The sequence below is a fragment of the Rhodospirillaceae bacterium genome, assembly GCA_016712715.1.
GTDB lineage: Bacteria > Pseudomonadota > Alphaproteobacteria > Dongiales > Dongiaceae > Dongia.
Genome location: JADJQM010000001.1, coordinates 1 through 111,261, shown reverse-complemented (window position 1 = coordinate 111,261; position 111,261 = coordinate 1). Strand labels below are relative to the sequence as shown.

115 protein-coding genes, 4 tRNA genes and 4 pseudogenes (1 of these 123 only partly in view) are annotated in these 111,261 nt (G+C 63.1%); 52 read left to right on the top strand and 71 right to left on the bottom strand.

Translation table 11 applies throughout. From position 1 onward, the window contains the following. The 3 genes in view from IPK59_00615 to IPK59_00605 are tightly spaced (at most 37 nt apart) and all read right to left on the bottom strand, a layout consistent with a single transcriptional unit that may run on beyond the window. Positions 1 to 496: the 5' portion of an AAA family ATPase gene (locus IPK59_00615; GenBank protein ID MBK8157364.1), read on the bottom strand. It extends 1,421 nt beyond the left edge of the window; 496 of the gene's 1,917 nt are visible here — the first part of the coding sequence; the start codon lies at positions 494 to 496; its stop codon lies beyond the left edge, outside the window. Between the two features lie 37 nt (positions 497 to 533). Further along, on the bottom strand, positions 534 to 1,139 hold the full coding sequence (locus IPK59_00610) for a hypothetical protein (protein ID MBK8157363.1): 606 nt from the start codon (positions 1,137 to 1,139) through the stop codon (positions 534 to 536). Then, positions 1,136 to 1,336, bottom strand: a complete 201-nt coding sequence (locus tag IPK59_00605; GenBank protein ID MBK8157362.1) for an excisionase family DNA-binding protein — start codon at positions 1,334 to 1,336, stop codon at positions 1,136 to 1,138. Before IPK59_00605 ends, IPK59_00610 begins: the two co-directional genes overlap by 4 nt. Before the next feature lie 108 nt (positions 1,337 to 1,444). On the opposite strand from IPK59_00605, the gene IPK59_00600 reads away from it, so the two are divergent. The 3 genes from IPK59_00600 to IPK59_00590 all read left to right on the top strand — a co-directional run bounded on the left by IPK59_00600 (position 1,445) and on the right by IPK59_00590 (position 3,744). Then, complete coding sequence (locus IPK59_00600; protein ID MBK8157361.1) at positions 1,445 to 2,218, top strand: hypothetical protein; 774 nt, start codon at positions 1,445 to 1,447, stop codon at positions 2,216 to 2,218. Continuing rightward, a complete protein-coding gene (locus IPK59_00595; GenBank protein MBK8157360.1) occupies positions 2,215 to 3,531 on the top strand; it encodes a site-specific integrase in 1,317 nt (438 codons plus the stop codon). The genes IPK59_00600 and IPK59_00595 overlap by 4 nt, the downstream gene beginning before the upstream one ends. A 138-nt stretch (positions 3,532 to 3,669) precedes the next feature. After that, positions 3,670 to 3,744: transfer RNA gene (locus tag IPK59_00590), tRNA-Thr, on the top strand. A gap of 13 nt (positions 3,745 to 3,757) precedes the next feature. On the opposite strand, the gene IPK59_00585 is transcribed toward IPK59_00590, so the two are convergent. The 6 genes from IPK59_00585 to IPK59_00560 form a co-directional block, all read right to left on the bottom strand. Next, positions 3,758 to 4,609, bottom strand: a complete 852-nt coding sequence (locus IPK59_00585; protein ID MBK8157359.1) for a transporter substrate-binding domain-containing protein — start codon at positions 4,607 to 4,609, stop codon at positions 3,758 to 3,760. Positions 4,610 to 4,857: 248 nt separating this feature from the next. Further along, the gene (locus IPK59_00580) at positions 4,858 to 5,430 is read right to left on the bottom strand and encodes a biotin transporter BioY (protein MBK8157358.1); all 573 of its coding nucleotides are present in this window, start codon (positions 5,428 to 5,430) and stop codon (positions 4,858 to 4,860) included. 87 nt (positions 5,431 to 5,517) lie between these two features. Further along, a tRNA-Lys gene (locus IPK59_00575) sits at positions 5,518 to 5,592 on the bottom strand. A gap of 125 nt (positions 5,593 to 5,717) precedes the next feature. Continuing rightward, entirely contained in the window at positions 5,718 to 6,242 is a 525-nt protein-coding gene (gene coaD / locus IPK59_00570; protein MBK8157357.1) for a pantetheine-phosphate adenylyltransferase, read from the bottom strand. Beyond that, positions 6,235 to 9,060, bottom strand: a complete 2,826-nt coding sequence (gyrA, locus tag IPK59_00565; GenBank protein ID MBK8157356.1) for a DNA gyrase subunit A — start codon at positions 9,058 to 9,060, stop codon at positions 6,235 to 6,237. Before gyrA ends, coaD begins: the two co-directional genes overlap by 8 nt. 248 nt (positions 9,061 to 9,308) lie before the next feature. After that, complete coding sequence (locus IPK59_00560) at positions 9,309 to 9,515, bottom strand: hypothetical protein (protein MBK8157355.1); 207 nt, start codon at positions 9,513 to 9,515, stop codon at positions 9,309 to 9,311. Positions 9,516 to 9,696: 181 nt separating this feature from the next. On the opposite strand from IPK59_00560, the gene IPK59_00555 reads away from it, so the two are divergent. Next, positions 9,697 to 10,596 carry a LysR family transcriptional regulator gene (locus IPK59_00555; protein ID MBK8157354.1) on the top strand — a complete coding sequence of 300 codons (900 nt, stop codon included), beginning with the start codon at positions 9,697 to 9,699 and terminating at the stop codon, positions 10,594 to 10,596. Here the strand turns inward: IPK59_00555 and IPK59_00550 are convergent. Both IPK59_00550 and IPK59_00545 read right to left on the bottom strand, forming a co-directional pair. Continuing rightward, entirely contained in the window at positions 10,593 to 11,669 is a 1,077-nt protein-coding gene (locus IPK59_00550) for a hypothetical protein (protein ID MBK8157353.1), read from the bottom strand. The genes IPK59_00555 and IPK59_00550 overlap by 4 nt on opposite strands. Positions 11,670 to 11,880: 211 nt before the next feature. Beyond that, positions 11,881 to 14,208 carry an RNA-binding transcriptional accessory protein gene (locus IPK59_00545; GenBank protein MBK8157352.1) on the bottom strand — a complete coding sequence of 776 codons (2,328 nt, stop codon included), beginning with the start codon at positions 14,206 to 14,208 and terminating at the stop codon, positions 11,881 to 11,883. Positions 14,209 to 14,366: 158 nt separating this feature from the next. On the opposite strand from IPK59_00545, the gene IPK59_00540 reads away from it, so the two are divergent. From IPK59_00540 to rpmG, 5 genes are all read left to right on the top strand, one after another. Further along, a complete protein-coding gene (locus tag IPK59_00540) occupies positions 14,367 to 14,687 on the top strand; it encodes a cupin domain-containing protein (GenBank protein ID MBK8157351.1) in 321 nt (106 codons plus the stop codon). Continuing rightward, positions 14,641 to 17,112 carry a ribonuclease R gene (rnr, locus tag IPK59_00535; GenBank protein ID MBK8157350.1) on the top strand — a complete coding sequence of 824 codons (2,472 nt, stop codon included), beginning with the start codon at positions 14,641 to 14,643 and terminating at the stop codon, positions 17,110 to 17,112. The genes IPK59_00540 and rnr overlap by 47 nt, the downstream gene beginning before the upstream one ends. Before the next feature lie 195 nt (positions 17,113 to 17,307). Continuing rightward, positions 17,308 to 18,870 carry a S41 family peptidase gene (locus IPK59_00530; GenBank protein ID MBK8157349.1) on the top strand — a complete coding sequence of 521 codons (1,563 nt, stop codon included), beginning with the start codon at positions 17,308 to 17,310 and terminating at the stop codon, positions 18,868 to 18,870. Positions 18,871 to 18,872: 2 nt separating this feature from the next. Then, entirely contained in the window at positions 18,873 to 19,577 is a 705-nt protein-coding gene (locus tag IPK59_00525; GenBank protein MBK8157348.1) for a hypothetical protein, read from the top strand. A 109-nt stretch (positions 19,578 to 19,686) separates the two neighbouring features. After that, positions 19,687 to 19,854: a 50S ribosomal protein L33 gene (gene rpmG, locus IPK59_00520; protein ID MBK8157347.1), complete on the top strand. Its 168-nt coding sequence runs from the start codon at positions 19,687 to 19,689 to the stop codon at positions 19,852 to 19,854. Positions 19,855 to 20,045: 191 nt separating this feature from the next. On the opposite strand, the gene IPK59_00515 is transcribed toward rpmG, so the two are convergent. After that, positions 20,046 to 20,876, bottom strand: a complete 831-nt coding sequence (locus tag IPK59_00515) for a 3-keto-5-aminohexanoate cleavage protein (GenBank protein MBK8157346.1) — start codon at positions 20,874 to 20,876, stop codon at positions 20,046 to 20,048. A 36-nt stretch (positions 20,877 to 20,912) separates the two neighbouring features. After that, positions 20,913 to 21,761 (bottom strand): squalene/phytoene synthase family protein, encoded by an 849-nt coding sequence (locus IPK59_00510; protein MBK8157345.1) that lies wholly within the window; start codon positions 21,759 to 21,761, stop codon positions 20,913 to 20,915. Between the two features lie 119 nt (positions 21,762 to 21,880). Here IPK59_00510 and IPK59_00505 point away from each other — a divergent pair, with 119 nt between their 5' ends. Then, positions 21,881 to 22,465 carry a urate hydroxylase PuuD gene (locus tag IPK59_00505; protein ID MBK8157344.1) on the top strand — a complete coding sequence of 195 codons (585 nt, stop codon included), beginning with the start codon at positions 21,881 to 21,883 and terminating at the stop codon, positions 22,463 to 22,465. A gap of 193 nt (positions 22,466 to 22,658) precedes the next feature. Next, the gene (locus IPK59_00500) at positions 22,659 to 23,282 is read left to right on the top strand and encodes a superoxide dismutase (protein MBK8157343.1); all 624 of its coding nucleotides are present in this window, start codon (positions 22,659 to 22,661) and stop codon (positions 23,280 to 23,282) included. 120 nt (positions 23,283 to 23,402) lie between these two features. Here the strand turns inward: IPK59_00500 and IPK59_00495 are convergent, their stop codons facing one another. The 5 genes from IPK59_00495 to IPK59_00475 all read right to left on the bottom strand — a co-directional run bounded on the left by IPK59_00495 (position 23,403) and on the right by IPK59_00475 (position 28,338). Next, positions 23,403 to 23,783, bottom strand: a complete 381-nt coding sequence (locus tag IPK59_00495; GenBank protein ID MBK8157342.1) for an Mth938-like domain-containing protein — start codon at positions 23,781 to 23,783, stop codon at positions 23,403 to 23,405. 43 nt (positions 23,784 to 23,826) lie between these two features. After that, positions 23,827 to 24,771: a protein translocase subunit SecF gene (gene secF, locus IPK59_00490; GenBank protein ID MBK8157341.1), complete on the bottom strand. Its 945-nt coding sequence runs from the start codon at positions 24,769 to 24,771 to the stop codon at positions 23,827 to 23,829. An 18-nt stretch (positions 24,772 to 24,789) separates the two neighbouring features. Continuing rightward, on the bottom strand, positions 24,790 to 26,349 hold the full coding sequence (gene secD, locus IPK59_00485) for a protein translocase subunit SecD (GenBank protein ID MBK8157340.1): 1,560 nt from the start codon (positions 26,347 to 26,349) through the stop codon (positions 24,790 to 24,792). Between the two features lie 105 nt (positions 26,350 to 26,454). Next, positions 26,455 to 26,847, bottom strand: coding sequence for a preprotein translocase subunit YajC (gene yajC / locus IPK59_00480; GenBank protein MBK8157339.1), 393 nt, complete (start codon positions 26,845 to 26,847; stop codon positions 26,455 to 26,457). A 135-nt stretch (positions 26,848 to 26,982) separates the two neighbouring features. Then, positions 26,983 to 28,338 (bottom strand): lytic murein transglycosylase, encoded by a 1,356-nt coding sequence (locus IPK59_00475; protein MBK8157338.1) that lies wholly within the window; start codon positions 28,336 to 28,338, stop codon positions 26,983 to 26,985. A gap of 136 nt (positions 28,339 to 28,474) precedes the next feature. Here IPK59_00475 and IPK59_00470 point away from each other — a divergent pair, with 136 nt between their 5' ends. The 3 genes from IPK59_00470 to IPK59_00460 all read left to right on the top strand — a co-directional run bounded on the left by IPK59_00470 (position 28,475) and on the right by IPK59_00460 (position 31,618). Next, positions 28,475 to 29,362, top strand: coding sequence for a LysR family transcriptional regulator (locus IPK59_00470; protein ID MBK8157337.1), 888 nt, complete (start codon positions 28,475 to 28,477; stop codon positions 29,360 to 29,362). A gap of 91 nt (positions 29,363 to 29,453) precedes the next feature. Next, the gene (locus IPK59_00465; protein MBK8157336.1) at positions 29,454 to 30,350 is read left to right on the top strand and encodes a DMT family transporter; all 897 of its coding nucleotides are present in this window, start codon (positions 29,454 to 29,456) and stop codon (positions 30,348 to 30,350) included. Further along, positions 30,347 to 31,618, top strand: a complete 1,272-nt coding sequence (locus IPK59_00460) for an MFS transporter (protein MBK8157335.1) — start codon at positions 30,347 to 30,349, stop codon at positions 31,616 to 31,618. The genes IPK59_00465 and IPK59_00460 overlap by 4 nt, the downstream gene beginning before the upstream one ends. Here the strand turns inward: IPK59_00460 and IPK59_00455 are convergent. Genes IPK59_00455 through IPK59_00440 form a run of 4 tightly spaced genes read right to left on the bottom strand, consistent with a single transcriptional unit; the run spans position 31,553 to position 33,964 of the window. Beyond that, entirely contained in the window at positions 31,553 to 32,011 is a 459-nt protein-coding gene (locus IPK59_00455; GenBank protein ID MBK8157334.1) for a DoxX family protein, read from the bottom strand. The genes IPK59_00460 and IPK59_00455 overlap by 66 nt on opposite strands. Further along, a complete protein-coding gene (locus IPK59_00450) occupies positions 32,008 to 32,778 on the bottom strand; it encodes a putative DNA-binding domain-containing protein (protein MBK8157333.1) in 771 nt (256 codons plus the stop codon). Before IPK59_00450 ends, IPK59_00455 begins: the two co-directional genes overlap by 4 nt. After that, positions 32,762 to 33,646, bottom strand: coding sequence for a DUF692 domain-containing protein (locus IPK59_00445; protein ID MBK8157332.1), 885 nt, complete (start codon positions 33,644 to 33,646; stop codon positions 32,762 to 32,764). Before IPK59_00445 ends, IPK59_00450 begins: the two co-directional genes overlap by 17 nt. Positions 33,647 to 33,673: 27 nt before the next feature. Next, entirely contained in the window at positions 33,674 to 33,964 is a 291-nt protein-coding gene (locus IPK59_00440) for a DUF2282 domain-containing protein (protein ID MBK8157331.1), read from the bottom strand. A gap of 181 nt (positions 33,965 to 34,145) precedes the next feature. Between IPK59_00440 and IPK59_00435 the strand changes: the two genes are divergently transcribed. From IPK59_00435 to IPK59_00425, 3 genes are all read left to right on the top strand, one after another. Continuing rightward, positions 34,146 to 34,697, top strand: coding sequence for a sigma-70 family RNA polymerase sigma factor (locus IPK59_00435; protein ID MBK8157330.1), 552 nt, complete (start codon positions 34,146 to 34,148; stop codon positions 34,695 to 34,697). Continuing rightward, entirely contained in the window at positions 34,694 to 35,332 is a 639-nt protein-coding gene (locus IPK59_00430; GenBank protein MBK8157329.1) for a DUF1109 family protein, read from the top strand. The genes IPK59_00435 and IPK59_00430 overlap by 4 nt, the downstream gene beginning before the upstream one ends. Before the next feature lie 137 nt (positions 35,333 to 35,469). Continuing rightward, positions 35,470 to 36,192, top strand: coding sequence for a Crp/Fnr family transcriptional regulator (locus tag IPK59_00425; protein ID MBK8157328.1), 723 nt, complete (start codon positions 35,470 to 35,472; stop codon positions 36,190 to 36,192). Between the two features lie 228 nt (positions 36,193 to 36,420). Here the strand turns inward: IPK59_00425 and IPK59_00420 are convergent, their stop codons facing one another. The 4 genes and pseudogenes from IPK59_00420 to IPK59_00405 all read right to left on the bottom strand — a co-directional run bounded on the left by IPK59_00420 (position 36,421) and on the right by IPK59_00405 (position 39,545). Continuing rightward, complete coding sequence (locus IPK59_00420) at positions 36,421 to 37,158, bottom strand: hypothetical protein (GenBank protein ID MBK8157327.1); 738 nt, start codon at positions 37,156 to 37,158, stop codon at positions 36,421 to 36,423. Positions 37,159 to 37,435: 277 nt separating this feature from the next. Next, positions 37,436 to 38,040, bottom strand: a pseudogene (locus tag IPK59_00415) (CDP-alcohol phosphatidyltransferase family protein). After that, positions 38,040 to 38,831, bottom strand: a complete 792-nt coding sequence (gene pssA / locus IPK59_00410; GenBank protein ID MBK8157326.1) for a CDP-diacylglycerol--serine O-phosphatidyltransferase — start codon at positions 38,829 to 38,831, stop codon at positions 38,040 to 38,042. The pseudogene IPK59_00415 and the gene pssA overlap by 1 nt, the downstream one beginning before the upstream one ends. A gap of 24 nt (positions 38,832 to 38,855) precedes the next feature. After that, positions 38,856 to 39,545 carry a phosphatidylserine decarboxylase gene (locus IPK59_00405; protein ID MBK8157325.1) on the bottom strand — a complete coding sequence of 230 codons (690 nt, stop codon included), beginning with the start codon at positions 39,543 to 39,545 and terminating at the stop codon, positions 38,856 to 38,858. A gap of 206 nt (positions 39,546 to 39,751) precedes the next feature. Here IPK59_00405 and IPK59_00400 point away from each other — a divergent pair, with 206 nt between their 5' ends. Beyond that, positions 39,752 to 40,213 carry a hypothetical protein gene (locus IPK59_00400; protein ID MBK8157324.1) on the top strand — a complete coding sequence of 154 codons (462 nt, stop codon included), beginning with the start codon at positions 39,752 to 39,754 and terminating at the stop codon, positions 40,211 to 40,213. Positions 40,214 to 40,292: 79 nt separating this feature from the next. Here the strand turns inward: IPK59_00400 and IPK59_00395 are convergent, their stop codons facing one another. Together IPK59_00395 and IPK59_00390 are read right to left on the bottom strand one after the other, a co-directional pair. Then, positions 40,293 to 41,045 carry a hypothetical protein gene (locus IPK59_00395; GenBank protein ID MBK8157323.1) on the bottom strand — a complete coding sequence of 251 codons (753 nt, stop codon included), beginning with the start codon at positions 41,043 to 41,045 and terminating at the stop codon, positions 40,293 to 40,295. After that, positions 40,982 to 41,347 (bottom strand): hypothetical protein, encoded by a 366-nt coding sequence (locus tag IPK59_00390; protein MBK8157322.1) that lies wholly within the window; start codon positions 41,345 to 41,347, stop codon positions 40,982 to 40,984. The genes IPK59_00395 and IPK59_00390 overlap by 64 nt, the downstream gene beginning before the upstream one ends. A 275-nt stretch (positions 41,348 to 41,622) precedes the next feature. On the opposite strand from IPK59_00390, the gene IPK59_00385 reads away from it, so the two are divergent. From IPK59_00385 to IPK59_00375, 3 genes are all read left to right on the top strand, one after another. Next, positions 41,623 to 42,207 (top strand): TIGR00730 family Rossman fold protein, encoded by a 585-nt coding sequence (locus tag IPK59_00385; GenBank protein ID MBK8157321.1) that lies wholly within the window; start codon positions 41,623 to 41,625, stop codon positions 42,205 to 42,207. A 176-nt stretch (positions 42,208 to 42,383) separates the two neighbouring features. Then, positions 42,384 to 43,598 (top strand): NADP-dependent isocitrate dehydrogenase, encoded by a 1,215-nt coding sequence (locus IPK59_00380; protein MBK8157320.1) that lies wholly within the window; start codon positions 42,384 to 42,386, stop codon positions 43,596 to 43,598. Between the two features lie 3 nt (positions 43,599 to 43,601). Then, positions 43,602 to 44,141 (top strand): peptidylprolyl isomerase, encoded by a 540-nt coding sequence (locus IPK59_00375; GenBank protein ID MBK8157319.1) that lies wholly within the window; start codon positions 43,602 to 43,604, stop codon positions 44,139 to 44,141. Between the two features lie 251 nt (positions 44,142 to 44,392). Here IPK59_00375 and IPK59_00370 read toward each other — a convergent pair whose 3' ends face one another. From IPK59_00370 to alaS, 4 genes are all read right to left on the bottom strand, one after another. Beyond that, complete coding sequence (locus tag IPK59_00370) at positions 44,393 to 45,235, bottom strand: PrsW family intramembrane metalloprotease (protein ID MBK8157318.1); 843 nt, start codon at positions 45,233 to 45,235, stop codon at positions 44,393 to 44,395. Between the two features lie 193 nt (positions 45,236 to 45,428). After that, positions 45,429 to 46,061, bottom strand: coding sequence for a GTP cyclohydrolase I FolE (gene folE, locus IPK59_00365; protein ID MBK8157317.1), 633 nt, complete (start codon positions 46,059 to 46,061; stop codon positions 45,429 to 45,431). A 59-nt stretch (positions 46,062 to 46,120) separates the two neighbouring features. Further along, positions 46,121 to 46,933 (bottom strand): PrsW family intramembrane metalloprotease, encoded by an 813-nt coding sequence (locus IPK59_00360; GenBank protein ID MBK8157316.1) that lies wholly within the window; start codon positions 46,931 to 46,933, stop codon positions 46,121 to 46,123. A 27-nt stretch (positions 46,934 to 46,960) separates the two neighbouring features. Next, positions 46,961 to 49,633: an alanine--tRNA ligase gene (gene alaS / locus IPK59_00355; protein MBK8157315.1), complete on the bottom strand. Its 2,673-nt coding sequence runs from the start codon at positions 49,631 to 49,633 to the stop codon at positions 46,961 to 46,963. Positions 49,634 to 49,916: 283 nt separating this feature from the next. Between alaS and moaA the strand changes: the two genes are divergently transcribed. Continuing rightward, positions 49,917 to 50,909: a GTP 3',8-cyclase MoaA gene (gene moaA, locus IPK59_00350; GenBank protein ID MBK8157314.1), complete on the top strand. Its 993-nt coding sequence runs from the start codon at positions 49,917 to 49,919 to the stop codon at positions 50,907 to 50,909. Between the two features lie 6 nt (positions 50,910 to 50,915). On the opposite strand, the gene IPK59_00345 is transcribed toward moaA, so the two are convergent. Further along, entirely contained in the window at positions 50,916 to 51,272 is a 357-nt protein-coding gene (locus IPK59_00345; GenBank protein ID MBK8157313.1) for a hypothetical protein, read from the bottom strand. Positions 51,273 to 51,275: 3 nt separating this feature from the next. On the opposite strand from IPK59_00345, the gene IPK59_00340 reads away from it, so the two are divergent. Next, complete coding sequence (locus IPK59_00340) at positions 51,276 to 52,367, top strand: NAD kinase (protein ID MBK8157312.1); 1,092 nt, start codon at positions 51,276 to 51,278, stop codon at positions 52,365 to 52,367. On the opposite strand, the pseudogene IPK59_00335 reads toward IPK59_00340, so the two are convergent. Then, positions 52,364 to 53,222: pseudogene (locus IPK59_00335) on the bottom strand (N-formylglutamate amidohydrolase). The gene IPK59_00340 and the pseudogene IPK59_00335 sit on opposite strands and share 4 nt — an antisense overlap. Here IPK59_00335 and argE point away from each other — a divergent pair. Next, positions 53,206 to 54,492 (top strand): acetylornithine deacetylase, encoded by a 1,287-nt coding sequence (gene argE / locus IPK59_00330; GenBank protein ID MBK8157311.1) that lies wholly within the window; start codon positions 53,206 to 53,208, stop codon positions 54,490 to 54,492. The pseudogene IPK59_00335 and the gene argE sit on opposite strands and share 17 nt — an antisense overlap. Here argE and IPK59_00325 read toward each other — a convergent pair. Together IPK59_00325 and IPK59_00320 are read right to left on the bottom strand one after the other, a co-directional pair. After that, a pseudogene (locus tag IPK59_00325) lies at positions 54,489 to 54,838 on the bottom strand (ethanolamine utilization protein EutQ). The gene argE and the pseudogene IPK59_00325 overlap by 4 nt on opposite strands. Before the next feature lie 11 nt (positions 54,839 to 54,849). After that, a complete protein-coding gene (locus IPK59_00320; GenBank protein ID MBK8157310.1) occupies positions 54,850 to 55,815 on the bottom strand; it encodes an EamA family transporter in 966 nt (321 codons plus the stop codon). 262 nt (positions 55,816 to 56,077) lie between these two features. Between IPK59_00320 and speB the strand changes: the two genes are divergently transcribed. Continuing rightward, positions 56,078 to 57,064: an agmatinase gene (gene speB, locus IPK59_00315; protein ID MBK8157309.1), complete on the top strand. Its 987-nt coding sequence runs from the start codon at positions 56,078 to 56,080 to the stop codon at positions 57,062 to 57,064. Between the two features lie 24 nt (positions 57,065 to 57,088). Here speB and IPK59_00310 read toward each other — a convergent pair whose 3' ends face one another. Then, positions 57,089 to 57,955, bottom strand: a complete 867-nt coding sequence (locus tag IPK59_00310; GenBank protein MBK8157308.1) for a DMT family transporter — start codon at positions 57,953 to 57,955, stop codon at positions 57,089 to 57,091. A gap of 248 nt (positions 57,956 to 58,203) precedes the next feature. Between IPK59_00310 and IPK59_00305 the strand changes: the two genes are divergently transcribed. The 8 genes from IPK59_00305 (at position 58,204) to IPK59_00270 (ending at position 64,543) form a co-directional block, all read left to right on the top strand. Continuing rightward, a complete protein-coding gene (locus tag IPK59_00305; GenBank protein MBK8157307.1) occupies positions 58,204 to 59,517 on the top strand; it encodes an FAD-binding oxidoreductase in 1,314 nt (437 codons plus the stop codon). A gap of 11 nt (positions 59,518 to 59,528) precedes the next feature. Next, positions 59,529 to 59,936, top strand: a complete 408-nt coding sequence (hisI, locus tag IPK59_00300) for a phosphoribosyl-AMP cyclohydrolase (GenBank protein MBK8157306.1) — start codon at positions 59,529 to 59,531, stop codon at positions 59,934 to 59,936. Between the two features lie 94 nt (positions 59,937 to 60,030). Further along, entirely contained in the window at positions 60,031 to 60,228 is a 198-nt protein-coding gene (locus tag IPK59_00295) for a hypothetical protein (protein ID MBK8157305.1), read from the top strand. Between the two features lie 64 nt (positions 60,229 to 60,292). Beyond that, positions 60,293 to 60,913 carry an arylformamidase gene (kynB, locus tag IPK59_00290; GenBank protein MBK8157304.1) on the top strand — a complete coding sequence of 207 codons (621 nt, stop codon included), beginning with the start codon at positions 60,293 to 60,295 and terminating at the stop codon, positions 60,911 to 60,913. A 2-nt stretch (positions 60,914 to 60,915) separates the two neighbouring features. Beyond that, complete coding sequence (gene kynU, locus IPK59_00285) at positions 60,916 to 62,157, top strand: kynureninase (GenBank protein MBK8157303.1); 1,242 nt, start codon at positions 60,916 to 60,918, stop codon at positions 62,155 to 62,157. An 81-nt stretch (positions 62,158 to 62,238) separates the two neighbouring features. Continuing rightward, complete coding sequence (locus IPK59_00280; protein ID MBK8157302.1) at positions 62,239 to 62,481, top strand: Lrp/AsnC ligand binding domain-containing protein; 243 nt, start codon at positions 62,239 to 62,241, stop codon at positions 62,479 to 62,481. Between the two features lie 51 nt (positions 62,482 to 62,532). Continuing rightward, entirely contained in the window at positions 62,533 to 63,810 is a 1,278-nt protein-coding gene (locus IPK59_00275) for an ABC transporter substrate-binding protein (GenBank protein ID MBK8157301.1), read from the top strand. 79 nt (positions 63,811 to 63,889) lie between these two features. Beyond that, positions 63,890 to 64,543, top strand: coding sequence for a haloacid dehalogenase type II (locus IPK59_00270; protein ID MBK8157300.1), 654 nt, complete (start codon positions 63,890 to 63,892; stop codon positions 64,541 to 64,543). Here IPK59_00270 and IPK59_00265 read toward each other — a convergent pair. From IPK59_00265 to IPK59_00230, 8 genes are read right to left on the bottom strand one after another with little or no spacing between them, the layout of a single operon-like run. Beyond that, positions 64,540 to 65,481: a branched-chain amino acid ABC transporter permease gene (locus IPK59_00265; protein MBK8157299.1), complete on the bottom strand. Its 942-nt coding sequence runs from the start codon at positions 65,479 to 65,481 to the stop codon at positions 64,540 to 64,542. The genes IPK59_00270 and IPK59_00265 overlap by 4 nt on opposite strands. Before the next feature lie 5 nt (positions 65,482 to 65,486). Next, complete coding sequence (locus IPK59_00260) at positions 65,487 to 66,350, bottom strand: branched-chain amino acid ABC transporter permease (GenBank protein ID MBK8157298.1); 864 nt, start codon at positions 66,348 to 66,350, stop codon at positions 65,487 to 65,489. Between the two features lie 37 nt (positions 66,351 to 66,387). After that, a complete protein-coding gene (locus tag IPK59_00255) occupies positions 66,388 to 67,092 on the bottom strand; it encodes an ABC transporter ATP-binding protein (GenBank protein ID MBK8157297.1) in 705 nt (234 codons plus the stop codon). Continuing rightward, a complete protein-coding gene (locus IPK59_00250) occupies positions 67,079 to 67,855 on the bottom strand; it encodes an ABC transporter ATP-binding protein (protein ID MBK8157296.1) in 777 nt (258 codons plus the stop codon). Before IPK59_00250 ends, IPK59_00255 begins: the two co-directional genes overlap by 14 nt. A gap of 19 nt (positions 67,856 to 67,874) precedes the next feature. Continuing rightward, the gene (locus tag IPK59_00245; GenBank protein MBK8157295.1) at positions 67,875 to 68,609 is read right to left on the bottom strand and encodes an SDR family NAD(P)-dependent oxidoreductase; all 735 of its coding nucleotides are present in this window, start codon (positions 68,607 to 68,609) and stop codon (positions 67,875 to 67,877) included. Continuing rightward, positions 68,606 to 69,259, bottom strand: a complete 654-nt coding sequence (locus IPK59_00240) for an aldolase (protein MBK8157294.1) — start codon at positions 69,257 to 69,259, stop codon at positions 68,606 to 68,608. Before IPK59_00240 ends, IPK59_00245 begins: the two co-directional genes overlap by 4 nt. Beyond that, the gene (locus tag IPK59_00235) at positions 69,232 to 69,384 is read right to left on the bottom strand and encodes a hypothetical protein (GenBank protein ID MBK8157293.1); all 153 of its coding nucleotides are present in this window, start codon (positions 69,382 to 69,384) and stop codon (positions 69,232 to 69,234) included. The genes IPK59_00240 and IPK59_00235 overlap by 28 nt, the downstream gene beginning before the upstream one ends. Beyond that, complete coding sequence (locus IPK59_00230; GenBank protein MBK8157292.1) at positions 69,385 to 70,617, bottom strand: dienelactone hydrolase family protein; 1,233 nt, start codon at positions 70,615 to 70,617, stop codon at positions 69,385 to 69,387. A 218-nt stretch (positions 70,618 to 70,835) separates the two neighbouring features. On the opposite strand from IPK59_00230, the gene IPK59_00225 reads away from it, so the two are divergent. Continuing rightward, positions 70,836 to 71,051 carry a hypothetical protein gene (locus IPK59_00225; protein ID MBK8157291.1) on the top strand — a complete coding sequence of 72 codons (216 nt, stop codon included), beginning with the start codon at positions 70,836 to 70,838 and terminating at the stop codon, positions 71,049 to 71,051. Positions 71,052 to 71,055: 4 nt separating this feature from the next. Here IPK59_00225 and IPK59_00220 read toward each other — a convergent pair whose 3' ends face one another. Beyond that, positions 71,056 to 71,952 carry a LysR family transcriptional regulator gene (locus IPK59_00220; protein MBK8157290.1) on the bottom strand — a complete coding sequence of 299 codons (897 nt, stop codon included), beginning with the start codon at positions 71,950 to 71,952 and terminating at the stop codon, positions 71,056 to 71,058. 112 nt (positions 71,953 to 72,064) lie between these two features. Here IPK59_00220 and IPK59_00215 point away from each other — a divergent pair, with 112 nt between their 5' ends. After that, positions 72,065 to 72,490: a DoxX family protein gene (locus IPK59_00215; GenBank protein ID MBK8157289.1), complete on the top strand. Its 426-nt coding sequence runs from the start codon at positions 72,065 to 72,067 to the stop codon at positions 72,488 to 72,490. A gap of 66 nt (positions 72,491 to 72,556) precedes the next feature. Here the strand turns inward: IPK59_00215 and IPK59_00210 are convergent. The 3 genes from IPK59_00210 to IPK59_00200 form a co-directional block, all read right to left on the bottom strand. Further along, positions 72,557 to 72,633: transfer RNA gene (locus IPK59_00210), tRNA-Arg, on the bottom strand. Positions 72,634 to 72,651: 18 nt separating this feature from the next. Beyond that, positions 72,652 to 72,960: an ETC complex I subunit gene (locus tag IPK59_00205; GenBank protein ID MBK8157288.1), complete on the bottom strand. Its 309-nt coding sequence runs from the start codon at positions 72,958 to 72,960 to the stop codon at positions 72,652 to 72,654. Positions 72,961 to 73,141: 181 nt separating this feature from the next. Next, positions 73,142 to 73,218: transfer RNA gene (locus tag IPK59_00200), tRNA-Pro, on the bottom strand. A 270-nt stretch (positions 73,219 to 73,488) separates the two neighbouring features. Between IPK59_00200 and IPK59_00195 the strand changes: the two genes are divergently transcribed. Beyond that, positions 73,489 to 73,782, top strand: coding sequence for an HU family DNA-binding protein (locus IPK59_00195; GenBank protein MBK8157287.1), 294 nt, complete (start codon positions 73,489 to 73,491; stop codon positions 73,780 to 73,782). Positions 73,783 to 73,863: 81 nt separating this feature from the next. Here the strand turns inward: IPK59_00195 and IPK59_00190 are convergent, their stop codons facing one another. From IPK59_00190 to flgB, 7 genes are all read right to left on the bottom strand, one after another. Then, on the bottom strand, positions 73,864 to 76,236 hold the full coding sequence (locus IPK59_00190) for a response regulator (protein ID MBK8157286.1): 2,373 nt from the start codon (positions 76,234 to 76,236) through the stop codon (positions 73,864 to 73,866). A gap of 164 nt (positions 76,237 to 76,400) precedes the next feature. After that, complete coding sequence (gene flhB, locus IPK59_00185) at positions 76,401 to 77,471, bottom strand: flagellar biosynthesis protein FlhB (protein MBK8157285.1); 1,071 nt, start codon at positions 77,469 to 77,471, stop codon at positions 76,401 to 76,403. A 14-nt stretch (positions 77,472 to 77,485) separates the two neighbouring features. Beyond that, entirely contained in the window at positions 77,486 to 78,247 is a 762-nt protein-coding gene (locus tag IPK59_00180; protein MBK8157284.1) for a flagellar biosynthetic protein FliR, read from the bottom strand. Positions 78,248 to 78,256: 9 nt separating this feature from the next. Beyond that, complete coding sequence (gene fliQ / locus IPK59_00175) at positions 78,257 to 78,517, bottom strand: flagellar biosynthesis protein FliQ (GenBank protein ID MBK8157283.1); 261 nt, start codon at positions 78,515 to 78,517, stop codon at positions 78,257 to 78,259. A 39-nt stretch (positions 78,518 to 78,556) separates the two neighbouring features. After that, positions 78,557 to 78,868 (bottom strand): flagellar hook-basal body complex protein FliE, encoded by a 312-nt coding sequence (fliE, locus tag IPK59_00170; GenBank protein MBK8157282.1) that lies wholly within the window; start codon positions 78,866 to 78,868, stop codon positions 78,557 to 78,559. Between the two features lie 17 nt (positions 78,869 to 78,885). After that, positions 78,886 to 79,293: a flagellar basal body rod protein FlgC gene (gene flgC, locus IPK59_00165; GenBank protein MBK8157281.1), complete on the bottom strand. Its 408-nt coding sequence runs from the start codon at positions 79,291 to 79,293 to the stop codon at positions 78,886 to 78,888. 47 nt (positions 79,294 to 79,340) lie between these two features. Beyond that, the gene (gene flgB / locus IPK59_00160; protein MBK8157280.1) at positions 79,341 to 79,748 is read right to left on the bottom strand and encodes a flagellar basal body rod protein FlgB; all 408 of its coding nucleotides are present in this window, start codon (positions 79,746 to 79,748) and stop codon (positions 79,341 to 79,343) included. Positions 79,749 to 80,051: 303 nt separating this feature from the next. Here flgB and IPK59_00155 point away from each other — a divergent pair, with 303 nt between their 5' ends. The 4 genes from IPK59_00155 to fliP all read left to right on the top strand — a co-directional run bounded on the left by IPK59_00155 (position 80,052) and on the right by fliP (position 82,004). Beyond that, entirely contained in the window at positions 80,052 to 80,399 is a 348-nt protein-coding gene (locus IPK59_00155; protein MBK8157279.1) for an EscU/YscU/HrcU family type III secretion system export apparatus switch protein, read from the top strand. Then, positions 80,396 to 80,761, top strand: a complete 366-nt coding sequence (locus IPK59_00150) for a hypothetical protein (GenBank protein MBK8157278.1) — start codon at positions 80,396 to 80,398, stop codon at positions 80,759 to 80,761. The genes IPK59_00155 and IPK59_00150 overlap by 4 nt, the downstream gene beginning before the upstream one ends. Before the next feature lie 89 nt (positions 80,762 to 80,850). Then, positions 80,851 to 81,246 carry a flagellar biosynthetic protein FliO gene (locus tag IPK59_00145; protein MBK8157277.1) on the top strand — a complete coding sequence of 132 codons (396 nt, stop codon included), beginning with the start codon at positions 80,851 to 80,853 and terminating at the stop codon, positions 81,244 to 81,246. Continuing rightward, complete coding sequence (gene fliP, locus IPK59_00140) at positions 81,243 to 82,004, top strand: flagellar type III secretion system pore protein FliP (GenBank protein MBK8157276.1); 762 nt, start codon at positions 81,243 to 81,245, stop codon at positions 82,002 to 82,004. The genes IPK59_00145 and fliP overlap by 4 nt, the downstream gene beginning before the upstream one ends. A 12-nt stretch (positions 82,005 to 82,016) precedes the next feature. Here the strand turns inward: fliP and IPK59_00135 are convergent, their stop codons facing one another. The 8 genes and pseudogenes from IPK59_00135 to IPK59_00100 form a co-directional block, all read right to left on the bottom strand. Then, complete coding sequence (locus IPK59_00135) at positions 82,017 to 84,608, bottom strand: hypothetical protein (GenBank protein ID MBK8157275.1); 2,592 nt, start codon at positions 84,606 to 84,608, stop codon at positions 82,017 to 82,019. 2 nt (positions 84,609 to 84,610) lie between these two features. After that, entirely contained in the window at positions 84,611 to 85,915 is a 1,305-nt protein-coding gene (locus IPK59_00130; protein MBK8157274.1) for a hypothetical protein, read from the bottom strand. A 44-nt stretch (positions 85,916 to 85,959) separates the two neighbouring features. Further along, positions 85,960 to 86,620: pseudogene (locus IPK59_00125) on the bottom strand (protein phosphatase CheZ). Between the two features lie 36 nt (positions 86,621 to 86,656). Next, a complete protein-coding gene (locus IPK59_00120; GenBank protein MBK8157273.1) occupies positions 86,657 to 87,043 on the bottom strand; it encodes a response regulator in 387 nt (128 codons plus the stop codon). 122 nt (positions 87,044 to 87,165) lie between these two features. Continuing rightward, a complete protein-coding gene (locus IPK59_00115) occupies positions 87,166 to 87,951 on the bottom strand; it encodes a hypothetical protein (protein ID MBK8157272.1) in 786 nt (261 codons plus the stop codon). Positions 87,952 to 87,960: 9 nt separating this feature from the next. Beyond that, a complete protein-coding gene (locus IPK59_00110; GenBank protein ID MBK8157271.1) occupies positions 87,961 to 88,434 on the bottom strand; it encodes a hypothetical protein in 474 nt (157 codons plus the stop codon). Positions 88,435 to 88,456: 22 nt separating this feature from the next. Further along, positions 88,457 to 89,530 (bottom strand): flagellar motor switch protein FliM, encoded by a 1,074-nt coding sequence (fliM, locus tag IPK59_00105; protein ID MBK8157270.1) that lies wholly within the window; start codon positions 89,528 to 89,530, stop codon positions 88,457 to 88,459. A 66-nt stretch (positions 89,531 to 89,596) separates the two neighbouring features. After that, positions 89,597 to 90,124 carry a flagellar basal body-associated FliL family protein gene (locus IPK59_00100; protein MBK8157269.1) on the bottom strand — a complete coding sequence of 176 codons (528 nt, stop codon included), beginning with the start codon at positions 90,122 to 90,124 and terminating at the stop codon, positions 89,597 to 89,599. Positions 90,125 to 90,418: 294 nt separating this feature from the next. Between IPK59_00100 and flgF the strand changes: the two genes are divergently transcribed. The 5 genes from flgF to IPK59_00075 all read left to right on the top strand — a co-directional run bounded on the left by flgF (position 90,419) and on the right by IPK59_00075 (position 94,488). After that, positions 90,419 to 91,162, top strand: a complete 744-nt coding sequence (gene flgF, locus IPK59_00095) for a flagellar basal-body rod protein FlgF (protein MBK8157268.1) — start codon at positions 90,419 to 90,421, stop codon at positions 91,160 to 91,162. A 21-nt stretch (positions 91,163 to 91,183) separates the two neighbouring features. After that, positions 91,184 to 91,969, top strand: a complete 786-nt coding sequence (gene flgG / locus IPK59_00090) for a flagellar basal-body rod protein FlgG (protein ID MBK8157267.1) — start codon at positions 91,184 to 91,186, stop codon at positions 91,967 to 91,969. An 11-nt stretch (positions 91,970 to 91,980) separates the two neighbouring features. Beyond that, a complete protein-coding gene (flgA, locus tag IPK59_00085) occupies positions 91,981 to 93,021 on the top strand; it encodes a flagellar basal body P-ring formation protein FlgA (protein MBK8157266.1) in 1,041 nt (346 codons plus the stop codon). An 11-nt stretch (positions 93,022 to 93,032) separates the two neighbouring features. After that, complete coding sequence (locus tag IPK59_00080; GenBank protein MBK8157265.1) at positions 93,033 to 93,806, top strand: flagellar basal body L-ring protein FlgH; 774 nt, start codon at positions 93,033 to 93,035, stop codon at positions 93,804 to 93,806. 94 nt (positions 93,807 to 93,900) lie between these two features. Further along, positions 93,901 to 94,488 carry a nucleotidyltransferase family protein gene (locus IPK59_00075; protein MBK8157264.1) on the top strand — a complete coding sequence of 196 codons (588 nt, stop codon included), beginning with the start codon at positions 93,901 to 93,903 and terminating at the stop codon, positions 94,486 to 94,488. Between the two features lie 26 nt (positions 94,489 to 94,514). Here the strand turns inward: IPK59_00075 and dksA are convergent, their stop codons facing one another. Then, entirely contained in the window at positions 94,515 to 94,931 is a 417-nt protein-coding gene (gene dksA, locus IPK59_00070) for an RNA polymerase-binding protein DksA (protein MBK8157263.1), read from the bottom strand. Between the two features lie 166 nt (positions 94,932 to 95,097). Next, positions 95,098 to 95,493 carry a flagellar assembly protein FliX gene (locus IPK59_00065; GenBank protein MBK8157262.1) on the bottom strand — a complete coding sequence of 132 codons (396 nt, stop codon included), beginning with the start codon at positions 95,491 to 95,493 and terminating at the stop codon, positions 95,098 to 95,100. 349 nt (positions 95,494 to 95,842) lie between these two features. Here IPK59_00065 and IPK59_00060 point away from each other — a divergent pair, with 349 nt between their 5' ends. From IPK59_00060 to IPK59_00050, 3 genes are read left to right on the top strand one after another with little or no spacing between them, the layout of a single operon-like run. After that, positions 95,843 to 97,006, top strand: a complete 1,164-nt coding sequence (locus tag IPK59_00060) for a flagellar basal body P-ring protein FlgI (protein ID MBK8157261.1) — start codon at positions 95,843 to 95,845, stop codon at positions 97,004 to 97,006. Positions 97,007 to 97,008: 2 nt separating this feature from the next. Then, complete coding sequence (locus tag IPK59_00055; GenBank protein ID MBK8157260.1) at positions 97,009 to 97,326, top strand: rod-binding protein; 318 nt, start codon at positions 97,009 to 97,011, stop codon at positions 97,324 to 97,326. Beyond that, positions 97,326 to 97,763, top strand: coding sequence for a hypothetical protein (locus tag IPK59_00050; protein ID MBK8157259.1), 438 nt, complete (start codon positions 97,326 to 97,328; stop codon positions 97,761 to 97,763). The genes IPK59_00055 and IPK59_00050 overlap by 1 nt, the downstream gene beginning before the upstream one ends. A gap of 39 nt (positions 97,764 to 97,802) precedes the next feature. Here the strand turns inward: IPK59_00050 and IPK59_00045 are convergent, their stop codons facing one another. Beyond that, positions 97,803 to 98,336: a hypothetical protein gene (locus IPK59_00045; protein MBK8157258.1), complete on the bottom strand. Its 534-nt coding sequence runs from the start codon at positions 98,334 to 98,336 to the stop codon at positions 97,803 to 97,805. 495 nt (positions 98,337 to 98,831) lie between these two features. Between IPK59_00045 and IPK59_00040 the strand changes: the two genes are divergently transcribed. Further along, on the top strand, positions 98,832 to 101,072 hold the full coding sequence (locus tag IPK59_00040; GenBank protein MBK8157257.1) for a hypothetical protein: 2,241 nt from the start codon (positions 98,832 to 98,834) through the stop codon (positions 101,070 to 101,072). 64 nt (positions 101,073 to 101,136) lie between these two features. Here the strand turns inward: IPK59_00040 and IPK59_00035 are convergent, their stop codons facing one another. Genes IPK59_00035 through IPK59_00020 form a run of 4 tightly spaced genes read right to left on the bottom strand, consistent with a single transcriptional unit; the run spans position 101,137 to position 107,039 of the window. Then, positions 101,137 to 104,049 carry a tetratricopeptide repeat protein gene (locus IPK59_00035; protein ID MBK8157256.1) on the bottom strand — a complete coding sequence of 971 codons (2,913 nt, stop codon included), beginning with the start codon at positions 104,047 to 104,049 and terminating at the stop codon, positions 101,137 to 101,139. 12 nt (positions 104,050 to 104,061) lie between these two features. Then, positions 104,062 to 105,135, bottom strand: a complete 1,074-nt coding sequence (locus tag IPK59_00030) for a tetratricopeptide repeat protein (GenBank protein MBK8157255.1) — start codon at positions 105,133 to 105,135, stop codon at positions 104,062 to 104,064. After that, positions 105,122 to 105,736 (bottom strand): hypothetical protein, encoded by a 615-nt coding sequence (locus IPK59_00025; protein ID MBK8157254.1) that lies wholly within the window; start codon positions 105,734 to 105,736, stop codon positions 105,122 to 105,124. Before IPK59_00025 ends, IPK59_00030 begins: the two co-directional genes overlap by 14 nt. Further along, positions 105,693 to 107,039 (bottom strand): hypothetical protein, encoded by a 1,347-nt coding sequence (locus tag IPK59_00020; GenBank protein ID MBK8157253.1) that lies wholly within the window; start codon positions 107,037 to 107,039, stop codon positions 105,693 to 105,695. The genes IPK59_00025 and IPK59_00020 overlap by 44 nt, the downstream gene beginning before the upstream one ends. A gap of 705 nt (positions 107,040 to 107,744) precedes the next feature. On the opposite strand from IPK59_00020, the gene IPK59_00015 reads away from it, so the two are divergent. The 3 genes from IPK59_00015 (at position 107,745) to IPK59_00005 (ending at position 111,143) form a co-directional block, all read left to right on the top strand. After that, the gene (locus IPK59_00015) at positions 107,745 to 108,056 is read left to right on the top strand and encodes a hypothetical protein (protein MBK8157252.1); all 312 of its coding nucleotides are present in this window, start codon (positions 107,745 to 107,747) and stop codon (positions 108,054 to 108,056) included. Positions 108,057 to 108,257: 201 nt separating this feature from the next. Further along, positions 108,258 to 108,662 (top strand): hypothetical protein, encoded by a 405-nt coding sequence (locus IPK59_00010; GenBank protein MBK8157251.1) that lies wholly within the window; start codon positions 108,258 to 108,260, stop codon positions 108,660 to 108,662. 219 nt (positions 108,663 to 108,881) lie between these two features. Continuing rightward, positions 108,882 to 111,143 (top strand): hypothetical protein, encoded by a 2,262-nt coding sequence (locus tag IPK59_00005; protein MBK8157250.1) that lies wholly within the window; start codon positions 108,882 to 108,884, stop codon positions 111,141 to 111,143. The last annotated feature ends 118 nt before the right edge of the window (positions 111,144 to 111,261 follow it).

Here is a 111,261-nt window from a genome sequence, read left to right as displayed (position 1 = left end):
CGAATGCCATAGGTTCGTCAGAGTGCGACACATAGGGCTTGCCGTCGATCACAGAACCGCAGGCTACGACGTACCCACCGTAGGATCTGTGATCGACGCCATCGCCTAAGCGATTCACGCCTTGCCTGACAGGCTGGTCGACGCGGTAAAACAGGTGACAGCCGCTTGTCGTCGTTTCGGTTACGGGCGTCCTTGGAAGCTCTAAGCCTTCGGCCTTCCATTGGTCGATGGTATCGAAGCCGTTCTTGCCGCCCTTGGCGTCCACATCGATAACTATGAGCGCGTCGAATCCACCATCCGCCCGCATGTCGCCAAACTTGCCGGTATAGATTCCGATATTGGCGTCCGGGGTTTGTGACCACCACGCCTTGATCTGTTCAGGATCACGGGTTGCCATCTCCTTGAAGTGCATGCCCTTGGGCGGCGTCTTCTTACCGGTCTGCAGCGGAAAGACGTTGAATCCTTCAGCTGCACGGGTAAGAGCGTGGTCGAGCATTGAAGGCTGGGGGTGCGCACTATCCATCAAGTGGCACCTAGACGCGGGGCCATTTGATGTCGAACCCAGCGATACGCGGCACGGCGCCCCGTGGCGGTCGTGACCAGCGGGGGAACTTGTCGCTTGCGTCGGCCAGGGCGTCCTCGATCGTGGTTAGCGCGCGTGTTGCGCTGGCGATCGCCTCGCGAAGGTCGGTAAGCGTCATCGCCCTTGAAAGGATCGTGGGCGGCAAAGCCGCAAGGTCCCTTGCATGTTCAAGGCGTTCGATCGCATCGCCGCATCGCAGGTTGAGCCCGTCAACGTCGGTTCGGTCACGCGGCACATAAGGCACCCAGCCCGGGACCTGCAGCGTGATGAATGTGACCGAGTTCTCGCCTGTCATCACTTCAATGTCGACGGCATCGTTGACGCCGATCGCACCAAGCCAGTGCACCTTGAGGCCAGGCATTTCGATGGTCGGCAGCTGGTAATAGCGGTTGGCGGACAGCGCGAGGTTGAACACGGCCACGGCCTCGGCTGCTTCGGTCGGATTGTCGATGCGATCCGCCGCGGGGATGATTTCGCCCGTGGTGTCAATGTTGGCGCGGTGATGTTCCAGGCGGGCGTGCTCGACCTGTGCCGCTTTTGCGTCGGGGCGGCTCATGGATGCACCGTCTGGACGGGCAGCCCGAGAAGCTCATTGCATTTGGACTTGGGCATGACCCAGCGCCGGCCCACCCGGAAGCCCGGCAGCGTGCCGGCCTCAAGGGCGTCAAGCACGGTCGTGTAATGCGACCCCGTGAGGCTTGCGAATTCCTGCGGGGTGTAAACGGGCAGATCTGATTTTTCAGGTGTTGGCATGCTTGGCCTCGTGGTTTACTGTGTCTATATGCGCCTTGTAAGGCTCTGTTGCTTATAAAGTCTACATATGCTATTGGTAAGAAATCAGTAAGACAGTGAGGATACCCGATGTTGGCGGCAAATTTTGCTTTCGAGTGGGTGCGGGACGAGGCGGGATATGAGATTGGCGCCCCGACCAAAGGGGGCGATGTGGGGGCCACAGCCGTGGGCATTCTGCTTTACGGTGACCTGGAAGTGCGCCGGAAAGGCGGGACCCTGCTGGCAAATGAGCCTGTGCTAGGGGGCAATCTCCATGAAGTCGTGGCCGGCATTCCCGATGATCCTGACGGCATAGCCGCATTTGTGGCCAATTACGGTTTTCTCGGCCTGGACCAGCGGAAACGCCCGGATAGCATCCAGTCGGAATCCATCGCGCAAATTATCGAAGCGCGGAACCGACTGCGGGACGCAATGAAAGCGGCTGGCCAGCTTTCCGAAAACGTAGCCCTTTGGGGCCGTCGCGTTACCAAGGCCCTCGCCATGGAAAAAGACGACGGAGTGGAGCGGGTGAACAAGACATGCGAGTCACCGACCGACCACGCCTTGCGCATGCTATCCGAAATAATCAGCGCCGCGACTGCCAAGAACGCGAGCTTTGAAGTGGTCGTGCAGGCGGCGGGACATAAACTCGAAACGCGGGTTAGACCGCGGTCGCTGATTTCGGCCGCTTGGCTGTCGCTTGCAAACTCAATCACATCCGGGCGACTCTGCGAGGTGTGCGGAAAGCCCGTTGGCAACAGGCGCACCGATCAAATCTATTGCTCAACCAAGTGCAAACAGAAGGCATATGACCGGAAGCGCGCCGTTGAGAAGAAAGCCGCAAAGATGGAGTCCGCGTCATGACTGACACCCCGACGAAATCGAAAACGGTAAAGCGGCGCATCGGCTGCATTCGGGAAATCAAAGGCGCCCGTGGCACCAGCTTTCAAATCGTGCTGCGCCGCAAGGGCGCCAAGCCGCTCTATCGCTCGGTTCAGGGCACCCGCAAGGATGCGGAAAAAGAACTGCGCCGCATGATGGGGCAGCTCGACAAAGGGATGCAGCTTGATCGCGGTTCGCGCACTCTCAAACAATGGATCGACGAATGGTTAGACGGTCCCGCCAAAAGCAAGAGGGCGACCCGGACTTACGAGCGTTACAGATCCTTGCTGCTCGATCACACATCCGACGCCTTGGGCAATATGCTGTTGCGCGAAGTCACCCCCGCGGCAATCGAAAAGCAATACAGCATCATGCTCGATTCCGGGTCCCGCACCCAGCGCAAGAAGGTCAAGCAAGGGGACGGCACCTATTTAACCCCGCCGCCCCGTGGCCTGTCTGCCCGCACCGTGACGCATTACCACCGCGTCTTAAGCCTGTGCCTGAAACGCGCAGCCCGTGACCGGTTAATTGATCACAACCCTTGCCTGGACGCGGACAGACCCTCGCTCAAGCAAACTGCCGATCGATCGAGCAAGGGCGAAACCGTCGCGCCGATCGTGATGCAGGTTCTCGACCAGACCGATCTGGCCACGCTGCTGGGCAAGTTGGCGGCAAGCAAGTCGACGGTGTTGCCCTACCCCCTCGCCCTCTTGGCGCTGGACTGTGGCGCCCGCCGCGGCGAATTGCTGGCGCTGCGCTGGACCGATCTGGACCCCGAGCGGCGGGCGCTGCGAATTGACCGGGCTATCGACGTCACCAAAGAATTCGGCGTTGTCATCAAGCCGGCCCTAAAGAACGAACATAGCCGGCGAACCGTCACGCTTAGCGCGTCGACCGTGGCCGCGCTCTTGGCGGAAAGGGCCCGACAGGAAGCGGAGCAACGTGAGCTCGACCGGATCCTGCCGGCCGCGGCCCTCATGTTCCCCGGCACGGATACCGAGACCGGCTTGCCGCTGCCGCTCGAGCCGCGTGATCCCGACGCGGTGTCCAAGGCGTTCCGGCGCCTCGCCAAGGCGGCTGGCTTCCCCGGGCTGCGCTTCCATGATCTGCGCCACAACTTCGCCTCCCACAAGCTGCGCTTGGGCGTATCGATCGCGGAAGTGAGCCAGGCCCTCGGTCACGCGAACGCCGCCATTACGCTGAGCGTCTATAGCCATGCCGTGCCAAGGCGCGAAGCGGGCGCCGGCCTTATGGACAGCATCATGCCGCCGAAGGCCCCTTCCCAAGTGGCCTAAGCCTGGGTATGAAGTGCCGCGCTTCGGTGCTTCCGGGTTTTGGGTGCTAAGTTGGGTGCTGAAACCGGAGTTTCCGAAGCGTTCGCAGCCGGATACGTTTGCTAATGCGCTGTGAAAACTGAAGATTTTAGAGCAAGTGCCGGCGTAGCACAGTGGTAGTGCAGCGGTTTTGTAAACCGAAGGTCGGGGGTTCAAGTCCCTCCGCCGGCACCATTCCGCAGCCTTCTCAGGGCTGCCAGTCATTCAGGCCGTAATGGCCCATGATCTTGGCCAATCGACCGGATTTGCGCAATTCGCCGACTTCCTCCCGGAGCGCGCCGACCAGCCTGGCGGCATCCTTGTTTCTGGGTGACAAGGCGATATGGATCGGCAGCGCCTCGAGGCAGCCTGCCGTCACCAAATTCTTGGCCTGCCCCTGTCGTGCCGCTTCCATCGCCACGACAGACCTGCTGTCGAGGATCACATCCACCCGCCCCACCAGGAGCAGCCGGATGTTACGCAACGAGGCATCATCACCGGTTGTCGTCGTGACGCGCCCCTGCGGTCTGTCGTTGGCGGCGATGTAGGCGTCGATCGGCCCCTCGTCATGGGTATAGCCGGAGGCCGCCCCAATCAGGACCCCATGCAGGGATTCGATTCCGTCATATCGCCAGCGGCTCTGCGGGGTTACGAAGAAGCAATCGGCATCCATTCCAAGCGGGTCCGACAGGATCAGACCGTCCGCCTCCAGTGCCGTGGCGCCGACGGCGCCGTCAATCCGTCCGTCCCGGACCTCCGACATGGCGCGGTCCCACGGCATCAGCTGGTAATCAACCACGATTCCCAGCCTTGCCATGGCCCGCTGGGCGATCTCGATCATGTAACCGGGGTATTTTTCGCCGGGATCGCAGTTATAGGGACACCAATAATCGGCACGCAGGCGAACCGGATCCGCCTCGGCGTCGACGGCGGCGACAAGGCACAACATCGCCGAAGCGACGCCGGCCAACAGGCGTTTGGCCAACAGGTGTCTGGACAGTGGCAGGGTCATATCGGTGCCGCCGGCAATGTTTCTGGTGCGGATGCGATCCAGCACCATCAAGGCTGCGGTCCAGATTAAGCAGGATCAGCTAACGCAAGACTAACGATCGCCTTGGAGACGAATGCCTTGCCAGCGATGTCAGATCTGCGGCGACAGAACGGCTTGGCTATCTCGCATAGTTCGAACAATATTCCGCAAAAACAATGGACTGAAGGTGTTTCTTCGGAAGATGCATCGGATCATGGCCGGGTCCGCTCTCCTGGAACGGCCCCGGCCAGAATTCGCCTGGTGACCCAGGGTCGATTTCAGCGGCGGGCGATGCGCCACATGGTCGGCAGCAACGCGCAGGCAAGGGCGACTTTGACACCTTCACCGAACAGGAAGGGGAGCAGGCCGCCGGCGATCGCCTTGTCGAGGCCGATATGATAGGCGAGCCAGCCGGTGCCCAGCGCCAGGATGACGGCCTCGCCCACCAGGAATGCGACCATGGACGTCGCGAGCGAACGGCCATGGCCGCGATCGGCAAACCAGCCGACAATCAGGGCGGCAGCCAGGAACCCAGCGAGATAGCCGCCGGTCGGCCCCGCCATGTAGTGGAACCCCGCCCCGGTCGCGAAGACCGGCAGGCCAAGTGCCCCTTCGATGAGGTAGGCAAGCACCGTGACCCCTGCCAGGCGCGCGCCGAACGCGGCGCCGATCATCAGCACAACGAAGGTCTGCATGGTCATCGGCACCGGCCAGAACGGCACCTTGATATGGGCGGAAAGGGCAAGCAGCGCCGTGCCGGCCAGCACCAGGGCGGCCTTCTGCAGGTTACTGCCGGCAAAGCCGGACCAGAGCGTTTCGGCCAAGGTGGGATTCGTCGCTGTCACATTCATGTCTGGAACTCCTATGGCGGGAAAACGAGCGGCCCTGGCAAATCGCGATGGCGGCGGCGGGCGCTCAGTTGGCAGGCGGGTGGGAAGTGGTGAGCCGGGCGGGGTTCGAACCCGCGACCCTCTGATTAAAAGTCAGATGCTCTACCGCTGAGCTACCGGCCCTCACCATATCTGCGGCGGCGATGAAATCCCATTATCCAGGGTAAAAAGCAAGCGCGCATCGTGGCGCCGCCCCCAGCGCCAGCCGGGCTGAATATCTAAAAAATATATACTTTAAAATCAGATAATTATCTGCCGGACTGAAATGCCCGCTTGAGATGCTCGTTGACCCGCGGCGAGACAAACTCGTCGATTCGACCGCCCAGACGGCCGATCTCCTTGATAAAGCGCGACGAGATGAATTGCTGTCGCTCGGACGCCATGAGGAACACCGTCTCGACATCTGGGTCGAGCCGCGCGTTCATGCCGGCCATCTGGAACTCATACTCGAAGTCAGAGACGGCGCGGAGGCCCCGGATGATGAAATGGGCGCCCATCTCCTCGACGAAATGCATCAGCAGATTGTCGAAGGCGCGCACCTCGATCTTGCTCTGGTCGAGACCGTTCCGGGGATCCGCGAGTTCGGCCCGCATCAGTTCCATCCGCTCATCAATGCTGAGCAGCGGCCCCTTTCCGGCATTGGTCGAGACGGCGATGATCAGCCGGTCGGCAAGCAGGCTCGCGCGGCGGATGATGTCCATATGTCCGTTCGTGACGGGGTCGAAGGTGCCTGGATAGACGCCGATCCGGTTGGCCGCACCCTGATCAACCATTATCCCCCTCCCCATTGCCCGTGCCGGGCTCCGCTACCTGGTCGCCGTCACCGGCGCCACCGGCTTCCGTGGTTTCGACATCACTGGTGTCGGCCTCGTCGCCCTCATCCTCGATATCCGGCATGTGGGCCACCGCCACGACCTGTTCGTCGCCGGCGACCTTGAACACGGTCACACCCTGGGTCTGGCGGCGGGCGACGCGGATGTCGTGGACCGGGCAGCGGATCATCTGCCCGCCATCGGTCACCAGCATGATCTGGTCGCGCTCGCTCACCGGGAACGAGGCCGCGACCGTGCCGTTGCGGGGCGAGGTCTCGATATTGGCGATGCCCTGCCCGCCGCGCCCCGTGACCCGGTATTCATAGGCCGAGGTGCGCTTGCCGAAGCCCTTGGCGGTGATGGTCAGGATAAGCTCATCCTTGGCCTCGAGCTCCGCGAGGCGCTCCGGCGACAGCTGCACGGCCTCGCCGGCCGGTGCTTCGCCAGCCTGCGCTTCGGTCGTCTCGACGGCCACGGCGCCCTCTTCAGCCTCGGCGCCCTCGCGACGCTTCTGGGCGGCAAAGCGCAGATAGGCGTCGCGCTCCTCGGTCTCGACTTCGATATGGTTGAGGACGGACATGGAGACGACATTGTCGCCGCTTTCCATCTTGATGCCGCGCACACCCACGGAATCGCGCCCGGCGAAGACGCGCACATCGGTGACCGGGAAGCGGATCGCCTTGCCGCTGCGGGCAGCCAGCAGAATGTCGTTCTCGTCGGTGCAGACGGCGACGCCGATCAGCTTGTCACCCTCTTCCAGCTTCATGGCGATCTTGCCGTTGGCCTTCACGTCGACGAAATCGCTGAGCTCGTTTCGCCGTACATAGCCGCTGGCGGTGGCGAACATGACATGGCTGTTGCGCCAGCTTGCCTCGTCCTCGGGCAGCGGCATCAGGGTCGAGATGGTCTCGCCATCGCCCAGGGGCAGCATGTTGACCAGCGCCTTGCCGCGCGCCTGCGGGTTGCCCAAGGGCAGGCGATAGACCTTGGTCTTGTAGACCATGCCCTTCGTGGAGAAGAACAAGACCGGCGTATGCGTGTCGGCGACGAAGACCTGGCTCACGAAGTCCTCGTCCCTGGTCGACATGCCGGAGCGGCCCTTGCCGCCACGGCGCTGCGCCCGGTAGGCCGAGAGCGGCACACGCTTGATGTAGCCGCCATGGGTGACGGTCACGACCATGTCCTCGCGCTGGATCAGGTCCTCGATATCGTGCTCGAACTCCGAATCCTCGATCGTCGTCTTGCGGGCTGAGCCGAACTGTTCCTTGATGAGCAGCAGGTCGTCGCGCAGGATGCGGAGCCGCTTCGGCCGGCTTTCCAGCGTTTCCAGGTGATCAACGATCTCCTTGGCGAGTTCATTAAGTTCGTCGGCGATCTTTTCGCGCTCGAGGCCTGTGAGGCGCTGCAGGCGCAGATCGAGGATGGCCTTGGCCTGGGCTTCGCTGAGGACGTATGTGTCGCCCTCGCCCATCGGATGTTCGGGATCGTCGATGAGGCGGATGAGCGCCTCCACGTCGGCCGCCGGCCAGGCCCGCGACATCAGCCGTTCCTTGGCGACCTGGGGATCCGGCGCCGTGCGGATGGCCTGGATCACTTCGTCGATATTGGCGACCGCGATGGCGAGGCCGACCAAGACATGGGCCCGCTCGCGCGCCTTGCGGAGGTCGAAAATCGTCCGGCGCGTGATCACTTCCTCGCGGAAGGCGACGAAAGCCACCAGGATCGACTTCAGCGACAGCATCTCCGGCTTGCCGCCGTTGAGCGCCAGCATGTTGACGCCGAAGGAGGATTGCAGCGGCGTGAAGCGGAACAGCTGGTTGAGCACTACTTCCGCCATCGCGTCGCGCTTCAGCTCGACGACGACGCGGACACCGTCGCGGTCGCTCTCGTCGCGCAGGTCCGAGATACCCTCGATGATCTTCTCGCGCACGCATTCGGCCATGCGCTCGATCATGCGCGCCTTGTTCACCTGGTATGGAATTTCGGTGATGACGATCGCTTCGCGGTCCTTGCGGATCTCCTCGATATGCGTGCGGCCGCGCATGACGACCGAGCCGCGGCCCAGGTGATAGGCCTCGCGGATGCCGTTGCGCCCGAGGATCGTGCCGCCGGTCGGGAAATCCGGCCCTGGCACATGCGCCATCAACTCGTCGATGGTGATGTCGTTGTTGTCGATATAGGCGCAGGTGGCGTCGATCACTTCCGAGAGGTTATGCGTCGGGATGTTGGTCGCCATGCCGACCGCAATGCCGCCCGCCCCATTGACCAGCAGGTTGGGATAGCGCGCGGGGAGGACCACCGGCTCCTTCTCGCGGCCGTCGTAATTGTCCTGGAAGTCGACGGTTTCCTTGTCGATGTCATCGAGCAGCGCTTCGCCGGCCTTCGAGAGGCGGGATTCCGTGTATCGCATGGCGGCGGGCATATCGCCGTCCATCGAGCCGAAATTGCCCTGACCGTCGACCAGCAGCACGCGGAGCGAAAAATCCTGCGCCATGCGCACCATGGCGAAATAGATCGATTGGTCGCCATGAGGATGGTACTTCGCCATCACTTCACCGACCGCGCGGGCCGATTTCTTGAACCCGGCGGAGGAGGAGAACCCGCCCTCGGACATGCCGTAGAGGATGCGCCGGTGCACCGGCTTCAGACCGTCGCGCACATCGGGCAGCGCACGGCTGACAATGACGCTCATGGCATAGTCGAGATAGGAGCGTTTCATCTCCTCTTCGATGTTGATCGTGGTGATATCGAATCCGGGTGTCGTCGGCGTCTCGGTCACTGTAAATTATGCCTTATCGGTCAATGCTTTATCTTGAGTCGCGGGATCCCCAGAAACCGCGCCGCGAAGATAGCAGATCGGCCCCCGGTCACAACAGATGCCGGGTTCCGTTTGGCCGAAAAAAGCCAATAAAAACAAAGGCCCGCCGCGATCTTGCGAAAGCGACGGGCCGGAGTCAGGGATGTCAGGGAGATTCCGGTCCGGATCGGGGGCGATCCGGGCGGTTGTGAGGGCTCGGAAACCGGCTTTTAGGCGGCCTTCGGACCCCCAAAATCGTTGGCGAACTTGCCCGCGTCATAGGCATAGAACTCGGCCGGCGCGCGCATCAGGCGGTTGGCCGGGTCGCGCAGCAGGCCCATATCCTGCAACAGATGGTCGTCGCACACCGACAGGACCACTTCCAGGCTCGGCGCGATCGCCTTGGCACGGCTGCTGAGGAACAAACGGGTCAACATGGTAGGTCTCCACTAGTTTAGCTGCTCTCTGTCGCACATACCGGCCATCCGGTTCATGCCGCTCTGCAGCATTGATCTCATATGGCTAAAATAGGGAGTTCCAGGACGCTTGACACGCGATAAGTATTAACGATTATGTTTAGTTATGCTAAATCCTCCACCACCCACATTCAGCCGCCGGATGGTTGCCCTGCCGGGCTTGCGCGCCTTCGAGGCCGTGGCGCGCCTGGGCAGCGTCCGTCAGGCGGCGGCCGAGCTCAACGTGACCCCCGGCGCCGTCAGCCAGCAGGTCAAGGCCTTGGAGGCTGAGATCGGCCGGGCCCTCGTACAGCGCCAGGGCACCGGCCTCGTCCTCACCCGCATGGGCCAGGAGGTGAAAGACGACCTCACAGCCGCCTTCCGGCTGCTCGGCCGAGTCTCCGACCGCATGCGCCAGGGACTGAAGGGCCTCTCGCTCAGGCTCCGCATCGAAGACCCGGCACTGGCCGCCAACTGGCTCCTTACCCGACTGCAGCGCTACCGCGCGCGGCCAGACAGTGTCGACGTGGTGCTGGAGACGGCGACCCACTGGGCGCAGCTCGAACCGGACGCCTTCGATTTCGACATCCGCTTCGGCCTCGGCGACTGGCCCGACGTGACCGCGCATCGCTTGTTCGCCGATGAGGTCTTCCCGGTGTGCAGCCCACGCATCCTTGAGAAGCATCCGCTCATCGAGCCACGCGACCTGCAGCACCACACGCTGCTCCATCTCGACTGGACCGGGCAATCGGTCATCTGGCCGGACTGGCCGGCCTGGCTCCGCGCGGCGGGTGTGCCGGATGTCGACACCTCGCGCGGCATCCATTTCACTGATTTTGCGCTCTGCCTGCAGGCCGCCACCGCGGGCCAAGGTGTCGCCTTGGGCACCACAGGCGCCGTCGCCGATCTCCTCGCCGACGGTCGTCTGGTCTCGCCCTTCGAGAAGAGCATCATCACGCCGTTTGCCTATTACCTGGTGCACAGCCCCGACGTGCTGAAACGCCCCGAGGCGCAGGGGTTGTTGGACTGGATCCTTGAGGAAGCTCGGGCGACCGAGATCTAGACGATCGCCATCAATTTTGCCGCCAGCACCACGGCACTTTCCGGCCGCAGCTTCGGCCAGTCCTCGCTGAGCAAAGCCTTCAACGCCGACGCCGTCTTCTCGGAGAAGATCACCGTGCCGTCCTTCTCGATCGCCGTGATGCCGTCGAAGGTCAAGGCCGCCGCATTGATGCCGAGCGCATGTTCCAGCGTCCAATCGAGCGGCAGGTCGACCGCGACGCCCTTGCGGCTGATGGTGACGGGATAGCCGCCGACCAAGCCATTGGGCGCCGGCGCATGCAGCGCATAGGGTTCTTCGCTGAGCAGCGCCGCCAGCACATCGAGGCTGGCCGAGGCCGTGATGCGGTTGATGTCTTGGGTCTGTTCCACCGCCATCTTCACGCTGCGCAACTTGTCCTTCACCGCCAGCGAGATATCGTGGCCATGCCACAGCACCTGCAGCAGGAAGGGCGGCAATTCCTTCACAGTTTCCTCCGTGTAGAACAGTGAGGTAAGCGCATGGCCGCCCACCAGCTTGATGGCAAAGTCAGCGATCGGTGCATTCGTGTGCTGGGCCGCCAGGAACCGGATCTTGGGCAGGCATTCGCTGATATTGCCGACACCCACGATGGGACCGGCGCCGGTCATGTGCAGGATGGCATTGACCACATCGGGATAGCTGCCGGCGACCCAGGGGCAGTGGAGTTCGGATTTCTCCCACGCGGCGCGCAGGGCCATCATGGGCGCCAGATGACAGGCAAGCCAGCCGGCGAAGGGCAGCGATTTCAATTTCGTGTTGCTGCTGGCGGCGACCTTCCACCAGGGCAGAAACGTGGGTGCCGCGAACATCAGGTCGGGCTGGATCTTGCGAAGAATGTCGGCTGCATTGGGCGCGTTGAAATCGAACGCCACCACATCGATGCGTGGATACTGCCCCTCCAGCGCCGCGCCGATGCGCGCCGCATTGGCCTTGGCGCGGGCATGGGCCACATCGCGGGTCGCCACGATGATATGCGGGAATCGCCCATCCCGCGCCGCCGCCTCCAGCACGGCGCCACCAAGCTTCCCCAGCGATATCAGCAGCAGCTTGCTCAATGCGTCCCCGAGTCCGAGATCGGGATGAGCGTAACGGTTAGACGGAGCGTTGGCGATACCCCCTCACCCTGACCCTCTCCCGCGAGGGGAGAGGGGAAGAGACCTGCCGGCAATGCCCGTCGCTGGATGAAGGTTGGAAATCAGAATGCGTGACGAAGCCCCTCTCCCCTCGCGGGAGAGGGGTTGGGGTGAGGGGGCGCTGGCGACGGGCCTACTTCTTGTTGATCCCCGCCTTCGCCAACGCCGCCGCCATCGCGCCGCCGAAGGGTGAATCAGATTTCGCCGCCGGCTTGTTGTCCTGCATGAACTTCCGGTCGCCCCGCGCCATCGGCCGGTCCTTGGGCGCCTCGGTCTGCTGGCGGGCGGCCGGTGTGTCGCCGGAGCGCATGGTGAGCGAGATGCGCTTGCGCTTGATATCGACCTCCAGCACGCGCACCTTCACCACGTCGCCGGGCTTCACGACCTCGCGCGGGTCCTTGACGAAGCGGTCGGCCAGCGCCGAGACATGGACCAGCCCGTCCTGATGGACACCGATATCGACGAAGGCGCCGAAGGCTGCGACGTTGGTCACGACGCCTTCCAGCTGCATGCCGGGCTGCAGGTCCTTCATCTCCTCGACGCCTTCCTTGAAGGTCGCCGTCTTGAATTCCGGACGCGGATCGCGGCCGGGCTTTTCCAGCTCCTTGAGGATGTCGGTGACGGTCGGCACACCGAAGGTCTCGTCGGTGAATTCTTCCGCCTTCAGGCTGCGCAGCAGGGTGCTGTCGCCGATGACGGCACTCATCTCGCGCCCCGTCACAGCCATGATGCGGCGGACGACCGGATAGGCTTCCGGATGCACCGATGAGCGATCGAGCGGATCTTCGCCGTCGCGGATGCGCATGAAGCCTGCCGCCTGTTCGAATGCCTTGGGCCCCAAACGCGGCACGCTCAGCAACTGCTCCCTGGATTTGAAAGGACCGTTGGCATCGCGGAAGGCGACGATGTTCTGGGCGAGGCTTTCACCGAGACCGGAGACGCGCGCCAGCAGCTTGGCGGACGCCGTGTTGATCTCGACGCCGACCGCGTTCACGCAATCCTCGACCACGGCGTCCAGCGCCTTGGAGAGGCGGAACTCGGCAATGTCGTGCTGGTACTGCCCGACACCGATGGATTTGGGATCGATCTTCACCAGTTCGGCCAAGGGATCCTGCAGACGCCGCGCAATCGAGACGGCGCCGCGGATGGTCACATCCAGTTCCGGCAACTCCTTGGAGGCGTATTCCGAGGCCGAATAGATCGAGGCACCGGCTTCCGACACCATCACCTTGGTCAGCGTCAATTCCGGGTGGCGCTTCATGAGGTCATCGACCAGCTTGTCGGTCTCGCGGCTGGCGGTCCCGTTGCCGATGGCGACCAGTTCCAGCTTGTGGCGCAGGCAGAGGGCCGCGAGCACGGCAATCGATTCATCCCATTTGCGCATCGGCTCATGGGGATAGATGGTGGCGAATTCCAGCACCTTGCCAGTGGCGGCGATCACCGCGACCTTGCAACCGGTGCGAATGCCGGGATCGAGGCCAAGTGTTGCGCGACCACCGGCCGGCGCCGACATCAGCACGTCCTTGAGGTTGGACGCAAAGACGCGCACCGCCTCGTCTTCCGCTGCCTGGCGGAGGCGACCCATGAGATCTAGCTCCAGGCTCAGCTTCAGCTTCACACGCCAGCACCAATGCACGACATCGATCAGCCAGCTATCCGCCGCACGACCCTGGTCGGCAATGCCCGCACTGGCGGCAATCGCGCGTTCCGCTTCATTGAGCGCCTTGCGGTCCTCCGGCTCGTCGATCGCGAGATTGAGGGCGAGGATCTCCTCCTTCTGGCCGCGGAACATGGCAAGCGCGCGGTGCGAGGGTACCTTGTTGATCGGTTCCGCAGCATCAAAGTAATCGGAAAACTTGGCGCCGGAATCCTGCTTGCCTTCCATGACCTTCGAGACGAGGCGCGCCTTCTCCCACATGAAATCGCGCAGGCGACCGAGCAGGTCGGCGCTTTCGGCGAATCTTTCGGCAAGGATGTCGCGAGCGCCTTCCAATGCCGCCTTCACATCGGCGACGTTCTTTTCGGCATTCACATAGGCGGCGGCTTCACCTTGCGGATTGCGCGTCGGTTCGGCGAGCAGCAGATCGGCCAGTGGCTCAAGACCTGCTTCGCGCGCGATCTGCGCCTTGGTGCGGCGCTTCACCTTGTAAGGCAGATAGAGATCTTCCAATCGCGCCTTGGTATCGGCGACCGCGATCTCCAGCGACAGCGCGTCGGTCATCTTGCCCTGCTCGTCGATGCTCTTGAAGATCGCAGCGCGGCGATCCTCGAGCTCACGGAGATAGGACAGGCGCTCCTCCAGCTTGCGCAGCTGCGTGTCGTCCAGGCCGCCGGTGACTTCCTTGCGGTAGCGGGAAATGAAGGGAACGGTGGCGCCGCCATCCAGCAGTTCGACCGCGGCCCGGACCTGCTCGTCGCGAGCGTTCAGTTCCTCGGCGATCCTTGCTTCGATGGATTTCATGCGGTCTCTCCCGAATCGGTCTCTAATGGCCCCGGGCTGGATGACAGGGGCGAAAGGCGGGCCTTGTAGCGGAGGCATGAGTAGGGTTCAATGCCTTGACTTGATAGAAATCCCACACCTGACCAGCCAGCCGCTTGATTCTACTGAAAGATCACACAATGCCCGCAAACGCCACCTCCTCTCGCCCTGCGGCCGTCGGGACCGTTCAGGTCGATAACGACCGCGTTGTTGTCACCGAATGGCGCTTTGCGCCGGGAGCCGAGACGACCTGGCATCGTCACGGTTATGATTACGTGGTCGTGCCGATGAAAAACGGCCGCCTGCAGATCGACGACGGCAAGGAGCAGCGCGTCGTCGAACTCGTCGCCGGGAAATCATACTACCGCCCGGTTGGCGTCGAACACAATGTCATCAACGCCAACGATTACGAGTATGTCTTTGTCGAAATCGAATTCAAAGCCCCCCATCCCACCAACTGACGGCAAGGCCGCCAAACAAAAGCCGTCCCGCGGTCCACGCAAGGATTCACGGTCGGCGCGCAAGGACAAGGCGCGCGCAGCCGAGGTGACTGGCGGCAAGGCCGTCCCCTTCCCGACCAAGGAACAGGTGCTGGAATTCATCCGGACCTCGCCTGTGCCGGTCGGCAAGCGAGAGATCGCGCGGGCCTTTCATCTGCGCGGCCAGGACCGCATTCCACTCAAATCCCTGCTGAAGGAATTGGAGCAAGGCGGTGCCGTCGATCGCGGCAAGGCACGGCGTCTGGCGGCGCCTGGCGCACTCCCTGAAGTTGCCGTGGTGCAGGTCATCGGCCCCGATGCCGATGGCGATATCTGGGCGCGGCCGATCGATTTTCCCAAGGACGATGCCGAACCGCAGATCGTCATCATCGAGGACAAGAAGCTCGACCGGCCCCTGGCGGCGGGCGACCGCGTGCTGGTGCGCCTCGAAAAGACCGATGCCGACATCTATGAAGCGCGGCCGATCCGGCGCCTGCAGAGCCGCGCCGAGCGCGTGGTCGGCGTGTTCGAGAAAGGTCCCCATGGCAGCGGGCGGCTGATCCCCACCAGCAAGCGCGTCAAGACCGAGTTCACCGTCGACCCCAAAGATACCGGCGGCGCCAAGCCGGAAGAAATCGTGGTGGCGGAGATCGAACCGGCAAAGCGCCTCGGCACACCCAAGGCGCGCATTGTCGAACGCATCGGCCGCATCGGTGACGCGAAATCGGTCAGCATCATCTCGATCGCCGAGCATCACATCCCCTTCCAGTTCCCGCCCGCCGCATTGGAGCAAGCGGAAACGGCGACCGCGGCGCCGCTCGGCAAGCGCACCGATCTGCGGCAGGTCCCGCTCATCACCATCGATGGCGATGATGCGCGCGATTTCGACGATGCCGTCTGGGCCACGGCCGACGATCACGCTGACAATCCCGGCGGCTGGCGCATCATGGTCGCCATCGCCGATGTCGCCTGGTATGTCCGCCCGGACGATCCCCTCGACCGATCGGCGCGCGATCGCGGCAATTCGGTCTACTTCCCCGACCGCGTCGTCCCCATGCTGCCCGAGGAACTCAGCAATGGCTGGTGTTCGCTCCGGCCCCATGAAGACCGGCCGGTGATGGCGGTCGAAATGGTGATCGACGCCCAGGGCAAGAAGCTGCGCCATCATTTCGTGCGCGGCCTGATGCGCTCGGCAGCTCGCCTCACCTATGAACAGGCACAGGCCGCCATGGACGGCCAGCCCAACGATCTCACCGGCCCACTGCTTGAGCCAGTGATCAAGCCGCTCTACGGCGCCTTCCAATCCCTGCTGAAGGCCCGCGAGGCGCGTGGCACGCTGGAACTCGACCTTCCCGAACGCCGCGTCTTCATCAACAAGGACGGCCAGATCGAGCGGATCGAAGCACGCCAGCGCCTCGACAGCCACCGCCTCATCGAGGAATTCATGATCGCCGCCAATGTGGCGGCTGCCGAATCGCTGGAAAAGAAGCGCTGGCCCTGCATGTACCGCGTCCACGACCAGCCGGACGCAACCCGTATCGAGGCCTTGCGCGAGTTCCTGGCCTCCCTCGACTTCAACCTCGCCCGTGGCCAGGTCCTGCTGCCCAAGCATTTCACCCAACTGCTTCAGAAGGCCAAGGACACCCCCTATGCCGAGATGATCAGCACCCTGGTGCTGCGCTCCCAGGCACAGGCGGTTTATGCGCCGGACAATCTCGGCCATTTTGGCCTGGCACTCGCGCGCTACGCCCATTTCACCTCGCCCATCCGGCGCTATGCCGACCTCCTCGTCCACCGCGCTTTGATCGGCGCCTATGATCTGGGCGACGGGGCCCTCGACAGATCGGCGCTCGCCGAGTTTGCCGAGACGGGCGTCCATATCTCCGGAACCGAGCGGCGCGCGGCGGCGGCGGAACGCGACGCGGTCGACCGCTACGTGGCGGCGTTTCTGGCCGACAAGGTCGATTCCGAATTCGCCGGGCGCATCTCCGGTGTGGCGCGCTTCGGCCTGTTCATCAACCTGCGCGAAACCGGGGCCGATGGAATTATTCCCATATCCACCCTGCCGCAGGACTTCTATGACCATGACGAACAGCGCCATGCCCTGGTCGGGCGCCGTTCCGGGCGGCGCTACCAGCTCGGCCAATCCGTCACCGTGCGGCTGGTCAGCGCCGACGCCCTCACCGGCGGCGTCACCCTGGAAATGCTATCGGCCGAACCCTTGAGCGATGGCGCAGACAGTTTCTTGGGTCGCACCTCGCCCCGCCAAAACCAGAAGGGCCGGGATCAGCGGGTAGCGGGCAAAAAAGGAGGCGGCCAGGGCCGTCCGAAAAATCTGCGCCTGGGCAAGAAGGGTCCCGGTTCCGGCAAAAAAGGGAAGAAGCCCGCAAATAAAGGTAAGAAGTGAGCCCGATTCGGACCGCAGAGGCCCTAGCCTAGGGCGGGAATTCTGCTAGATTGGCCGCGAACAAGGGGTTACCGGGCGGCGCGATCGGGGCAGCGTGTCGGCACTGGCTTAGTAGCGGATACCAACTGATTGAGTGCGTTTCGTCCTGTGGGTAGGGTGACCGGGTGGCCTGGCAAGCAGGTGGCACGCCGGTTGATGCTTTTGCCTTTGGTGTTCGGGCTTTACGCTTGCGCCAGCACCGCCAGCCGTTCGCCTGAAGATGCGACCGCCGCCCTCGACCGCGACATGCTGGAAACCGGGCTCGGCGACATCGACTCCATCTACATCACCCAGCAGAACATCCCCGAGCTCACCTTGGTGGGCATGCAGCAGCTCTCGACCATCGATCCGGATCTCTCGGTCGAGGGCGACAGCGACGAGTTGAAGCTGCTGCTGAAGAAGACCGTGATTGAGACCGAGAAGCTCGCCGACGGCGAGGACGCCACTGCCAAGCAATGGGGCAAGGCCGCGGCCAAGATCCTGCGCGAAGCGCGCCAGAAATCGACCAAGGTCGCCGAGGCAGGCAACGAAAAGATCTACGAAGCCATCTTCACCGGCATTGTCGGCAAACTCGACGGCTTCTCGCGCTATGCCGGCACCGAGGCCGCGCGCGAGGACAAGGCGTCCCGCGACGGGTTCGGTGGCATCGGCATCCGCATCTCGGTCGAGGATGGCGAGGTCCGCATCACCGCCATCATGCATTACACGCCCGCCGAGCGCCTCGGCCTGAAGCGCGACGACATCATTCTCAAGATCGACGGCCAGTCGGTCGATGGCCTTGCACAGCAGCAGGTCGTCAACGAATTGCGCGGCGAGGTCGACAGCCGGGTGACGCTCACCTTGCTCCGCGACGGCAAGGACGAGCCGTTCGACGTCAGCGTCAAGCGCGCTCATGTGGTGCCGGAAACCGTCAGCTACCGGCGCGAGGGCGATGTCGCCTATTTCCGGGTCTTCAGCTTCAACTCGGAAACCGCCAACAGCCTGAAGCGCGAAATCAACGACGCCAAGGACGAGATCGGCAAGAAGATCAAAGGCTATATCCTCGATCTGCGAAACAATCCGGGCGGCTATGTGCCGCAATCGGTGGCGACCGCCAATCTGTTCCTTGATGAAGGCCGCATCGTCTCGATCCACGGCCGCCATCCCGACAGCCACCAGTATTTCGAAGCGACCGATGGCGACATCGCCTCGGGCAAGCCGATCGCCGTGCTGATCGACGGCAACTCCGCCTCAGCCGCCGAGATCGTCGCCGCGGCCCTGCAGGACAATGGCCGCGCCGTCCTCATCGGCTCCAACTCCTACGGCAAGGGCACGGTCCAGAACATCAAGCCGCTGCCCAATGATGGCGAGATCAAGCTGACCTGGGCCCGCTTCCACGCACCTTCGGGCTACACGCTCCATCATCTGGGCGTGCTGCCGACGATCTGTACCAGTGGCAAGCACAATTCCGACGCGCTCCTCAACGAACTGCGCCAGGGTGACCTGCCCGAAGTGCCGACGGTGAAGCGCAATGCCGCCAAGCCCGACGACACCAAGGCGTTGGACGCACTCCGCCAATCCTGCCCGGCCAGGAAGAGCGAAGACCCGATCGATCTGGAATTGGCGCTGAAGCTCATCGACCAGCCGAGCCTTTATGCCAATGCCGTGGACCTCGCCGATCCGCCCGATGACGCCCAGGTCGACGACGACGCCGAGGCGCTCCTGCCTTTCGTTCCCTGACCTTGGGCGATCCCGCCTCCGCAGCGCGCCGCGGGCCGGTCAAGCCGGCTGACGCCGCTGGGCTCGTGCTCATCCGCGCTGGCGCTTCCGGCGTGCCCGAAATCCTCATCGGCCGCCGCCCGGCCAAGATGGGCTTCCTCCCCGGCATCCATGTCGTCCCCGGCGGCCGCGTCGATCCGCCGGATGCGATGAGCCCCTATCCCGGCGCCCCCCATCCCGCCGTCACCCGGGCCTTGAGCGGCAGGCGCCCGCCCCTCGCTTTCCTCAACGCCGCCTTGCGCGAAACCCATGAAGAGACCGGCCTGCTGGTGGGCAAACCCTTTGCCGGCACCGCCCCCCTCACGCACTCGCCCTTCTGGCAGGCCTATCGCGAAGCTGGCCTCGCCCCCGATTACGGCGCCCTCGACTATCTTTGCCGGGCCATCACTCCGGTCACCTCGAAGCGGCGCTTCAACACCCGATTCTTTCTGGGGGATGGGAATCACGTCGCCGGCACCCTCGGTGGGAACGGCGAATTGGAAGATCTCGCCTGGGCCAAGGCGAGCGCGCTCGGTGACCTCACCCTGGTCGACGTCACCGAATACGTCCTGAAAACAGCCCTTGAGCGCTGGACCAGCCGCGCGCCGATCGGCGCCACGCCCGCTAAGCTATTGAATTACCGGAAAGATATCATGACACTGAGCAACCGCCGTCGGTCGCCTCGTTAACCAGGCCGGGCGGAACCAGAATAGCGGCCTCATTAACTTGACTTTCGGCGTTTCCCCGCTATTTTGCGCCATCCTTTTGCAGCGACACGCATTTTATTGAGAGACGGCCATGGCCAAGTCAGCGACCATTCTTGTGAAACTCGTCAGCACCGCTGACACCGGTTTCTATTACGTGACGAAGAAGAACCCGCGCTCGACCACCGAGAAGCTGGAATTCCGCAAATACGATCCGGTGGTGAAGAAGCACGTGGCCTTCAAGGAAGCCAAGATCAAGTAATCTGGCTACTCCACGACGGCATTTGAACGGGGCGCTTCCCAACGGAAGCGCCCCGTTTGCATTTTTGCCTAAGAGCCCCTCACCCCAACCCCTCTCCCCCTAAGGACGGGGCGAGGGGCTTTATGGCGATCTCGCTCGTAACTCCCTCGCCCCGCTTGCGGGGAGAGGGGCGGGGTGAGGGGATTTTGACGCTAAGCCGCCTTCAGCCCCAGCAGCGCCCGCGCCTCGGCGGGCGTGGCGGGATGCCGGTCATACTTGCCGCAGAGATCGGCCACCCGCTTCACCAGTTCGGCATTGCTCGCGGCCAGGCGCCCCTTCTCGAAATAGATATTGTCCTCGAGCCCGGTGCGCACATGACCGCCGCGCTTCAGCGCCCAATGATTGGCGTCGAGCTGCAGGCGGCCGATCGCGGCCGCGGTCCAGGTCGCCTTCGGCATCAGTTCGGTCAGTTCTTCGAGCATGAAATCGACGATCTTCTCGCGCGCCGGCAGCGCGCCTGGAATCCCCAGCACGAACTGCACATGGGCCGGATCCTTGAGCAGGCCGCGCTCCACCAGCGCCTTGGCGTTGTAGAGCATGGCGAGATCGAACAATTCGCATTCCGGTTTCACGTCATATTTCAGCATGTCGTTCGCCAGATCGTCGATGAGCTGCGGCGGGTTCTCATAGATGATCGTCGCGAAATTGACCGAGCCGGTGGCAAGCGATCCCATGTCGGGCTTCAGCGCCAAGGCGGCACCGCGCTCCGAGGCCTCGCGCCCGCGCCCGCCGGTCGAGAACTGGATGATCATGCCGGGGCAATGCTTGCGGATGCCGTCCTGCACCAGGCGGAACTTCTCGATGTCGGAGGATGATTTGTCCTCGGCGTCGCGCACATGGATATGAACCAGGCTCGCCCCTGCCTCGAACGCCTGCTGCGTGCTTTCGATCTGCTCGGCCGGCTGTGTCGGCACGGCTGGGTTCTGGGCTTTGGTGGGCTGGCTGCCGGTGATGGCGACGGTGATGATCGCGGGTGTGCTCATGATCTTTGAAACTTTGCTCGCTTGCCTGGTCGACGTTCAGATGCGCCCCAACCAGCGCGCCGTGATGAGACGCCAGATGTTGAGGCCGGACGGTGTCGAACTGCCCGCCGCGAACGGATCGTAGCCGTGCCGGCGCAACCGCTCAAGCTGTGCGGCGGCAAGTCGCCCCGGAAACAGCGCCGGCATGGCCCTTCTTGGTAGCCGTTCCTTCCGCGCTGCAACAAGAAGCTCGGCGGCACGTGCCGCCACGGATTGCACCACGGGTTGAAGGGCTGCACCCGGTTTCAGCTCAAGGAGCCGATCCGGGGAAAGTTCGGCCTCGGCCATATCGGCTTCGGGCAGCATGATGCGCCGATGCTGCGCGAGATAGGGTGTTGCGCGCAGGATGCCGATGAGACCATAGGCCGTGCCCGCCGCAAGCGCTGCCTTGCGCCAGACAGCCGGCGGTGTCGGCGCGCAGATCTCCAGCGCCAGCTCGCACAAGGCTCCGGCACTGGCCGCCGCGTAGGATTCGAGCTCGGCAAGATCGGTTGGCTGGCTGCCTTCGACATCGCGCTCGCGCGCATCGATCAATTGTGAGAGCAATGCGGGACTCAATCCGCGCCGCGCCACGACCTCGCCCAGCGCCTGCACCAGATGATGGCGATGGCCGCGCCCGGCCGCGATATCGGCCAACGCGTCGCGCCACCATTGCAGGCGGATGAGGCCCAGCATCGACTCGCTTACCTTGTCGGCGATGCCGGCCAGTTCCGCGTTGAAGGCATAGAGCGTCACCAGATCGGCGCGCTGGGCCGCGGGTGCCGCCAGCGCACACAGAAAACGATCGCGATCCACCAACCGCAACGCTTCCAGCGCGCGCACCAGATCGGCTTCGCCCTTGCTCATCGTTTCCACACTATTCCCATAATTTTCCAATGGATTAGGGGGAATCAGTTTCTATGCCACGGGGCATCCTATAGAATGCGCCCGATAGCCACACCGCTTTTGCTTTGGAGGGGTCAGCAATGAGCAAAATTCTCGAAAATCTACACAGGACGTTGGCGGCCGGCGTGGTGCTGGCCATCATCGTCTTCGCCATCGTCAATCTGGGCGGCTTCGATGCCGGTCCCTACATGTCGTTCCTGTTCCGCTTCATCCATGTCTGGTTCGGCATCCTGTGGATCGGTCTGCTTTATTACTTCAACTTCGTTCAGATCCCGTCGATGCCGAAGATTCCCGACGAGCATAAGCCCGCGATCGGCAAAGTGATCGCGCCGACCGCGCTCTACTTCTTCCGCTGGGCGGCCTTGGGCACCATCGTGTTCGGCCTGATCACCGCCGCGCACAACCAGTACATCGTCGAGGCGCTGACCTTCCAGGCCGGCTTCCGCACGATCGGCATCGGCATGTGGCTGGCGCTGATCATGGGCTTCAACGTCTGGTTCGTCATCTGGCCGAACCAGAAGCGCGCGCTCGGCATCGTCGAAGCCGACGCCGACACCAAGAAGAAGTCGGCCCGCACCGCGATGCTGACCTCGCGCATCAACACGATGCTGTCGATCCCCATGCTCTATTGCATGGTGGCCCAGCAGCAGGGCATCGGTAACTGATCCTCGGCCGCTTCGGCCGGATTGATCCGCCAAACGAACGGGGTCCTTCGGGACCCCGTTTTTTTGTGCCAAAACGTCACAGTCCCGATCGGGAACCAAGCTGATCCGCCATCGTTTCTAGTGGATCAGCAGCCAGTGCCGCAATCATCCCTCATGTCGTGGTGGATAGGGCGGCCAGCAGAAAGGTTCCCCCATGGCCAAGATCACCCTTCCCGACCTGCCCTATGCCCAGGATGCGTTAGCGCCCCACATCTCGAAAGAGACGCTCGAGTTCCATTACGGCAAGCATCACAAGACCTATGTCGAGACGCTGAACAAGCTGATTGCCGGCACCGAATTCGAGGACAAACCGCTTGAGGAGATCGTAAAAAACTCCTCCGGCAAGATCTTCAACAACGCCGCCCAGGCGTGGAACCATGATTTCTATTGGCACAGCCTTGCTCCCAAGGCGGGCGGCGAACCCGATGGCGTGCTGGGCGAGGCGATCGAAAAGAAGTGGGGTCCGTTCGACACCTTCAAGGCCGAGTTCGGCAAGGTCGCGGCGGACACCTTCGGTTCCGGCTGGGTCTGGCTGGTTCAGACTCCTGATGGCGGGCTCGACCTCAAGAGCACCAGCAATGCGCAGACGCCGCTGACCACCGCGGATAAGCCGCTGCTGACCTGCGATGTCTGGGAACACGCCTATTACATCGATTATCGCAACAAGCGGCCGGACTATGTCGGTGCCTTCTGGAACATCGTGAACTGGAAATTCGCCGCCGAGAACATGGCCAAGGGTGCCGCGGAAGAATCAACCAAGGTGCGCAAGGCTGGTTGACGCCACCAAACTCGATCGTCATCCCCGCACTTGGTGCGGGGATCCACGAGTTTCTATCGGGCGGACTCTAACTCGTGGATGCCCGTGCCAAGCACGGGCATGACAGATTGGATTTAGCGACTACACCGCGATCAAGGCCGCCGCAACCCAGCGGCCTTCTGCCATCAGCACATTAAAGGTGCGCGCGGCGGCCCCCGTATCCATCGGTTCGATGACGATGCCGTCGGCGCGCAACAGCGCGCGGAGGTCTCGCGGCACTTGCGTGAGGCGCGGACCGCAACCCAGCAGCAGCAACTTCACCTCGCCGGACTGCGCCGCCAGTGACACCGGCTGCAAGCTGGCCATGTCGAGCGCCGCCATCTCCGTCACGGCCCACATCAGCGTCTTCGCCGGAAATACCAGCACCGATCCCGGGTGGAGCACGTTGGCAATGCGGAAGCGGCCGTCGCCATAGGTCTCGATGATCTGGCGGCCGGCCGGTATCAGGGGTGTCACATCCATGATCCCCTCCTTGAGTTCAGATAACCGGAGCCTTCAAAAACACTCAGGCCTGCTGCGCGCCGGCTTCCGCCGTCTTGCCCTTGTCCGATCCGATGTTGCGGATGTTCATGTAGAGCAGCATCGGCGAGGCGACGCAGATGGTCGAATAGGTGCCGATGAGGATGCCCCAGATCATGGCGATCGAGAAACCGCGCATCGCCTCGCCGCCCCAGATGGCCAAGGCCAGGACCGAGAGCAGTGTGAGGCCCGACGTCACCGTCGTGCGCGCCAGCGTTTCATTGAGCGCATGGTTGATCAGCTGCGAGAGCGGCATGGTCTTGTAGCGGCGCAGATCGTAGCGGATGCGGTCATAGATCACGACCGTGTCGTTGACCGAATAGCCGGCGATGGTGAGGACCGCGGCGACCGTGGTCAGGTTGAATTCCATGCCGGTCAAGGCAAAGAAGCCGACCGTGGTCACGCAATCGTGGAACAGCGCCAGCACCGCGTTGATGCCGAACTGCCACTCATAGCGGAACCAGATATAGGCCATAATGCCGAGCATGGCGAAGAGCGACGCCCAGACGGCGCTCGACTTCAGCTCGTCGCCGACCTTTGGGCCGACCGACTCCGTGCGGCGATACTGCCACTCGGTGCCGAGTGATTCCTTAACCTTGGCAACGGCGGCCTGTGTCGCCACCTCGCCGCCATCCTGCTGCGGAATGCGGATGAGGACGACATCGGGGGCGCCGAATTCCTGCAGCGAGATCTCGCCGAGGTCGAGATTGCCGAGTTGCTCGCGCATGGTGCCAAGATCAGCGACCGGCGTCGAACTCTTCACTTCCATGATCACGCCGCCGGCGAAATCGATGCCGAAATTGAGACCCTTGGTGAAGACCAGGGCGAACGACCCCAGGATCATGATGACCGACAGGACGAGGGCGATCTTGTGCGGCCGCATGAAGTTGATGCGGGTGCCGGCGGGAACGAGGTGGAGCGGTTTGAACATCTGGATCTTCCTCGCTTCTTACAACGGCAGCGCTTTGGGGCGCGCTTGGCGGAGCCAGACCGACGTCATCAACCGTGTCACGACCACGGCGGTGAAGACCGAACTGACGATGCCGATGAGGAGCGTGATGGCGAAGCCTTTGATCGGTCCGGAGCCGAAGGCGAACAGGAACATGGTCGAAATTGCATGGGTGACGTTGGCATCGAAGATGGTTGCCTGCGCCTCGCGGTAGCCGGCCTCCATCGCATTGACCGGCGAGCGGCCATTGCGCATCTCCTCGCGCACGCGCTCCAGGATCAGCACGTTGGCGTCGACCGCCATGCCCAGCGTCAGCACCATGCCGGCGATGCCGGGGACGGTCAGCGTGGCGCCGATGGCAGAGAGGAAGCCCAGCATCAGGACGCCGTTGAGCATCATGGCGACATTCGCGAACACGCCGAACAGGCCATAGAGCACGACCATGGCCACGGCGATGAAGACAACCGCGATGAGGCAGGCGCGCTTGCCGGCCTCGATCGGATCGGCGCCGAGATCGGCACCGACCGTGCGCTCCTCCAGCACCGTGAGCGGCGCCGGCAGGGCGCCGGCGCGCAGCAGGATGGCGAGGTCGCGCGCCGATTCCGTCGTGAAATTGCCGCTGATGATGCCGCTGCCGCCCAGGATCGCATCGTTGATCTTCGGCGCGCTGATGATCTGGTTGTCGAGCACGATCGCAAAGCGCTTGCCGACATTTGCCTTGGTGGCGTCGCCAAATTTGCGCGCACCCACGGAATCGAATTTGAAGCTCACGATCGGCATGCCGCCGTCGAAACCCTGCTGGGCCTCGATCAACGTTTCACCCGACACCATCACCGGCTTCTTGATCCACAGCAGGCGACCGGGCTTGCCGTCATCATCGAGTTCGGGGAGCTGGATCGAGGTCGGCGGCGCGGTCCCGGTCGCTTCCGCGGTCTCGTCGACCATCTTGAATTCCATCTTGGCGGTCTTGCCGATGAGATCCTTCAGGCGCTGCGGATCGCTGACGCCCGGCACCTGCACGACGATGCGGTCATCGCCCTGGCGGATGATGGTCGGTTCCTTGGTGCCGGTCTGGTCGATACGCTTGTTGATGATCTCGATCGACTGTTCGACCGCATGCTTCTTCAGTTCGGCCAAAGCTGCGTCGGAGAATGAAATGCTGACGGCACCATCGGCGGCGATATCGAGCTGCATGCCCGTCGTCGCCTTGGCAAGCGCCGTGCGTGCCGCATCCAGCGCGCTGAGATCGCGCAGCTTGAAGCTGACCTGCTCGCCCTTCACGCCGAGATCGGTGTAGCCGAGCTTGGCATCGCGCATCGCGGCACGGACTTCGTCCTCGACGCCGTCAAGCTTGCCTTTGACGAGTGCTGCTGTGTCGACTTCATAAAGCAGATGCGATCCGCCCTGCAGGTCGAGGCCGAGGCTCACTGTGCGCGCCGGCAGCCAGGACGGCAGGTTGGCAACCTGCCCGGCGCTGAACAGGTTCGGCATCGCTGTGTAGAGACCGGCCAGCAACACCGCCAGGATCAGCGTGATCTTGAATTTTGAGAACTGCAGCATATCGCCCTATGTCCTTGACGTGGTGCCGGCCCGACTTTGCGCGCGTGGACCCGACCGCTTGAAATGCGACGGCCCGCCGGTTGATGGCGGGCCGTTCAGCGCAGATCAGGCGTCGTTGGCGCCTTCATTCTTGGTCTCGGCCTTGGCTTCGACGACTTTGCCGCCCTTGCCCGCCGGCATGGTGCGGTTGAGCACGTCCTGGATGGCCGAGCGCAGCACGCGCACTTTGACGCCGGGGGCGATTTCGACCTCGACATCGATCTCGCTGTCGACCGCCTTTGTGATCGTGCCGAGGATGCCGCCATTGGTGACGATCTTGTCGCCCTTCTTCGCCGCACTGACCAGCGCCTTATGTTCCTTCATGCGCTTCTGCTGCGGGCGAATCATCAGGAACCAGAACACAACGAAGATGAGGACCAGCGGCAGAAAGCTGGTCAGCATGTCGGCGGCGCCCGGCGCGGCGGCGGCCGTCTGCGCGTAAGCTTCTGAAATGAACATGAAATCTCTCCCTGCAAATTTTGACCGTCAGGGTACGGCAAACCGCCCCAACCTTCCCGAAAGGCGGGACTATAACCATCGGGCGGGGAAAAGCAATCGAGCGCTTTTCCTTATTTTTTATGTAGTTACCGGCCGTCAGCTGGCCGCGCGGCGGCGCAGTTCTTCGAGCAAGGCCTTGGTCGCGAATCCGTCCGCCGGCAACCTTGCTTCCAGCTGGAAGGCGCGGATCGCCTTGCGGCTCTTCAGCCCGATCACACCGTCGACGGCACCCGCCAGCAGGCCGCGATCGACCAGGCGCTGCTGCAGCTCTTCCCGTTCCTCGAGCGCCAGCGGCGGCTCATCTACCGGCCACGTAGCCTTCACCCCCGGCCCACCCATCACGCGCTGGCCGAGATAGGCGACCGACAGCGCATAGGAGGTCGAGTAGTTGTATTTAAGGATCGTCTTGAAGTTCTTGGTGACCAGGAAGGCCGGCCCCTTAAAGCCAGCCAGCACCAGGATCGACGTATTGCCCGGCAGGTTGGGCAGGGCCTGGCCGTCGATCGACTTCACGCCGAGCTTCTGCCAATGGCTGACCGGCTTGTCGATATCGAGCTCGGCCTCCTGATAGGGAAAGCCCTGCGGCAACTTCACCTCGAAACCCCAGGTGAGGCCCGGCTGCCAGCCGTCGCGCTTCAGATGGTTGGCGGTCGAGGCGAACACATCCGGCATCGAGGTCCACAGGTCGGGCGCACCCGAGCCATCACGGTCGACCGCGATGGTGAGGTAGTTCGAGGGGAGGAACTGGCTGTGCCCCATGGCGCCGGCCCAGGAGCCGATCATCTGGTTGGGCTGCACCTTGCCGGCCGAGACGATCTTCAACGCCGACATCAATTCGGTGCAGGCGAAATCCTTGCGGCTGGTGCCATAGCCGACATTGGAGAGCGCCTCGAACACATTGACGTCGCCGAAATTATTGCCGAAATCGGTCTCGATGCCCCAGATGCCCATGAGGGTGGCGGCACTGACGCCATACTCGGACTCGATCTGCGCGGCCAAGCCCCGCACTTCCGGCAGCTTCGCCTGTCCCTTGGCAATCCGCTCGGCAGACACGGCGCGCTCCAGATAGGTCCAGACCGGCGTCACGAACTCGGCCTGCTTACCGGCGCGGTCGCGGATCTTCGGGTTCTCGGTGACATCGGCGAAAGCCAAGCGGATAACCGGCTCCCGCTGCCCCTGATGGAGCGCATAGGCGCCGAAGCGGGCGACCCATTCGTCATAGCTGGCGGCCGTGCCGGGGCAGCTCGTCTGCGTGATCTGGGTAAAATCGGGGACGGCGGACGTCACGGCAGGTGCGGCCGGTGCTGGCGCGGGGGCCGGTGCGGGGGCAGCCACGACCGGCGCCGGGGGTGGGGGTGCCGCGCAGGCAGTGAGCAGCGCCGACAGCACCATCGCCGGGACGATCCTGCCCGCCTGCAACTTCGACTTTTCCAGCTTCACCAGCGCACGCATGAACCACCTTCTCCACGACCGAATCATGTGGCTGAGGATAGGGGGCAGCGGGGCGAATGTCACCGGCCGCGCCGGTCTTTCATTGCGCCCGCGCGCATGGCAGATTAGCCCAAGTTTTTATTAGGGTAATATCACCATGTCCCCCTCCCTCAAGGGATTGAAGGCGGTCGAGGCCGCGCTCCGCTTGGGCAGCTTCGTGGCCGCCGCCACGGAACTCAACGTCACCCAGACCGCCATCAGCCGCCTGGTGAAACTGGTCGAGGGGCAGATCGGCCAGACCCTCTTCGAGCGCCACGCCAACTCCCTCGTCCCCACCCCGGCCGGCCGCAGCCTGGCGCCCCTCCTCGACGATGCCTTCCGGCGCATCGAGGCCGCGGTCGACAGCGTGCGGCGGACTACCCTGCCCGGCCTCTCGGTCGCGGCCGGTCCCACCTTCGCCATGCGCTGGCTCATTCCGCGCCTGCAGCATTTCCAGCGCCAGCATCCGGGCATCGAGGTGCGCATGGTGACGGCGATCGACGATCATGTGACCCTGCGCCCGGACTGGGCCGCCACCATCCGCCTCAGCAGCGCGCCGCTGCCTGGCTTGCTGGCCGATCCCCTGTTCAGCGCCGCCCTCTTTCCCGTGGCGGCGCCCACTTTGGCCGCCAGCATCCGGAAGCAGGCCGACCTCCAGCACCACACGCTCCTCGAAGTGGCCCATGCGCCCAAGGAATGGCCGCGCTGGCTGGCGGAAAGTGGGCTCGATCCCGCGCGCTTCCGCCGCCGCCTCTCTTTCGACTATTCGACCTATGCGATCCAGGCGGCCCTTGACGGGCTCGGCATCGCTTTGGTGCGGGCACCCTATGTGCAGGACGATCTCGATGCCGGAAGGCTGGTGCGGCTCTTCGATCTCGCCCTGGTCGATCCGGGCAAGGCCTGGCACCTTATCTACCGCGCCGAAGCGCTGAGCGACCCGCCCTTCTCCGCCTTCCGCGCCTGGCTTCTGGCCGAGGTGCAGCGCAGCAGCGCACAAGACGGCTAGATTTGCTGCATATCTGCCATGAAGGCCGGCACCCTTGCCGCCGATCATGCGCCCTCTATGCTGCGGCGACGATTTCAGGGGATCTTGTTTCATGTCGGAGAATGCCGCGTCGCTGCACCGGAAGGGCACCTTGCTCGTCATCGCAGCGGCGATCTGTTGGAGCCTGGGTGGCCTCATTGCGCGCCAGATCACGGCCGATCCCTGGGTCATCGTCGCCTGGCGCGGTAGCATCGCCGCTTTGGCGCTGCTCATTTTCCTGCTCATCCGCGACGGAAAGCAGACGTGGAGCCATTTCCGCAATATGGGGCCGGGCGGCATCGGCGTCGGCATCTGTTTCGCCACCGCCTCGATCTCCTTCGTGATCGCCCTCCAGCACGCGACCGTGGCACTCATCCTGGTGGTGCAATCGACCGCACCGCTGATGGCTGGCCTCCTCGCCTGGGCCTGGATGCGCGAAAAGCTGGGCTGGCCGCGCATCATCGCCATGGCCGTGGCGCTGGGCGGCATCGCGCTCATGTTCTCGAAGGCCGAGGGACATACCGACGCCACCGGCACGATCCTCTCCGTGGTGATCGCGGTCGCCTTCGCCATCGCAACCGTGCTCACTCGCCGCTACAGCCATGTGCGCATGACGCCGGCCACCTGCCTCGGCACCGCGCTCATGGGTGTCATCGGCTTCGCCATTGCCGGTTTCGACGCCTTGCATATATCCAGCAGCGATCTCTTTTATCTGTTCCTGTTCGGCGCCGTGCAGTTGGCAATCGGCCTCATCCTCTTCACCACCGGAGCGCGCCTGATCCCGGCCGCCGAGGCAGCGCTCATCTCGCTCGTCGAAACCGTGCTCGGCGCTTTCTGGGTGTTCCTGTTCCTCGGTGAGAATCCCGGCGTCTACGCGCTTTATGGCGGCGCCCTCGTGCTGGCGGCGGTCGCCGGCAACACGCTCTACGACCAGCGCCGCGCCGCCCGCCAACCGCTCAACGTCGCATGACGCCGTTGACCTTCGGCATCATTCTGCGCGCCCTGGGGCCGTTCGCCGCCGGCTATTTCACATCCTACCTCTTCCGCGTGGTGAACGCCGCCATCTCCGACGATCTCATCGCCGAGCTTCATTTGAGCAACACCGATCTCGGCCTGATGACCTCGATGTATCTCTATGGCTTCGTGCTGTTCCAGTTGCCCCTCGGGCTGCTCCTCGACCGCTTCGGCCCGCGCCTGGTGCAGACCTGGCTGCTGATGCTGGCGGCAACCGGTGCCGCCTGGTTCGCACTCGGTGACAGCACTTTGAGCCTGGCCGGTGCGCGCCTGCTCATCGGCATCGGCCTTGGCGGCTGCCTGATGTCGGCCTTCAAGGCCAATGCCATGTGGCTGCCACCGGAGCGCCTGGCCCTCGGCAATTCGACCGTGGTGACCTTCGGCGGCCTCGGCTTCCTGTGCGGGACCTACCCCGCCAACCTCGCCGTCGACCTCATCGGCTGGCGGTCCCTTTTTGCCGTGCTGGTGGTCTTCACTCTCTGCGTCACCGCGTCGATCTTCTTCCTGGTACCGAAACGCGACGACGATCACCGCCCGGTGGCGCTCATCGGCCAGCTGCGCGGCTATCTCGGCATCTTCAAGGATCCGATCTTCTGGCGCGTGGCACCCATGGTGGCGGCCATCTCCGGCACCTTCATCGCGGTGCAGACGCTGTGGGCCACGCGCTGGATGACCGACGTTGGGGGTCTCGACCGCCACGCCGCCGGCCAACAATTGATGGTGCTGGGCCTCGCCTTCGCGGTGGGGTCTCTCCTCACCGGCATCATCGCCGATCGAGTGCAGCGCCACGGCATCGGCCTCAAAACCGTGGTGGCCGGCGCCTTCACGCTCTATGCCGCGGCCCAGCTCGCCATGATTTTCGCCCTGCCCGTACCGCTGCCCCTCATCTGGATCGTCTACGGCTTCACCGGCCAGGCCGCCAATCTCGGCTATGCAACCCTGGGCGCCCATTTTGGCCGCGACCTTGCCGGCCGCGCACAATCGGCCGCCAACCTCATGCTGTTCCTGGCCTCGGCCCTGTTCCAATCCTCGATCGGCTGGATTCTCGATCGCCTGGGGACAGAGGGCGGCACCTCGCCCATGACCAGCTACGCCATTGCCTTCGGCGCGCTCCCTCATCCTGCAGGTGCTGGCCTTCGCCTGGTACGTGACCGGCCGCTATGCCGCGCCGGCGCGCAAGGATTCGCGCTGACCGGCAAGCCGCCCCAGCACATGATCGGCTGAGAACGTCCCGCCGCCGAACTTGATGAGGACGAGCAGCGCCACCGCCCAGACGGCATGGGTGTCGAACGCGTTCGGGTAGACGAAGGTCTGGATCACCAGCGTCATGCCAAGGAGGGCCAAGGCTGCAAAGCGCGTACCCAGGCCCGCAAACAGAAAGAGCGGCACGGTGAGTTCCATCGCCATCGCCAGGGGCGCTGCGAGTTCAGGCGGAATGAGCGGCAGCTGATATTCATACTGGAACAGCGCCAGCGTGTTGCCATTGTCCCAGCCGTCGAGCTTGAGGAGACCGGAGCGCAGGAACACCACGCCGATGCCAAGTCGCGCCAGCAGCGCGATGAGGTCCTGGGGAATGCGGGCAAAGAGGCCGATAAGATTCTTCAGCAACATGATCATGTCCGTTCGCAAGAGTTGGCAAGGTGAAATCCGGTGAAGACATTGTCGCGCAGCAAGGGCGCCAGTGCCTGGGAGAGATCAAAATCGGCGGCGATCATCCCAGCCGCTTCCGCCGCCTCACCCAAGGTGAGACCGCGCATGAGGGTTCGCAGGAAGCCCGCCGCGGCAACGCTCAATGGCAGCAGCAGAACCTCGTCAAGCGGCCGCACGATGAGTACGCTCTCACCCGGCAGATCAGCACCGACAGGCACTGTCGCAGCCGCAACAGCATTGGCCTGCCAGATCGACAGGACGGGATAGGCCGAACTCAGAATCTCGGCGGTCGGATGCAGCGCCAGGACCAGGTCCGGCATCCGGTCCGGCGGCACGGCGGCAAGCGTCGTGCGGTCCAGGGGCGCGGCATCGGCACCGTGCAGGGCCACATGCCGATGCCATTCCAGCCGCGCGACATCGGCAAGATAAGAAAGCTCCCGCAGGGGCGCGAAGCCGGCAAGAAAATCGGCGAAGCCCGCGCCATATTCCATCAACACCGGCGAGCGCGGCGGCGAGACCTCGACGAAATGACGGGTGGATTGGCGGAAACAATCCTCGCCCAGCAACCGCAGGATCACCGGGAAGCGTGCCGCGAGGCAGCCGACCAAACTCGCATAGACATTGTTGCGGTGGAGGGCAAAGCGCGCGGCCGGCAGCAGCCCCTCCGGCACGGCCCTCTCCGTCGCCCACAAGGCGCCGGCGAAGGCGGCGATGCGATCAGGCGACGTCGGCATGCGGCACCTCCTCGGCGAGGATGCGATCGGCGCTGGCTGCTTCCGCGAGCAGGATACGCCAATCGGGCAAATCCTGGTCCCATTCGATCAGCGTCGGCAGCGGACCAACCACTCGCACCACCCACCGATAGAGTGCCCAGACCGCCGCCGAGACGCTGGTATTGTGCGCGTCGATCAGCACCTCGGCTCCGCCATCATCAACCTCGGCCATGTGGCCGGCGAGATGGATCTCGCGCACGTGATCCAATGGATAGTCGGCGAGATAGGTGCCGGAATCGAAACCGCAATTGCGGGCCGAGACATGGACATTGTTGATGTCGAGCAGCAGGCCGCAGCCGCTGCGGGCGGTGAGTTCGCGCAGGAATTCTGTTTCCCGCATGTCGCTGTCCTGAAGGCGCAGATAGAGCGACGGATTCTCGATGAGGATCTGCCGGCCGATGCATTCCTGCGTTTCATCGACATGAGCCACCAGCCGATCGAGCGCCGCCTCGGTATAGGGAATCGGCAGCAGATCGTTCATGAACGCGCCGCCATGGCTGGACCAGGCGAGATGCTCGGAAAAAAGCGCCGGCTGATAGCGCGCGATGAGCACGCGCAGCCGCGCAAGATGCGCCGGGTCCGGTCGCGCAAGGCCGCCCAGCGACAGGCCGACGCCGTGAAACGACAGCGGATAAATCTGCCGTGCCGCGGTCAGGGCCCGGTGCTGCGGCCCGCCGGCGGTGAGATAGTTTTCAGGATGCACCTCGATCCAGCCGACCTTCGGCGGCTGCGAGAGGATATCGGCATAATGCAGCGGCCGCAGCCCGATCCCGGCACACGCCGGGATCGGGCTGGTCATGTACTTGTCGGGGGAGACGGGCACTGACATGGCCATCACGATCTAGTCCTGCACGCGTCAGGATTCGATCGGCATCAGCGAGCCGGCCCGCTCCATGCCGTCCGGCAGCTTGATCATCGTCGTTTCGCAGCTGCCCTTCGGCACCAGCTTCCACGCCGCTTTGTCGTAATCGACCTTCGAGGTGCCGGCGCAGGAATTACCGCCTTCAGAGGCGCAATCATTCTGGCCGGCAAGGGCGATACCGAAGCACTTTTCCTTGGCGTCATCGGCGCTGGCGGGCATGGCGGACAAAGCGAGCGCGCTGAGCAGAGAGCCAGCGATGGCAAGGCTGGCAGTACGGCGATTCATGGGTTATTCCTCCTGATTAATAGCCCCGGAAGGGCTTACCCTGACCAATTCGACCGGCCTCCCCTGCTTGTTACGTGACCCAGCGCAAATCGATGCGGTTTACCGAGCGGACCATTTTCTTCATGATGCGACAGGCCGCCGCGTAACAGCGGCACATGGGGGCCGTATAGGGGACTTAGGTGTGAGCGATTTGGAAGACGAACTGGCCAGTTGGATGCGCGCGGCCCAGGCAGGCGATGCTGCGGCCTATCGCCGGTTGCTGAGCGCTCTCGCCGACATGCTGCGCCGCTGGGTACGACGGGAACTGGCACGCCAGGGTTACGAAATCGCGGAAGCAGAGGATATCGTGCAGGAGACGTTGCTGGCCATTCATCTGAAACGGGCAAGCTGGGATGCGGACCGGGCGATCCTGCCCTGGCTGCGGGCCGTGACGCGCCACAAGCTCATCGACAATCTGCGCCGGCGCGGCCGCCGCATCATGGTGCCGGTCGACGACGTGCTGGAGACGCTGGCGGCACCCGAACCGGAACGGAGCTTGTCCACCGAGGCGCTCGACCGGCACCTCGCCACCTTGCCTCCGGGCCAGTCGCAGGTGGTGCGCGCTATCTCGATTGATGGCCTCTCGCCCACGGAGACAGCCCAGCGCCTGTCCCTGAGCGAAGGCGCGGTGCGGGTCGCCTTGCATCGCGGCCTCGCGGCCCTGGCGGCTGCCGCCAGAAGGAGTGAGACATGAAGACCGACGACCTCATCGCCAGCCTGGTGGCTGACCAGGAAAGCCCACCCGCATCGCCCCGGCGCACCTTTGCCTATGCGGCACCGCCGGCCTTGCTGGTCGCCTTCCTCATCTTCATGTCCTTCCTCGACATGCGGCCGGATCTCGGCGATGCCCTGCAAACCTGGCGCTATCTCTTCAAGGTACTGGTCAGCGCGAGCATCGCGGCCTTCGGCCTGATGCTGCTGTTCCGCCTGGCTCGGCCGCAGCATGGTCTCGCCACCGACGGCAAATGGCTGGCCCTCGCCTTGGCGCCGCTGGCCTTGAGCCTGATACTTGAAATCGTCATGCTGCCCATGGACCGCTGGTCCGCAAGCGCCATGGGCTTCAACCCGGAATATTGCGTGACCCTGGTGCCGCTGATCGGCCTCGTTCCGCTGGCGGCGGCGCTGGTGACGCTCCGTCACGGCGCGCCGCAATCCCCGACGGGAGCCGGCGCCATCGCTGGCTTCGCCGCCGGCGGGATCGGCGCCTTCATCTATGCCCTGCACTGCGACAACGATTCCCCCTTCTATGTCGCCATCTGGTACATGGCGGCCGTCGGCATCCTGACGCTGGTGGGGACGATCGCCGGCCGGTTCTATCTGCGCTGGTAGAACGGCGCCACCGTTCACGATGAGTTCCCAGCCGCTCTCTTGCCCGAACCTTGTCCCTGCTAAGCGCGGCGATTGCCATCTCGTGACCCGTTGCGGGGCAGGTTGGCGAGACGATTCCTTTCGACTATGCTGCCGCCATGGGAACGACTCAGACACAGACCGTTGAACGCACCTTGCGCGCATTTGCGCTGCTTGAGGGCATCCCCGAACCTGAATTGAAGGCGCTGGAGGCCCGTTGCCGCTGGCGCGTCTGCGACAAGGGCCAGACCGTCCTCGACAAGGGTGCCACCTCCCGGGATGTGTTCTTTGTTCTCAGGGGTTCCGTCGCCGTCGTCACCTTCTCGCCCTCCGGCAAGGAAGTGACACTGGCCACCGTAAAGCCCGGCGAATCCTTTGGCGAACTGGCGGCGATCGACGAGCAGCCCCGCTCTGCCAGCGTGACGGCAATCGAGAAATCCGAGCTCTGCATCATGCCGCCCGAGGTCTTCATGGATCTCGTGCGCAGCAATGCGGTCGTGTCCTTCCGCTTGCTGCAGCGCATGGCGCGCCTGGTACGCCAGAGCGGCCTGCGCATCATGGAACTTTCCACCCTCCAGGCAGCCCAGCGCGTCTATGCCGAATTGCTGCGCATGGCCCAACCGGAGCCGGCCGTGCCCGGCCTCTGGGTCGTGCGGCCCCTGCCGCCGATGCATGAGATCGCCGGCATCACCCGCACCACGCGCGAAACCGTCAACCGCGCCGTGAGCCAGCTCTATCCGAGCGGCCTCCTGAAGCGCAAAGGCCGCAACCTCTATCTCATGGACAAGACCAAGCTCGAAGAACTGGTCCAGACCCTGCAGGCCCATCACAGCCACAAATAGCCGGGTTGGCACAAATAGCCGGACTGGAGCATTTTCCGTCGACGCGGAACGCCATCATTCCCCTCCCACCAGTTCCTGAAGGTCTGGCTATGGATATTGTCGGGCACGAGAAACCCACACTAACCTACGGCCACTACTCAGAAGGCAGCACCTTCGACATCATGTGCCGAGCGCTCAGAAAGTTGAAGTACCCTGGCTACACTCCACGGTAACCTTCGCTTCTCTTCGTTACGGCAGTTCCACACGCCGCCTCGGCACCATCAGGCTATTGTTGGCAGCATCAGCAAATTCCGCCTCATGTGTCGCTAAGAGAACTGCCGAGACCATCCTTGAAGCGACAATCGCCTGATTTGGCGTAACAAAGCCGACCTGAGGGAAGAAGGCCTTGTCTGTAGGGCGCGGCACTGCATTTGAGAATGAGTAGAGGGAGTAGGTCGCCGGTATGTCGACCGCGAGATGAGCCATCGAGACAATCAACGCGATACGGGAGAAGACCCCAGAAACAAAGATTGAATTTCGATCAGAGATGGGGGAGTTGAGTCCGATTGGCCAGTTGGTGAACCCATCATCATTCCTGTCGATGATAGAGACAGCTAGGATGAGTTGTTCCTTTAGATTGGCAATCGCATTTCCGAGTACTCGGTCCCGTACTGTATAGAGGTCTGAGTAACGACGGTTCGGATCATCAACGTGGATACACATCCACGCCAAGCCCTCAAACTTCCACAACCATCGTACGATCTGTTCCGCCTGAAGGTCAGTCAGTCCGCGTCCATTTTCGAGATCGTCAAACGCCTCTTCTACTGGCCGTTCAAGTTCCGTACCCAGGGTGGAGTTGCAGTCCTTACAAAGCGGTATGGTCATGGAGTTTGGAAAAATGCGATTCTCATCGAGCCAACGCCATTGTTCATGTGCCGTGAGCGTCCGTCGGATCAACCATCTAGGCCAATAATGCTCTTTGTTCATAGCCCGCCCAACTCGTTCGCAGCAAACGCATCGCAAGCGAACATGGCTGCTCAGTTTTGCTTGACTGGCCCTGCGCGCGTGACGATTGCTCACATCAGCCTCCTATCCATTGAGCCTTTCAAGAAGACGCCGGACTGCTGTAGCTGTCCACCGGCCCTTGCGGGATGCTTCGATACCTTCTTCATTCTGGCGGGACGCCTTCAGGGGGGAGGCCGGGAGGGGGGCAGCACTCAGTCCCCATCCTGGCAATTGCCACCCTTGCCCCCACTTGGTCAGATCACCCCTTCAACGCGCGCAGCGTCGTCGTGACCCGGCTGATCGTGGTGAGCCAGCACAGCGCCCCGAACATCCAGGCAAGGGCTGCAAAACTCCCCGGCCACAGCAGCATGACCATGAACACCAGGACCGTCTCGGTGCCCTCGGTCAATCCGCCGAGATGCGCAAAGCCCTTCTTCTTGTCCGCATCGACCGGCCAGTGGCGCTGTGCCGCAACGATGGCGAAGGACAGGAAACTGGTCCCCGTGCCGACGAAGCTGAAGATGAGAAAGGCCGCCGCCACCGCGTCCTGCGGGCGAGCCACGGCACAGGCGAAAACAAAGCCCGCATAGAACAGGAAATCGAGCACGATATCGAGATAGGCGCCGTGATCGGTTGGCCGGCCAGCCGCGCGAGCGCCCCGTCGATCCCGTCGCAGAGGCGGTTGGCGAGCAGCAGCAGCAGGCCCAGCAACGGTGCGCCCAAAGCAATCGCCGCCATCGCCGCGAGACCACAGCCAAATCACGCCCAGGTCACCTGGTCGGCGGAAAAGCCGCGCGCCTTGGCGCGGCCGGCGAGGTCTTCAAGCCATGGATCGATGCGCCGGCGGACGGCGCGGTCCAGCATCAGTCGTGATCCGTTTCGACCGGCACCGTGTTCGGCGCAGGCACCGGACGCTGCGCCTGCAGGCGACGCTGGGTCCGGTAGGCGATGGGCAGCGTTGCGAGGTAAGCGAGCAAGGTGAAGAACAAGGTCGCCCAAGGCACGCTCACCAGCATCGAGACATAGACGACGACGCCGATCATCGTCGGCAACACCCAGGCCTGCGTCACGCGTACCCGCTTGAACGAGAAGGTCGGCAGGCGGCTTACCAAAAGGCCGGCGACGACGATCAGGAAAATGCCCACGAACACGGGCGCGCGCAGGAAATCGGCACCGAATTCAAGCCAGGCGATGAGCGGCATCAGCACGAGGCCGGCACCGGCCGGTGCCGGCACGCCGGTGAAGAAGCGGCTGGTCCAGGCCGGCAGATCGGCATTGTCGAGCTTGGTGTTGAAACGCGCAAGACGCAGCGCCATGCAGGCGCTGAAGGCCAGCGTCAGCGCCCAGCCGAAGCCCTTCACTTCCTGCGTGCTCCACAGGAACATGATCATGGCGGGTGCCACGCCGAAGCTCACGAAGTCGCTCAAGGAATCGAGTTCCGCGCCGAACTTGCTGGATGAATCAAGAAGGCGCGCGATACGCCCGTCGAGCGCGTCGAAGATGGCGGCGATGAGGATGGCGAGCACCGCCAGTTCCCAGTGACCCAGCAGCGCCTGGCGGATGCCGGTGAGGCCGGCACACAGCGCCATGATCGTCAGCATGTTCGGAATCAGCCGGTTGATCGAATGGTCGCGCAGCTTGGGGCGTCTGATCATGGCACTTACTCCGCTTGAACGATTTCAGCGCATCTCGCCGAGGCGCGCCGCTTCTTCAGACCGCAAATCCGCCAGCACGGTTTCGCCAGCTATGGCGGTCTGACCGACGCTGACCAGCGGCTGCACGCCGTCGGGCAGATAGACATCGACGCGGCTGCCGAACCTGATCATACCGTATCGCTCGCCCGCGCGCAGCTTCTGCCCGGGCCTGGTCCAGGTGAGGATGCGTCGCGCAACGAGGCCGGCGATCTGCACCACGCAGATATCCTGGCCATCGCTGGTGCGCAGATGGAGCGAGCTCCGCTCGTTCTCGTCGCTGGCCTTGTCGAGTGCCGCATTGACGAATTTTCCCGGCCGATAGGCGCTGCCCACGACCTCGGCATCGATCGGGGCGCGGTTGATATGGACATTGAACACATTCATGAAGACGCTGATCCGCGTCCTCGGCCGCTGGTCGAGGCCCAGTTCAGCGGGCGGCACCGCCGGTTGAATCATCTGCACCACGCCGTCGGCTGGGCTGATCACCAATCCCGCTCGGTTCGGTGTGATTCTATCCGGGTCACGGAAAAAGTACGCACACCAGAGGGTAAGAACGACGCCAACCAGCCCCAAAGGCATTGCCAGCCACCACAGCAGCGCCGTGGCCAGTGCAAAAATGGCCACAAACGGCCATCCGGCACGGTGAATTGGACATAGGACTTTGGGCGTCAAGATGTTCCCTCGCTAGCGTGGCGCCAAGAACCACAGAAGAATGAGGTTCTGTTAGCTAATGGCCTGATTTGCCACAGATCGGGCACGGCGTCACGGCCGAATTCACGCGTCACTTTGGCACTTTTTCTACACTGTCATGATAAGTTTTTACACATCGTTAAGCGAGACAACCTAGCATCTGCAGCGACGCGTTCAGAGGACTCGATATAGTGACGATTGAGATGCTTGCCAGCCATACCCTGCCGCCCGGGGTCGATCAGATGCATATCGATGCCGGTGGACACCTGCGCATCGGTCGTGGCGGTGGGTTGGTGGAGTTTGGTTTTCGTTTCATGGATATCCCCTTTACCGCCAATACCCGCCAGATTCAGGCCGGTCCGATCGTGCAGATATCGGGTGAGATCGCGCCGCTGCCCTATTCCGCCGAAGGCATTGTCGTGCGCCGTTCCGCCATCGCCATCATCGACGCCAGCCAGGAACTGGCCCATACGCGTCTCGCCATCAGCAAGCACAAAACGATCCTGTGTGTCGGCAAGGCGCCGCTTACGGAGCCCTGGACGCCGGTCGACCTCATCGCCGCCGCGGCCAGCGTCATCCTGGAGGTGAGGCCCTTTTTGCAGATCCTCGCCGAAATCCTGCCGTCCTGGCCCAAACCGCGCACGGCCGACTGAACCGGTCCGCTATTGCGGCAAGGTCAGCACCTGGCCCGGATAGATCAGATCCGGATCGCGAACCCGTTCCCTGTTCGCCTCATAGATCACGCTGAAGCGCAAGCCGTCGCCATAGGTGCGGCGCGCCAGCCGCCAAAGTGAATTGCCCGGCTGCACGATGATCTGCTCGCCGCTCGGCGTGAGCGATGCAAAATCGGGCTGCTCGATCGGCTGCGCGATGCGCGATCACCTTGCCGGCGGCATCGACCTGGTCAACCCGCAATTCGTGCCGACCGATCGACAGCCCGGAACTGGGCATGAAGCTCCAGCGCCCTTGCGCATCGGCATCGACCGATCCCAGCAGCTTGTCGTCAAGATAAAGCGCCAGCTTGGCATCGGCAGGCGCGCGGCCGGCCAATGTCATGCGGCCGTCCTTGTTGAAATCGATGACATCGAGCGTCGGCGCCGTGGCGGGGCCAACCGCGACATCGCCGCTGGCCGCCGAACTCGGCATGTTGAGGATCTCGCTGGGGCCGTCGCCGGTCTGTGGTACCGACAAAGCAAGCGCGCCCGCCGGGGCAGCCACCGCATTGCCGGCGATATCCTTGGCCGGCGCCGGCACCACCACGATCACCATGCGCTCGGATTGCAGCGCCGCACCATCCTCCTCGGCGGCCTGCAGCGTGAACTTGTGCTCGCCCGGCGCCACGGCGCTGTTGGGCAGCAGGACCCATTCGCCCCGGTCATCCGCCTTGGCCGACCCGATGACCTTCCCGTCGTCGAGGAGGGTCACCGTGGCGCCCGGCTTGGCCCTGCCGGCGATGACCGCGTCGCCATTCGGGTTGATGCGCACCACGTCGAAGCTTGGCGCGGTCGCCGGCCCGCCGTCGGGGCGGCCGCGTTGTCGACGACGCTCGTGCTGCCCGGCGCGGTACTTGCCGTTTCGATGGTGTTGCTGGGGGCGGCCGGCGCCGGTGTCTCTGTTGTTGCGACCGACCCGGCCGGTACGGCCTCGGTCCCCGGTGCCGCCGCCGCCGGCGTTTCGCCGCCATCACCGGCATCGTCGCCTTCTTGCTGGGCGATCGCGTAAATGAGACCGGCTGCGAGCACCACCACCGCGGCACCCGTCACGCCGATCAAAGCCAGCCTGGACATGGACCCTACCTTCCCGTTTCTTGACCGCGGCCCGACCCCTCGAGACCGCTTTGGCGCAGGCTAAACCCATGTCCCGCAACAGGCAATCGTTGCCGGATCGATGGTCATTGAACTGTCGCCGAAGCTGGCTCATAGTGCTGGCTCATGATCATCCGTTTCCCCGCCTGCCCCCTGGGGCATTCTAACCAGCGCAATATTGCTATCGGCAAATCCGCGAAGGCTTGCGGCGCGGGCGCGGATTTCTCTTTCAGAAACAACAGGAGTACCAAATCGGAATGACTCCGATCTCATCCCTTTGCGTCTATTGTGGGTCCTCGCGCGGGACCAATCCCAACTTCGTGCCCCTGGCCCAGGATCTCGGCCGGCAGATGGCGGAACGCAACATCCAGCTCGTCTATGGCGGCGGCCGGGTCGGCCTGATGGGCGCCTGCGCCGATGCCGTCATGGCCAACGGCGGCAAGGTTGTCGGCATCATTCCGCAACATCTGCAGGACCGCGAGATCGGCCATAGCGGCCTTACCGAACTCAAGGTGGTCGACAACATGCATACCCGCAAGCGCATGATGTTCGACCTCTCGGACGCCTTCTGCGTGCTGCCGGGGGGCCTCGGCACCCTTGAGGAACTGTTCGAGGTCGTGACCTGGCGCCAGCTCGGCATGCATGACAAGCCGATCGTCGTCCTCAATCTCGACGGCTATTGGGACCGCCTCGTCGGCATGATCGACGGCATCATCGACGATGGTTTCGCCCAGCCGGCGGCGCGCCAGTATTTCTCGGTGGTGAACTCGATCGGCCGCCTGTTCGACATCCTGGCGGCCCCGTCCGAGACCCAGGAGCCCGACCACCCCGAACAAATCTAGTCACTGGATTTAGCGTAACCGTACGCCTGAAGCGCGAACAACGCTTCCGGCCGCGACCAATGTCGACTTTGGTCTGACGCCAAAATCCTTCAATTCACCGCTTTCACCCACTAGACTGCGCCCGAATTTGAAGCCCTGCGCCAGCCGGCGCCACCCGCGAGAAGGAAAGCTGCCTCATGGCGAAAATCAAGGTCAAGACCCCGGTCGTCGAACTCGATGGCGACGAGATGACCCGCATCATCTGGGCCTTCATCAAGAACAAGCTCATCCTGCCCTATCTCGATATCGACCTAAAATACTACGACCTCAGCGTCGAGAGCCGCGACAAGACCAGTGACCAGATCACCATCGACGCCGCCAACGCGATCAAGCAATACGGCGTGGGCGTCAAATGCGCGACCATCACGCCGGATGAGGGCCGCGTGAAGGAGTTCAACCTCAAATCGATGTGGAAGTCGCCCAACGGCACGATCCGCAACATCCTCGACGGCACCGTGTTCCGCCAGCCGATCATCTGCAAGAACGTGCCGCGTTTGGTGCCGGGCTGGACCCAGCCCATCGTCATCGGCCGTCACGCTTTCGGCGATCAGTACCGCGCCACCGATTTCATCGTGCCCGGCAAGGGCAAGCTCACCATGACCTTCGTGCCGGAAGACGGCAGCGCCCCCATCGAGAAGGAGGTCTTCAAATTCCCCAGTGCCGGTGTGGCCATGGGCATGTACAACCTTGACGATTCGATCCGCGGCTTCGCACGCTCCTGCTTCAATTACGGTTTGATGCTGGGCTGGCCGGTCTATCTCTCGACCAAGAACACGATCCTCAAGATCTATGACGGCCGCTTCATGGACATCTTCCAGGAAGTCTATGACAAGGAATTCGCCGACCAGTTCAAGGCGAAGAACATCCGCTACGAACACCGCCTGATCGACGACATGGTGGCCTCGGCCCTGAAATGGTCCGGCGGCTTTGTCTGGGCCTGCAAGAACTATGACGGCGACGTGCAGTCGGACACCGTGGCGCAGGGCTTCGGCTCGCTGGGCCTGATGACCTCCGTGCTCCTCTCGCCCGACGGCAACGTGGTCGAGGCGGAAGCGGCGCACGGCACCGTGACCCGCCATTACCGCGAACACCAGAAGGGCAAGGAAACCTCGACCAACCCCATCGCCTCGATCTATGCCTGGACGCGCGGTCTCTGGTACCGCGGCAAGTTCGACAACAATCCGGAACTGCAGAAGTTCGCGACCGACCTCGAGCAGGTCTGCGTCGACACGGTCGAATCCGGTTTCATGACCAAGGATCTCGCCTTGCTCATCAGCCCGGACCAGAAATGGCTCTCCACCACCCAGTTCCTCGACAAGCTCGACGAGAACCTCAAGAAGAAGATGGCCTAAATCATGTTGAAACGCATACTCCTGGTACTGGCGCTGGTCCTCGGCACCAGCGCTCCGGCGCTCGCTCTGGATCCGGAAAACACGCTCTATCTCGACTTGAAGGATGGCCGTGTCGTCATCGAACTACTGCCGCAGGTGGCCCCCAAGACGGTTGCCCGCATGAAGGAACTGGTGCGCCAGGGCTTCTTCGACGGCACGCCAATCCACCGCGTCATCCCCGGCTTCATGGCGCAGATGGGCGATCCCACCGGCACCGGCACCGGCGGCTCGGGCCAGAACCAGCAGGCCGAGTTCAGCACGCTGAAGCATGAGCGCGGCACCGTCTCGATGGCCCGCGCGCAGGACCTCAACAGCGCCGACAGCCAGTTCTTCATCTGCTTCGCCCCGGCACCGTTCCTCGATGGTCGCTACACCATCTGGGGCCGCGTCGTCGACGGCATGCAGTTCGTCGACCGCATCAAGGCCGGCACCGAGGCAGATAACGGCGCCGTCGTGATGCCGGACAAGGTGAAGTCGATCAAGGTCGCGGCCGACGCCCCCTGAACCGATCGACATAGCTTCCAAAGAAGCCCCGGCATCCACAACGATGCCGGGGCTTTTTTTGTTGGAGTTGCGTCTCTCCCCTCACCCCAACCCCTCACCCCAACCCCTCTCCCCGCCCTGCCGACGAATGTCGGCCTTCGCCGACGGGCGGGGCGAGGGGCTTACTGCTAGGCTCGGTCGAAACTCCCTCGCCCCGTGATAGCGGGGAGAGGGTCGGGGTGAGGGGCGTCTCCGCCAAATGTTGAAACGCTCTAGCGCCGCCCCCAGGGCGACAGAAACCCCTTCGCCTGTTTCGGCACGCGCAGTGTCATGATCCGGCCAAACGCAGCCGGGAACAGGGCGATGACCATCAGCCAGCCGCCTTCGAGAGGATCGACCGACATGGCTTTCGAGATACCCATCAGGGCCAGGGCAACGGCACCCGCGATCATCGCCCGGCCGATCCAGCGCCACAGCGTGAGACCCGCCGGCGACGGCGCATGGAGATCGATATCGGGCTCAGCGCGCAGGAACACCTCGATCATCTCCATGCGCCCCGCCCAGATCGCGGCGGCGGCCGAAATGACGACCGTCGCCACGAACAGGGCGAACAGCGTGTAGCGCACGGCCAGCGGATCGGCATGGCTCGCCTCATCCAGCGCATCCAGCGCCATCAGCGGGAAATCATAGAAGCCATGCGCGAGGATGGGCAGGCCCAGCGCCAGCACGAGTGCCGCCGGAGCCAGGATATCCTTACGCCACCACCAGGCCAGGAATACGCCCATCATCATGCCGTCGATCGTGTGGCCGGGCACCGCCATCGCGCCGCGCATGAAGCCCGTCATGATCCAGTTGTCCGAACTGAGGAGATAGAGAATGTTCTCGAGGAGGGCGAAGCCGAGCCCCACCAGCACCGCGCCGCAGAAGAGATCGCCGCCCGAATCACATTGCGGATGGCGCCGGATGTAGAACCAGACGATCAGGAACTTCGCCACTTCCTCGGGGATCGCCGCCCCCATCCAGGCCTTGCTGGCGGCACCCCACAGCCCGTCATTCGGAAATCCGAGCCGCGCCAGCAGGACCGAAAAACCGATCGCGAGCGGCGCCGAGATCATTCCGCCGATAACGGCCTTCGCCCCAGGCCCAGCCCCAGGCGATGCCGAAAATGCGTGAGGAAGAAGGCGATCAGAAACAGAGGCGGCACCACGGCCGCACCCATCGTCAGCAAGAATGTCATCTACCCCCCACCACACTTGATGGTGGAGGGTAATACGTCGGCGTGGCGTCGCCAAGTGGCGGCAGGGCTGCCTATCCGCGGATGAGCAACTGGAACTCGCGCCGCGTTTCGGCATTGTCGCGGAAGGCGCCGAGCAGGGTCGAGGTCGTCATGGTGACACCCGGCTTGTTGACGCCGCGCGTCGTCATGCAATGATGCTCTGCCTCGATCACCACGCCGACACCCAAGGGGTCCAGCACATGTTGGATCGTGTTGGCGATCTGGGCCGTCATCTTCTCCTGGATCTGCATGCGGCGCGCAAAGACTTCGACCACGCGCGCCAACTTGCTGATGCCCACGACCCGCGCGCGCGGCAGATAGCCGACATGGGCGCGGCCGATGATCGGCGCCAGATGATGTTCGCAATGGCTGACAAAGGGAATGTCGCGCAGCAGCACCAGTTCGTCATAGCCTTCGATCTCTTCGAAGGTGCGCTGCAGGATGGCGACCGGGTCCTCGAAATAGCCGGCATAGAACTCGTCGAAGGATCGTGCGACGCGCTCAGGCGTTCCGGCCAGGCCCTCGCGCGCGGGGTCATCGCCGGCATAGGCGATGAGTGTCCGGATGGCGGCTTCCGCCTCGGCCTTGGCCGGGCGCCGGGCCAGCGCGGTCGAGCGCTCGGAACTCAGGGATTCGGTCAGCATCAGGTGACGATGGGCGTTCATGGCAGGGGTACTCCGTAGGATATGCTCTTCCTACGCCCCGCCACGCCGCCCGGATCATATCAGAAGGGCTGGATCAGCGGATCAACCTCCGGGACCAGCCGCAACCGTCGCCGCATCACAAACACGCTGACAATGCCGGCGCCGATCACGCTGGGGATGAGGATAAGGGCCAGCACGAAATGCGGCAGCAGGCCTTCGATTTCCGCCGGATTAAGATCCTGTCCGCGGTCAAGCACGGTCAATACCGGCACGATCAATCCCCAATCCACCGCCGTGTGTCCCAGCACCGCCACCACGAAGCCAAGGATCACGGCCAGCCAATTGAAAGTCCTGGTTTCGGCAACGCGCGCAAAGAACAGGCCCATGAGGCACCCCAGCGACGCATGCAGCAGGCTGGCCGCGAGCGAGCGGATCAGCGGCACGATGAGTGGATTGCCGATCTCCTTGCCGACCATGTCGGTGACGGCGGTGTTGAGGCTGTAGCCCATGTTCTCGACGGCGGCGAAGGCAAGCCCGCACAGAATCGGCAGGCGGAAACCGGTCGCGCGGTCCAGCTCCTGATGAAACACCGAGAAATGCTTGAGGATGAAGAACGCCGCCAGCACGGCCACGGTCTTCACCCCCTCCTCCGGCAAGCCCGCCATAGTAAGGCTGATCCTGAAGGCGTCGATGAGATCGGGATCTTCCGGCAGGACCAGCTTGTCCCTGAGGTGGAACATCAGCAGCAAAGGCAGCGGCGACAATGCCCCCAGGAACAGGGTCAGCGCCACCACGCGCCACTTGGTGCGCACCGGCAGCAGAAGCTGCGCGAGCAAGACCCAGCCCGCGGTGATGACCAGGATGATGAGAAAGGCAGCGATGATCGACCCCATGATGTAACCGCCGCCTTTATGATCTGCTTAAGCTGCCTTGACGCGGTCGCGCAGCAAGTTCTCGACGGCGCTCAAGGCGTCCTTGGCTCGGCCGCCATCGGGGCCGCCGGCCTGGGCCATGTCGGGCCGCCCGCCGCCACCCTGCCCGCCGATGGCCGCCGCGGCAGCCTTCACCAGATCGACCGCGCTGAAGCGGCTGGTGAGATCGTCGGTGACCGCCACCACGATCGAGGCCTTGCCCTCAGCCGTTGCCACCAGCGCCACGACGCCGGAGCCAAGCTGCTTTTTGAAAGCATCCGCCATGCTTTTCAGTTCCTTGGCCGGAACCCCGTCAAGCACGCGCGCCGACAGCTTGACGCCGCCGACATCGAGCACGTCGGATGCGGACCCGCTGCCGCCCGTGGCAATCTGCTTGCGCGCTTCAGAGAGGTCACGCTCCAGCTTCTTGCGTTCCTCGATGAGGCTCAAGATGCGCGCTGGCAATTCCTGCGGCATGGCCTTGATCGCGGCTGCTGCTTCCAGCAATTGCTTCTGCTGCTCGGCGACGAACTGCTCCGCCGCGGCACCGGTCACGGCCTCGATCCGGCGGAGGCCAGCGCCGACGGCGCCTTCCGAGACGATCTTGATGAAGCCGATATCCCCGGTCCGGTGCACATGGGTGCCACCGCATAATTCGGTCGAGAATTCCTTCACTTCTTCATCCGCACGGCCACCCATCGAGACGACGCGCACTTCCTCGCCATATTTTTCACCGAACAGCGCCATGGCGCCGGCCTTGATGGCGTCGTCGGGTGTCATCAGATGCGTCGCGACATCGGCATTGGCGCGGATGCGGCGGTTCACTTCATGCTCGACCCAGGCAATGTCCTCACCCGTCATGCCCTTGGTGTGCGAGAAGTCGAAGCGCAGGCGGTCAGGCGCCACCAGCGAGCCTTTCTGGGTCACATGGGTGCCCAGACGGCGGCGCAAGGCTTCATGCAGCAGATGCGTCGCCGAATGATGCGCCCGCAGGCCGGAACGGCGCGCATGGTCGACCTTCATCTCGACCGCATCGCCGTTTTTCAAGACACCCTTGGTGACCTTGCCAAGATGGACATGGAGATCACCCAGCTTCTTCTGCGTGTCGCTGATCTCGATTTCAGCGCCCGTCGCGGAGACCAGCTTGCCGCCATCGCCCATCTGGCCGCCGGATTCGCCATAGAACGGCGTCTGGTTGGTGATGATGGCAATCTCGTCGCCGGCTTTCGCCTCTGCAACTTCCTGGCCGTTTTTGACGATGGTCAGTACCTGACCTTCCGCCTTCTCGGTCGAATAGCCGAGGAAGTCCGTGGCACCCAAACGCTGGCGGATTTCGAACCAGATCTTCTCGGTGGCGGCTTCGCCGGAACCGCCCCAGGCGGCGCGGCTGCGCTCACGCTGCTTTTCCAGTTCCACGTTGAACCCGTCGAGATCGACCTCGATGCCCCGGTCGCGCAGGATGGATTGCGTGAGATCGAGCGGGAAGCCGCGGCTGTCGGAGAGCGCAAAGGCGACGCTGCCCGAAAGCTTGCCGTCTTTGGTGAGGCCCGATTTCGAGCCGATCGCAATTTCCAACTCCTTGAGCCCGGTATCGAGCGTCGTCTTGAAGCGCGATTCCTCCAGCTTCAAGGTTTCGCTGATGGCGCTCTCGGCGCGGCCCAGTTCCGGATAGGCGAGGCCCATCTCGGTCACCAGCGCCGGCACCAGCTTCCACATCAACGGGGCCTTGCAGCCCAGTATATGCGCATGGCGCATGGCGCGGCGCATGATCCGGCGCAGCACATAGCCGCGGCCCTCATTCGACGGCATGACGCCGTCGGCGATGAGGAATGCGCTTGAGCGCAGATGGTCGGCAATGACCCGGTGGCTGACATTCATCGGCCCGTCGGGATCGGTGTTCGAGGCATGCGCCGGCGCTTCGATCAGCATGCGCATGAGGTCGATGTCGTAATTGTCGTGCTTCCCCTGAAGCACCGCGGCCAGGCGCTCCAGCCCCATGCCGGTATCGATCGAGGGTCGCGGCAGGCTCACCCGCTCGGTCTTCGTCAGTTGCTCGAACTGCATGAAGACGAGGTTCCAGATCTCGATGAACCGGTCGCCATCGGCATCCGGCGAACCCGGGGGGCCACCCGCCACCTTGTCGCCATGGTCATAGAAGATCTCCGAGCACGGCCCGCAGGGACCGGTATCGCCCATCGCCCAGAAATTGTCCGAGGTCGGAATGCGGATGATCTTGGAATCGGAAAGGCCCGCGATGCGCTTCCACAGGCTATGGGCCTCGTCATCGTCGACATAGACGGTGACGGTCAGCTTGTCCTTGGGCAGCCCGTATTCCTTGGTGATGAGGTTCCAGGCCAGTTCGATCGCGCGTTCCTTGAAATAGTCGCCGAAGCTGAAATTTCCCAGCATTTCGAAGAAGGTGTGGTGCCGCGCGGTATAGCCGACATTCTCCAGGTCGTTATGCTTCCCACCGGCCCGGACGCATTTCTGGGCGGTCGAGGCGCGGACATAATCCCGCTTTTCCTGGCCGGTGAAGACGTTCTTGAACTGGACCATGCCCGAATTCACGAACATCAAGGTGGGGTCGTTCCGCGGCACCAGGGGTGACGAGGACACGATTTCGTGGCCTTCCCGGCGGAAGTAATCGAGGAAAACGCGGCGGATATCGTTGGCGGTCTGCATCGTCTGGGTCCGAAACTCTTACCTGGGCAAAAAAGGGGCCGCTTTGCTGCGGCGCGAAGGGCGATTATTTAGAGTTTTTCCAGGCTAAACAAGGCATTTGAGGTCGCCAGACCCCGGTTTCCGGCGGTTTTGGCGGGCGCCCGCTGCATGGCTCGCCGGCGCCGGATGACCGCACCGCTATATCCCTGTCGGTTTTGGGGAGGAAATCCAAGAGCGGCCATCCTATATTCCGGCCATGAACAGCCAGCTCGCCAGTTCCCCCAAACCGGGTGCGCCAGCGCCCATGGTCGATCCGTTCGGCCGCCGCATCAGCTATCTGCGCGTGTCCGTGACCGACCGCTGCGATTTCCGCTGCGTCTATTGCATGTCCGAGGACATGACCTTCCTGCCCAAGGCCGAGATCCTCAGCCTCGAGGAACTGGACCGCCTGTGCAGCGCCTTCGTCGGTGTCGGCGTCAAGAAGCTGCGCCTGACCGGCGGCGAGCCGCTCGTCCGCAAGGGCATCATGCAGCTCATCCGCAACCTCTCCCGCCATCTCAAGACCGGCGCCCTGGAGGAACTGACCCTCACCACCAATGGCAGCCAGCTCGGGAAATACGCCCAGGAGCTCGCCGATTGCGGCGTGCGCCGCATCAACGTCTCGGTCGATTCCCTCGACCCCGACAAGTTCACCCGCATCACCCGCTGGGGCAAGCTGCAGCCGGTGCTCGACGGCATCGCCGCCGCGAAGGCCGCCGGCATCAAGGTGAAGCTCAATACCGTGGCGCTCAAGGGCGTCAATGACGACGAGTTCTATAACCTCGTTGAATGGTGCGGCGAGAACGGCCACGAGATCACCTTCATCGAGGTGATGCCGATGGGCGATATCGGCGGCGAGAACCGGCTCGACCAGTTCTACCCGATCTCTCTCCTGCGCAGCCATCTCGGGAAGCGCTGGACCCTGCAGGAAAGCGGCCATAACAGCGGCGGCCCGGCACGTTACGTGACGCTTGCCGAAACCGGCCAGCGCGTCGGCTTCATCACGCCGCTCACCCATAATTTCTGCGAATCCTGCAACCGCGTGCGCCTCACCTGCACCGGCACGCTCTATATGTGCTTAGGGCAGGACGATGCCGCCGATCTGCGCGCACCCTTGCGCCAGAGCGAGTCAGACGAATCGCTGCTCGAAGCCATCCGCGAAGCGATCGCCCGCAAGCCCAAGGGCCACGACTTCATTATCGACCGCAATCACAGCGGCCCGGCGGTCGAACGCCATATGAGTGTCACGGGCGGCTAAGCCGCGTCAGTCGATGATCACCTGGTGGCAGAACTGCTTGCCGTCCGAGATGGTCACCTGGGTGAACCCCAACAGCTTCAGGAGATCGAAGAACGTCGCCTCTTCCGGCTGCGTGTTCTTCTGGAAGAACGGCGTCGAGCGCGCAATGAGCGTCATGCTCGCGAACAGGGCGCGCGCGCGATAGATGGTGTCGAGCGATCCGTCGCGCAGGCCCGTGATGATCAGCTTCTGGGCGTTTTCGCCTTTGGCGAAGATCGCGTAATCCGGGGCGAACTGGCCGGAAACGAGCTGGCGCGCCATGCCGATGACGAAGCCCTGGCGGCGAATCTCGTCGCTGTCGGGCAGCGTCACGACCCGGCTCACATAATGCTCGACGGTCTGCGGAGTCGGATAATAGTAGCCCTCGTGGTGATCGCCGACCTCGTCATCGCCGGCGATATCGAGCGCGATCGTCTCCTGCATGTTCTCCTGGGCCAGGGCCGGGACTGCTCCCATCGCCAGCGTCACACCCAAGCCACAGACCAAAGCCAGATAGACGCGCCGCATATTCTGCCCCCGATTACCCCTGATTTTCAGGGGCTACACTGCAATGCGTCCCCGATTTTGACAAGGGCGGCTTTGGCAAGCGACCCTGCCCCCGCTATACTGCCGCCGCCCGCCAACCGGAGCCAGATCACTTTGAACACCCTCAACACCGCGCCCAGCATCGCCTTTGTCGCCGCCGACTCGCCCGACGCCAGGGCCGCCTTCGCCGAACTCACCGCCCGCTATGGGGCCGGCGATCCGACCCATGCCGACGTGGTCGTGGTGCTGGGGGGCGACGGCACCATGCTGCGCGCACTCCATGACACGATGAACCGGCGCGTGCGCATCTTCGGCATGAATTGCGGCACCGTGGGGTTCCTCATGAACCGCTACGATACCAGCGGCCTGGTCGAGCGCATCCAGCGCGCCGAGCAGGTGATCCTCCACCCGCTGCAATTGACCGCCAAGACCGGCGACGGGCAGGAGCACCGCCTGGTCGCCATCAACGAAATCTCGCTGCTGCGCGAAACGGCCCAGGCCGCCAAGATCAGCATTGAGATCGACGGTCGCGAACGCATGAACGAGCTGGTCTGCGACGGCGTCCTGGTGGCAACCCCCGCCGGCAGCACCGCCTACAATCTCTCCGCCCACGGCCCGATCCTGCCGCTGGCGTCTGGTGTGCTGGCCTTGACGCCGATCAGCGCCTTCCGGCCCCGCCGCTGGCGCGGCGCCATCCTGCCCCAGCGCGCCAAACTCCGCTTCATCATCCGCGAACCGGACCGCCGCCCGGTCAGCGCCACCGCCGATTTCAACGAGATCCGCGAGGTGACCGAGGTGACCGTCTGCCAGGACCCCAACACCTCCCTCACCCTGCTGTTCGATCCCGAACATCATCTCGAGGAGCGGATCCTGCAGGAGCAGTTCCAGGCTTAAGGGACTTGCACCTGCGCTCTGGCAAACTTGCAGATATCCCCGATTAACTGGTCAATATCCCCCTTTAACTGACCGAAACCGGCGTGTTTTTCGATCCGGTCCTCGTCCATGTAAAGGCCGCGATTGACCTCGATCTGCAGGGAATGGCGCCCTTCCAGCGGCCGCCCGAACCGCTCGATGAGCTCCGCCCCCTTGAACGGGTGGTTGATCTGCACCGAATAACCCATATTTCTCAAGCACTCAGCGACGAACTCGGTGAAGGCGGGATCGCAGCTCTCCTCCCTCCCGGTCGCCCAGCACGAAATCATCGCGCGGCACCGGCTTCCCCCCCTGCCGCCCGGTGGTGCGCATCGAATGACAGTTCACATGCCACACCGCCCCAAAACCGGAAACCCTTGAATCCAGCATGTTTTCCAGCTCGGCATAGTAGGGCCGGTGATAACTTTCGATGCGCGCCATGATCTCGCCCACGGAAAGCGGCCGGTCATAGATATGCATCCGCCCCTTGATCAGCCGGCGGATAAGTCCCAGTCCCATCTCGGATTTTTCAGTGGCCCGCACCGGCCGCGGCCACGGCTCGCTCAGCATGTCGCTGTCGATTTCATCCTCATGCCGGTTGGGGTCGATATAGGCACGCGGAAACAGCGCCTTCAGGAACCCGGCCCCCAGATCTGGCGCCCCCTCATAGAGATCATCGACAAAAGCATCCTCCGCCCGCCGCAACACATCGCGCGGCACGGCATGATCGAAATCGCCGGGATAGTCGTAGCCGCTATGCGGTGAATCGAACACGACCGGCGCCGAATCCATATCTGGCGCAGGTTCATAGCGGACCAGAATGCCCGGCAGATGCATCTTTTGTGGTGTCAAAACAACTCCCGGCAATCCTTGCCATTCCTTGCTTCCCCGGTATGCTTTCCCAATCGCTTCGTCAATACCGCTCGCATGTTCCGGGAGTTTCATCTTGGCGTCACGCCCACAGAGTCTCGATCTCATCCGCCGCCTGATCGCGTTCGACACGACCAGCCGCAATTCCAACCTCGAGCTGATCGACTTCCTGCGCAACTATCTCGGCGATCACGGCATCAAAAGCGAGTTGATCTTCGACGTCACCGGCAAGAAGGCCAATCTCTACGCCACCATCGGCCCGGATGACCGCGCGGGTTATGCGCTTTCCGGCCATACCGACGTCGTGCCGATCGATGGCCAGGATTGGTCAAGCGATCCCTGGACGGTGAAGGAAGAAGGCGACCGCCTCTATGGCCGCGGCACCTCCGACATGAAGGGGTTTCTCGGCGTCGTGCTAAACGCGGTGCCGGAACTCAGCCGTCGCCAGCTCTCGACACCGGTCCATCTCCTCTTCTCCTATGACGAGGAGGTTGGCTGCCTCGGCGTGCGCCGCGCCCTCGAGGTCATCAAAGACCTGCCGGTGAAGCCGAAGGGCTGCGTCATCGGCGAACCTACCTCGATGAAAGTTGCCATCGCGCATAAGGGCAAGACCAGCCTGCGCTGCCATGTGCATGGCCTGGAATGCCATTCATCCCTCGCCCCCAAGGGCGTCAATGCGGTGGAATATGCGGCCGAGCTGATCAGCTATCTGAAGCGCATGGGTCGCCGCTTCGCGGCACAGGGCCCGTTCGATCAGGATTACGACGTGCCGCACACCACCGTCCATACCGGCATCGTCAAGGGGGGCACGGCGCTCAACATCGTGCCCAAGGATTGCAGCTTCGATTTCGAGTTCCGCTATCTCCCGGTGCAGAATCCGGCCGATCTGGTGGCCGAGGTGAAGCGCTTTGCCGATGAGGAACTGGCCAAGGAAATGCGCGCCATCAATGGCGAATGTGGCTTTTCCTGGCAGCAGATCTCGGCCTTTCCCGGCCTCGACACGGCGGAAGATGCCGAGATCACGGTCATCGCCAAGGCACTGACCCAGGCAAATGACACGATCAAGATCGCGTTCGGCACCGAAGGCGGGCTCATCCAGCAGATCGACATCCCGACGGTGATCTGCGGCCCGGGTTCGATCGAACAGGCGCACAAGCCCAACGAATGGGTGATGCTGGAACAGATCGCACAGTGTGAGGCGTTCCTCGAACGCCTCACTGCGCGGGTATCGTCCTAGAGGCTGTGCCGCTTGCGCCAATCGACCGGATAGAGCGCGTAGCAGACGATGGCCTTCTCGCCCTCATAAGTGATCGGCGTCTTCTCAGGCAGCCAGATGACGTCGCCGGGGCCTGCCTCGATGACGCCGCCCGGATGCTTCAGGCGGAACCAGCCCCTATGACGATGATCATCTCGTCATAGAGCACGGTCCATTGGATCGAGCAGCCATCGAACTTCGCGATGCCAACGCCCATGGTCGAGGACATGTCCGGCCCGACCAGGCGACTGATTTCAGCGGTACCGGGCGGTCCGCCATAGGCCTCGAATTTCATCTCGGCGCGCTTGTAGTGTTTGACCTCGGCCATGCCGACCTCCCTCAGGTGAGATGCGCGGACTCCAGGGCCGGATCCGGCTTCTTCGCTTTCAACATCTGCAATTCAGACATCACAATGCCAGCAATGACAAGCAGGCCGCCGATCATTTGCATCACCGTGGGTGCTGTGCCCGACAGCGCGAAGATTCCGATCGCCACCACCGGCACCAGATTGAGGTAGAGGCTGGCAATGACGACGCCCGCGCGCTTCACGCCGAAATTCCACAGATAGACCCCGAACGCCACCAGCACGATGGTCATCCAGGCGAAGATGAGCCAGTCCACAAGGTTGTCGGGCAGCGGTGGCGGGAAATGCGCACCGCCCAGCAGCGCCGCCACGCCGTAGATGACGACCAGCCCAACGCCGCCAGTGCTCATCGTCATCGTGGTGATGCGCAGTTGCGACCAGCCACGGCACCAGTTCTGTGCCGCGGTCGAATACCAGGACCAGCAGGCAAAGGCGATGACGATCAGGATCTCGCCACCGCGAAAATCGAACATGTCGCCTGCCCCGAAATGGACCGTGGCCAGGGCACTTCCCAGGATGGCCAAGGTGATGGCCGGCACCATACGCGGGTTGACAGGCACGCGGAATACGATGCGGTCGACGATCGCCGCCACGGCCGGCGAAGTGGCGCTGAGGATAGCCGCGGTGATTGGATGGCAATTGTAGACGCCAATGGTGTAGAGCGCCGAATAGCAGCCGATGCCGATGATGCCCAATGGCCAGACCCGCCAACCACCGGCCTTCGGGACGTCTTTGCCTCGCGCCTGCCCTGCCGGCACGACCGTGCGCTGCCGTTCGAGCAATGAGAGCGCCGCCCACATGATCGGCACCGCGCCCAGATAGCGAAAGGCCGCCAGGAAATAGGGATCCCAGCGCTGCAGCAGATGGTTCACCACAGGCACCATCGTGCCCCAGAGCAGGGCAAGCAGCAGGAGGCCGAAATAGCCGATCCATTTCGCCATGATTGATCGTCACCCGAGTCGGTTGCGGGAAAGCGCTGTCAAAATCTCGGCTCGACACTATCTGAAAGCTTGCTTATGGTCGTCACGCTTGTGACGGGGAACGACCATTTTCACGCTGCCCTAATTGAGCGAAGCGACTGCTGACACGACCACAATGACGACCACTGGGGGAGAGCCCCAGCCATCCGATACCTACCGATCGAACCCAGGCGACCATTAGGGGAGAGCCCTAAGCGACGAAACCCAGGAACGGAATTTTCCAATGCATGAGGATGCAACCGACGACAGCGACATCAAGATCGATGGCGCCATCTCCCGCAAGAGCCCCTACGGCCTTGCCTATGAACCGACCTTCGCCGGCGTACTCTCCTTCATGCGTCGCAGCTACGGCAAGAATCTGAAAGGCGCCGATCTGGTCATCAGCGGCGTGCCGCTCGACCTGGCCGTGACGCACCGGCCGGGTGCGCGCCTTGGGCCGCAGGGCATCCGCCTTGCCTCCGCCGAAGTGGCGTCGCTCAAACCCTATCCCTGGGGTTTCGATCCGTTCGAAAACCTTGCCGTGATCGATTACGGCGATTGCTATCTCGACGTTCACAACCCGATGACAATCCACGACGCCATCGTCGATCATGCGCGCCACATCCTGAAATCGGGCGCGCGCATGCTGACCTTCGGTGGCGACCACTACGTCACCTATCCACTGCTCAAGGCCCATGTCGAAAAGTTCGGCAAGCCGCTCTCGCTCATCCATTTCGATGCCCATTGCGACACCTGGGCCGATGATGTCCCCGGCTCGCTCAATCATGGCTCAATGTTCTACAAGGCGGTCAAGGACGGGCTCATCGACGTCGAACATTCCGTGCAGATCGGCATCCGCACCTGGAACGACGACTTCATGGGCATCAACATCCTGGATGCCGCCTGGGTACATCGCCACGGCACCGACGCCGTCATTGCCGAAGTGAACCGCATCGTCGGCAACCGGCCGGCTTACTTCACCTTCGACATCGATTGCCTCGATCCGGCCTTTGCGCCCGGCACCGGCACGCCGGTCTCGGGTGGCCTGTCGGCTGCGCAGGGGTTGGCCATCGTGCGAGGCTTCACCGAGCTCAATCTCGTTGGCATGGATGTCGTGGAAGTGGCCCCAGCTTATGACCAGAGCCAGATCACGGCGCTGGCGGCAGCCCACATCGCCTGCGACCTCATCTGCCTGTTTGCCAAGCGCAAGGCCGACGGCAAATTGACGTAGCCTACAAACTGCAGGCGTGACCGCTTAAGTCACAGAAACTGAGCGCCGCGCCTGCAGGATGCGCCATTCCGAATAGACGATCCCCAGCAGGACCAGGCCGCCGCCCAGCAATTGCTGCGTCGTGGGTTTCGCATCATGGCTCAACACCAGAATTGCAATTGCCACAACCGGCGTGAGGTTGACATAGAGCGAAGCCGTGACGACACCCACCGCGCGCACACCGGCATTCCACAGCACGACGCCCAACACCATCACCGTGATGATGTACCAGAGCAGGCTATAGCCTTCGATCGGCGCCTCGGGCCAGGCCGGTGGAAACTGTGCCGGTCCGACGACAGACAGCAGCAGGTAGATCGCGGTCGTTACAACGCCGGACGTGGCCATGGTGACGAAGGTGATGCGCGCCTGAGTCCAGTCTGGGCACCAGCGTTGCGCCACGGTCGAATACCAGGCCCAGCAGATAACCGAGAGCAGGATCAAGACCTCGCCGCCACCAAAGGCGATGCCATCATCGCCTGCACCGGGATCGATCGAGGCGAGCGCACAGCCGGCGGCACTGGCGATGAGGCCCGGCACCATGAGGCGATTGAAGGGAAGACGGAAGAAGACCCGGTCGGTGACCGCGGCCACCGCGGGTCCGGTCGCGGTAACGATGGCCGCCAGCACCGGATCGCTGAACTGGACGCCAACGGCGTAAAGGATCGCAAAACCGCCATTGCCGATGACACCGAAAGTCCAAATGCGCCACGCGGCCACCGGCGCCGGCTTTGCACGCCCGCGTTCGGTCCACAGCACGAGGAGCCACAGCAGGGGAACAGCACCCAAAGTCCGAATGGCGACCAGAAAGTAGGGGTCCCAGCGTTCCAGCTGATACTTGGTCAATGGGATCATGCCGCCCCAAAAAAGAGCTACCAGCAGCAGCCCTCCGACACCTACCCAGCGCCCCATCGTTCCCCCGACCCATAGCCCGACATCCTGTATCAGGGCACGGCAATGTCCCAGACATGGCGGAGGCGGTCAATCACCGCGCCTGCATGACGACCGTGTGTACGCCACATGACGCAGGGTAACCGGTAGTAGATTGACAGCGCTGGGTCGAGGCTGGACATTCCCATGCACGAAATGCAGTCAATCGGGGAATCACCTTGGACCAGCCGAACGCCCTGCCCTCCACCGCCGATGTCGTTATCATTGGCGCTGGTATCCAAGGCTGTGCCAGCGCCTATTACATGGCCAAGGCCGGCATGAAAGTGGTGCTGGTCGACAAGTCCGGCATCGCCGGGCAGCAGAGTTCGCGCGCCTGGGGTTTTGTGCGGGTGCAGATGCGCGACCCCGATGAAATCCCCCTGATGGAGGCTGGCAAGAAGCTGTGGCGTGGTCTGGAAGCCGAGCTTGACAGCGACCTCGAATGGAATGAAGGCGGCGCCCTCTATGCCAGCGGCACACCGGCCATCATGGCCTATCGCGAGAAATGGTTCGACACGGCGCGGCCCTTTGGCCTGGACACCCGATTGCTGAGCGTCGCCGAGGTCAGGACTATGCTGCCCAATCTCGCAAGTCCGGTGAGCGGTGGGCTCTATACCAGGAGCGACGGCCATGCCGAGCCGCGCAAGGCTGCTGCCGCCTTCGCACAACGTGCCCGCGACCTTGGTGCCATCATCCTGGAAGGTTGCGGCGCGCTCTCGATCGAGCGAGCGGGCGGCGCCGTCGCTGGTGTCGCCACCGAATGGGGAGAGGTGAAGGCCAGGAATGTGCTGCTCTGCGCCGGCGCCAGTTCCTGGCGGCTGCTGCGGGGGATCGGTGTCAACCTGCCGCAATCCTATGTGCGCGGCTCCGTCGCCCGGACCAACATACTGCCTCATATCACCGAAGCTGCCTTCGTCGGCGACGGCATCGCCTTCCGCAAGCGGCGGGACGGGTCGTTCAACATCGCCTCCAGCATGCATGGCGATGTCGACGTGGTACTCGATCACCTGCGCCTTGCCCCCTGGTATTGGCGCGCCTATCGGGACAGCGCCAAGGGCTTGACGCTGCATGTCGGCGCATCGCTGATCAGGGACCTGTGCCAGCGCATGCCCTGGCGCGAAGAGGCGCGCTTGCCGGCGATCCATGTGCGCGATCCGAAGATCGAGCCGCAGCAGGAACGCCTGCGCGATGCGGCGCGCCTGTTGGAGCGTGCCTTTCCCCATATCGGCCGGGTCGGCATAGCCGAACAATGGGCCGGCAATATCGATACGTTGCCTGACGGCATTCCCGTGCTGGATGCGCCACCGGCCATTCCCGGCCTGCTCGTGGCGACCGGCTTCTGCGGCCATGGCTTCGCATTGGGCCCGATCGTCGGCAAGACGATGAATGACCTGGTGCAGGGAACGCAGATCGACTTCAATCTGAGGCCGTTCCGACTTGCCCGCTTCGCCGAAGGTGATGTGAAGCAACCGCTCTCAATCTGGTAAGGAATGAATCCGTGACTGACCTCAGCCCCGCCACCAAGGCCTTCATTGACGGACTCACTTTCGACGCCGATGGATTGATTCCAGCCATCGCCCAGCAGCACGATTCCGGCGAAGTGCTGATGATGGCCTGGATGAATCGCCAGAGCATAGTCGAGACCCTCACTGGCGGTCGCGTTGTCTATTGGTCTCGCTCCAGGCAGGCGCTGTGGCGCAAGGGCGATTCATCGGGCCAGGAGCAACGGTTGATCGAGTTCCGCGTCGACTGCGACCGCGATTGCCTGCTCCTGCTGGTTGATCAGATCGGCGTCGCTTGCCATACCGGCCGGCGGAACTGCTTTTTCACCGCCATTCGGGATAACAATCCCATTGTAGTCGCCGATGTGATTATCGACCCATCTCATTTGTACAAAGGCCGATAACGATGTCTCAGATTTAAGACGTTGTTAAAGCCTTGAAGCTACACCATGAAACGACGGCACTGGTTATTGGTGCACTCGCCGTCGGAGAACTGGCATGTCTTCCCGCAAAGAGAATGAACAGCGCACGCTGGATATCGTCGCTGGTCGTATCGATGGGTCGGGAGATGCTGGCGCAAAACCCGCAAAGTCCGGTCTCGGCGGCATGGAGATGGCCGGCATTGCGCTTTGGCTTCTTGTTCTTGCCGGGGGCGGGTTGGTCGCCGTCTATTACTTCATGCTCGCGCCGAAATAGGCCGGCTTGCCGTCCCTCACGCCCTCGCCTAGGCTCCGGTACCTAGCACCAGCCGCGGCGATTCATGATCTACGATATTTCCCAGACCTTGCGAAACGATCTGCCTGTCTGGCCGGGCGACACGCGCTTTGATCTGCGCCGCACCTGGTCGATGGGGCCGGGCGTGCCGGTCAATGTCTCCGCCTTTACTCTCTCCACTCATAGCGGCAGCCATGCCGACGCACCGTTCCATTACGACGAAACCGGCGTCGCGATCGATGCCGTCGATCCGGGCATCTATCTGGGTCCGGCACAGGTGATCGACGTGCGCGCGGCCAAGGGATGCGTCACCAGCGAAGATGTGCTGCCGCAACTGGCCGACGGCACTACGCGTGTGCTGCTGCGCACCTACGACAAGGCGCCGCAACAGGTTTGGGACGCGAACTTCACCGCTGTCGCTGCATCGCTGATCGAGGCACTGGCCGCGCGCGGCGTGCGCCTCATCGGCGTCGACACGCCTTCGCTCGATCCGCAAACCTCGAAGTCGATGGATGCGCATCTTGCGGTGGCGCGGCACGGCATGGCGATCCTCGAAGGACTGGTGCTCGACGCCGTGCCCTTCGGCAGCTATGAACTGATCGCCGTGCCCTTGAAGATCGCCGGCGCGGATTCGAGCCCGGTCCGTGCCATCCTCCGGAGTCTCTAAAGATGAGCTTGATCGACCGCGCCCACTGCGAGGCGCTGGATGCCAAGGACCCGCTGGCCTTCGCGCGCGACCGCTTCGAGGTGCCGGACGGCATGGTCTATCTCGACGGCAATTCGCTGGGCGCCCTGCCGAGAGAGACACCGGCGCGCCTTGATGCCGTGATCCGCCAGCAATGGGGCCGCGACCTCATCACCGGCTGGAACAAGCATGGCTGGGTCGAGTTGCCGCGGCGCCTCGGCGCGACGCTGGCAAAGCTGATCGGCGCTGAGGCCGATGAAGTGGTCGTGTGCGATTCAACCTCGCTCAACGCCTTCAAGCTGCTGAGCGCCGCCTTGTCCCTGCAGCCGACGCGCAAGGTCATCCTGTCGGACACCGGCAATTTCCCGACCGACCTCTACATGGCGCAGGGTCTTGCGCAATTGCTGGGGCAGGATCATCGGCTGGAGCTGGTGGCCCCCGATGATGTCATCGCGCGCATCGACGCCGATGTCGCCGTGGTGATGCTGACCGAGATCGACTACCGCACCGGCCGCAAGCACGACATGGCGGCGATCAATGCCAGGGCGAAGGCCGCCGGTGTGCTGACCTTGTGGGATCTGGCGCATTCGGCCGGCGCCCTGCCGGTCGACCTCAATGGCACCGGCGCCGATTTTGCGATCGGCTGCGGCTACAAATATCTGAACGGTGGCCCGGGTGCCCCTTCCTTCCTGTTCGTGGCGAAGCGCTGGCTGGAGGCGAGCCAACAGCCGCTGTTCGGCTGGTTCGGCCACGCGGCACCCTTTGCCTTCGAGACCGCCTATCAGCCCAAGGCCGGGATCGACCGCTTCCTGGTGGGGACGCCGCCGGTCCTCAGCATGGCCGCACTTGAATGCGGGCTTGCCACCTTTGACGGAATCGACATGAGCCTGCTGCGGGAAAAGTCCCTGGCGCTGGGCGACCTCATGATCCGGCTGGTGGCGCAGGAATGCGGCGGGCTCGGCCTCACCCTTGCCAGCCCGACCGAGGGCAAGGCGCGCGGCAGCCAGGTGAGCTATGCCCATGCCGAGGGCTATGCCGTCATGCAGGCGCTGATCAGCCACCGGGTGATCGGCGATTTCCGGGCGCCAGACCTCATGCGTTTCGGCTTTACCCCGCTTTATGTCCGCTACCGGGATATCTGGGACGCCGTCGCCGCCCTGAAGTCGGTGCTGGTGACCGCGGAATGGCAGAAACCGGCCTTCCGCCAACGCGCCGCCGTCACCTGACCGACCGCCCACGGGGCTGGATTTTACCGGCGACCCGGGGCAACATGCGCCACATCGACAGGAATCAGGGAGTGGCGTTTCATGCGGCCGATTTTCGTCATGGTCAAATGCGATCCCGGCAAGGCCTATGAGGTCGCCGAGAAGGCGCTCGATTCCGTGCAGCAGATCGCCGAGCTTTACTCGATCTCCGGTCAGTACGACCTGCTGGTGAAATGCTACCTGCCCAGCGACATGGATGTCGGCCGCTTCGTGACCTCGGAGCTGCAGACCCTGCCCTTCGTCAAGGACACGCTTACCATCATCACCTTCAACGCGTTTACGTAACCAGAACAATTCCACAAGGGGGAACTGCCCATGACCACCAGGATCTCGCTGATGAAGCGGGCCAGCATCACAGCCCTTCTCGCCTCCGGCCTGGCGCTCGCCGCCTGCGGCGAGGAGAAGAAGGAAGAACAGGCGGCTGCCACCAACACCACCGCTACGACGGCGGCGGCACCGGCCGCGGCACCGGCGACCGGAGACACCAAGGTCGGCATCCTGTTCGATGTCACCGGTCCGATCGCCAGCTTCATCCCGCCGATGATGGATTCGGTGAAGCTTGCGGAAAAGGAAATCAATGAGGGCGGTGGATTGCTGGGCGGCAAGATGGTGACCGTGGTCGGCGACACCACTGGCGCCACGCAAGGTGCCGTGGATGCTGCCACCAAGCTGGTCAATGTCGAGAACGTGCCGGTCGTCGTCGGCGCGCTGATGTCGGGCACGACGCTGGCCGCCGCCAACGCGGTCACCATTCCCTCGGGCGTGCTGCAGATCTCGCCGACCGCGACCTCGCCGGACTTCACCAGCCTCAAGGACAATGACTACGTCTTCCGCATCGTGCCCTCGGACGCCTATCAGGGTGTCGTGCTGGCCAGGCTGGTGCTCGACCAGGGTATCAAGACCGTGGCCCTCACCTATGCCAACAATGATTACGCAACGCCGCTCGCCACCGGTTTCGCCACCGCCTACAAGGCCGGCGGCGGCACCATCACGGCCGAGGTGAAGCACGAGGAGAAGCAGCAGAGCTACGCCGCCGAACTCGGGACCCTCGCCAAGGACAAACCGGAAGCCCTGGTGCTGATCGCCTATGCCGGTGACAGCGGCACCACCATCGTCAAGGAAGCGCTGGAGAACAGCCTCTTCACCCGCTTCATCGGCACCGATGGCCTGCGCGACAACAAGCTCATCGAGCAGATCGGCGCCGACAATCTGAAGACCTCGTTCTTCACCTCGCCTTCGGCGCCGGAGAGCGATGCCGCGAAGAAGTTCGACGAGCTCTACACCGCCGCCTATCAGAGTTCGAAGGACAAGATCTTCATCGGCCAGACCTATGATTCGGTCATGCTCGCGGCCCTTGCCGTCGAGAAGGCCGGCTCGACCGACCGCGTGAAGGTGCGCGACGCCCTGCGCGAAGTCGCCAACGCGCCCGGCGAGAAGATCCTGCCCGGCGAGTGGAAGAAGGCCAAGGAATTGCTGGCCGCCGGCAAGGACATCGACTATTCCGGCGCCACCGGCGAGATGGAATTCGATGCCAATGGTGACATCCCCGGCGTGATCGGCCATTTCGTGGTCGATGGCACCGGCTACAAGCAGGTCGGGCTCGTCACGCCGTAACCTGCGCTAACGATTGCGACATGCGGCCCGCTTGTGATCGGCAGATCATCGGCGGGCCGCTTTCCTTTTGGGAGGTGTGATGGCAATGAAGGCAATCCTGTTCGATGCCTATGGCACCCTGCTCGATGTTCATTCGAGTGTCGCGCGTCATGCTGACCGGTTGGGCTCTGTTGCCGGGGCCGTGTCGGCTTTGTGGCGGCAGAAGCAGCTGGAATATACCTGGACGCTGACACTTGCCGGCCGCTACCGGCCCTTCGATGCCGTGACCGCCGACGCGCTCGATTTTGCCCTCGCGCTGCATGGACACGGGGATGCGGGCCTGCGCCAGGACCTCCTCGACAGCTATCATCACCTCGCCCCCTTTGCCGATGTCGGCCCGGCGCGGGCGCAGTTGAAGGCTGCGGGGATGCGGCTCGGCATTCTCTCCAACGGCACGCCGGCGCTGCTGCGCGAGGCCGTGGCCTCGGCCGGCATCGCCGCCTTGCTTGATCCCCTGCTTTCGGTCGATGCGATCAGGATCTACAAGCCCGATCCGCGCGTCTATGCCATGGCGGCCGACGCCCTCAAGCTGTTGCCGAGCGAGATCGGCTTCGTCTCGTCGAATGCCTGGGATGCGATGGGCGCCGAGAGCTTCGGCTTCCAGGTGTTCCAATTGCGCCGCCAGGCGGGACCGGACGAATACCACCTCGCCGGCAAAACCAAGGTCATCGCCTCGCTCAGCGAGCTGATCTAGCCGTCGATCCGGCGCGGCGGCTTTTCGGGCAGCACGCCCTTGGCGAAGCGCTGCAGCACGACGATGAGCAGGACGCCGATGAGCAGTGCGCGCATATAGGATGAGCGCGTGATCCATTCCGCCGGCAGCCGGTTGGTGAGGAGCTCTGTCCCCGACCAGATCAGCCAGACCAGCCCCGCCCCCAGCATCGCACCACGGTTGTTGCCGCTGCCGCCGATGATCAGCATCACCCAGACGAGGAAGGTGGTGAGCAAGGGTTCCGTGGCGCTGGAGCCGATGAATTTGAAATACATGGCGGAAAGCGCCCCGCCCAACCCCATCACCATCGAGCCGATGACGAAGGCTTCGAGCCGGAAGCGCACGACATCCTTGCCGATGGCGGCCGCCGCCAATTCATTGTCCCGGATCGCCCGCATGGCGCGACCCCAGGGCGACATCCAGGCGCGCTCGGCCGCAACATAGAGAATGATCATCACCAGCAGCACGAATCCGAGGAAGGCGATGTTACCCCAGGGCTGGCCGAGGCTTTCGAACGGTCGCGGCACGGTCGAGATGCCCATCGTGCCGTTCGCCAGCCAATCCTCGTTCTTGAGGACCAGGCGGATGATCTCGGAAATGCCGATCGTCGCCATCGCGAGATAATCGCCCTTGAGCCCAAGGCAGATGCGCCCGACCGGCCAGGCGATGAGGCCCGAGAGCAGCATGGCGATGGGCAGCGCCAAAAGCGGCGGCCAGCCGAAACCGCCGAGGTAATTCGGACTCTCCGGCGAGGTCAGGATGGCGGTCGTATAGGCGCCCACGGCGAAGAAGCCGGCGATTCCTGCATTGAACAGGCCGGCGAAGCCCCATTGCAGGTTGAGCCCCAGACACAGCACCCCATAGATGCCGAACATGGTGGCCAAGGAAATCGCATACATGAGGAGGCCGAAGAGCTGCATGTCCATCACAGCACCCGGCCCTTGAAGATGCCGGTCGGCCGCCAGATCAGCATGCAGACCATGACGAAGAAGGCGACCGCGTTCTTGTAGGCAGGCGGCACCAGGGGCAGATCGCCGACCCAGGGATAGGTTGCCACTTCCTGGGCGATGCCGATGGCAAGCCCGCCGACGATGGCGCCATAGGGCTTGCCGATGCCGCCCAGGATCGCCGCCGCGAACAAGGGCAGCAGCAGGTCCCAGCCGACGCTGGGATGGAGCTTGGAATTGATGCCGGCAAAGACACCGGCCGCCGCCGCAAGCCCTCCACCGATAAGCCAGGTCCAGCGCACCACCATCTCGGTATCGATGCCGGAGATGCGCGCGAGATCCGCATCGTCGCTCATCGCGCGCATCGCCTTGCCCATGCGGCTGCGGCTGAGGAACCAATGCAGCGCCGCGGCAATCGCCAGCGAGACCAGGATGATGATGATATGCTTCTGCGCCAGGCGAAAATCGCCGATGAGCGGAATGGGCTTGCGGATGCCGGTCTCGTAATTGAGCACATCGACGCCCCAGAACAGCTGAATGAGCGAGCGCAGCACCAGCATGACGCCGAAGGAAGCGATGACGACGATGATCCCGGGGCTGCGGCGGAACGGCCGGTAGACCACCCGGTCGATGGCGACACTGGCAAGTGCGCCGCCGATGACCGCCACCGGCAAGGCGAGATAGACCGACCAACCCAGGGTCGCCACCAGGCTGTAGGCGAGATAGGCGCCCAGCGTCATCACTTCGCCATGGGCGAAATGCGCAAAGCGCAGAATCGCGAAGATGAGCGAGATGCCGACCGCACCCAGCGCATAGATGCAGCCCACGGCGACGCCCGGCAGGGATTAGAGGTTGACGAATTCGGCCAAGGCTTCCACGTCACCCACCCAGAAATGACTGACCGATTTCGGGATTGGCGAGCAGCTCCGCGGCCGTCCCGGTAAATCGGTTGCGGCCCGTCGCCAGCACATAGCCGCGATGGGCGATGGCCAGCGCCTGGCGCGCATTCTGTTCGACGAGCAGGATGCCGATGCCGGCCTTGTTCACGGCGACGATGCGGTCGAAGATCTGCTCCATCACCAGTGGCGAAAGACCCGCTGTCGGCTCATCAAGCATCAGCAGCTTGGGTTCCGTCATCAGCGCGCGCCCCACAGCCACCATCTGGCGCTGACCGCCGGAGAGTTCGCCGGCCGGCTGGTTGGCCTTTTGCTTGAGGATCGGGAACAGGGTAAACACCTGCTCCATCACCCGCGCCTGGCTGGCCGGTTTCAGATAGGCGCCCATCTCGAGGTTTTCGCGCACGCTCATCGTGCGGAAGACGTTGCGTTCCTGCGGCACATAGCCCATGCCATGGCCCACCAGCGCGTTGGGGGCGGCACCGGTGATATCGGCGCCGTCGAGGGTCACGTGGCCCGCGCGCAGATGGATGAGACCGAACAGCGCCTTCATAGCGGTCGATTTGCCCGCACCATTGGCACCGATGATGACGACGATCTCCTCTGCCTCGACGGCGAGATCGACACCGTTGAGGATGTCCATCCCGCCATAGCCGCCGACCAGCCCCTTGGCTTCAAGTAGCGCCATGGCTGACCTTTCCACCACCGAGATAGGCTTCGATGACTTCGGCATTGCGCCGGATCTCCGTCATCGACCCCTGCATCAGCACACGGCCTTCCGCCATCACGATCACCGGCGAACAGAGACGCGCGATGAGGTCCATGTCGTGTTCGATGACGAAGAAGGTGTAGCCATGGTCGCGGTTGAGGCGTTCGATCTCGCCGGCGATCTCGGAGAGCAGCGTGCGGTTGACGCCGGCGCCAATCTCGTCGAGCAGCACGATCTTGGGCTGCCACATCATCGTGCGCGCCAATTCCACCAGCTTCTTCTGCCCGCCGGAAAGGTTGCCGGCCAGCTCATGCGTCACATGATCGATGCGCAATTGCGCGAGCACTTCCTCGGCGCGGGCGCGAATCTTCGCTTCCTCGGCCCGCACGGTCGGCCAGCGCAGCCAGGCATTGACGATGCGCTCGCCGGACTGCTCGCCAGGGACAGCCATCAGGTTTTCCAGCACCGTCATGCGGCCGAATTCATGGGCGATCTGGAAGGTGCGCGCGAGGCCCTTGCCGAACAACTTGTGTGCCGGCAAGCCGGTGACATCCTCGCCATCCAGCTTGACCGAGCCCTGGTCCGGCCGCATCAACCCGGCGATGATGTTGAACAGGGTCGACTTGCCGGCGCCATTCGGGCCGATCAAGCCGGTGACCGACCCCTTGGCGACGGACAGGCTGCAGCCGTCGACGGCACGAATGCCGCCGAAGCGCTTGACGATGTTCTCAACGATGATCATGTGCGATGCTGGTGGCGGCTCATGCCTTGGGTCGCGCCGACGAATCCGCCGGCAAGTAATTGGCAAACTCGCCCTCGATCGCCTTCGCGTCGAAGGCGATACCGTTGAAGACGCCCGACGCCATGCCGCCCGGATAGATATCCTCCATCCGCGCATGAAGGCCCTGGATCAGCGCCTCGGCTACCTGAAGCGGGCGCATCTTCATGCCCTCGAAGCCCGGTGTCATCGGCGTGTCGACTGCCCCCGGCAGCACCGCCATCACATGGGTTCCCTGCTCCCGGAGTTCCGCGCGCAAACCCTGCGTCAGGGAAAGCAGCGCCGCCTTCGAGGCGGCATAGGTCGACATCAAGGGTAGGTTGCTGTGCGCCACCACGGTGATGAGGTTGACGAGACCACCGCCGCCATTCTTCGCCAGCACCGGCTGGAACGCCCGCGACACCGCAAAGGTGCCGAGATAGTTGGTCTCCATCTCGCGCCGGGCATTGTCGAGCGCGCTTGCACTGAACAGGCCCTCATTCGAATTCCACCCGGCATTGTTGATGAGCAGCGTCACATCCTGGCAGGTGACAGCCGCCTTGGCGACACTCGCCGCGTCGGTCACATCGAGCTGCACCGGGATCAGCCTGTCCGGCGCCACCGAAGTCAGCGCGCGCAGGCTGTCGAGCTGCCGCGCGCCGCAATAGATCTTGGCTGCTCCCGCGCGCAGCAAAGCCCGCACGGTTTCGCTGCCGATGCCGCCATTGGCACCGCTCACCAGGGCAACCGCATCCTGACCAGATCCGGCCCATGGCCCATGCGCGCATGTTTCACCGCACCCTTGGCCGGCTCCTGGATCAGGCTCTGGTCATAGGCCAGCACCACCCATTGGAAACCCTGCGCACGGCGGTCCGCGGCAAAGCTCGCATAGGGCGTGAAGATGCCGCAGCTTTTGCCGGCGGCCTTGGCAACGAGCAGCACCGACTGCACCGCCGTCTCATGCTTCGGACCAAAATCCGGAAAGGTGCCGAGCGACATCGCAAGATCGAACGGGCCGATGAACAGCATGTCGATGCCGGGCACCGCCGCGATCTCGGCCGCGTTGGCAACCGCCGTCGCCGTTTCGATCATGACGGCGACGATGATCTCGTCATTGGCGGCGGCCATGTAGGATTTGTAATCCAGCATCGGCCGCGTGCCGCCGCCGGACCGCCCACCCAGCGGCGGATATTTGGCAGCGCGCACCACGGCGCGGGCCTGATCCGCCGTATCGACCATTGGCACGATGAGTGCCCGGGCCCCAGCATCCAGCACCATGCCGATGGCATGGTCGGAGGCATCGACGCTGCGCACCGTCGGCACCGTCTTGTGGCGCACCAGGCCGATCGCATATTCGAGGCTCAGGCGATCCCACAGCCCATGTTGCATGTCGAAGACGATGCAGTCCGGCCCGATCCCGCCAGCAACTCGGCGACCGAGGGCGATCCCAAGGTGGCCCAATGGCAGGTGATACAGCCGCCATGGGCAAGCTTGTCCTTCAGGGGATTGCTCATTTACTTGCCCGCACTTTCCGACCAGCGTTTCATCAAGGTATTCGACGGCAGTTTTTCATCGACTAGCTTCTTTGCCGTCTCGACACCCGCCGTCGGCAGGTTCTTCGCATCAAGCAGACCGATCTGCACCAGGACCGAGGCCTGGTCCCAATAGATGTGCTCGTTATAGAGCTTGTCGCCGCGGAAGCACACGATGGCGACCAGCGGGATCTCGACATATTTGCCGGTAGGTTTCACGCCCGGCAGCATCCAGTCGATCTCGGTCGTGTGGGTGAAGCAGAACAGCATCTCGTCCACGACGCGGTCAGCGCCAATGGTGCGCGAGATCGGCACCAGCTTGGTATCGGCCGGGTTGTTGTTGACAAAATGATGCTGGTAGAAGCGCGCCAGCTCCTTCTGCCCGACGCCGCCGGTCATGGTCGGGATGTGGTTGACATAGGGTTCTTCGACCATGGTCTTCATGGTGGCGGCGACATCGCGCGTCGCGAACTCATGATAGCAATGCGCATCCCACAGGCCGGAGAGGTCGTAGCGCGGGCCAATCGCCTTGTGGAACAGCGCGATCGAGCGCGAATGCGCCAGGGTCGCCGCCGGCTTGTTGTAGTGATCGCCCATGGTGCGGGCAAAGGCATGATCGACGCCGGGATAGGTATAGAGCTCGATATCGCTGCGTTCCTTCAAGGCACCGTAGATCTGGTCACGCGCATCCTTGCCGCAATATTGATCAAGCTCGGCGAAGTGCAGCACGGTCGGGCATTTGATGTTCTTGGCCTCGTCGAGAGCGCCCTCAATGCCGACACCGTAGTAGCCGACCGCCGCATCGACATCGACGCGCGCCGCGGTGAGGTAGGCGAGCTTCCCGCCCAGGCAATGGCCGAGCACGCCGACCTTGCCGTTGCAATCGGGTCGCGCGCGCAGCGCCTTGACTGTGGCGGCGATATCCTTGATGCCCTGGTCGACATCGAATTTCTGGAAGAAACCGAAGGCCCTCTGCCATTCCTCGGGCGAATAGCCCATGTCGACATTGGGCTCCATGCGCCAGAACAGATCCGGCGCCAGCACCACATAGCCTTCCTCGGCATAATAGTCCGCGGTCTCGCGCACATAGGCGTTGATGCCAAAAATCTCCTGGCACAGCACGATGCCGGGGCCCTTGCCCGATTTCGGCGTTGCGAGATAGGCGCGGAACTGCCCGCCATCCGGGGCGTTCACATTGATATAGCTGCCGGCCATGATTTTGCTCTCCCTGGTACTATTTTTGCCGTGGCTGCCCGAAAACTGCCCGATCGGCCCCTTCTTGGCAACTATATGTACGCTGGGGCGTTCAATAACGGCTCCAGCGCCCCGATCACAGCTCCGACGGCTCTGTGACGCCTTGTCGCTGCTGCACTGCACGCAATCGATCCCATATCTAACCCTTGGAATCATTGCTCATTGGACGGAATGAGAAAGTGAAGAACAGCACCAACACGGCAGCCGTCTCCGATGGCCTGCTGCGGCCTGAGCCGAAACCCGAAGAGACCGGATCCAATCAAGGGGGACTTGCCCTGCTCGGCCTCGCCTTCGCTGCCTTCGCTTTGGTCGCGATCTATATCAGCGCACCGATCGATTCACCCGAATGGCCGGATTGCCCGATCCAGACCCTGGGCAGCTGCGGCGAGAAGTGATCGCTTAGCCGCCGGCCAGCAAGGTGCGCTTCCTGCGCAAGGCCGCCGACATGAAATCCATGAATGCCTTGATGCGTGCCGCGCGCCGCAGATCGGGATGCGTCAGGATCCACAGATTGGTGGTGAACGCCCCGTCGATCGGTTCCAGGCGCTGCAAGACCGGGCTGGTATCCCCCGCAAAGCACGGCAGGACAGCGACACCCAATCCGGCTTCAGCCGCGGAAACCTGCGCCAGCAGCGAATTGCTGCGGTAGGCGAAGACCGGCTGCAGGCCGCGGCTGCGATAGAAGCCGCCGAAGCGCAAAGTCTCCGCCCCATCCTCCCAACCGATCCATGGAAGTTCTTCCAACGTTTCGCCACCAGCCAGACGCAAGGCCAGCTGTGCCGTCGCATAAAGCGTCATGGCAAGCGGCCCGATATTGATTCCGGTCATCGCCTCGGGTGCCGCCGCCGTCGGGCGCAGGGCGATATCGGCCTCGCGCCGTGACAGATTGAGGAAGCGGTTCTCGACGATCACCTCCAGCTCGATCTTTGGATAGCGCGCGCGGAAATCGGCAAACATCGGCAGCAATAGGCGCTGCACCATGTCATCGGGCGCGGTGACGCGAATGGTGCCGGTAAGGCTGAGGTCGCCCCCTGCCATGCGCCGCTCGGCCGCCAGCGCCTGCACCTCCATCGCTTCCGCCGCGGCGAGGGCCACTTCGCCCACGGCGGTGAGGCCATAACCGCTGCGGTGCCGGTCGAAGAGCCGGGCCCCCAGCCGCGCTTCCATCCCGTTCACCTGGCGGAACACGGTCGCGTGGTTGACCCCCAGCACCCGCGCCGCCGGTGCCAATCCGCCAGCCCGGTGAATCGCCAGGACAACGCGATAATCGTTCCATTCCAGCGTGTTAACGGACATACCTGTGCGCTTTTGCAATTGTGTTTGACGAATTCTTCGCAGTTTATATCAGCAATTCAACAGGCGATATTGGTTTCACACTTCACGCCCCATCCCAGAAGGAACGACCGTCATGACCGATCAGAAGAATGCCCAACTCGCGGCCTTCGTCCTGCGCCTGTCGCTGGGCATCATGTTTTTGGCCCACAGCATCATCCTCAAATACCTGACCTTCACCTTGGCCGGCACCGCCCAGTTCTTCGAATCCCTGGGCCTGCCCGCGGCCCTGGCCTACCTGACTTTCGCCGGCGAAGCGCTGGGCGGCATCGCCCTCGTCCTCGGCTTCAAGTCGCGCCTGGTCTCTATCGCCCTCATCCCGATCCTGCTCGGCGCCTTCTGGGTGCACAGCGGCAATGGCTGGGTGTTCAGCGCGGCCAATGGCGGCTGGGAATACCCGCTGTTCCTGATCGTCGTCTCAGGCGTCGTGGCGCTGCTCGGCAATGGCGCCTATGCGATCGAGAACGTGCTCGGCAAATCGGCGCAGCCCGCCCGGGCCTAATCACGCGCACCAAGCAGAAGGGCGGCAGCGAGATGATCGCTGCCGCCCTTTTTCTTTATTTGATCCTGGCGACCCCGGCGTGACTCGAACACGCAACATCCTGCTTAGAAGGCAGGTGCTCTATCCGGTTGAGCTACGGGGTCAATCGCGTTCCGCTTAAATCAATGCGTCCAGCGGCCGACGCGGTCGGCGCGGAAATTGTCGGCATAGGCCTTCGGCGTCACCGTGCGCTGCTGCGGCTTCTCGATCTCATAGGCGATGCCTTCGAGTGTCGCATATGACACGGCCTCTTCCTGTGTCGGGAAGCTGAGCTTCACCTGGCGGCGCGTGTCGTTGCTCGAGGTCCAGCCCATCAGCGGATCGGCTTCGCGCCGGCTCGCGGGCGCGAACTCCAACAGCCATTCGCTGGCGCGGCCAGAGCGCCCGGATTGCATCGCCGACTTTGCCGGCTGATAGATTCTCGCGACCATCTCTTGCCCTCGCTCCTCTGTCGACCGCGTCCCACAGAACCCGATTGAAGTCCTGTGACACCTTGCCCAGACCCCGTGAAACGCGGGCCGGGCGGAGATTTTCCCGTGTCGCCTGTTGGGTTGGTTCGGCGACAATATTGGCATCCAAGCTTGAAATAACCCGTTAACACGGGCTGCGGATTGGTCGGGGCGAGAGGATTCGAACCTCCGACACCCTGCTCCCAAAGCAGGTACTCTACCAGGCTGAGCTACGCCCCGATCCCGCAAAATCAAGCATTTCCAGCCCTTTTATCAAAGCCCACGGAAACTGCAACGGGCGATTTCATGGAGAGGCCGGAATGGTCCCGACCGGGCCCCGCCGTCCCTTTCAGGTTGCAGCGCGGCCGTTCGGCAGCCCGTCATTGCGCTGCAGAAAGGCCTGCGTCAAGCGGATTTCCGTCGATCCTGCCGAGCTTTCTTCATTTGCGACTCATTTCTGCCGTCGTTATGCTCGCGCCCTGGGAATCACCTGTGACAGAGGGGCTTACAATGGCAGCCGCACCACAAAAGACCGTGACGCTGAAGCAGCTCGGCACCGATCTTGCTGAAAAGCATGAACTCTCGAAGAAGCTGGCGAACGAGATCCTCGGCGATCTCGTCACTTTGGTTGGCAAACATCTGAAGAAGGGCGACAAGATTCGCATCCCGGCGCTCGGCATCTTCCAGGTGCGCAAGCGCCCGGCGCGCATGGGCCGCAATCCGGCCACCGGCGAAGCCATCAAGATCAAGGCCAGCAAGAAGATCGCCTTCCGCGCTGCCAAGGAACTGAAGGAATCGATCTGATCGATTTCTGATCTGTTATCCGATTTCGCGAAAGCGCCGCGCCCCACAGGAGCGCGGCGTTTTCGTTTGGCACGCGGCCGCTCAATCGAGCACTTCCTTCACCTTGGTCGCCAGTTGCTTCAAGGTGAAGGGCTTCATCAGGAAATGCGCCTCTTCCCCCGCATCGATCTTGCGGCGGAAATCATCCTCGGCATAGCCGGAAATGAAGATGACCTTGATATCGGCGCGACGCTGACGGACTTCCTTGATCAAGGTCGGCCCATCCATGCGCGGCATGACTACGTCGCTGATGATGAGGTCGATATCGGCGAGCTGCTCGTTGATCAGTTCCAGCGCCGCCTCGCCGCTGCGTGCTTCCAGCACCTTGTAGCCCTTGTTGCGCAAGGCGCGGGCCGAGAAAAGGCGAACCGCATCCTCATCCTCGACCAGCAGGACCGTACCAATGCCGGTGAGGTCGCGCGGCTGGTCCTCGGCATGGTCGGCCCTGGCCGTGGCATCGCTGGTCGCGGCGTGCTGCGGCAGGTAGATGCGGAAATTGGTACCCTTCCCCATCGTGCTGTCGACGAAGACGAAGCCGCCGGTCTGGCGCACGATGCCATAGACCGTTGAGAGGCCGAGCCCTGTGCCTGAACCCACCGCCTTGGTCGAGAAAAACGGCTCGAAGATGCGGTCGAGGATGTCGGCCGGAATGCCAGACCCGGTATCGGCGATTTCAATCAGCACATAGGGGCCGGGTGGCATCACCTCAACGCCGCGGCTGATCGGCTCGGTGGTCGTCACATTGCGGGTGCGGATCAGCAATCGGCCACCCTCGATCATCGCATCGCGCGCATTGACGGCAAGGTTGATGATCACCTGTTCCAGCTGGCCGGCGTCGACGCGGACGAATTTGAGGTCGCGGCCATGCTCCATCATCAGTTCGATGTTCTCGCCGATCAGCCGGCGCAGGAGATGCGAAAGTTCGGCCAGCACATCGGTGACGTCGAGCACACGCGGCTGCAGCGTCTGCTGGCGCGAGAAGGCCAGGAGCTGGCGCACCAGGTTGGCGGCGCGGTTGGCGTTCTGCTTGATCTGCATGATGTCCGCAAAGGACTGGTCACCCGCCTTGTGGCGCAACAACAGCAGGTCGCAGAAGCCGATCATGGCGGTCAGAAGATTGTTGAAATCGTGGGCGATGCCGCCAGCCAGGAGGCCCACCGCCTGCATCTTCTGCGACTGAGCGAACTGCGCTTCCAGCCGCTTCTGCTCGGTGGCGTCGATGAGATGCACGATGAGGCCGATGGCACGGCCGCGATCCTCGCGACGGGAGGCATAGATGGTGACGGAGCGTTGCTTGTCGCCGATCAGCCGCACGGTGAGCGGCGCCCCGGCGCGGCCCTCCGCCATCACCTGGGCCAGATGCGCCTCGGCCGCCGGCCGTTCCTCGGGTTGCACCAGATCGACGAAGCGGGCCTGCGCCCAGTCGGCCCCGATGAGGAGATGCTGGAAGGCGGGATTGGCCTGTTCGACGCGGCCCTTCTCGTCGAGCAGCAGGATGCTCGCTGGCGCCTCCTCGAAGAAGCGCTGGAAATACTGCTCCGAAACCTGCAAGGCACTCTCGAGTTCGCGCTCGCGGCTGAGGTCGTGCACGACCGACCGCGTGCGCAGCTTCGCGCCGCTGGCATCCGGGACCTGTACGGTCGCGACATCGTGTCGGATGAACGCCTGGAAGAGCCTTCCGTTGGGACCGCGCAGGGCGACCTCGCCGCTGCGGGCCTGAGAATCCCGGAACGGGCTGTAGGCCGGCACACCCGGCAGCGAATCAACCACCAGATCCTGGAGGTGTTCGCGGTAGCTCCCCTCATTGTCGGGCTCCAACCCAAGCCAGCCGGCCAGAGTGGAGTTTATGAAAAGGAACCGGCCGGTCTCGTCGACCGAATAGAAACCGATCGGCGCATGCTCGATGAGGTCGGCGAATTTTTCGTGATCCGAGCGGATGAAATCCTCGATCTGCCGCTGTGCCGTTACCCGTTCTGCACCCCACAGGACATAGCCGGGGAAGCCGGCGATGCTGCGTCCGGAGACATCGAACCAATCGATTGCGCCGTCACCCTGCGGAATTTCGATTTCCGTCCGTCCGCGCCCGCCTTCGGCCACGGCAATGATGAGCTGGCGCAGGATTTCTGCCGCATCCGACCCGGCGCTGACGCGGGCCAGAAGCAGTTGCGGCAGCGGTGTCTTGACGCCTTCGAAAAGCCGGTCGAAGGCATCGTTGGCAAGAATGACCTTGCCGGACGGATCGATCACCTGGCGTGCGCGGCCGGTGGCATTGAGGCTCCCCAGCAACAGGTTGCGGCTGGCCAGGGCATTGCGCCAGAGCAGACCCAGGCCCATCAGAACACCCAGCAGGCCGATGACGAGGATGATCAGCATAACGGTGATCCAGTCAGCGGCCAGACCTTCCCTCCTGGGCATGGGCGCCGTGGCTCCCGGCCAGAAGCCAGACCAGGCCAGTCGTGATGATATTGCGCCGATAAAGCATGCACGCCCCGATCGCCAACACGCGTTTGCCGAGACTCCCGCTGGAGTGACGGTCGAGTGTAGCCGATCCGCCCTTCAAATCCAGCCGTGACGGCACTCTAAAGGCGCCGCTTCTTGAGTTTGAAGATATAGGAAATCAGTTCCGCCACCGCCTTGTAGTATTCGGCCGGGATTTCCTGGTCGAGATCGACCGCGGCGTAGAGACCACGTGCGAGCGGCGGGTTCTCGATGACCGGCACATCCGCCTCGACCGCCACTTCGCGGATGCGCTGCGCCACCTTGTCCACCCCTTTGGCAACGACCTTGGGCGCCGCCATGGCGTTCTGATCATATTTGAGGGCGACGGCATAGTGGGTGGGGTTCGTCACCACCACATCGGCCGTAGGCACTTCGCCCATCATGCGCCGGCGCGCGCGCTCCATGCGCAACTGCCGCAAGCGGCCCTTGACCAGCGGATCGCCTTCGGTCTGCTTGTATTCGTCGCGCAGGTCCTGCCGCGACATGCGCAGGCCCTTCAAATACTCGAAGCGCTGATAGAAGATGTCGGCCGCGGCGATGAACCCCATGACGGAGAAAACGCCAATGAGAACGGTATGGACCGCCTCTCTGATCGCCGACATCAACTGCACCATCTCCATGCCGATCAGTTCATGCAGATCGCCCGCCGATGGCAGCACGAAATAGCCAACGACAGTTGCCACGACGATGATCTTCATGATGCCCTTGATCAGTTCGGTGACCGAGCGCATGGAAAAGATGCGTTTGAACCCGGCCATCGGCGAGATCTTGTCGAGACTGGGCATCATGCTTTCGGCCGACCAGAGCAGTCCGAACTGCAGGTAGCTGGCACCGAACGCGGCCATGAAGGCGAGTACCAGGGGAGCAACGCCGGCCATCAGCACCAGCCCCAGCATGCGCCAGGCGATGCTGATGAGATGGCCAAGGTCAGTCGGGACCTGGTCCGGTGCTTCGAAAAAGGGCAGCGACAGGTTGACGATTTCCGTGGCGATGTGGCTCCCGAACATGATCACGGCAATGGTGAAGGCCAGAATCATCAGCAGGTGGTTGAACTCCTGCGACTTGGGAACACGGCCTTCCATGCGCGCCTCATCCAGGCGCTTGGACGTTGGGTCCTCGGTTTTTTGTGAGTCATCATTGTCTTCCGACATCGCCGTGCTTTGCCTTACTCAGCAAGGCCGGAGAGATGATCGGCATAGACATCGAGGAACCAGATCATTGCGGCCGAGACCGTGACCGCGAACAGCCCAAACCCGACCAGCAATTGCAGCGGCATGACGACGAAGAACACCTGGAGCGTCGGCATCAGACGCGCGATCAGTCCCATGCCAACCACCAGCACCACACCATAGACCAGGAACGGCGCCGACATTTGCAGGGCGAGGAGGAAGGAATCGCCCACCACGCGGGCGATCATGTTGGCCATGTCTTCAAGTTGCGGCATTTCGCCCGGCTGGAACACGCCATAGGTCCCGGCCAGCGCACGCAGCGTCAGATGATCGAGGCCGGTTGCGAAAATGAGGACTACCGCCGTTGCGATCAGGAAATTGCCGGTAATGGCGCCCTGCTGCGCCGTGGTCGGATCCGCTGACAGGGCATTGGCGATGCCGATCTGGAGCGCGATGACCATGCCGGCCGACAGGGTGCTCATCAGGATGACACGGCACATCACTCCGAAGAACATGCCGATTGTGATCTCGCCCAGAATGAGTACCCCCATGCTGGCCGGATCAGGCGGCAGCACCGGTATGAGGTCCTTGAGCAGGGGCATGAGCACGAAGGACAGCAGCAGGGCAAAGGCCAGGCGGGCGCGGACCGCGACATAGGCTTCGCCGAAGCCCGGCATCAGCGAAATAGCGGCCCCTATCCTGGCGAAGATCAGCAGGAACTGGAAAACCGATGTGGTGAGAAAACCCTCGATCGACATGTGCCCGGTCTAGCCGGCCGCGCGCGACATGATTTGCTCGGTAAAGTCGATCAGCGCGTGCAACATGAACGGCGCCAGCAGCAGCAGCGACATGAACACGATGACCACCTTCGGTACGAAAGTGAGGGTCGCTTCCTGGATCTGCGTCAGGGCCTGGAACAGCGAGATCAGCAGTCCCACCGCCAGCGAAATCAGCATGATCGGTGCGCCGACCTTGAGGGTGACGATCACCGCGTCGCGGGCGATTTCGAGAAGGGCTGCCTCATCCATGGCCGGATCCTACCACAGAAACCGGTCGATCCCTTGGGATCAGATCGGCATCCGCATGATTTCCTGATAGGCCGAAATGACCCGGTCGCGCACGGCGGTCACGGCCTGCAAGGTCACTTCGGCGGCGGACACGGCCGTCACCACGTCGGTGATGTTGGCCTGGCCGGCAGCTGCCATCATGGTCTGTTTTTCGTCGCTCTTGCCCGTCTGGATGGCGTCAGTCTTGATGTTCTGCAGCAGTTCGCCGAAGCTCGGACCGGCATTCTCACGCGCTTCCAGCCCACTGGAGCCGAGCGCCTTGGCGGCGGCGTTGTAGGCGTTGACGGCATTGCTGATGATTGGATCGGCCATTGGTTGTTCCCTCAGCCTCAGCGCAGGACGTCGATGGTGCGCGACAGCATGCTGCGCGACGCCTCGATCACCTTGAGGTTGGCTTCATAGGATCGTTGCGCCTCGCGCATGTCGGTCATTTCCACCAGGGCGTTCACATTGGGCAGGCTGACATAGCCGTCCTTGTCCGCCGCCGGATTGCCCGGATCGTACTTCTTGCGGAAATCGCTGGGATCGGTGCCGACCTTGGATACCTTGACCGTGTCGACACCCATCTCGCGGTCGAGCTGGTTGCGGAATGTGATGACCTTGCGACGATAGGGGTCGGCACCCGGGGTCTCGCCCACGGAATCGACGTTGGCGATGTTCTCGGCGATAACGCGCAGACGCTCTCCCTGCACGCGCATGCCGGAGGCGGAGATGAACATCGAATCGAACAATTCCATTTTACGCTCCTAGCGACCCACGCCCCTATCCGGCGCTCGGTCTGATGTCAGGCGCCGCCACGGCCGATGGCGGTCTTGAACAAATCGATATGCTTGCGATAGAGATTGACCACCATGTTGTAGTTCAACTGGGTGTCAGCGACCTTCATCATCTGCTCTTCGACCACCACGGCATTGCCGACCGGTGCCGTCTCGTAGGTCTTTTTGGACTTCTTGGCGTCGAATTCGCCCACCGGCGCCACCGTGCCCACCAGATGCTTCTTGTCGGTCCGCGCCGGCGCCACCGGGTCCAACTTGCGCATCTCGGCATCGAAATCTAGCGGCTTCACATCCTTGGGCTGGTAGTTCGGCGTATCGGCATTGGCGATGTTCTGCGACAGGACACGGGTGCGCTGCCCGAGCCAGTTCATCCGCTCGGTCAGCCGCTCAAACAACGGGATGTCGGTGAAATTCATCCGCTCCGCTCCATTGCCGGCCGCGTAAAAGTCGTTTTCCAACCACCCGCGGCACGGCTTCGAACCCGATTCTGGTCGGCAGGACTTAAGATCCCGTTAAATTACCTAAAATGCTACGAAAAATCTCCGCAAATTGGTGGCACTTTGCCCTGCCGGTGTGAGCAGGTTGGCTGACTCAAGCGAACGTATTGATTCATCATCATATTGCTGCAGCGTTAAGGCCTCGTTAAGCAGCGCTCCACATAGTATAAGGAACCAATGATTGTCCCGGCGGACCGAGAATCGGTCCTGATGGAGCAGATGATGGGTGCCAGCGACGAGGACGAGATCGGCCCCCGCCGCCCCCGATGGCAAAAGCCAAAGGAGCGGGTTCTCGTCGCCGTTGCCCTCGACCACAAGCCCAAGCCTGGGGCGACCGGTCCCCAGCGCGGTCCGCGCGTGGTGGCCACCGGCCGCGGCAGCGTCGCCGAGCAGATTCTTGAGATCGCCTTCGCCAAGGGCGTCCCGGTGCGCGAAGATCCGGACCTCGTGGAACTGCTGGCCGCGGTCGAGCTCGATGCCGAGATACCGGTCGATGCCATCGCCGCCGTGGCGGAGATCCTCAGCTACATCTATCGCGCCAACGGCCATGCCCAGGATGACACGCCATGACGGCCCACCCCCACCTGCCCGATCACGAGGATCTGGGTTCGGCCATCGCGGAACTTTCCGCCATGATCAACGACACCAGAGTGATGGCCGAAACGGGTCAGCTGGTGGAGCTCGACCTCCTCGCCATGCGCATCGCCGTGCTGTGCGATGCCGTGGCCTCGCTCAATGTCGATATCGCCCGGCCCCTGCGCCCCGCGCTTGAGACGCTGATGGGTGAACTTGACCGGCTCGACTATACCCTGCGCCGGCGCAATGTAGATCTGTCGCTCGACCTGCAGCAGGCGGATCGGCGCTTGCGCGCGCAGCTTGCCTATGCGACCACGCCGCGCAAGGATCCCGGACCGCCCAATGGCCGGAAGTGAAACCCTCACTTGATATCGCCCGGACCTGATTTTCCGCGCCAGCTCATGGGCGCCCTGTTGACGGAACCAGATATGGCTTTTGATTTCTGATGACCTACGATTCCTATTTGCGTTTCGCCCTGGCACTGCTGCTGGTCCTTGGCCTGATCGCCCTCCTGGCTTGGCTGATGCGTCGCTTCGGCATGGGCGGCGCCTTGCGGACGGCCGGACAGCGCCGCCTGCAGGTGATGGAGACGACCCCGGTCGGGCCGCGCCATCGGCTTGTGCTGGTGCGGCGCGACCTGGTCGAGCATCTGCTGCTGCTGGGACCGCAAGGCGATGTGGTCGTCGAGCGCGGCATCGAGCGCGCGTCCTTCGATCAGGAAATGGCCCGCAAGGGTGGAACCGAATTGATGCCGCCGCGCGACAATCGGCGACAGGAACCACCGCCCCTGTACGATCCCGCAGCGCCCCATTTCCCCGTGAAAGACGACCGCACGCCATGACCCGCCCCAACCTCCGACTGCTCGCGCGGACCACCTGGATTGCGCTGCCGCTGCTGTTGCTGGGCACCGGCGCCGCCTTCGCACAAAGCCTCAACCTCGATCTTGGCGACGGGCCCTCCGGCGGCACGACCGGCCGCATCATCCAGCTGCTGGCCCTGATGACGGTGCTGTCGCTGGCGCCAGGCATCCTCATCACGGTGACCAGCTTTACCCGCGTGGTCATTGTGCTGTCGTTGCTGCGCTCGGCGCTCGGCGCACAGCAGACGCCGCCCAACATGGTTTTGACGAGCCTCGCGCTGTTCCTCACGGCCTTCATCATGGCCCCCACTTTCGAGAAGGCCTATGACGACGGCATTGCCCCGCTCATTGCCGAACAGATCACCGAGGAACAGGCCTTCACCCTGACCGTGGCACCATTCCGTACCTTCATGCTGTCGCAGGTGCGGGAAAAGGATCTAGCCCTGTTCATGGATATCGCGCAGATCGATGCTGTGGCGACGCCGGAAGAGACACCGCTCAAGGTCCTCGTGCCGGCCTTCATGATTTCGGAACTGCGCCGCGCCTTCGAGATCGGCTTCCTCCTCTTCGTTCCCTTCCTCGTCATCGACATGGTCGTGGCCTCGGTCCTCATGTCGATGGGCATGATGATGCTGCCGCCAGTCATGATCGCGCTGCCGTTCAAGCTGATCTTCTTTGTCATGGTGGACGGCTGGTATCTGGTCGCGGGCAGCCTGGTGCGCAGCTTCGGCACCGGCTGAGGGGTCGAGGCCTCAGGGCGCGGGCGCGTCCGCCGCTGGCGGGGCCGCGTCCGGCGCCGGTTCCGGTACGCTGAGGCTCTGGTTCTTCAATCGGTCACGATAGTCGACCACGAACTCTGCCAATTGATCGACGCTCTTCATCGCTGCGCCGATACTGTCGGCAAGATTGCTAGATGGCGACGTCAGCGTCGCGAACGCCTTTGCAAAGGGGCCCTTGGCCATTTGCGTACCGCGCGCCTTGCCCAGCATGCGCAGACCCGGCCGGTCATTGGCGAGCGACAGCGCGATGGCCTGGTTGAGGATAAGCGGTGCCAGCACCTTGTTGAACTGCTCGTCGCGCTTGGCGGCGGCTTCGCCGTCATCTCCGGTTTCCGCGAGGGCCGCCGCCGGGTCGACGGTGAGGTCGGGGGGCGGTCGCATTGAGGGATCGGCTTCCTGCAGGCGCTTCGTCTCGCCGGCGATAAGTTCGTCGAGCGCGGTAGCCGCCGCTGGCCATTCGCGCATGCGCCAGCTGAGATCGGCCTTCAGCCACAACCCGTCCAGGCTGTTGTCGTCGCGCACCAAGGCGAGGCCCTTCAGCGTATCGCCGGTCTCGAACAAGGCGCGCCCCCTGCAGGGCGGCGGCGTTGTGCCGTCACGTCGGGGTATGTCGGGCACTTCGCTGGCCTTGATCGCATCGAGCGCCAGATCCGGTTTGCCGTCGAGCAGCCGAATGGCCGCCAATCGCGTCCCCGCCTTGGCCTTCTCCAGGCCGACCAGGCGCTTGTTGACCTGGTTCTCCAGCAGGCGCGCCGCGCCGTCCAGCAGGTCAACCTTCACCAGGCGATCGGCCAGGGCGGTGACCATCCTGTCGCCATCGGCGCCGCTCGGCGTCAGTTCGCGGAACTCGTCATAGAGAGCCACGGCCGTCAGTGGCGGCAGGCGATCGGCCTTGTCGCCGAGATAGAGATCGTGGAAGGCCTGCGACATGGCTTCGGTTGCGCGCTTGGCACGGGGATGGCTGGGGAAGTTGGCTGCCGCCTGCCGCAACGTGACCAGGCCTTTGCGCGGCTGGTCGGACGCCACATACAACGTCCCCAGGCGATCGAGCAGATCGAACTCGAAATCGGTACCGCGCCAGACGAACCGCAACGCTTCCAGTTGCGAGGCTGCCTGTCTGTCGTCGATCAGGCCATCGGCCAGTTGCAGCTCAGTGAGATCGAATTGCGATCGCGCATGCACTTCGTCGACGGGGCTGTCGGCGAGCGCGGTCCAGGCCTTGATTGCCTCTTCCTTGTTGCCGGCCTGCGCCAATTGCAGGCCCGTGAGATAGTCGTGAAAGGCCTGGTCTTCCGGAGACGGCATGTCGAGCTTCATCGCATCGAGGAAGGTCTGCGCCATGAGCGAATTGCCGGCGCGGAGCAAGGCCTCGGCGGCAACCCGCCGGATCAGCATGCGCGCTGGCTTGGGGTAATCGTCAAGGCTGGGGATGGGCGCACCGAACACGGCCGCCGCCCGCGGCCAATCCAGCGCCCGCGCAGCGACATAGCCACGGAACATTTCCGCTTCCGGCACGCCGTTCAACTCGCTGCGTTCGAGATCGGCGCGCGCCTCCGCATCCCGATCCGCGAGCGCCAGGATGGCGCCACGCAGGGCCAGCACATCCTTGTCGCCATCTTCGGCCTGCTTCTCGAGAAGCGCCATGTCGCCGAGCGCCTCCGCGTAGCGACCATGAGCAAAGTGAAATTGCGCCAGAGCCAACCGACCCAGCGGCTTGTCGCGGTTGGATGCCTCGGTGACCGCCGACCGCAGGGCCGCTTCGTCGCTGCTGAAATTCGCCTCGCCGCCGCGCCGCCAGCGCGGCAGATCGAAAATGCCGACCACCGATTCCACCTTGGTTGAACTCGGCTCCACCGCCGGTTCCGCAGCACTGCTCGCGGCACCCTCCGGCGAGACGGCTTCGGGCGTTGCCGTCACAACTTCCGGCACAGCCGTATCGTCCGCTTCGAGCGGTGGCGGCACGGTCTCGGCAATGGGCTTGGGCACGACCGGACTTGGCGCGCCGCCAGGTTCGCCATCGGTGGTCACGACCACGCCATTGGGCAGCGCCTCGACCCGGGTTCGATCGCTGATCGGCACCACCACGACACCCTGGAAACTCGGCAAAACGCGGAAATCCGGCCAAGCGGCACCCTCGGCAATGCCAGACCCGGTCGTCAGCAGCGGAATGACCGCCATCTCGTCGCCGGCTTCCGGATCCTGCAGTTTGACGACCGGTCCAGGCCGCGTCGCCTGCAGCAGCAGCGACGCGCCGCCATCTGCCAGCGATTCTCGCCGCTGCTCGATCCCCTTGGCGGGGCGCAGGTCGCGGCCACGCCCCAGACTGATCTGCCAACTGCGACCATCGCCGCTGATCTTGGCGCCCATATCGCCGCCGCCCAGCTTGGCCAGGGTCGGCAGGCGCAGCACGGTTGCATAGGGACTCTCGACGCGCGCAAGGCCGCTGAGGGCCGGCGCCGATTTCACAAGGCCCGCGAGATCGACCGGGCCCGGCCGATCAAACACCAGCCACAGCGCATCGCCGCGGCGGAACACGGCAAGTCCCGTCGCCTTCGGGAATGCCATGTTCAGCAGCGCCCCATTTTCCGACGGCTCGGCGCTGGCGACGATCTCGACCGGCGCTGGCGGCTGCGCGATGGGCGTCGTTGCCGGTTCATGGTAACGACAACCGGTGGGGCGATCTCGACCGGGGCGCTTGCGGGCGGCACCGCGTCTGCCTGTGGCGCATCCAGGGCTACCGGCGGTTCGGATTGCAGCGCTGGTGCCACGGTCTCGGCGCTTGCGACCGCGGGCGCTTCGACCGGTGGCGGTTCCGCGGCCGGTTTTTCGACCACGGGTGTTTCGGCCTTGGGAGTTTCGGCGACGGGTGTCTCCGCTGCGGGAGCTTCGACGACCGGAGGTGCCGGCGGTTCGGCGGGAGCTGGCGCCGTCGTGGCTGCTGCTTTGCCATCGACCAGATCGATGACCACGGTGGCGCCATTGCGGAACGCGTTAAGCCCGACATTGGGCAGCAGTTTCAGTTCGAGACCCAGGCCTCCCTTTGCGGTCGAGGTGGCTGTGACACTGCGCAGCCTGGGCGGCAGGCGCGTCGCCGAGTCCAAGCGCCCGGGCTTGGAGAAGCTCACAAATGCCGTATCGCCGTTCTGCTGCACGGTGAAATCGACACCAGGCCAATCGATGGCCAGGCGCGAATAACCGCTATGCTCCCCACTGCGCAGCTTGAGGGTGGGGCCGGAACCGGGTGCCGGCGATGCCGTGGTTGGAAGAGCGCCCTCCGCGGGCGCTGCGCTTGTGGAAGGTGCCGCGGGTTGTGGCGCCGGCGGTTGCGCGGCGACGGCGCTTGCCTTGTTCGGGAACACCGCCTCGCCCGGTTGCGCGAGGTCCAGTTGCAGGCGCGCGCCCGATCGGTCCAACCGATAGGTCACCGGCTTCTTGAGCGCCAAAGTCAAGGTCATCGCATCGGCGCTGAGGGTGGCATTGCGGATATAGGCTTTGAGGTTGGCGCGGATCGCCGCCGGATCGACCACCACCGGACGGGCAAATCGCAGCACCATCTCCTGATCGCCCAGGTCGATCTCGACTTCTGGCGGCGTCGCTTTCGCCCAGTCGAGCGTGAGGCGGCCGAAATCGTCGAACAACTGGCCATTGGCGCCGACCGCATCCTGCGCCGCTGCCGGCCCGGGCTGGGCCGCCAGTAACAGCGCGCTGAGGCAGAGCGCGGCCAACACGCGGCCGGATCGGGCGGCCGAGACGGTCTGTTGGCACCACCTCAGCAAGGCGACCGACTCCGGATGGGCAGTGAACATGCTGGCAGGATAATCGGGTTTGGGGGCATTCGCCACCTGGGCCGAAGCCGCTGCATCAAGGTGCACGCGGATTGCTTCCCACGGCCGCTTGCCGGCGGCCAGCCGAAGGCTCAGTCGAAACTGGCCAGCAGGGCGTCGATCTCAGCCTGTTTCCGAAGCATCGTCGGGCAATTGCGGACCGTTCAGCAACTCGGCATCGCTCGGCTTCTTGACTTCCTCGGCCGGTTCTTCCGGCTCCGGATGCGCCTTCTTGTATTTGGCAATCTCGTCGCCGAAGGCCGAAACCAGGGCCTCGACCTTCTCCTCGATATGCTTCAGCGCGTTCACGACCTTGGTGATTCGCTGGCCGGTAATGTCCTGGAAGTTGCAGGCCTCATAGACCTGCGTCACCGCTTCATTGACCTTGTCGCCGAATTCCGAGGGCATCTCGCCGGCGATGGCTTCCAGGCTTTCCATGGCGCCGAGAATCGCGTTCGTCGCTTCCTCGGTGGCGCCGACGATGGCATCGAGCTCGTCCGTGGCCTTTGGCAGATGGCGCGAGGTGATTTCATCCGGCCGCAGAGCGGCAATTTCGGATTTGGCGGTGGTGATGTAGTTGGAGAGTGATTCCAGTTCTCCGAACAGCTTCAGGTTCTCGTCGGAGAGATCGCCTTCCATGGTGGAAAGAAGGCTCGAAACCACGTCCGCAATTTCTTCGCGGCTGACGGTCTGCATGCGGCCCTTGAGCGCAGTCAATCTGTGCACAAGTTCGGGTGGAACTGTCGCTGTCATACCGGCTCCCATTGCGCTGGTCTTGGTCGGGTCGGCTTAGAAATTGCCGAGAACGGTGACCAGTTTGGTCTTGAGCGTGGCGGCGTTGAACGGCTTCACGATGTAATTGTTGACGCCCGCTTCCTTCGCCGCGATGACGTTTTCGGTCTTGGATTCCGCCGTGATCATGATGAAGGGCAAATTCTTGAGCCGCGAATCGGCGCGGACCTCACGCAACAGATCGTAGCCGGTCATCGGCTCCATGTTCCAATCGGAAATGACCATGCCGTAATCCTTGTCGCGCAGTTTCTGCAGCGCCATGGAACCGTCAGTAGCCTCGTCCACATTATTGAAACCAAGTTGCTTCAATAGATTACGGATGATGCGGAGCATCGTCTTGTAATCATCGACGATGAGGACTTGCATATTAAGATCGACCGACATCAGTTCCCTCTCACTCCAACTTTTTCCGTCTTATGAAGCAGATTTGCCCCGTCAGCGTCTTGAATTTGCAGCAAATAGGTTAAACCGGGGTTAAGCCCGGAAAAACAAAATATTCAATTATTTCAAGGAGCGAACGGCATCGTCTTCTGCTGCGCCAGCTCAAATGTCAATTCCTTGACCTTGGTTGGCGACACCAGGGCGAGGATTGGCGCGGCACGGCTGGTCTTCATCCGGCTGACCAGGTCGGCCAACAGATCCATGTCCATTTCCTCGAACACTTGGGCTGCGTCCTTGGGCTTCATCTTTTCATAGGTCTGCACCAGGGTTTGCAGCTGCTTTTCTTCCTCGTCCGAGCGCTTCTTCAGCAGATCCTCGACCGTGCTCTGCAGGGCCTTCAGCTCGGCCATCTTCTGTTCCATGCGCTGCTCGGCCGCCGCCACCATCGCTTCGCGCTCGTCGATCTGGCGAGACTTCAGCTCCAGCTCCTCGCGCCGCTTGGCCAATTGCTGCAGCACCTCGACTTCCTCATCGGTAAAATCCAGCGGGTCCTTGGGTGGCACGGGAGCCGCTTCACCCTCGGCCGGTGCCGCTCCCTCTGCCGGGGCTCCCTCGGCCGGGGCTCCCTCGGCGGGTGGGCTACCTTCGGCGGGCACCGTCCCCTCGGCCGGCGCACCTTCGGCCGGCGGCGCGGCCGCGGCTTCCGCCGGTGGTTGGGTAGTGGTCGCATTGGCTGGTGCGGTCTGCGCCTGGCTTTCGCTGCCAACGCCGACCTTGAAATGCCGCCAGACTTCGCCAACGCGGATCGTGATCACCAGCGCCATGACGCCGACCAGCAACGGCAGCAGGCGCACGCGCGTGGCCGGGCTCTTGCCGTTGCCGTTCTGATCTAAGGGGGGTGTCGTCGGCATCGAATGTTCCTAACGGATGCGGCCAAGCGCCGAGAGCAGGGCTTGGGTCTGGGCGTCCTGCGCCGGACGCGGCGCGGCCTCGGCGCGGGCTCTTGCCTCGCCGGCCGGCGCTGTCGTCGACGTTGCTCCAGATGCCGGGCGCGTCGCGCTGAGATGCCCCTCAAGCTTGTTGGCGGCATTTTCGGCACGCGCGATCAGCATCTTCAGGTCCTCGCTGCTGCGCTGCAATTCGCCGACCACGCCCTGCCCGTGGCTGATCCGCTCGCCGAGATCCTTGCCGATGCCCTCGGCACCGACACGCAGATCAGCCAACGACCGATCGGCCTGGGCGGTCGCAGCCGAGAAATCCAGAATCAGCTTCTGGAAGCTGTCGCGGTCCTTCTGCAACTCGTTCAGGCGCCGCAGCAGGCGCATGACATAGAACAGCGTCACCACCAGCAGGGTGACCAGGACGATATCGGTGATGAGGCCGAGCGACATCATGTGTTTGCGCCTGCCGAGCCTGTTACTTGATCAATCGGTCCTGAAGCTTGACCGCAATATGCTGCCCCTTCCGGCCCATCTGGCCGTTGAACAGGCGAACATCGCCGCAACGCAGTTCGATCATCGAATCAGGGGTTACTTCAAGATCCAGGCGACTGCCCGGTTTCCAGTTCAGGACGTCGTTGAGCGAGACGGAAACCTCGTCCAGCACAGCATTGATCTTTACCTCGGTCTGCCACAACTCGCCGGAGAGATGGGTTTCCCAAATCGAATCGCGGCCGAATTTCTCACCCATGAACATCTGCAGCAGCAATTCGCGGACGGGTTCAAGGGTGGCATATGGCAGCATCAGTTCGAGGCGCCCGCCGCGATCTTCCATGTCGACCCGCAACCGCGCCAGGATGGCGGCATTGGCAGGCCGCGCGATGGCGGCAAAGCGCGGATTCGTCTCCAGCCGTTCGAAGCGGAAGGTGACCGGCGACAAGGGATCGAAGGTCGCGGTGAGATCGTTGAGCACCACATTGACCAGGCGCTCGACCAGGTTGCGTTCGATCGTGGTATAGGGCCGCCCCTCGATGCGCATCGCCGCCGTACCGCGACGGCCGCCCAGCAGCACGTCGACGATGGAATAGGTGAGCGAGGAATCGACCATCAGCAGGCCGTAATTGTCCCATTCCTCCGCCTTGAACACGCCCAGCATGGCTGGCAGCGGGATCGAGTTCAGGTAATCGCCGAAACGGATCGCGGTGATGTTGTCGAGGCTGACCTCGACATTGTCGGAGGTAAAATTGCGCAAGCTGGTCGACAGCATTCGGACCAGCCGGTCGAACACGATTTCCAGCATCGGCAGGCGTTCATAGGACACCAGCGCGCTGTTGAGCATCGCCTGGATGCCCGAGGTCTTTTCCTCGGCGCCTTCGCCCTTGGCGATGCCGAGCAAGCTGTCGATCTCGTCCTGGTCGAGGACACGGTTGGACATCGGCCCCTGCGGTGCCGCGGCATCTGCGCCATCGGCGCCCTCTTCGGCCATGTCGCCCCAGGCTGCGGCGGCGGCCTTCTCTTCCTCGGACAGTTCTTCTTCAGGATCGTCGATCATGCCTTACCTCGGTCCGCCGGGATCACCTGGCACATCTTGCCATAGCAGTGCTGCAAACGACCTATATTATTGCTGAACCAGCATTTCCTTAAAGAGGATATCTTTTACCTTGGCCGGTTTGGCCGCTTCCTTGACGCGCATCAGCAGTTCTTCGCGCAGCCGCTGCAGGCCGGCAGCACCCTGGACATCCTCCGGGCGCAGGCTGCGCAGATAGGTCACGATCTCGTTCTCGATTCGCGGCTGCACTTCCTCGACGATCTTCTGCTCTTCGGGTGAGCCCACTTCCAGCACCATCGTCGTCACCATGAAAGGCTGCTTCTTGCCGGTCATGATCAGATTGGCCTGCATCTTGGGCAGCTCGACAAAGACCGGGACATGCCCCTCTTCCTCGGCCGCCGCTTCCTCATGGGCGACCTCGCCTTCGGCGCCATGGGCGGCGGCCGCTTCCGGGTCTTCCTTGAACAGCAGGAAATAGGCCGCGGCCCCGCCGCCAGCCAGCAGCAGCAGGGGCAAGACGATGAACAGCACCAGTTTCTTGCCGCTCATCTTCTTCTTGGTTTGGGTTGCGCCTTCTGCGCCTTCCGCTTCCGCCATTTTTCCTCAACCTGTCGCTATGGTCTGGCCGCGGCGCAGCGATCTCGGACGTGCAGCCCAGCTTTCAACCTACCCTAGGCGTTGATGGTTAACATCCCGTGAACCGCAAGAGAAGGTGGCAACGCAATTCATGCCGCCTGCTGGGCCTCATCCCGCCCGGCAAATTGTGCAGGACGGCACCAACACCCCTCCCAATACATTGATTTATATCACTATTTTGATTGGCACGATGTCTGCATATCCAATCGCACCAGCCGCAGAGCTGGAAGTAATTGACCCTTTGAGGGCACCGTCATGGAAACGCCGACTTATATCGTGCTGTCGCGACAGCTCGGTCTGTCACGACAGATGGATGTGGTGGCCAACAACCTGGCCAACACGAACACCCCCGGCTTCAAGGCCGAAGGTATGGTGTTCAGCGAGTACCTGATCAAGGCCGAGAAACCGGTCAAGCTGTCCTATGTCCAGGATCTGGCGAGCTATCGCGACCTGACCGAGGGCAGTTTGCAGCCCACCGGCAACGATCTCGATATCGCCATCCAGGGCAAAGGCTATTTCGTCATCGAAACGCCGGACGGTCCGCGCTATACGCGCAACGGCCGCTTCCAGCTCAACGCCGCTGGTGAAGTTGTTACCCACGAAGGCCAGCGCGTAATGGCCGGTGGCGCACCGCTCATCATCAACACCGATGACGGGCCGATCAACATCGCCGGCGACGGCACGGTATCGGCCAATCGCACCCAGGGCGGCAACACGCCCGTGATCTACGGCAAGATCGATGTCGTGGCCTTCGCCGACGACCGCGCCCTGAAGCCGGGCAGCGGCACGCTGTTCGAAAGCGACCAGGCACCGACCCAGGTCGACGTCGCCGATTTCAAGGTCCAGCAGGGCATGATCGAAGGCTCGAATGTGCAGTCGATCCGCGAAATGACCAGCATGATCTGGGTGCAGCGCAACTACCAGGCGGCTCAGAAATTTATGGAAGGCGAGCATGAACGCATGCGGCGCTCCATCAACTACATCATCCCCAGTTCTTAAAGACGGGCGGTAGAAAGCACCATGAAATCCTTGACCACAGCCGCAACCGGCATGTTCGCCCAGCAGATCAACATCGACGTGATCGCGAACAACATCGCCAACGTGACCACCACCGGGTTCAAGCGCAGCCGGTCGGAATTCGCCGACCTTCTCTACCAGGACCTGCGCCGCGTCGGCACTCAATCCTCGGACTCGGCAACCATCGTGCCGGCCGGTGTGCAGATCGGTGTCGGTGTGAAAGCGGTTGCCGTCTATCGCATTAACGAACAGGGCTCATTGATCCCCACCGAGAACCCGCTCGATGTCGCCATCAAAGGCCGCGGCTACTTCCAGGTGACGCTCCCGGACGGGACCACGGCCTATACCCGCGACGGCACTTTCCAGCTCTCCAACGATGGCACGATCGTGACCGCTGATGGGTTCAGTATCGTCCCCAACATCACCGTGCCCACGAACGCGACCGGAATCTCCATCAACGGCAACGGCCAGGTCGAAGCGACCATCCAGGGCCAGATCACGCCCACCTTGCTGGGGCAGATCCAGCTGGCGACCTTCATCAACGATGCCGGCCTGAAGCAGTCCGGCGACAATTTGCTGCTGGAAACGGAAGCATCCGGCGGGCCCACCACGGGCAATCCCGGCGCCATCGGCTTCGGCCTGCTGCAACAGAATTTCTTGGAGCAATCCAATGTCGACATGGTCGGTGAAATGACGCAGCTCATCACCGCCCAGCGCGCCTATGAGATCAATTCGAAGGTGATCCAGGCGTCCGACGACATGATGGCAACCGTCACCAACATCCGTTGAGGAGGTTCATCATGACCTACCGTCAGGGATTGCTTAGCAATGCCATGGGTTTGGCCTTCACAGCCGCGGCCCTCTCCTTCCCGGGTGCCGCCGGTGCCGACACCTTGGCCAGCATCCCATATGCCGAAGAGACCACCTGGGAGATGACCGCCGAGGAAATGGCCGAGGGCCTGCGCCTGCGCAGCAACATCATGGTCGATGACGAAGTGGTGCGGCTGGGCGATCTGTTCATGGAATCCCTTTCGGTCGGCGACACGCCGATCGCACAGGCGCCGGCGCCGGGCCAGACCCTGTCCTTCGACGCGCGGTTCCTGAGCCAGCTCGCCCGCGCCTATCATCTCGACTGGCGGCCGGATTCCAAGTTCGAAAAAGTGCTCGTCGGCCGCATCAGCCACAAGGTCGATGCCGCCATGGTGCTGGACTCGCTTGCGCTCGCCATTCGCGACCGCTCGGGCAACGAGGCGCGCATGGAGCTGGTGCTGGATGGTGGCGATGTCGAATTCATCCTGCCCACCAGCGTGCAGGGGTCAGTCGGCGTCCGAAACCTTCAATTCGATGCGAACAGCCAGCGATTTGCCGCAACCTTGATCGTGCCGGCTGATGGCCCCACCGCCCTGCAACGCAAGGTCTCGGGATCGATTTACGAAACCATCGACATTCCGGTCCTCAACCATGCGATGGGCGCCGGCTCGACAGTGCAGGAAGCCGATCTGCAATGGATCTCAATACGCACCGATCGCCTGATCGGCAATGTCATCACCGACGCGCGGCAATTGATCGGCATGACGACAAAGCGTCCCCTGCGCACCAGCCAGATGCTGCGCGGCAGCGATCTGGTCATGACCCCGGCCATTCGCAAGAACAGCCTGGTCACCCTGGCGCTTCAATCCGGGCAGATGAACCTCACCGTGACCGGCAAGGCTCTTGAAGACGCAGCCGTAGGCCAGTCGATCCGTGTCGTCAACGTCAACAGCAAGAAGGAGCTGACCGGCATCGTGCGCGATCCGAGCACGATCGTGGTCCCGGTCGCCGGCCAGCTCACCTTGAATTGAAGGAGGCCGTCATGGCCCACGCGTCCAAACATCGCAGCATCGCCCTCACCCTCACCTTGTCGACATTGCTCAGCACCAGCCTGCTCGGCGGTTGCGGCAACATGATCGACCGTGTGGCGGGTATCGGCAACGAGCCCAAGATGGATCCGATCGAGAATCCGCAGGCCGATCCCAATTACCAGCCGGTGAGCCTGCCGATGCCGTCGCCGATGGCCGATGTGCGCCAGCCAAATTCGCTCTGGCGCCAGGGCAGCCGCGCATTCTTCAAGGACCAGCGCGCCGGCAAGGTGGGCGACATCCTCACCGTGGTGATCGAGATCGACGACGAGGCCAAGCTCGACAACAAGACCGACCAGAATCGCGACGGCAGCAACAGCGCCGGCCTCGACAACCTGCTCGGCTATGAAACCATGCTGGCCGACATCTTCCCCGACGGAATCGATGCTGGCAACCTCGTGAACTCTGACAGCGCCTCGACCACCACGGGCTCCGGCTCGGTCGATCGATCCGAGGCGATCAAGCTGCGCATCGCCGCCGTCATCACCCAGGTCATGCCCAACGGCAACATGGTTCTGACCGGGACCCAGCAGGTGCGCGTCAATTATGAATTGCGCGAGCTGACCGTGGGCGGCGTCATCCGCCCCGAGGACATCTCCAACGTCAACGAAATCCCCTATGACAAAATCGCCGAGGCGCGCATCGCCTATGGCGGCAAAGGCACCTTGTCCGACGTCCAGCAGCCCCGCTATGGGCAGCAGGTCTACGACATCTTCTTCTCGTTCTAGATACCGATCCCCAGCGGTTTGCGATCTCGGGTCATCCCACCAGGGATGGGCCGACACAGGTTTCATGACGGCGACTTCCCTTCCATCCACCCGGATGGAAGGGATCTTTTTTTGCTATTCTCCCACCATGACCGATCTCATCAGCGCCGCCCTCGCCAACCCCATCAACCGCGCCATCCTGACCCGGCTGCCCATGCTGGGTGCCCCGGATGCCTGGTTGGTCGCGGGCAGCATCTACCAGGCCTATTGGAATGCGCTGGGCGGTCAGCCGGTGACGGCCGGCGTCAAGGATTACGACATCTTCTATTACGACCCCAGCGACCTCTCCTATGAAGCGGAGGATGCGGTGGTGAGGCGGGCAGCGATGGTCTTTGCCGATCTCGACGGGCTCATCGACCTCAAGAACCAGGCCCGGGTCCATCTCTGGTACAAGGACCGCTTCGGCGCGGATTGGCCGCCGGTCGCCTCGGCGAAGGAATCGATCGGCCGCTTCCAGGTGCGCTGCACCTGCGTGGGCCTGCAGCCCAAAGCCGACGGCACATTGGAACTACACGCACCCTACGGCCTCGACGAGCTCACCCGCGGCGAGCTTCGCGCCAACCTGAATTGTCCGAATGCCGCCGGCATAACCGCCAAGTCAGAGAGCTACCGGGAAAGGTGGCCCTGGCTCAGGATCGTCTAGATCAGAGGATCAATCGTCCCCGGGGACTAATCGTCCCGGTGCGTGCGTTCCATGCGCTCGTGACGCTCCTGCGCCTCGAGCGACAGGGTGGCGATCGGACGGGCTTCCAGGCGCTTCAGGGAGATTGGCTCGCCGGTCTCCTCACAATAGCCGTAGGAACCGTCTTCGATGCGCCCGAGCGCTTCGTCGATCTTGGAGATGAGCTTGCGTTCACGATCACGGGTGCGCAGCTCAAGCGAACGGTCCGTCTCCAGCGAGGCGCGGTCCGCCAGATCTGGCTCTGACAGGCTCTCTTCCTGAAGATGGCTCAGCGTTTCGCCGGATTCGCGCAACAGCTCGTTCTTCCAGGCCAGAAGCTTCTGCCGGAAGTATTCGAGCTGAACCGGATCCATGAAGGTTTCTTTGTCGGTAGGCCGGTAATCGGGCGACAGCAATGGCTTCATGCGTGGTCTCGCCATATCGTTGCCACTTCCCCCCGACGAGTTGTGAATCGGGAGCGAATTTGGCGCGGAGTATAGGCAAAAGGCCGCTCCCCGCAAGCGCGATTTATCATGAAACTGGGCCGTCAATATATTGATTTTATTGAATTCTTGAGAACGGCTATCCGCGCTAGCGGCTGAGCTTGGCCAGTTCGACCGCTGCGCGCAGCTCGATCTCGTCGAGAATCGCCGTCAGCTTGGGATCGTCGATCTGCTCGCGTTTGACGCGCACCATCTGCGCCAACTGCTCCAGCCGGTCCTTGGGGATGACGCCCATCAGCAGGCCGATCCGGATCTCTTCCAGGAAATCGAGCATCTTCATGCCCCGGTCCCGGGCCCGCTGCTTGGCACGACCCTTGGCGGCATCCGGCGTTTCCTGCACCGCCAGCACCACCGAAAGAGAACTTACGCTCAACGACATGGAGACCTGTTGGCCCTGCCCGGCATGGCTTTCGCCCAGCGCCTTGGCGAAATCGCCCCCGCCGCCAGACGTCGACGGCCCGCCAACACGTCGGTTGGCGGTCACAGGTTTGGGGGATACTGGGTCGATCTTTATGGCCACAAACTCACCTGGATCGGGACTGCCGATTCACCCTCATATAGTAGCATGGGCGGCTAATAAAAGATTAAACGAATTAATAACTTGCAGCAGGTCGGCCCCCCTGCCTCGGCGGCAATTTCTGCCGCCTTTCAAGGCCCCGGGCGACCGCGCCCATCAGCCATTTCCCCGCAGATCACCCTCAATGCACTGGATACCTCTAGCCCCTACTCCACAACATATTGATTTATATAAAGAATGCTGGATGCGGGGTGTGGCACGGAACTCGCATTGATCCTGGCTGGATAAAGATCCAACCCGTGGAAGCAAGCGAGCGATGACGAAAACTCTTCATACCCGCCCAGTTAAAAGCCGCCGCCGGCTGACATCACTCGTCACGGCATGCGCGTTGCTGCTTTCCGCCATCCTGCCCGCGGCACCGGCGATGGCGCTCTCGCGCATCAAGGACATCGCCGAGTTCGAAGGCGTCCGCGAAAACCAACTGGTCGGCTACGGCCTGGTGGTCGGTCTCGACGGCACCGGCGACGATGTGAAGAAGAAGTCACCTTTCACCCGTGAAAGCCTCATCGGCATGCTCGAACGTCTCGGCGTGAAGGTGAACCAGGCCAACGCCGATCTTGAAACCAAGAACGTGGCGGCCGTGATGGTCACGGCCAGCCTGCCAGCCTTTGCCCGCCAGGGCTCCGAAATCGATATCACCGTGGCCTCCCTCGGCGACGCCTCCAGCCTGCAGGGCGGCACCCTTCTCGCCACACCGATGCTGGGCGCCGACGGCGAGGTCTATGCCGTAGGGCAAGGGCAGATCACCATCGGCGGCTTCAAGGTCACGGGCGAAGCCGAGACCATCGTGCGCGGCGTGCCGACCTCCGGCCGGATCACCCGCGGCGCCATCGTAGAACGCGAAGTGCCGTTCGATTTCTCGCAGTTGCAGTCACTCAAGATCGCCCTCCGCAATCCTGACTTCACCACCTCGCGCCGGATCGCCGATGCCATCAACGAGTTCGTCGGTTCCGGCACCGCCTTCGCGCTCGATTCCGGCACCGTCCAGTTGAATGTCGGCCAGTATGGCGGCGAACCCACCGCCCTCATCACCGACATCGAGCAATTGCCGGTCGAACCGGACCAGCAGGCGCGCGTCATCATCGACGAAAATACCGGCGTGATCGTGATCGGGCAGAATGTGCGCATCAGCAAGGTTGCAATCGCCCAGGGCAACCTCACCATTCGGGTTACTGAAACGCCGCAAGTCTCTCAACCTTCACCATTTTCTTCGACTGGCGTCACCACCGTCGTGCCTCGGACCAACATCGACATTCAGGACGACACGAACCGCAAACTGGCTGTGCTCAATGACAGCGTGACGCTTGAGGAACTGGTGGCCGGCCTCAACTCGCTGGGCGTCGGGCCGCGCGATCTCATCTCCATCCTGCAGTCGATCAAGGCGTCCGGCGCCATGCAGGCCGACATCATGGTGCAATGATCATGGCTGACCTCGCCCCCCTCATGCTCGATCCCGCCCTGCAGATGGGCAACCACCCCGCATCCGGCACAGCGGCGCCGCGCAACGCTGCCGGCATCGCCAAAGTGGCCGAGGATTTCGAGGCCTTCTTCGCCGGCCTGGTCTTCGACGAGATCTCGTCCGACATCGAGCCAGACCCCATCACCGGCGGTGCCGAGGGGGAGGCGATGTTCAAATCGCTGCTCAATCAGGAATTCGGCAAGAGCGTCGCCCGCACCCATGCGTTGGGCATCGCCGATGTCGTTCAGCGTCAATTGCTTCAATATCAGGAGGTTCAGTGATGGACAAGACAACGCGGATGACCGAGCTGCTGGCCATCACCTCGCAGCTGATCGGCTGCATGGAGCGTGAGCTTGAGCTGATGCGCAGCCTGAAACCGACGGAGCTGAAGCAGCTGCAGATGGACAAGGTCGCCCTGGCCGATGCCTATCAGGCCTTCACCATGGCGCTGAAGGAACCTGGTGAGGATCTGAGCTCGGTCAATTCCGCGCTGCGCGATGAGCTGACCGAGGCGACCGAGCGCTTCCAGGCTGCCGTGCAGGACAATCTCCGGGCCCTGCGGGCGATGCGCGACGTCAATGAGCGGGTCATGCGCGCCGTGGTCCAGGCGCTCGATGAAAAGCGGGCCGCCGTCACCGGCTACAACAATCGCGGCACCGTCACGAAGTCGCGCCGCCAATCGCCCACCTGCCCGGTAGCCGTGCAGCAACGGGCGTAGCCGCGCGGACCTGGGTCCGCGGCTCAACAAATCTCTAAATCAGATGGTGAGGTTGACCGGGCTGGCGCTGGCCGCGCCACCCGGCAGAGCCGGCGCGGCAGCAATCGCTGGGGCCGCTTCCACGGGCGCGGCAGCCGAGACCGGCGCCGGGCTGGGTGCCGCCGAAGCTTCAGTGCTCACCGATTTGCTCGCCGTATCGACCGACTTCACCTGGGGCCTGGCCGCATTTGCCTGGGCCGCAGTCCCCTGGGCCGTCCGCGCGACGCGCTCGCTATCGGCATATTTGCGCAGATAGTATTCCGACGGAAACTGCTGCACGACCTCGCCGGTGTCCGGCTTCTGGCGCAACAGCACGATCTTGCCGAAATCCTGGCGATAAGAGAACTCAAAGCTGTTGTAACGGAGCGACTGGCCGACAGCGGCGACGACCTTGTCCGCAGGCTGCGCGGCAACGGCCTCTGCGGTGCCGGCGGCTTCGGCGGATTCCACAGACAAGTCGGCAGCAGCCGACACCCGCGCATAAACCGGGGTCACGCCACCAACCGAGCCAACTGCCTGTACGCCATTTACCATTCAGCAACATCCCTTAACTATGGTCCGGCGCACATCAAGCGCGCCTGGGTCACTGACCAAACATCTGAGGCGTTGGGTTCAAGTCTTTCGCCAAAGGGCTGAAGTCCCGGAACCAATTTAAAGTCACCCAGATTCCAGGATATGGATTGCGGACAAAATATGCAATAGGCTTAAGAGCCTAGTCAACACCGCAGTGCAAGGCTGTGGGACTGCTTTCTCCGATTCCACTGAATTTGTTGCACCCAGGGCGCAATTAATGCGCCCTTCCGGCAAAAAGCGACATGCAGAAGATTCCGCCCTCACAGGGCCGATCCTGCCATACCCGGCAGGCATTGCAGGTCGAGCGCACACACCAAAACAAGATATTTTCGTTTAAATACAATAATTTATGAGTTGGCACGGTAGCTGCATAAGTACTCCCGAGACGTGGCGAATGGCGCCGCAAGGCGGTCAAAACGACCGCCGAAGTCGCAGAACACATTCGGGAGAACCCAGATGGCGACCAATGACGTTCAATTGACCGGTGGTATCCGCAGCAACCTCCTGTTGCTTCAGCAGATCTCCGGCAAGCTGGACCGGACGCAGCAGCGCCTGGCAACCGGCAACAAGATCAACAGTGCGATCGACGGCCCCGTCGCGTACTTTGCGTCAAAGGGTCTGAACCGGCGCGCCGATGATCTGGCGACGCTGAAGGATTCTATCGATCAGTCGATCTCCACGGTCAAGGCCGCGGATGTCGGCGTGACCAAGATCGAAGGACTGGTCGAACAGGCCCGCGGCTTCATCACCACGGCCTATCAGAACCTGGGCAGCGACGCGAACTCGATGGCGCTGCGCAAATCATTGGCCGACCAGTTCAACACCCTGCTCCGCCAGATCGACAAACTGGCCCAGGATTCGAGCTACCAGGGCAAGAACCTGCTAATCGGCAGCGGCCTGCGCCTGGATGCGACCTCCTCATCCAAGAGCGCCACCAATGCGCTCCCGGGCGTTACCGCCTCGCGCGTTACCACGGTCATCAAAGCCGACGACTATGTCGTCGACGTGACAGGCACGGGCCGTATCTCCGGCAATGCGAGCGACATCGCCAATGCCGAGCGCGACCGCGGCATCAGCAACCTGACGCTGACCGGTTTCCAGAGCAAGACGGCCGGCAATTTCGATAACGTCCTCCTGAAGTACAGCGGCGGCAAAGGCAAGGACAAGACCTTCACGATCACCGAAGGCGATGTCAGCTTCACCAAGACCTTCACCACCGAACAATGGGACATCGCCAAGGCAACCGGCCAGACACTGAATCTGGACCATCAGTTCGTCAGTGGCACCCATATCAATTTTGATATCAACTTCGACGAGATCGACGACGTTCCCGACACCTACGGTCTCGGCACCTCGGTGATCGAGAAATTCGTCGACGTCACAGTCTCGGTCTCCAACTTCAACGGCGTTGGCCAGGAAATCCAGCGTTCCGGCAGCAGCCTGCTCGGGCAGCAGAAACTGGCCGATGGCGAGAATGCGTGGAACTTCGACACCGGCGTTCCGCGCCTGACCATTGACGAACGCACCATCCTGCAATCGGCATTCAATGACGCCCTGGTCGGCTCGGCCTATGGCCGGGCGTCCCCCGCGATCGTCGGTACGCCCACGATCAATGCGGCGTCGATTGCCACGGATGCCACCTTTACGGTCACCGCGGACGCCACGGCCGCCGATTTCGACTTTGTCTCCGGGCGCTTCACCTCCTACGGCGTCAATGTCGCCGGCCCGGGTGGTGTCACGTCGACCGGCGTCAACACCGATGGCAACTATTCCTTTGCCTCGGGCGATGGCGGCACAACCGTCAGCATCGACTTCCTGCGCGTCGGCCTCAACGGTGTCACCACGGCAGCGGCATCGACCGCCACCCAGGCGAATGCCACCGAAGCCGTCACCGGTGCCGTTCTGTCGGCGGCCGGCATCAGCCTGACGAGCATCCTGTCGCCATTGGCGACCAACCTTGCCCACAGCCTCAACTTCACGGTGAAGACTGACGACGTCCAGGCAACCTTTGCCCTGGACGACGGCTATGGCGGCAAGGCCACGGTCATCACCGGCACCTCGTTCGCAACCTCAGCGACTCTCGTCTTTTCAGTGGTCGGCGGACCCAATGACGGGGCCATCATCCAGCTGACGGTGAACCCCGGCAATCTGCGGACGGATTCCGAATCGAACGTCCGCTACAATGCGATTGGTCAGTTCACGGCGCCGGATGAACTGAAGTTCGACCAACGCGCGGCCCAGGCCGGCTTCACCTCGACATTGTCGACGGTGCAGGTGACCGACGGCACCGATCAGAACAACATGACGGTGCAGCTGAACGAGACCAATACCAACCAGATCACGGTGGTGAGCCAGAATCTGCAGACCGACGGCCAAGGCCTGGCTATCGACTTTGCTCAGAACGAATGGCTGGACCGCGCCGACATCGACAATGCCGCCACGATGCTGGAGGCTGCCAAGATCAGGCTGCGATCCTCGGCCTCTGCGCTCAACAACAATCTCGACGTCATCACGACCAGGCTCAGTTACACGAAGGAGTTCATGGACGTGCTGGCGGAAGGCGCCAACAAGCTGGTGGTCGCCGATCAGAACGAAGAAGGCGCCAACATGCTGCAGCTGCAGACTCGTCAGCAGCTTGGCACCATCTCGCTCAGTCTTGCCAATCAGGCGCAGCAGGCCATCCTGCGTCTGTTCTAGGCTCCGATCCCCCGATCGGGTCCTAGCAAACCCGGCCCAGCGATTCGCTCCCGCTGGGCCGGGATTATTTTTGCCCGGAGCCGCGCTGGAAAGCGCCGACGGCATCCATCAGCTCGGCTGTCGCGCGTACCCAGGACCCGTTCGACGATTGCCGAAACACCGCCGCGGCGGGAAGGGCCGGCTCCATCTCCCAGCCGGAGCGGCCCTGGCACAGAAAGACCGGCTGTCCAAGAGCCGCCGCCAGCCAGGCCGCTGCGCTCTCTACGGCGATCACCAGATCCATCGTGGCGAGTGCGGCCGCAAAATTGTCGGCGCGGCTGCCAAGATCGAGACGTGGATCGACGCGTATCCCCGGCCCAATTGCCGCCGGCCATAGCGCCGCATTGCCCAGGACGACGATTCCGACATCGGGCAATGCCGACAGGGCGGCGCAGAGATCGGGCGGCAAGCTGGCCCAGCTGGCGCCCGGAACGCCTGCCCAGCTTCCTTCCTGCTGCACCACCACCCCAAGCACGAGGCTTGATCCGAACTGTGCGCGGTTGATTGCGCGTTGCTCGGCGACCCGAGCCGGATCGGCACGCAGCCAGGGTCCTGCATTGACTGTCTCGGCAAGCTGCAGGGCGGCCAGCGGCGCCTGGGCCGACAATTCCAGCCCGGCCAGATCCTCTGCGCTCACATCATCGAGGGAAAACACGCTGAGGCGCCGGTCCTGACGTGCCAGCAAAGGCATCAAGGCGGGATGGCAGGCGACCGCGAGCGCGTCGAGTTCAGCCCGCAATCCGCCCAAAGCGGCGCTGGCCGCAATATCCTGGGCCAGGATTCCCTCGGACCACAGATAGAGACGCCGCTGCTGCTCTGCGCCGGGCGACCAGTCCGGCAGCCCGCCGCTACGATCGGCCGCGACAGGGGCGGCGCGCGCGAGGTCACAGTGATAGTCGATCCGCTGCGGCGCCAGAAAGGCGGCACGTGCCAGAAAGGGCAGCGCCTCCGCCACATGACCGGTGGCGAGGCCGATGCGGCCGAGGCCGTTCAGCGCGGCGGCGTCCTCGGCATCCATCTGCAGGATGCGGCGCAGGAATACCTCGGCATCGGCAGATTGCCCGAGATAGGCCAGCTGATCCGCGCAGCGCCGCATCATGGCGACGAGGTCTGCCCGCGCAACACTCTTCTCATGTAGCGCCAGCGCAGCCGCGACCTTGGGCATGACCGCCGCCCAGGCCGATGGCGATGGCTGACGGAACAGTCGCGCCTTGGCATACCAGATGGAATCGTCGCGGCCATCGAGCCAGCGCCAGTCGGCAATACGGGGCAGCAGGATCCATACCCGCTTGCCGAGGGCGCCGGCGAAATGCACCGTGCTGTTATCGACCGAGATGACGAGATCGACGGCGGCGACCTGGGCTGCGAATTGATCGAGGTCGATGAGCGGATCGATCTCCGGATCGTGAAAGATGTCGCTGCCGAACGCGGCATTTGTCGCCGCGATCTCACCGCCGACCGCGCCATATTGCAGCGAAACGAAGCCGCATCTCTTGTCGGCGAGGATTTCACGCCACAGGTCGAGTTCGGCCGATCGCGTGGTGGCGCTGGTCTTGTTGCCGCTGCGCCACGAGATGCCGACGATGAGCCGACCGGGAAACTGCGCAAGATAGCGTTCCCGCAGACGCCATGTGTTTGTCGCATCCGGGATAAGATAGCCGTCGCGGGACGGCAGGTTCTCAAGATCGAGGCCCAGCAGCAGCGGCAAATCGCCGATCGGCGCATGTGCCCGTACGTCCAGCGCTCGCACGAAGTCCGCTGGCAACTGGTCGCGCTGGTAGATCTCGGCCCAGGGGAATGAGCGTTGCATCAGCCCACGGAAGCGGCTGATCGTCTCCAGCATGACGCGCGGCGCGAGGTCGGGCAGCAGGTCGAAGCATCCGGCGAACATGGCGAGATCCCCGATACCCTGCTCAGTCCAGATCTGCAGCGCACCGGCCGGCAGCGCCGTGCCGTCCCAGACCGGGGCTGGAATGTCCCACCAACCTTCCCTGGGATCGAGCTGCGGCTTTTCCCAGCGTTTGCGATAGCGCACGAGGCCCGCATGGTAGTCGCCGAACTTCACCTGCTGCAGGCCAAGAGTCAGCTGGATATCCGCATCCTGGGGCGCCAGCGCGGCCGCCTTCTCCAGCAGCGCATTGCCTTCCCGCTCCTGGCCGGAAACGATGTAGAGCTTGGCCAGCAGATTCCAGGCCCCGGCATTGTCCGGATGGCGATCGAGGTAGGCGCGCAGCACCTGCAATGCCGTCTCTGTGCTGTTGAGCCAGGCCAGCACCTCATTGAACTGGGTCAGATAGTCAAAGTTCTTTTCGACATAGGGAGCCGCGGCGGTCATCTCCTCCACCGCCGCCGCGCCTTTGCCGCTCTGCTGCAGGGCCACGCACAAGGCGGCGCGGCTGCGCAGGCAGTCAGGTTTCTGCGCCACCGCCTTGCGCAGGGGGGCCACCGCTTCGTCATAGCGCTGCAGCTGACAGAGTGAGGCACCGATGCGGAACCACGATTCCTGCTGTCCTGAGTCCTGCCCGACCACGCGCCGGCTGAGCTCGAGGCAGGCCGCGTAATGGCCAAGGCCCAATCTGGTATGCGCGAGGTTGCCGAGGATCGGCAGGTTGCTGGGGTCGCATACCAGACCCTGCTCATAGATGTCGGCCGCCATCACCAGATGCTTGGCATTGTGCAACAGGTCGCCCAGCAATTGATAGGTAAGCGGCATGTCGGGCGCCACTTTTACAGCGCGGCGGAAGTCGCGCTCGGCGGCGAGGATATCACCGCGATCCCGATAGATCAGCCCACGCAGGCACAGGGCGCGCGGCTCGTCCGGCGCTATGGCGAGAATGCGGTCATAGGCTGCGAGGGCCGCATCGTGCTCTCCGCGGGCATAGGTATCGCGGGCAGCCTGTAGCCAGCCGTCGATCTGGTCACTCTGTCCGGCAGCCATCGTCGCTGCCGATCAGGCTCCGATTTTGAGAATGCTGAGGTCCACGACGCCGGATTCATCGGGTTCGGGCGCGCCGGGTTCCTTGGCGGTCGCGAGCTGCATCGGCGCGAACAAACCCAGGGCCGGCAGGTCCAGGTTGAAGACCGGCTCCTCCGCCGCGCTGGGGCCGAGGATCCGCGTCGCCAGTTCCCGGATCGAGGTCGCGTTCGGTTCAAGACTTACCGCGCGTTCGATCGCGACTTTGGCATTTTCGATGTCCCCGCTTTCGAACAAGGCATCTGCGAGATCACGCCAGGCAACAGGATTGCGCGGATCGGCCGACGTGGCGCGACGCAGCCATCGTAGGGCCGCCGTCATGTCGCCGGTCAAGCGCAGAACGCGGCCGTAATGATAGGCCGTCGGGAAATGGTCCGGGGAGATGCCGGCCGCCTTGGCCAGCGTATCGCGCGCGGCAATGTAGTCCTGCGCCTCGATCAGGGCGGCGCCAAGACTGGCCATGATCTCCGGATCGTCACCATGATTGGCCAAGATTTCGCGCATGACGCGAATGGCGTTGCCGTAATCCTGAGCGCCGAAATAGCAGCCGGAGAGACGTTTCAGCGTTTCGACATCGCCGGCACCATGTTCGATCGCCTTGTCGCAAGCGCGGATCGCCTCGGCGAAATCCCGGCTGTCCATGAGGGCTGAGCCGAGATTGTCCCACGCCAATCCATAATCAGGTTGCAGCGACACGGCGCGGCGCGCCGCCTCGATGGCTCCGGCGGTATCGTTGCCGATATAGCAGGCGGCGGCGAGATTGCTCCAATAGAGGGCTTCGTTGGGCAGAGCGGCGGTTGCCTCGCGCAGCAGCCGGGCGCCCTCGTCGGCCCGGCCGGTGCGGGCCAGCACGGTGCCCAACTGATGCTTGGCCTCCGCCATGTTGGGATCGGCCTTCAGAATCTGACGGAAGATCTCTTCGGCCAGCCGCAGGTTACCGGCATTGATCGCGGCGATGCCGCTGTTGATCTGTTCGCTTCCACCGCCGGACTTGGCCAGGCCTTTCGCCTTTACGGTCCGCGACGCCGCCCGGCGTTCATGGCGATTCATGACCAACTCCTTCCAGCATCCCGCTATCCAGTACCGCGCGCACGGCGCCAACCCAATGAGCGCCATCTTGCGCCGCGCGTATTATGCGGACATTCCTCGCCCAAACGCAACTTGCTCCGGCCCAGCCCCAGGCCCAATGTTCGGCGCCGCTGAGGCACAGTTTAATGACGGGTTTGCCCAGCGCCATGGCGATGGCGGCAGCGAGATCGTCGGCAGCGACGACAATATCCAGGGCCGCCAGTTGGCTGGCATAGTCGAGCAGGCTCAGGTTTGCATCGACGCGGGGGTCGACCACGAAATCGCAGCCTGTTTCCGCGGCGATGGTCGACAGGCGGCCGCGATCGGCGCCGCGCTGGATCGAGACGATGCCCATCCGCTGGTCGTTGAACAGCGGCTGCAGGGGGGCCAACAGCTTCTCGTCGTCGCCAGCCTCCTGGCGCCAGGAAAGGCCGACCAGGGGACGTTGCGGGAAGCACTGCTGGTAGTCATGGCGGAACTGGGCAGTCTTGGTCTGGTCGGCACCGGCAAGCCACGGCTTGCCGGGAAAGGACTCGGCGTCAGGCCGGAACCGTCGCGCGAGGTCGCCCAGGCTGGACGTCATCGAAATCTTCGCGGCCTGCAGGATCGGCAATGTCACCGCGCCGATCTCCAGGAAGGTGATCTTCGAATTGACGGCCTGCAGCAGCGGCAGCAAGGCGGCATCTGCCTCTGCCACGATGGCGCGGGTTTCGCCCAGCACATCGGGCAGCAGGCTGGCAAGCAGCAGCTGTTCGAACAGCGCGCGCTCGGCGCGCAGATGCAGGCGCGCGCGGCGCAAATTGCCGGTTTCCCAGGCGGCTGGATGGTGCCCCTGGTCGAGCATGGCGAGATGCGGCGGCAAATCGGAAAAGCCGGACCCGGAAGCGCCACCGGAAATGCTCCCAGCCGGTGGCATAATCACCCATCTGCAATGCAGCTTCGGCAAAGCGGATATGCGATTGCGCGTCGAGCGGCGCGTGGTTGATGGCCGTGGTGAAATTCTTCTTCGCGAGCTCCCACTCGCCCTGGATCGCCTGCGCCTGCGCCAGTGCCGTGCGCGCTTCGACATGCTTGGGATCGTTGCGCAGTACGCGCGCGAAGTAGTCCGTGGCCTCGGTCTGGCGGTTGTGCCGGCACAGGATCCGACCCATGGCGAGGAGCGCGTTGGCATTCTTCCCGTCATGCTTCAGGGCGTCACGCGTGATGCGCTCGGCGCGATCTCCCTCGCCGCAGGCATCGAGCGCCAGCGCCAGCTCGGCACGATAGTCCACCATATCGGGCGCCAGTTCGAATGCGCCGGCGGCAATCGCCACCGCGTCCTTGGGATGGCCGGCAATGCGTGCGCAATGCCCGACCACATGCAGCGCTTCGGCGCGATACTGGCCGAGGGTGAGAAGGGATCGGTAATAGTCCTCGGCCACGTCGAGGCGGCCGTAGCGGAACGCATGGGCGCCGCAGCGGTGCAGCATCGCCACATGGGCCTTGGCCAGATCCGCTTCGCTCACACGGCGCAACCGGCCGGCGATCTCGTCGACGATCGGATCCCAGCCGGCATCCGGCTGCTGGCGGAAGAGCTCGAGGCTCGCATACCACAAGGCTTCCCTGGTCTCTCTCAGCCAGCGCCAGTCGGAGTTGACCGGCAGCATGGCCCAGGTCGGCTTGCCGACCGCGCCGGCAAAATGAATCGTGCTGTTGTCGACCGAGATGACCAGATCGAGGGCGGCGATCTGGGCCACGAACGGGTCCATATTGCCGAGCGGGTTGATCTCCTTGTCCCAATAGATCTCGACCCCCATCTCCTGCCGCACGAAATCGACATCGCGCGAGACATCGCCGTATTGCAGGTTGATGAAGACGCAATCCGGGTTGGCAAGATGGGGCCCCATTGCGCCAATTCCAGCGACCGGATGGCGGCGCTGTCGCGATTGCCGCTGCGCCACGATATTCCCACCAACTTCTTGCCCGGAAACATCTCCTGGTAGCGCGCGCGCAACTTCAGCATCAAGGTTGGATCGGCGATGAGGAAGCCCTCGCGCCCCGGGACATTCTCGAAACTCAGATCCAGCAATTGCGGCAGGTCGGCCGCCGATGCCTGGCCACCGATGGTACGCGTGTTCCAGTTGCCGGGCAGGAACTCGCGCGTCACCACGGCATATTCCGGGAAACTTCGGGCAAAGAGCGAGTTGAGCCGCACATTGGTCTCGACATAGACGCGGGTCGCCCGCGATTGCACCGCCGGCAGGAAGGACGCCCACATGATGTGGTCGCCGACGCCCTGCTCGCTGTAGATGACCACCGCCTTTTCCGGCAGCGGCTGCCCGTCCCATTCCGGCACGTCCAGCTGCCACCGCGGCTCGGCGCCGTCGCGCTGCCAACGTGTCCAATGGTATTTGTGGAAGGTCTCGAATTCCTTCAGCCGGAAAGAGCTCAGCGCCAGCGTCATGCGCAGGATCATATTGTCCGGCAGAACCTCGATTGCCCGCTTGGTCAGTTCCTGGCCGGTGAGAAAATCGCCATCCATCATGACCAACGTCGCCATGTGCCCGATGGCGCTGGCGTCGTCCGGGTTGTGCTGCAGGTAAATGTTGGTGATGTCGGTCAGGCGTCTTCTTGCGCAACTGTGCGGCGATCAGGCCGACATTCCTGGCGAAGTCCCAGTCATGGGCGGCACGTTCCGCCATTTCCACCCAGACAAGGCCAGCCTCTGCCTCGCGCCCCATCGCCATCAGGGTCTGATAGCGCATGGCCTTGGCCTGGGCATGCTGCGGATCACGCGCCAGGGCGCGATCGACGCATTCCAGCGCCTCGCCCAGATCCTGGCCCAGCACGATGATCGACCAGGCAAGAAAGGTGTTGGCGTCGGGATTTTCATGGTCGATGTCGAGGATGCGGCGACAGACTGATTCGATTTCAGCCGGCACGCGCTCGGACAGGCGCGCGATCAGCAGCCCGGCCAGCAGGGGCAGGCGCGTGGGCGCCCGGGCCAGACCCATCTCGTAGGTGCGGATCGCTTTCAGCAGCTGTCGGGTCGAATAGTAGATGATGCCCAGCGTCTGATAGGCATCGATATAGTCGGGATCGATATCGATCAGCTTGCGCAGATTGTGTTCGGCAGCGCCCAGCTCATTGCGTTCGCGGTGCAGGATGGCAAGGTTGTAAAGGGTCTGCGGATCGTCGGGCAGCAGTTCCAGCAGGCGGCGCAGGCAGGTCTCGACCTCGTCCATCCTTTGCGCGGCGTGGAGATGGGCGGCATGTCGCCGCAGCGCTTCCGCCTGCTGGCGCACTGCCGGGCTGACCTGCCCCCCTGCGACACCCTGCCCAGGCAAATTCCCGGGCACATTCCCTGTCATGATCGTATCCATCTGACCCACGCCAATTTTTCGAGTGTAGCAGCGGAACCCGCCAAAGGTCGCCGATTGAGCAACTTCTTAAGCAAGAATCGTGCAACTCGCCTGCCCGGCCGGTGGGATTGCCGCAGGGCAAATCTTGCCGATGTTAACAAGAATTAACGAGAATTTCTTGCCGAACCGGCAAATCTTGCCGGGCAAAAATGGTAGTTAACACGCTGTTAATCTATTGATATTCGACCGTTTATCGATGTTTTAAGACCTATCCGGCAGATTCTACCGTCTGGCAAGGAAATTGCTTCCTACCTGGAGCCGTCCATTCAGGATGGTGCGTTGGCTCAAAGAGCCGGCGGCAACTCAATCTCCAAAGGGGATTACTACATGGCTAACGAGATCCAACTTTCGTCTGGCATTCGCAGCAACCTGCTGCTGCTGCAAGACACTACCGTTAAGCTCGAGCGTACCCAGTTGCGCCTTGCGACCGGCAACAAGATCAACTCCGCTCTGGACGGTCCGGCCAGCTTCTTCGCTGCCAAGGGCCTTACCCAGCGCGCTGGCGATCTCACCGGCCTCAAGGACGGCATCGGTCAGGCCATCTCCACGATCAAGGGTGCCGATACCGGCATTTCCAAGATCGAAGCCCTGGTCGAACAGGCGCGCGGTCTGACGACCCAGGCTCTGGGTTCGTTGGGCAACGATGCCAATTCCGTGAAGCTGCGCAACAGCTTGGCCAATTCGTTCAACGGCGTCCTTCGTCAGATCGACTCGCTCGCGAACGACGCCAACTATGCCGGTAAGAACCTGCTGGTCGGCAGCGGCCTCCGCCTCGATGCCACCGCCTCCAGCAAGACCTCGGTCAACGCCATCCAGGGCATCAGTGGCGCCCGCGCCACCAATGTCGTCAGCGCTGACGAATACACCATCTCCGTCACCGGCGATGGCGCCATCAGCGGTGCCACCAACGATATCGCGAATGCCAAACAGGCGCGCGGTGTCAGCAATCTGGTGATCAACGGCTTCGCGTCCACCACCGTCTCCAACCTCGACTCGATTTCGATCAAGTTGTCGGGCGGCGTCGGCAAGGACAAGACCTTCACGGTTACCGAAGGCGAAGCCACGATCACGCAGACCTTCACCGTTTCGCAGTTTGACGAAGCCAAGGTCCGTGGCGACGTGCTCCGGTTCGCGGCGTCTTTCAACAGCGGCACGAACATCTCGTTCGACGTCGATTTCGACGCGATCGAAGACGTTCCGGACACCGTCGGTGTCGGTACGTCGGTGATCGAGAAGAACGTGAACCTGCAGATCGTTGCCACCAACGAGAATGGCGAAACCATCACCCGCGATGGTCTCAACCTCCTCGGTCAGGGGCAAGGTCGCCAACGGCGAAACTCCTTCGCCTTTGATTCAGGCTCGGCGCGCGTCACGGTTGACCAGCGTCAGATCCTGCAGGCAGCGAAGTACTCCGACGCCATCGGCACGTCCTATGGCACGGGTGCGGCCCTCATCGTTGGCACGCCGGACAACAATGGCGGCGCCATCAGTGCGGCGGAAACCTACACGCTGAAGGCGAACGCAACGTCGTTCAACTACACGACGAACCAGTTCGACAATTACAGCGTGCAGCTGACGGGTGCCGGCGCAACGACAAGTGCCAATGTCGTCGTCAGCACCGGCAATGCCAGCAACGTATCTTTCGCTGCCGGCGTTGGTCTTGCCTCTTCCGCTCAGTTCAACCTCAACCTGAACTTTGGTGATCTCAAGTACATCACCACGGCGACGGCGGCGGCCATCACTGAAGTGAACACCACCAAGACCTCGACTGGTCTCAGTGGGCTCTCCAGCGATGCCGTGTCGGCGGTAAGCAGCGTCAGCGGCTTCCTCGACAACAGCGTGACGAAGCTGACCGCCACGGTCACGGGCACTGCCAGTGCCGCGACGATCACGTTCACGGACGGCCTGGGTGGTACTTTCACCAAGACCGACGTGGACCTGCGCGGTACCAACTCCTTCGCCGTCACCCTGGCGGGTGGCGTGAATGACGGTGCCACGATCACCTTCGAGACGAGCTCGGTTGGTATCACCAACTCAATCTCAACTGGTGACGTTACCGGCAGCTTCGAAGTGAAGATTCGCGGTGAATACAACGCTCCCCGCGAAGCGAAGTTTGACGTCCGCCCGGCGAACACCGGTCAGACGGCCGACATCACGACGAAGCAGCTGGTCGATGCGACCGATGCGAACAACCTGACGGTGCAGTTGAACGAAACCCGCTCCAGCACGGTGACCGTTGTCTCCCAGAACGTCCGCACGGACGGCCAGGGCTTGAGGCTCGATTTCGCCCAGAACAACTGGAGTGATCGAGCTGATATCGACAACGCGATCAGTCAGCTGGACGCGGCGAAACTGACCCTCAGATCGGCCTCGTCGAACCTGAGTACCAACCTCAACGTCATTCAGACCCGCGAAAGCTATACCAAGGAATTCGCGGATGTGCTGACGGACGGCGCCAACAAGCTGATCCAGGCGGATCAGAACGAGGAAGGTGCGAACATCCTGACCCTGCAGACGAAGCAGCAGTTGGGTACGATTGCACTTTCGCTCGCCAACCAGGCGCAGCAGGCCATTCTGCGATTGTTCTAATCGCTGGTGGTTGAGTAGGATTGGGCGGCGGCAGCAATGCCGTCGCCCGCCCTTCTCACGCAGGTCATCGCGCCGGCAGGAAAACCATTCGGCCAGCGGGCAGCCAGAACCACCCAGA

Coding starts and splice junctions, on each gene's coding strand:
- flhB (MBK8157285.1), bottom strand. CDS start 77,471: ATGTCGGAAGACAATGATGACTCACAAAAAACCGAGGACCCAACGTCC.
- IPK59_00580 (MBK8157358.1), bottom strand. CDS start 5,430: ATGAATGTGACAGCGACGAATCCCACCTTGGCCGAAACGCTCTGGTCC.
- IPK59_00430 (MBK8157329.1), top strand. CDS start 34,694: ATGAAGACCGACGACCTCATCGCCAGCCTGGTGGCTGACCAGGAAAGC.
- IPK59_00215 (MBK8157289.1), top strand. CDS start 72,065: ATGACCGATCAGAAGAATGCCCAACTCGCGGCCTTCGTCCTGCGCCTG.
- IPK59_00250 (MBK8157296.1), bottom strand. CDS start 67,855: ATGATCATCGTTGAGAACATCGTCAAGCGCTTCGGCGGCATTCGTGCC.
- IPK59_00455 (MBK8157334.1), bottom strand. CDS start 32,011: ATGATCATGTTGCTGAAGAATCTTATCGGCCTCTTTGCCCGCATTCCC.
- IPK59_00205 (MBK8157288.1), bottom strand. CDS start 72,960: ATGGTCGCGAGAATCTATCAGCCGGCAAAGTCGGCGATGCAATCCGGG.
- secF (MBK8157341.1), bottom strand. CDS start 24,771: ATGTTCAAACCGCTCCACCTCGTTCCCGCCGGCACCCGCATCAACTTC.
- moaA (MBK8157314.1), top strand. CDS start 49,917: ATGGTCGATCCGTTCGGCCGCCGCATCAGCTATCTGCGCGTGTCCGTG.
- IPK59_00295 (MBK8157305.1), top strand. CDS start 60,031: ATGTCTTCCCGCAAAGAGAATGAACAGCGCACGCTGGATATCGTCGCT.
- coaD (MBK8157357.1), bottom strand. CDS start 6,242: ATGGTTGATCAGGGTGCGGCCAACCGGATCGGCGTCTATCCAGGCACC.
- IPK59_00275 (MBK8157301.1), top strand. CDS start 62,533: ATGAAGCGGGCCAGCATCACAGCCCTTCTCGCCTCCGGCCTGGCGCTC.
- IPK59_00240 (MBK8157294.1), bottom strand. CDS start 69,259: ATGCAACATGGGCTGTGGGATCGCCTGAGCCTCGAATATGCGATCGGC.
- IPK59_00390 (MBK8157322.1), bottom strand. CDS start 41,347: ATGTCCAGGCTGGCTTTGATCGGCGTGACGGGTGCCGCGGTGGTGGTG.
- IPK59_00470 (MBK8157337.1), top strand. CDS start 28,475: ATGTCCCCCTCCCTCAAGGGATTGAAGGCGGTCGAGGCCGCGCTCCGC.
- fliQ (MBK8157283.1), bottom strand. CDS start 78,517: ATGGATGAGGCAGCCCTTCTCGAAATCGCCCGCGACGCGGTGATCGTC.
- flgB (MBK8157280.1), bottom strand. CDS start 79,748: ATGAATTTCACCGACATCCCGTTGTTTGAGCGGCTGACCGAGCGGATG.
- IPK59_00045 (MBK8157258.1), bottom strand. CDS start 98,336: ATGGTAAATGGCGTACAGGCAGTTGGCTCGGTTGGTGGCGTGACCCCG.
- IPK59_00115 (MBK8157272.1), bottom strand. CDS start 87,951: ATGCCGACGACACCCCCCTTAGATCAGAACGGCAACGGCAAGAGCCCG.
- yajC (MBK8157339.1), bottom strand. CDS start 26,847: ATGTTCATTTCAGAAGCTTACGCGCAGACGGCCGCCGCCGCGCCGGGC.
- IPK59_00230 (MBK8157292.1), bottom strand. CDS start 70,617: ATGGCCGGCAGCTATATCAATGTGAACGCCCCGGATGGCGGGCAGTTC.
- IPK59_00145 (MBK8157277.1), top strand. CDS start 80,851: ATGACCTACGATTCCTATTTGCGTTTCGCCCTGGCACTGCTGCTGGTC.
- flgG (MBK8157267.1), top strand. CDS start 91,184: ATGAAATCCTTGACCACAGCCGCAACCGGCATGTTCGCCCAGCAGATC.
- kynB (MBK8157304.1), top strand. CDS start 60,293: ATGATCTACGATATTTCCCAGACCTTGCGAAACGATCTGCCTGTCTGG.
- IPK59_00075 (MBK8157264.1), top strand. CDS start 93,901: ATGGAAGGGATCTTTTTTTGCTATTCTCCCACCATGACCGATCTCATC.
- IPK59_00540 (MBK8157351.1), top strand. CDS start 14,367: ATGCCCGCAAACGCCACCTCCTCTCGCCCTGCGGCCGTCGGGACCGTT.
- IPK59_00425 (MBK8157328.1), top strand. CDS start 35,470: ATGGGAACGACTCAGACACAGACCGTTGAACGCACCTTGCGCGCATTT.
- IPK59_00440 (MBK8157331.1), bottom strand. CDS start 33,964: ATGAATCGCCGTACTGCCAGCCTTGCCATCGCTGGCTCTCTGCTCAGC.
- IPK59_00235 (MBK8157293.1), bottom strand. CDS start 69,384: ATGAGCAATCCCCTGAAGGACAAGCTTGCCCATGGCGGCTGTATCACC.
- IPK59_00060 (MBK8157261.1), top strand. CDS start 95,843: ATGACGAAAACTCTTCATACCCGCCCAGTTAAAAGCCGCCGCCGGCTG.
- IPK59_00375 (MBK8157319.1), top strand. CDS start 43,602: ATGTTGAAACGCATACTCCTGGTACTGGCGCTGGTCCTCGGCACCAGC.
- IPK59_00560 (MBK8157355.1), bottom strand. CDS start 9,515: ATGTTGACCCGTTTGTTCCTCAGCAGCCGTGCCAAGGCGATCGCGCCG.
- fliP (MBK8157276.1), top strand. CDS start 81,243: ATGACCCGCCCCAACCTCCGACTGCTCGCGCGGACCACCTGGATTGCG.
- IPK59_00600 (MBK8157361.1), top strand. CDS start 1,445: ATGTTGGCGGCAAATTTTGCTTTCGAGTGGGTGCGGGACGAGGCGGGA.
- IPK59_00340 (MBK8157312.1), top strand. CDS start 51,276: ATGCTCGACGGTCTGCGGAGTCGGATAATAGTAGCCCTCGTGGTGATC.
- IPK59_00035 (MBK8157256.1), bottom strand. CDS start 104,049: ATGGCTGCCGGACAGAGTGACCAGATCGACGGCTGGCTACAGGCTGCC.
- IPK59_00280 (MBK8157302.1), top strand. CDS start 62,239: ATGCGGCCGATTTTCGTCATGGTCAAATGCGATCCCGGCAAGGCCTAT.
- IPK59_00605 (MBK8157362.1), bottom strand. CDS start 1,336: ATGCCAACACCTGAAAAATCAGATCTGCCCGTTTACACCCCGCAGGAA.
- IPK59_00585 (MBK8157359.1), bottom strand. CDS start 4,609: ATGGTGCTGGATCGCATCCGCACCAGAAACATTGCCGGCGGCACCGAT.
- kynU (MBK8157303.1), top strand. CDS start 60,916: ATGAGCTTGATCGACCGCGCCCACTGCGAGGCGCTGGATGCCAAGGAC.
- IPK59_00515 (MBK8157346.1), bottom strand. CDS start 20,876: ATGAGCACACCCGCGATCATCACCGTCGCCATCACCGGCAGCCAGCCC.
- IPK59_00265 (MBK8157299.1), bottom strand. CDS start 65,481: ATGCAGCTCTTCGGCCTCCTCATGTATGCGATTTCCTTGGCCACCATG.
- rnr (MBK8157350.1), top strand. CDS start 14,641: ATGTCTTTGTCGAAATCGAATTCAAAGCCCCCCATCCCACCAACTGAC.
- flgF (MBK8157268.1), top strand. CDS start 90,419: ATGGAAACGCCGACTTATATCGTGCTGTCGCGACAGCTCGGTCTGTCA.
- IPK59_00020 (MBK8157253.1), bottom strand. CDS start 107,039: ATGGGGCCCCATCTTGCCAACCCGGATTGCGTCTTCATCAACCTGCAA.
- IPK59_00155 (MBK8157279.1), top strand. CDS start 80,052: ATGGGTGCCAGCGACGAGGACGAGATCGGCCCCCGCCGCCCCCGATGG.
- IPK59_00380 (MBK8157320.1), top strand. CDS start 42,384: ATGGCGAAAATCAAGGTCAAGACCCCGGTCGTCGAACTCGATGGCGAC.
- IPK59_00195 (MBK8157287.1), top strand. CDS start 73,489: ATGGCAGCCGCACCACAAAAGACCGTGACGCTGAAGCAGCTCGGCACC.
- IPK59_00180 (MBK8157284.1), bottom strand. CDS start 78,247: ATGTCGATCGAGGGTTTTCTCACCACATCGGTTTTCCAGTTCCTGCTG.
- IPK59_00135 (MBK8157275.1), bottom strand. CDS start 84,608: ATGGCATTCCCGAAGGCGACGGGACTTGCCGTGTTCCGCCGCGGCGAT.
- IPK59_00530 (MBK8157349.1), top strand. CDS start 17,308: ATGCTTTTGCCTTTGGTGTTCGGGCTTTACGCTTGCGCCAGCACCGCC.
- IPK59_00015 (MBK8157252.1), top strand. CDS start 107,745: ATGTCGGTCAGGCGTCTTCTTGCGCAACTGTGCGGCGATCAGGCCGAC.
- dksA (MBK8157263.1), bottom strand. CDS start 94,931: ATGAAGCCATTGCTGTCGCCCGATTACCGGCCTACCGACAAAGAAACC.
- IPK59_00320 (MBK8157310.1), bottom strand. CDS start 55,815: ATGGCGAAATGGATCGGCTATTTCGGCCTCCTGCTGCTTGCCCTGCTC.
- IPK59_00360 (MBK8157316.1), bottom strand. CDS start 46,933: ATGGGGTCGATCATCGCTGCCTTTCTCATCATCCTGGTCATCACCGCG.
- secD (MBK8157340.1), bottom strand. CDS start 26,349: ATGCTGCAGTTCTCAAAATTCAAGATCACGCTGATCCTGGCGGTGTTG.
- folE (MBK8157317.1), bottom strand. CDS start 46,061: ATGAACGCCCATCGTCACCTGATGCTGACCGAATCCCTGAGTTCCGAG.
- speB (MBK8157309.1), top strand. CDS start 56,078: ATGCATGAGGATGCAACCGACGACAGCGACATCAAGATCGATGGCGCC.
- IPK59_00050 (MBK8157259.1), top strand. CDS start 97,326: ATGGACAAGACAACGCGGATGACCGAGCTGCTGGCCATCACCTCGCAG.
- IPK59_00475 (MBK8157338.1), bottom strand. CDS start 28,338: ATGCGTGCGCTGGTGAAGCTGGAAAAGTCGAAGTTGCAGGCGGGCAGG.
- IPK59_00310 (MBK8157308.1), bottom strand. CDS start 57,955: ATGATCCCATTGACCAAGTATCAGCTGGAACGCTGGGACCCCTACTTT.
- IPK59_00495 (MBK8157342.1), bottom strand. CDS start 23,783: ATGGATGTGACACCCCTGATACCGGCCGGCCGCCAGATCATCGAGACC.
- flgC (MBK8157281.1), bottom strand. CDS start 79,293: ATGGAATTGTTCGATTCGATGTTCATCTCCGCCTCCGGCATGCGCGTG.
- IPK59_00025 (MBK8157254.1), bottom strand. CDS start 105,736: ATGACGTCCAGCCTGGGCGACCTCGCGCGACGGTTCCGGCCTGACGCC.
- IPK59_00150 (MBK8157278.1), top strand. CDS start 80,396: ATGACGGCCCACCCCCACCTGCCCGATCACGAGGATCTGGGTTCGGCC.
- IPK59_00270 (MBK8157300.1), top strand. CDS start 63,890: ATGGCAATGAAGGCAATCCTGTTCGATGCCTATGGCACCCTGCTCGAT.
- fliE (MBK8157282.1), bottom strand. CDS start 78,868: ATGGCCGATCCAATCATCAGCAATGCCGTCAACGCCTACAACGCCGCC.
- IPK59_00005 (MBK8157250.1), top strand. CDS start 108,882: ATGGCTAACGAGATCCAACTTTCGTCTGGCATTCGCAGCAACCTGCTG.
- IPK59_00040 (MBK8157257.1), top strand. CDS start 98,832: ATGGCGACCAATGACGTTCAATTGACCGGTGGTATCCGCAGCAACCTC.
- IPK59_00370 (MBK8157318.1), bottom strand. CDS start 45,235: ATGATCTCGGCGCCGCTCGCGATCGGTTTTTCGGTCCTGCTGGCGCGG.
- IPK59_00100 (MBK8157269.1), bottom strand. CDS start 90,124: ATGGCGGAAGCGGAAGGCGCAGAAGGCGCAACCCAAACCAAGAAGAAG.
- IPK59_00595 (MBK8157360.1), top strand. CDS start 2,215: ATGACTGACACCCCGACGAAATCGAAAACGGTAAAGCGGCGCATCGGC.
- IPK59_00120 (MBK8157273.1), bottom strand. CDS start 87,043: ATGTCGGTCGATCTTAATATGCAAGTCCTCATCGTCGATGATTACAAG.
- IPK59_00445 (MBK8157332.1), bottom strand. CDS start 33,646: ATGTCAGTGCCCGTCTCCCCCGACAAGTACATGACCAGCCCGATCCCG.
- IPK59_00030 (MBK8157255.1), bottom strand. CDS start 105,135: ATGAATCGCCATGAACGCCGGGCGGCGTCGCGGACCGTAAAGGCGAAA.
- IPK59_00460 (MBK8157335.1), top strand. CDS start 30,347: ATGACGCCGTTGACCTTCGGCATCATTCTGCGCGCCCTGGGGCCGTTC.
- IPK59_00220 (MBK8157290.1), bottom strand. CDS start 71,952: ATGTCCGTTAACACGCTGGAATGGAACGATTATCGCGTTGTCCTGGCG.
- IPK59_00465 (MBK8157336.1), top strand. CDS start 29,454: ATGTCGGAGAATGCCGCGTCGCTGCACCGGAAGGGCACCTTGCTCGTC.
- IPK59_00505 (MBK8157344.1), top strand. CDS start 21,881: ATGAGCAAAATTCTCGAAAATCTACACAGGACGTTGGCGGCCGGCGTG.
- flgA (MBK8157266.1), top strand. CDS start 91,981: ATGACCTACCGTCAGGGATTGCTTAGCAATGCCATGGGTTTGGCCTTC.
- IPK59_00255 (MBK8157297.1), bottom strand. CDS start 67,092: ATGGCGCTACTTGAAGCCAAGGGGCTGGTCGGCGGCTATGGCGGGATG.
- IPK59_00610 (MBK8157363.1), bottom strand. CDS start 1,139: ATGAGCCGCCCCGACGCAAAAGCGGCACAGGTCGAGCACGCCCGCCTG.
- IPK59_00055 (MBK8157260.1), top strand. CDS start 97,009: ATGGCTGACCTCGCCCCCCTCATGCTCGATCCCGCCCTGCAGATGGGC.
- rpmG (MBK8157347.1), top strand. CDS start 19,687: ATGGCCAAGTCAGCGACCATTCTTGTGAAACTCGTCAGCACCGCTGAC.
- argE (MBK8157311.1), top strand. CDS start 53,206: ATGCCCGGCAGATGCATCTTTTGTGGTGTCAAAACAACTCCCGGCAAT.
- pssA (MBK8157326.1), bottom strand. CDS start 38,831: ATGATCAGACGCCCCAAGCTGCGCGACCATTCGATCAACCGGCTGATT.
- IPK59_00545 (MBK8157352.1), bottom strand. CDS start 14,208: ATGAAATCCATCGAAGCAAGGATCGCCGAGGAACTGAACGCTCGCGAC.
- IPK59_00510 (MBK8157345.1), bottom strand. CDS start 21,761: ATGAGCAAGGGCGAAGCCGATCTGGTGCGCGCGCTGGAAGCGTTGCGG.
- alaS (MBK8157315.1), bottom strand. CDS start 49,633: ATGCAGACCGCCAACGATATCCGCCGCGTTTTCCTCGATTACTTCCGC.
- IPK59_00500 (MBK8157343.1), top strand. CDS start 22,659: ATGGCCAAGATCACCCTTCCCGACCTGCCCTATGCCCAGGATGCGTTA.
- IPK59_00110 (MBK8157271.1), bottom strand. CDS start 88,434: ATGATGTCGCTCGGCCTCATCACCGATATCGTCCTGGTCACCCTGCTG.
- fliM (MBK8157270.1), bottom strand. CDS start 89,530: ATGATCGACGATCCTGAAGAAGAACTGTCCGAGGAAGAGAAGGCCGCC.
- IPK59_00190 (MBK8157286.1), bottom strand. CDS start 76,236: ATGCCCAGGAGGGAAGGTCTGGCCGCTGACTGGATCACCGTTATGCTG.
- IPK59_00080 (MBK8157265.1), top strand. CDS start 93,033: ATGGCCCACGCGTCCAAACATCGCAGCATCGCCCTCACCCTCACCTTG.
- IPK59_00450 (MBK8157333.1), bottom strand. CDS start 32,778: ATGCCGACGTCGCCTGATCGCATCGCCGCCTTCGCCGGCGCCTTGTGG.
- IPK59_00555 (MBK8157354.1), top strand. CDS start 9,697: ATGGTTGCCCTGCCGGGCTTGCGCGCCTTCGAGGCCGTGGCGCGCCTG.
- IPK59_00385 (MBK8157321.1), top strand. CDS start 41,623: ATGACTCCGATCTCATCCCTTTGCGTCTATTGTGGGTCCTCGCGCGGG.
- IPK59_00420 (MBK8157327.1), bottom strand. CDS start 37,158: ATGAACAAAGAGCATTATTGGCCTAGATGGTTGATCCGACGGACGCTC.